This is a genomic window from Catalinimonas alkaloidigena (genome assembly GCF_029504655.1).
Classification (GTDB): Bacteria; Bacteroidota; Bacteroidia; order Cytophagales; family Cyclobacteriaceae; genus Catalinimonas; species Catalinimonas alkaloidigena.
On the sequence record NZ_JAQFIL010000001.1, the window covers coordinates 3,695,797 to 3,811,139 of the forward strand.

Here is a 115,343-nt window from a genome sequence, read left to right on the forward strand (position 1 = left end):
GTAATGAAGAGCTGTATTTTTGGCTAAATCAACTTCTTCTCCTTCTAACAATATTTTACCTTCTGGCTTATATCCTATTCCTGTTACCTCAAACAGAACTCCACCGGCCATTATCTTTTGGACTGTCATTTGATTTTCTGTAAGCGTGCCAGTTTTGTCGGAACATATCACATTGGTGCTACCAAGAGTTTCAACTGCTACCAGTTTTCGTATTACCGCCCTTCTTCTGGCCATTTTGGAAACGCCTATGGCGAGCATAATAGTCACTGCAGCAGGCAGGCCTTCCGGTATTGCCCCTACAACCAGTGCCACCGATACCATAAAGGCATTTATCAGACTTTCTCCTCTTACATATGCAATGAATAAAATCAGCGCAGAAAGACTAAGAATAATCCAGAGCAATATGTGGCTGAACTTTCTTATTTTTATGGTCAAAGGTGTGTCAAGCTCCTCCGCAGTTGCAATAGATTCATTAATTTTACCTAGCTCGGTCCGGTCTCCGGTACTTACAACGATTCCTTTCCCAGTACCATAGGTTACTACTGTAGTGGCAAAGCCAAAATTTTTCCGGTCACCAAGCATCGCATCTGTGTTGACTAGCTCAGTGCCTTTTTCTGTAGCCACTGATTCTCCGGTAAGCGTTGATTCGTCAACCTGAAGGTCTTTAATAGAGATCAAGCGAACATCGGCTGGCATTTTATCTCCCGCCTGTACGCTTATGATATCTCCTGGAACAAGGTGAACACTGTTGATAATGGCGGACCTTCCCTCTCTGATTACCGTGGCGCTTGAGCTCATGCTACGGGAAAGTGCATCTATTGCTTTCAGCGCCTTGGTTTCCTGGATATACCCTATAACGGAATTGATAAGGACTACGGCAAGAATTACTGTAGCGTCTGGATACTCTTTTAGCAGCAAGGTCACAAGGGCAGCACCCAGCAGAATGTAAATAAGCGGTTGATTAAACTGAAGAAGAAATCGAATTAAACTGCTCTGGTGCTTTTTGGGAGTGATGCTATTTTCCCCGTATTTCTTTAAACGCTCACTAACTTCAGCATTTGACAGGCCCTTATGAATATTGGCTTTTAATTCCTTTGCTACCTGATCTGCAGTTAATGAATGCCACTTGACCATATCGTTTTCCATGGCGTCACTTAGATGGTTTACTTAACAAAATAAATGTAAGACAGAATATATTTTGGCTTACTCTTCTAGAAATTACGCACACCATGAGAAAACCAGCTCTGTATTTTCATCACTGATTGGAAATGAACAATATGTTGTAAACGCCAATTTGAAAACAGAGATACTGATATGCTACAGAATTGTATCAATGTTCAATTTTTAAAATTTTGGAACCCAGCTTATCAGACAAAGTCGAGGCTGTCCTTTAGTCAACCGGTGGATCAACTTATCAGATCACCTATAGACATAAAGAACAGCCTGAGTACCTATCACTTAAATAACCCCAGTGGCAGTAACATAAATAATTATGAGCTATGTATTTAAGAAAATCTATTTTGTTGTCCAACTTCCGTCAACAGCGATGGCTTGACCAGTAATATAAGAAGCGGCATCTGAACATAAGAATACAACGGTTTCAGCAATTTCTTCAGGTTGTCCGATTCTGCCCATTGGCGTGGCCTCTGCAAACTGTTCAAGCACTTGCTGATCGCCACCTGTGTAGCGGTCAATCATGGGCGTATGAATAACACCAGGACATACAGCATTCACGCGTATGCCTTCTTTGGCAAAATCCAAAGCAACGTTCTTGGTTAAGCCTACCAAACCATGCTTGGATGCCACATAAGCCGGCATTCCCGGAAAGCCAACCAAACCTGCAATTGAGGCATTGTTTATAATTACTCCCTTGCCTTGACTAAGCATAGCCGGTATTTCATAGCGCATACAAAGCCAGGTACCAGTTAGATTAATACCAATTACTTTGTCCCAATTATCCCTGGTACAATCAGGGGCCGGAGCTGGTGTACCTTCAATGCCAGCATTGTTAAAGGCTAAATCCAGTTTGCCAAAGCGCCTGATGGTTTCTTCAATCAACGATTTCACCATGGATTCATTTGAAACATCACATTTGACAAAAATAGCTTCTCCTCCTACCTGATGTATCGTATCCAATGTATCTACATCGTCCTTCCAGTCGGATAATACCACTTTTGCACCTCTCTGGGCAAACGCAATGGCAGTTGCTTTTCCAATACCATAGCTGCTTCCTGTGATTAAAGCTACTTTGTTTTTGAATATTTGTTCCATTTTGTTTGACTTTTAAATTATCTAAAGCATCTCAAGTGTTCTCCTAATATTTTGATATCATTTATCACATATACACTAAAACTTCCCCTGCCCGGCATTGGGGTGGATATACCTGACGGGAAGCTTACATGAAACCAACTTCAATAAAACTACAGTAAGTAAAGGTGAATAAGGTTGACCTATGTCACCTTACTCAATGATTCGTATCACTTATGCTCTGAATTTGGCTCACTGACTTTCAGATCATGGACCAAGCCATCAAGCAATTTTGTGAGCTTCAGTACTAGATCATCGACCTCCGGAGCACTTTTATCCCAATCTTTTCAAGAGTACACCCCTCATATGCGCACTGTTAAATTATGTATACTCACCACAATCAGAGACGTGGAAGTTACCCTTATAGATTGCATCGTTGTAAGCTTTAAGTCAAGCAAGTCGAATACCTGTATCTATAGCTTTATTGTTAAGTGTAACTACAAAAAAAAGAAGAGATATAACCAGGTATAGCATAAGCGAAAACATAGGCAACAAATATCAACACCGGCTTCACTGCTTTTATTTAAGTGATATAATATTCCAGTCAGGCTGCTGCTATCAACTCCATTATATACCAGTCAGGAAAGATCACAACCGGCTGAGGAGAGTTGCTGCGTACATTTACCAGTGCTTATGAGGGGGTATGAAATATATAAACCTCAGCTTAAGAAGCTGTGATTCACAAAAGCCTCATCATTGTTAATCAGATAGAGGCGGTATATATCAGAGTTTAAATGACAATTTGCCGATTGTGTTTAGAATGACATCTACTTTCTAGCAAAAAAGTCGGAAGGCAGATAAGGCCCCAACTGCCGAAAATCCTCTAATAATTTAACCTTTGCTATGTCATACCAGGGCAAATGGCTGGATGACCAAACTTCAAAGTACATTCCTTTGTAAGAATATAATTTGATGTAATAATTTTGTGAGATACGTGTTACGAGATAGGTACCTCTTTCTTTGAGCAGCCTGACCTTGTCTCTGATTGAAAATGTCTTGATATTTTTTAAGTCCATAATGCTTTGGTTTAGGTACGTGAGCTATTGACGCATTTGGTATTGAGAGATCGCATCATTTAGTTGTAAAAGAGTGAAATATGGAGTAAGCCCTGTGGGTTTAAGATAGATATCTTAGGTCCATCAGTAGTGATGAGCATCGCTCCTTTAAATTCTGAAAGAATCCGGATGACAGTCTCCTTAGCTGTTCCGAGAAGGCTTGCCAAATCCTGACGACTTAAACTAATGAAGTCTTCTTCTTCTTCATTTTCTTGATGGAAGATCTTGTCTAATGATAATAAAACCTCAGCCAGCCTTCCTCTCACCGGCCTGTAGGCCATATCAGTAAGCCTTTTTTCTGTATCAATAATATCCTGACACAAAAGTTGAGTGAAATAAGAAGCAATGAGTGAAGATTGACTAAACATGTCCATGAAATCCTCTTTAGGGATTACAATCAAGGTTGCATCTTCTATTATAGTGGCAGAAACATTGTATTTGGTATGATGAAGCAGGGAAGCATAAGCCAGAAATTCACCGGCATGGGCTAACTTAATGATTTGCTCTTTTCCATCTGTTCCGTATTTAAAAAGCTTTACTTTTCCAGTTTCTATATAATACATGCACCAGGCAGGGTGGTCTTCTCTGAAGAGTACTTCTCCCTTCTTGTGAAAGGTTTTTTCAAAGCTATTCGTCAACAAACTTAACTCCAAAGACAACTCATCTGCGAAAGGAGCACTTTGATCAATTATGAGGCTGTGGGTATTGGCTTTCATGCTAGAGGTGGTTTGATATGGTATAAAGCTACACCACTACTACAAGACACAACAGCAGGAAAAAGCGTATTTATAAAAATACGTATTTTGCGTAAAAAAATAAGAAGAATGCTTAACAGGCAAACAGTGTCTTTGGACATTTTAATAATTTAAAACATCTGAACCTCCCTCCCTATAACATTAAATGCTGTTCTAAATAAATATTTATACTTATGATAAACAAGGACACAGATAAGGTTCCAAAAAAAATACATGTACAAACAGCAGGCTATAAAACAAAATTGCCATCAGGACAGGAAAAACGATTTGCCAGAAGAATTTGGGATTTTGTTGTGCTTCAAAATTTACCAGCAATCCTACAATGCCCCAAACAAAAAGGAAGAACGGAACAAAAGCGACCCACATTAGTATATTTTGCGGAAAGTCCTGTACTCCGTAGCCCAAAAGGTAGATTCCCATGAGTATGGACAAAAGGATGATAAAGATATAGGTTTTTCTCATTGCTCAGTGTTTTACTATGCTACGATAATCATTCATAAGAATTATTTTTTCAAATAAATCCACATAATCCAAATTTCCAATGATTTAGATCATCCGGACTTCTAATCCATGTCATTGCATGTAATGTCTCTCCAGATGTATTTTTGTCTATATCAATGAATTTATTATTCCATGTTTTACTAAAACCAATACGTCATGAATCTGATCTCCAGACCCAGAAGGATTCTGAACGATATTCCTTCTCTTTTCTCCAGTTTTTTTGATGATGACTGGTTTAATGCCGATAGCCAGTGGTTATCTCGGGTACCTGCTACCAACATCAAAGAGCAGGATGGCAGCTTCAACATTGAAATGGCTGTGCCGGGCATGAGCAAAAAAGACTTTCATATAGATATAGAAAATGGCATACTTACAGTAAGTTCTGAGAGAGAAGAAGAAAACAAGGAAGAGAAGAAACATTACCGCAGACAGGAATATAACTACCGTTCCTTCTCTCGCTCTTTCACACTGCCCGAATCAGTGAAAGCCGATGACATCAAGGCCAAATATGAAGATGGGGTACTTAAGCTCAGCATTCCCAAGAAAGAAGAGGCCAAAACGACTCCTAAAAAAATGATTAGTATTCAATAATACTGAGGTTAGTTTTGTAATTGCCCTGACCGTTTCTAAGTAGGAGCTTTCAGGGTTTCTTTTTTCATGATTCTTTACATTCTGACTAATAAACGACAGTGGGTTAGCTGAGAAAACCTTAAGAAAGGGAGGGGTGAGCGCTTTTAGAAACAAGAAGCACAGACAGGACGAATGGAAGTTTTGGACATGCTACTTTATCAATTGAAAATGCCTTTATGGCATCCTCATACATCTATTCAATAAAACATCAAAGATCTCAGAATATCAAGAGATAGCCAATCGCTCAACGCCACGACAAATTGCTACGAAACTGATCTGCTTATCAGGCTGAACTTTTAGATTTGCACCTTTAATACAACAATTGAAATTGAAGTAGAGGTAAAACAGGGTAAAAGTACGGTCTCACCTTTTAGATAAGTAGAATGGCCTGGATATCATCCATGATTTTAATGATGTACAGTGATGAGCACGATCACCTCTATTCTCATGTAATTACTAATCTATACAGACCTTACAACTTTGCTCAACTAACTGTGGCTGCTTTTCCTGAGCTACTGCCGTAGTTAATACCTGATTTTTTCTGGAGCCATATCTGTATATTGTTATGCCTTTCAGGCCCATTTGCCAGGCCGTTTTATATGCCAAAGCAACATCTTCCACTTTAGCCTCATGAGGTAAATTTATAGTCTTAGATACTGCATTATCAGTATGCTTCTGAAAAACCCGCTGATGCTTAAGATGATAAAGAAAAGGGATCTCCAGCGAAGTCCTGAAAAGCTTTTTTGTTGCTTCGGGGATTTCTTCTATCTCACTTAGGTTGCCGCTCAGCCTGATCTTGTTTAGCAAAGGCATATTACCCCCATAGTGCTGTTGTAGCTGCTCAATAATGAGTGGATTGATCTCCAGCAACCTTTGCCCATTCAACACATTTTCACGTTGAAAAACCAATGCGAAGAGCGGTTCTATAGAGGAAGAAGTATGGGCGATGATAGATATGCTGCCTGTAGGCGCAATGCTGGTACGGGTGGCATTTCTTACCATAACTTTCTGGTGAAAATATGTACTCTTGCTCCAGTGTTTGAAGGGGCCTCTTGTTTTAGCCAATTTAACGGATGCTTTCAGACTTTGCTGATTGATAAATTCCATCAGGCGAGCGCCTAAATCTAATGCCTGTACAGATTGGTAGGGAATTCCCAACTGTATTAAAAATTCAGCCCAACCCATCACCCCTAACCCAACTTTTCGGCTTCCTAAAGTCGCCTCTTTCACCTGTGGAATAAAATAATGATTGATATCAATTACGTTATCCAGAAACCTCACAGCTATTTCTACAGCCCGGGCAATACCCTCCCAGTCAATTGAAACACGGTCCTTTTCCCTGAAAAGCATGCGAGACAGGTTGATAGAGCCTAAATTACATGATTCAAAAGGCAGCAATGGCATTTCGCCACAGGGATTTGTAGCGTTGATTTCACCCAAAGCACTAAGCGGATTACTTCTTTGTATGCTATCCAGAAAAACCAGCCCGGGATCTCCTCTTTGCCAGGCGCACTGTACAATCAGTTGCCAAATTCGCTTAGCTTTAACACGCTTCACCACCTTTCCCGAAACCGGGTGGATAAGCGCCCAGTTGTCATCTTCTTCTACGGCTTTCATAAAGGCATCGCGCATGCCTACAGAAAGATTGAAATTACGTAATACTTTTTCATCCGTTTTGGCCTGAATGAATGCTTCCACATCAGGATGATCAATGTTAATCATCCCCATATTAGCGCCTCTCCTTTTGCCACCCTGCTTGATATGTTCTGTAGAAGCATCAAATATTTTCATGAAGGATACCGGACCTGAAGAAGTACCGCCTGTAGAACGAATCAGATCTCCCTGGGGACGTAATTTTGAAAAATTAAAACCAGTACCACCTCCACTCTGCTGGATCAGCGCTGCCTGTTTGAGCGTAGTGAATATAGCATCCAGACTATCTTCAACAGCTAATACAAAGCAGGCGCTCAGCTGTCCTGCCGACAGGCCGGCGTTCATGAGGGTAGGAGAATTGGGCAAAAACAATAAACCACGCATCAGGTGGTAAAATTTTTCTTCCCAATTGGCTACGTCACTGTCTGTACCATATTTCAACTCAGCCTGTGCAACCGCTTTCGCTACCCGCCTGAACATTTCATCGGGTGTTTCAATCAGTTTATCTTTTTCATCTCTTCTTAGGTATCTGCTTTCCAGTACCTGCAGCGCGTTTTTACTAAGTGGGGTTGGTTGATTTTTATACGTAAGATGCTGGTTCATCATATCTCAAGCGGCTAAGCTGTTAAATTCATTCATGCTTGATTCGCGAAAGGTAGTGGATCATCTCATCCAAAGTGGTGAGTTGATCGTAATCAGATTCTGGAATATCTATTCCCAGTTCTTCATCTATGGATACGATCAGGTTTAGCCAGTCAATTGAATCTATGTCCAGCTCTTCCCTGAGCTTGGCTTTGGGATCAAGCTCACTTAAATTCACCTCTGGTGCAGTTTTTTTTAGCAATTGTAAAATCCTTTCTTTCATACATGATTAGTTTAATAGCTGGGGTATATCCTGTAAATAATGTGATAGCGCATCCAGAAAACGTGCGCCCTGATGACCGTCCGAAGCGCGGTGATCGGCAGCCAGGGTGGCATGCACCAGCGGCCTGATGCCTAACATACCCTGAGCCACCCAGACCTGGTCCAGGATTTTTCCGAATCCTATCAGAGCCACCTGAGGGGGGTAAATGACTCCGTACACTGTTTCTACGCCCCTATCTCCCAGGCTGGTAAGCGTGATGGTGGCATCGCTAAGCTCTGAGCTTCTTAATCTACCCTCGCGGGTTCTTTGGGTAAGATCTTTAAGGTTTTCCATCAGTTCATCCAGGCTTTTGGTATCAGCATGATGGATGGCCGGGGTAATAAGCCCTCCTCTACGTAGGGCTATGGCAAACCCTATGTGGATCGCTTCCTGTATCTTTAGTTCATTATCTATCCAATAGCCATTCAGCTCAGGCACTTCTGTCAGTGCTAGGGCCACTGCTTTGATGAGTAAAACAGAATTCAACAGTCTCTCTTTCACCGGACGATTACGGTTTTCTGCTTCCATCCATTCTAAAGCATGGCTCATGTCAATGTGAGTATCCAGATAATAATGGGGAATCTCACGATTTGATTTTGCCATAGCATTGGCAATGGCCTTTCTCATCGTAGTAGCAGGTGCCTGAAGAGATCGTTCAGGCTGTTCTGCCGGAGCTTTATCTGTTTTCTGATGCATGTAGCGTTCCACATCAGCACGACCAATAGCTCCGTTCGGACGGGTACCCTGTACTTCATGCAGATCAATGTGATTTTCAGTAGCAATCATCTTTGCCAGTGGAGAAGCTTTGATCCGTTCTTCTGACTCCAGGGACTGAATTAAGTCAGTTTCCACTTTGGGTGTTGATTTAGTCTCAGTACTTACCGATGCAGTACCTTCAGATAGCTCAGGCTGCGCTGCTTCCGAGCTGGCTTTCAAAATACTTTCTCCTTGTTTCGTTTGTAGCTGCTCCCAGGAAGGTTCACCCTCTGAACGAACATAGGCCATGAGGGTCCCCACAGGTAATTTCTCTCCGGGCTGCACCAGAATTTTTTCAAGCGTACCCTCTTCGTAGACTTCTACATCTATATCTCCTTTTTCCGTTTCCACATCGGCAATGATATCTCCCCGCCTGACATGTGCACCTTCCTTCACATGCCATTCCACCAGGGTGGCTGCTTTCATATCTGCGCCTAGACTTGGCATTCTAAATTCACCCATAACGCTGCATATAATTTTTAGTGACCTCAACGATTACCCCTGTTTGTGGAAGCGCCGCCATTTCTAAATGGGCCGCATAGGGTATAGGTACTTCTGCACTGCAGATACGCTCTACCGGAGCATCCAGCTCATAGAAAATTTTTTCACTGATTCTGGCGCTGATCTCCGCAGAGATGCTCCCACTTTTCCATCCTTCATCTACTACGATAGCCCTATGCGTTTTGCTTACAGATGCCAGTATGGTTTGCTCATCCAAAGGCCTCAGCACCCGCAGATCCAGCACTTCTGCATCTATACCTTCGTTGGCCAGCTGTTCGGCTGCATCCAGCGCTTTATGCAGGCTTGCACCATAGGTGAGTATGCTGACATCTTTGCCTGCTCTCATTACTTTGGCATGATCAATATCAATGGTGCCCTTTCCTGCTGTAATCGTCCCTTCCCTATTATACAAAGTGGAATTTTCAAAAATGAGTACAGGGTCAGGATCTGCCAGGGCCTTTTCCAGCATCCAGCGAGCATCTTCAAGGGTGGCAGGTGTCAATATCTTGATTCCTGGAATATGGGCATACCAGCCTTCCAGGCTATGTGAATGTTGAGCAGCCAGCTGCTTTCCTCCACCAGTGGCCATCCTGATGACCAGCGGCACATTGAATTGCCCTCCCGACATGTGGAGCAGGGTGGCGGCATTATTCATGATCTGGTCCAGCGCCAGCAGGCTGAAGTTGACAGTCATGATTTCTACAATAGGGCGCATGCCTCCCAGCGCAGCTCCTATCCCTGCACCTACAAATGCGGATTCGGATAGAGGGGTATCCCGGATGCGCTCTGGCCCGAATTCTTCCAGCAAACCACGGCTCACGGCAAAACTCCCACCATACCTGCCTACATCCTCACCCATCAAAAAGACGCTTTCATCCTGCTGCATGGCTTCTCGTATAGCCTCCCGCATCGCTTCGCGATAGGTTATTTTAGTGTTTATGAGAGTATCTGTAGTCATTATGATTCCTGTTCTGAATAAACAAATCGGCTAAGGTCTTCAACGGGCTCCCAGCTCCCCTGCTCGGCAAAGTCTACTGCCTCATGCACTTGCTGTGCTACTTCTTTTTCTATCCTCTTAATATCTTGTGCTGTAATCAGCTGCTTATTTTTCATCAGCTCAACAAAGGTGGAAATCGGATCTTTCTTCTTCCAGCCTTCTACCTCTGATTTATTTCTGTATAACTCGGCATCAAACATGGAATGCGCTCTAAAGCGGTACGTCCTGCATTCCAGAAAATATGGTTTCTGCTGGCTTCGCACATAACGAACAGCTTTTTTTGCGGCCTCTTCTACCGCAAGCACATTCATTCCATCTACTGAGCCTGCTTCCACACCATAGCTTTTAGATTTTTCAATCAAATTAGTCTTTGACTCTGACCTTTCTAAGGCTGTTCCCATGGCATAGAGATTGTTCTCACAAAGAAAAAGTACCGGCAATTGCCAAAGGACTGCGAGGTTCATGGTCTCGTGAAATTCTCCTTCAGCAATGGCTCCTTCCCCAAAAAAACAGCAGGTAACCTGAGGCTTTTGCTGTATCTTATCAGCCAGCGCCAACCCCACAGCCAAGGGTAATCCTCCACCCACAATGGCATTACCCCCATAAAAGCGGGTGCGGGCATCAAACAAATGCATGGACCCTCCCCTGCCCCGGCTGCAGCCTTCCTGCTTACCATACATTTCAGCCATGATGGTATTGGCAGCTACACCTCTGGCGAGCGCCTGACCATGCTCCCGGTAGGTAGCCACTACGGCGTCTTCCTGCTTCAGCGCTTCCATCACGCCTACAGCTACTGCCTCTTCACCAATATAGAGATGCAGAAAACCCCTTATGTTCAAGGAGGTGTACAATTCCGCCGCCTTCTCTTCAAACCGACGGATCAGTAACATCTGGCGAAGCAGATGAAGGGCATGATCCTGCGCTCCCTTAGACTTATTCTTAGGTTTAAGTTTCTTGTTCGGTGTTTTTTGAATTTTCATAGCCCCCCTTATTTTATCAACATTACCATGTATTTAGAGGATTCCCAGAATTTGTCGGGATCAGATACCAGCAGGTTTAACTTATCACCTGATGCTTCTTTTTCAATGGTGTATGACTCAGAAGGATGCACTGAAACAAGAGTAAGTTCTTTGCCTTCTACCGGAAAACTGTCTGTTTCCCTTATATTGATACGGGTAAATTTTTGATGGTTAAAATCAGGTCTCAGTATTTTGGCACCACCGAAAAGTCCCAGAAACTTCCCTTTCTTATCCAGGATCTGCTCATCTTTCAGCGCTTTGAAATTTCCCATCACATAATAGGCTGTATTCAAGGCTTGTCTTTGTTCTTCATTGGAACGGCTAAGCATTTCCAAATCACTCTGTGTGTTCTTTAAAGAAAGCTGCGTGTCACGCATCTGCGCTTCCAATTGTACAACTGTCTGCTCTCTTATTCTGATCTGTTCTTCAAGCTCTTCTCTTTCTTTCAGACTTTCCTGTGTCAAAACCTCACTTTCTCGTCCTACGTTTCTTAAACCTGCCCTTAGATTACTGATGACCTGCTGATTTGAGCTGATCAGATTTTCTATCCTACTCACATCTTCACTGAGCTTTTCACTTAGCTCCTGTGGGGATGAATCTGGTAGTTGATTTCCCAAAGCGATTTCTTTATCATGGATATGTCGGAATTGGTTTTCAAATTGTGCGACAGAATGCACAAATGTGTTGAACTCGGAATTTATTTCCTCAAGCTGTTGCTCCAGCTGCTGGCCTCTGATTTCTAATTCGCTGATACGGCTAAGACGCTCTTCCTCCCGTGCTTTTTCTCCACAACTGAATAGGAAAAAAACGGTCCATGAAATGATGAAAACAGGGTTGGTATGCATGGCATTGTTGTTTGAGTTTTGAAGTTCTTTTATTAATTTTTTTCCAGGGTAGAAGTATCTCCTTCGGGAAGCCCTAAAGCCTGGGTTTTAAGAAGCCTTCGCATGATTTTCCCACTGCGGGTGTGGGGGAGCTGATCTCTGAATTCTATCTCTTTAGGAGCCACCGCTGAACCCAGCCTCTGGCGGGCAAAGCCTTTTATTTCCAGCGCCAGTTCCTCGCTGGCCTGTGTGCCTGATTTTAAAAGAATATAAGCCCTAACCAGTTCACCGATTACCGGAGCAGGAATGCCAATGACAGCTGCTTCCGCGATTGCCGGATGCTCCATCAGCACACTTTCTACTTCAAAAGGGCCTACCATATGTCCTGATGTTTTGATGATATCATCCGCTCTTCCCACAAACCAAAAATATCCATCTTTATCTTTTTTTGCCAGGTCGCCGGTGATGTACCACCCTCCCACAAAACATTTCTGATACCGTTTTTTTTCTTGAATATATCCTCGGAACATGGAGGGCCAGCCGGGCTTCAGCGCAAGCTCACCTATCTCACCATCCTTCAAGACTTTTACTTTCTGTACATTTACCCTTTGCACTACTGCTGCTTCAATGCCGGGCAAAGGACGCCCCATAGAACCGGGTTTGATTGGAAGAGCAGTAAAATTAGAGATCATAATTCCACCCGTCTCCGTCTGCCACCAGTTATCATAAATAGGCATACCCAGGACTTTTTCAGCCCAGGCAATAGCCTCAGGGTTAAGTGGCTCTCCTACACTATGAATCAAGCGCAAATGTGATAAATCATATTTCTCGAGCGGTTTGATATCCAGGCGCATCAGCATACGAATGGCAGTAGGCGCTGTATACCATACGCTGACCTTCTGCTTTTCAAGAATACTATACCAACGTTCAGCATCAAAATCTGCCTCATCAATGATGCTTGTAACCCCCAGCGTCAGTGGGGCAATGATACCGTAGGAGGTACCAGTAACCCAGCCAGGATCAGCCGTACACCAGTAGATATCGTCAGGATGCAGGTCCAGCACATATTTACCCGTAATATATTGGGTAAGGACTGCCTGATGCACATGTATGGCCCCTTTAGGCATACCGGTGGTGCCACTGGTAAAGTGCAGGGTCGTCATATCCTCAGGAGCAGTAGGAGGAATGGTGAATTGATCCGAAGCTTTTTTCATGTGCCTGTCCAGGGAAAGTACATGGGCATTGATATCTTTTTCAGCATCCACCAGCAGCACATATTGCAAAGCCGGAAGCTGAGCTAGTAGTGCCTTTATTTTCTTCTGATAAAAACGTTCGGTAGTAAGCAGTACTTTTGCATTTCCTTTGCTCAACCGCTGCAATAGTGGTTCCGGGCCAAAGGCAGAAAACAAGGGACAAAACACACTGGTATTTTTCCAGCTGCCCAGTGCAGCTATGTATAATTCAGGAATTCTTCCGGTGAGCAAAAAGACGCTGTCCTGCTTCCCAACCCCCAGGCTTTGCAATACATTGGCAAAGCGATTGGTTTGTCTGTACAATTCCTGATAGCTGATATCCTGAACCTCACCGGTCTTGCGTAGCCAGCGGAAGGCTATGCGCTCTGATTGCGCATGCCGGTCGACGGCTTCATAGGCAATATTCATCCCTTTCCCTCCTGGCAAGCCATCCAGTTCGTGTAGTATCTGCTCCCATGAAAAGTTCCGGTAACCTTTTTCATAGTCCCCCAGATTAGGTTTCAAAGGTGCTTTCTTGAATTGAGGCTTGGTTACTTTTTTACTCATATTATGCATACCAGCTTGAGTTAAATGATTGTTCAATAAGTTCTCCGGATAAGGCTCTATCAACATATTGAACCTTATAGCCATATGAGGTAAGCAGACGTTAAACAGGATCTCATAAGCAACATAAAATAGCTAGTATTTCAGACAAAATAGATGATGTAGGTCACTGATTCTGCTAATGTGTATCATTGAAAATATGATATCATCTATTAGAAGAAGGGAATCTTTCCTATAGAAAGAGCCTGAACCTTTCTGTCAGCAGCTCTTTTATTTTGCATAATTTTTCCACTGGTTAATCGGTCAGCTCATCAGAGTATATCCCATATCCACTGACCCGTATTCCTCAGTATTCCTTTAAGATGGTACTTAGCAGAAGTAATAGCGTAAAGCACCCCTTCATCCTCAGGGTTTGGCATACCCTCATACCCATACACCTCATCAATGACGAATTCCTCCGGTCTGATTTGCAGCTTGCTATCAGTATGCTGTAATCCTAGTTTCTCAAGCCTGAAATCTTCAACATATCCACGTTTGCGTAGATCGTTCATGGTACTGCTCATCGTATTCATAAAGCTTAATTTAAAAGAGTGGGTATATTGATTTTCTACTATCAGCTGATGGAAGGTATGGTTTATATATTGCCTGAGGAATGATCTAAATCATTCTTAAGATAAATTGCATCATCGCTCTGTCTATTACCTCCCCAGCGATAGTTTTTTCCCATTGTCTGTCTTTACTCCTGTATTTTCCATAAAGGCTATGATAATCTAATTAGCTGTTTGATGTCCAGGCGGGACCCTGTACTTTCAGGGCTCGTACATTCACCAGCAGGCGACATTTGTAGTCCCCATCCTCAAAATCACGTCATTCAAATGAGCTGAAGGGTTTAGCTTATGCGCAACTTTTTTTCAGTAAGAAGGTCAAGTTTTCATACCTAAATATGTACAATCAGCAGCATGCACCACTATAAAGTTCTGGAGATATACAAAGCCGATTTATTTTTTGCACTGACTAAGATCATCGGAAGCCATGACTTAGGTCTGTTTAAAAGTGGCAACACATCTTTATTTTTAAAATAAATGCTATACGATAAATGAAATATCTTGACCGAAGAGATGCAGCTGTGCAAATGTTGAAAGCGCTAAATCAATATCGAGATGTAGCGAACGGAGTTGTGTTGGCATTACCACGGGGTGGTGTACCTGTTGCAAGATATATTGCGGATCATCTGCACTGGCCTCTGGATGTTGCCATTGTTAAAAAAATCAAGCATCCTTTTTATCCTGAGTTTGCTTTAGGCGCTGTAAGTACCTCTGGCTATGTTATCAATAGCCAGGGAGATATTTCTGGTGAATATATTGAAAATGAGGTTCACCGCTTAGAAAAAGTTATCAAGGAAAAATACCTGCTCTACAGAGGAAGCAAAAAGCCTGTTAAGCTAAACAATAAAACTGTGATGCTGATAGATGATGGCATGGCAACCGGAAGTAGTATGCTGGCTGCTATTAACCTGACAGAGAAGGAAAATCCTAAACAGCTAGTGGTAGCTATTCCGGTAGCTTCTGAGGATGCCTATTCTAAAATATTCAATGAAGTTGATGCCGTATTTTGCTTGCAGGTCTCGAGCAATTTTCAGGCAGTTAGCCAATATTATGAAGCGTTTCCTCAGGTGACAGATGAGGAAGTTATCACCCTCTTGCAATAATCAATTTGTAGAAGCACACGGTTTTTGACAAATAATGTATTCATCAATCAGATACTGGATGCCAGATGATTTTTTGAAAACATGGATCAGATATCCTTCAAAATTTATCCTTTTACATCTGGCGTCCTATTCTATCTAACCCTATTATTATGAAATACTTGAAATACATCCTGTTCTTTACGGTTCTTTTGCCCACGATGGGATTAAGTCAGCAGCTTTCCTTAGTGGGTTATTATACAAAGGAAGATAGTATTATCTTTGAATTTCGTCCTGCTGATCATCACTTTGCCGTCCAGGAAAATAATGAGAATGTCATCCCTTTGTCCGCCATCAGCATTTTCAGTGTAGCACTTACCGCTGGGTTCAACGAATGGAATACCGATGAATACCAGATGAACAAAACTGAGGATGCAGTTTATCGCACCTCACTGCCACTCGCTTCCATAGGCTTGACCGACACTGAATTTGCCTTCGTCATCAACGGCATTTATTGGGTAGAACCCAGTTTGAAAGGGGTAAACCGTGTCACTGCTCCCTGCTGGCAAGGCTATGTAGGAACAGTATATACTACTTTGCTATATCCCCAAACCTTTCAACAACTGATGACTAATCTCCCGCTCTCAGAGCAGAGTGCAAGACAATGGCTGAAGAAGCATGCCATACCTGTACATACGCGTTCAATAAGCGGTCTGGATTCGCTCAAGCGGTTTGTAAAGGGTAAAAAAGCCATCGGTATTGGACACAATTCCCTGCTCACATTTGAAAGTCGTTTTCGCATAGCCCAGTATTTATTACCCAATACAGATTTTTCTGTCATGGCCTTTCAGTTGGATTCTAATCGTGCCGAACAAATCAACCGCTATGTCAACAAAGGGTTAACGCAAGTAGAAAGTGATTATGACATAGAAGTAGCCCGGGTCTTGGACTGGAGCTATGATCATCCTGAAGTAGTTTTAATGGCTTATCAACATGAAGATGTGCCCCAAAGCCTTAGCAGATTAGAAAATATTGTAGCTAAGCATGCTGACACGCTATGGAAACAGGAAGTAGACACTTTAGTAAAAAATATACGGGAGCTTCTAAGCCTGCAAAAAATCTGGGGACTGTACTATTATGATTCCCCTTCCTATCAGGAGTATCTTTTACTTACGCTCTGCAGTGTGCATGATAACTTACCGGACTTACCTCTACCCGAGCGGGAAGCCGCTGAGCAGGCACTAGAAGTTATCAATCGCTACATCACAAACCTATCCCATCTAAAAGGCTATTACCAGCGCATTAGCCGTGAAATCAGCCATTACTTTGACTGGATGGATACAAGCAGTACTGATTTACAGCTTATTGCCTGGGTACCTAATCAGGAAATGGGGCGCGGTACAGCAGGTTCATTAGGTCAATACTTACATAAGCGGTATCAGGAACAGTATCTGGCCATAGCCGTAGGTAGTTATCATTTTGAAGAGGAGCCTATCGCACCATTTCTTGAAAAACGTTTTCCTATGGCAGAGCGCGAAACAGGGCGTAATGCTTACCTTTTAGATTTACGGAAAGAAAAGCTCTCTTCTAAAGAAATAGAGTGGTTAGCACGAAAAATCTTCCCCCACTCCCCTGAGTTTCACCGTCAATTGTCAGAAGACTTTGACATAGTAATTCTGGTCAATGAACCGATAGATGATTTTTTCAGGCGATGAAAAATCTATCCTAAGCCAGGATATTTGAGCTGCACAGTGGTTCTGACAGCCTGAAGCAGGCAATCACTATTTATTTAAGCACCAACAATGGTTTATGAGTATGGAAAATCATGTACTTTGTTTTGCTGCTATGCATCAGCTGATTTAAAAGTCCATGTTGCTGAGATAGCATTACCAGCATATCTGCCTGATTTTTATCCAGGAACTGTTGAATACCTTCGTTCACATGTTCATGCCTGAGATGGATGATGTCAGTCGCATCACCCAGATAAGTACTTAAAGTCTCACGAAATTTCGTTTGTTGCCGAGTATACTCTTCTTTTTCCGGATGGATGTGCAAAACTTCTATGCTGGCTTTAAACAGCCTGGCCATTACTTTAAGCGTATCCAGTACTTTGAGATGCTGGATAGGAAGCAGGTCAGTGGCCAATACCAGCTTTTGAGGAGGATTGAATCGCACTTCCTGAGGAATGACCAATACCGGGGCCATGCTATGCTTCACGGTATGGGTGGTTACACTTCCAAACCAGGCTTTTGCACCTGCAGCTTTTCGGCTGCCCATGATCAACAAATCCACATTCCTCTCTGTAGCTATACTTTCAATACTATTTGTAGCTGCCCCCAGTCTGGTGATGCACTCAAAAGGAACTTTGGGAGCATAAAGGAAATCCTGCTGCAGGATTTTCATCCTTTTGTCTGCTGCCTTCTTAAACTCTTCAGGCTTAACAGCTTCATAATAACCCACAGGATAATGATAGGAAGGTGGTACAGGGAGCTGATAAGCATGCAACAGCAGGAGTTCTGCACCTGCCTGGCGTGCAAAATCAATAGCATAGATGAGCGCATTGTTTGCTGTTTCAGAGAAGTCAGTAGGCACAAGTATACGTTTGAAGGATTTCATGCTAAATTTTCTGGTAAACAAATTTCTATCCATTCTATAGAAATGACTTACATCACTACACTCTGTGATTCAGAACATTGAAAAAATATAGTGCCATCATTTTTCTCTTTTTAAGCCCTGCATTGACCATATATGCTCAAATCCTGCTTACTCAAAGTAGCGTAAGAGCGCTTATAGAGTTCTTTAACACCTAGAGAAAAAACGAAAGCTTAAGCTATGTGTGTGAAGCCGAAGCTGCCTGAAACCTGTTCACTTCTTCTCCCAGATCATATACTTTTGTTTCCAGGAGTATACCTTCCAGTATGCTGGCTCCAATCTCAGAGCGATACCCTCCAACACAATGTACCACCACTGGCTTATCAAGAGGTATTTCCGAAATTCGCTGTCGTAATTCTGCTAAAGGAATGTTAATGGCGTGGGAGAATATTCTTTTCCCTACTACTTCAGAAGTCGCTCGCACGTCTATAATGGTATACATTTCCGGATGTAGTCTTAAATTTTCTACATCTAAGATTTGACTCCTTTCCTGGAAATAGTGCGGTGCAGTGATGATGGCTTTGATTTGTGTTTCGTAGCCAATCTTGGCTGCTCGCCTTATGAGCCTTTCCTGCTGAGCCTCGTCATTTACCAGCAAATAGAACTGCTTATCAGGAGAAATGATGGAACCTAACCAGGTTTCAAACTTCTCTCCTTCCTGTATATTAATTGCTCCTTTTAAATGTCCTTTTTTGAACAGCATTTCTGCTCTTGCATCTACTATCGGCAAGCCCGCTTCCAATGAGGCTGCCTCATGATGTTGAGGAATTCCTTTGATACTTTCTTCCAGGGGAGCTGCCCCTGTACGGTTAATTTCAACATCATAGGGAAAATATTGTGGTATGTAGGGCTGGTCATCCAGTAAAAATTCTACGAACTTATTTTCATCCGTAACCTGAAAGGCCCAGTTGTGTCTCTTTTCTTCTCCGATAGTACTAAAAGTTTCTGCGCGCATATTTTTACCACAGAGTGAACCCGCGCCATGGGCTGGATACACGATCACTTCATCATTCAATTTCTTAAAAACCTGATGAATGGTATGATACATTTGATGTGCCAGTTCTTCACGTTTAGCATGGATCATTCCCGCACCTTCTCTTAGATCTGGTCTGCCTACATCCCCCACAAATAAGGTATCTCCGGTAAAAACTGAATAGGGATGAGCTTGTTCGTCAAGCAGCAGATAAGAATTGTGGTCGGGCGAATGTCCGGGTGTGTATAGAGCATGTATTTTTACTTTTCCAATATTTACTTCCTCTCTGTCATCCATTGCATGATGGGGATAGGAAACCCCTACTTTGGAGTTGATATAGATGACGGCACCATGCTTTTCGTAAAACTCCAGATGGCTGCTTACAAAATCGGCATGAGGATGGGTTTCAAACACCGCTACTATCTGGGCACTATGTTCCCGGGCATAATCCAGGTAAGCTTGGGGATCTCTGCCCGGATCAATAAGCGCTATTTCCCCCTCGCTCAGAATAGCGTAAGAGCCTTGCGCCAATGCTTCGTCATAAAACTGCTTTACTTCCATGGTATTTGCCTTTTAAAGATTAAATATGACATTTATTACAGTTCAGCTTTCAGCTATTCCAACCCATTCAAAGGAATTTCAAAATTTTACCTGATGACGATGTTCCTTTATTTTTCCAGGGTAGCAGGGGATGAAACTTTCCGGATTTCAAGCATTTGTATGTAGATAAATAACGACTAAAAAATCCTTATTTGGAATGATCCTAATCATCACAATCAGTGACCTAAATCATATCATTTAATTATAGGGTTTGTATTATCCTGTAATAGTTCTTCTACCCTGGTCATCCACTCCATCACTAATTATCCATACCAATGACTTATATCATTGAAATATACAGTATATGTAGGGAAATTAACTCTGATCGCTTGAACTTTAAATATTATAGTTATGAAACTCACCTTAAAGAAAAAGCCAAGCCTTAGCTGGCAGGACAGATTACTGCATAACAATACCCGAAAAGTATTGCTGTTATATGCCCTTCCTTTGCTCGCCTTAGCAGGCATCAGTTTCCTTCTGGAGCAGTTTTACGAAAAGACAATCACTACTGACTAAACAGCAGGCAGGATTTATACCTTTACCACCTTTTTATTAAAAAACCTGTGTTTACCTTCTTACCAAAGCAATTAAGGCAGTATTTGATCATAACTGCCGAACTTTCACAATTCGCTAAAGACTTCTTGCAAGAGCTTTTCAGACCGCCTTATGAGTTTGATGAACTCATGAAACAGTCATATCGCATTGGGTATCAATCGCTGCCTTTGGTAGGAACCACAGGTTTCATTATGGGAGTAGTATTAACGCTCCAATCAAGGCCCACACTGATTGAGTTTGGTGCCGAGTCGTGGATGCCCTCTATGGTAGGTATTTCTATCGTTCGGGAAATAGGGCCGGTCATTACAGCACTGATCTGTGCCGGCAAGGTAGGATCCAGCATAGGTGCAGAACTGGGCTCTATGAAAGTAACTGAGCAGATTGATGCCATGGAAGTGTCTGGTAATAATCCATTCAAGTACCTGGTAGTGACCCGCGTGCTGGCAGCCACGCTCATGTTGCCCGTGCTTGTAATCTTTGCCGATATCATCTCGCTGGTAGGATCTTTTCTGGTAGAAAACATAAAAGGTGGTGTAGGATGGACTTTGTATTTTAACCAGGTATTTGCCAATCTTCATTTCGGAGATATCATCCCCTCCATTGGAAAATCTTTTTTCTTTGGATTTGCCATAGGTCTGGTTGGCTGTTATCAAGGCTACTGTTCTGAAAAAGGGACCGAAGGCGTAGGTGCTGCTGCGAATACTGCAGTAGTAATGGCTTCTATGCTGGTGTTCCTGCTTGATTTACTGGCTGTACTGGTCGCGGATATTTTTTATGAATTATGATAAAGACAGCAGTCACTGAAGAGTATTCCCCTAGCAGGCCATTCACCCGTTCGGTGGTAATTGAAATCCTTCATCTCCACAAATCCTTTGGTAGTCATCCGGTTCTTCAAGACTTTAACCTGACGCTCTGCGAAGAAGAAAATCTGGTTGTGTTGGGAAGATCAGGTTCTGGTAAGTCTGTATTGATCAAGTGTATTGTTGGCTTGATCCCCACAGATGCAGGAGAGATTTACGTATTGGGGAAAAATGTTGCTCATTTAGAACGTAACAATTTAGATGATCTTCGTCGTAAGATTGGTTTTTTGTTTCAGTGGGGCGCCCTCTATGATTCCATGACAGTGCGTGAAAACCTATGTTTCCCCTTACGTAAACATAGCAGGCAAAGCAAACAAGAAATCAATATGAAAGTGGAAGCCGTTTTAGAAAGTGTTGGTTTACCCGAAGCAGTAGACCTTATGCCTTCTGAATTATCAGGCGGAATGAAGAAAAGAATTGCACTGGCCCGTACGCTTATGCTGAACCCCAAAATCATTCTCTATGACGAGCCTACCAGCGGACTGGATCCTATCACAGCAAAAGAAATCAGTGAACTCATAAGGAGAGTACAAGGGCAGCACCATACATCATCCATAATCATTACGCACGATATGGATTGCGCCAATATTACGGCAGATAGGATGGTAATCTTATCCGGTGGCACAAACTATGCTGAGGGAACGTATGAAGGTTTATCTCAATCAGACGATCCTAAAGTAAAAGGTTTTTTTCTGTAAACCATATTCCTATGAGCCAAGAAACCCACCATAAAATTAAGCTAGGTATTTTTGTGATGCTCGGGCTTATCTTTCTAATTGTAGCCTTGTACCTGATAGGGAACCAGCGTAATATGTTCAATACCCGCTTTCAACTCAGTACCCGCTTTGCAGATGTAAACGGTTTGAGAGAAGGCAACAGTGTACGTTTCGCAGGTATTGATGTGGGTATTGTAAAGCGCATCACAATTGTCAGTGACTCTGCCATTCAGGTGGATATGCTTGTTCGTGAAGGTGTGAGAAACTATATCAAGAAAAATGCTGTGGCTACCATAGGTACCGATGGATTGGTAGGCAACGTAATCATCAATATAAGACCTGGTACTGGCAATGCTCTTCCTGTGGAAATTAATGACTGGATTGTTTCGCAATCAAATATAGATACAGATGCATTGCTGAGAACACTAAGCATCTCAAATGAAAATGTAGCAACCCTTACCCAAAACCTGGTTACCATGACCAACCATATCAATAAGGGTGAGGGTACAGTAGGAATGCTCATTCATGACAAACCTTTTGCGCTGAGTCTGCAACAAACTTTGCATAATCTCTCCCAAGCCAGTGAAGGAGCAGCAGCCACCATAAATGAACTTAAAAGTACAGCTGTCAAAATTAACCGCGGCTCTGGTATCATTGGTTTTTTAGCGGAAGATACGCTGACAGTATGGCAACTTCAGCATACCATAAGAAAGCTACAAGCCTCCAGCGAAGCAATCGCAGAAGTAGCGCAGAACATCAACCTGATGGTAAAAGGTATAGAAGCAGGAAAAGGTACGGCGGGCTTGCTGATCAGCGATAGTACAATGGCTAATGAAATGCAGACCAGCCTTGATGAGATTCACACCGGCATTGGCTTGTTCAATGAAAATATGGAAGCTTTACAGCACAGCGTCCTGCTCCGTCGCTACTTTAAGAAACAGGAAAGACTAAAGCCTTAGTAATAACAAAGCCTATACTAAGTGTTCAACCGATACATATTCATCATGATGAAGGTCACTGGTTGGTGATATAAAACGATAATTCTGGTTTATAGAAACACTTTTCTCAGGCCCATCCTGCTAGATTTTTTTATGCAGGTTGGATGATAAATAGAAAACTTTGTCGATCAGTTTCTAAAAGCTTAAGAAGATCATTCAGCGCGATGACATAGATCATTCATATCCCTTGCTGCTTTGTTTAACTTTAAGAAAATCAGTTCATATGCTACGTTTCTGCATGATCATCTTAATACCGGGAATATTTGTTTCACTGTTTGCTTTTCAAAAGCAGCTTCCTGACGCCAAGGAAATCGTAAATAAGACTAATGAAAAGCGTAGGGGGGAAACTTCAATGGCAGAACTTACCATTTCCATCATCCGCCCTTCCTGGTCGCGCGATATGTCGGTCAAAACATGGTCAAAAGGAACCGAAAACGCTCTTATTCTGATTACCGCACCGGTAAGAGACAAGGGTACGGTGTTTCTGAAACGGAAAAATGAAATTTGGAACTGGGTTTCTTCCATTGACAGAAATATCAAACTACCTCCTTCTATGATGATGCAGTCGTGGATGGGTTCTGACTTTACCAATGATGACCTGATCAAAGAATCTTCCATTGTAGAGGACTACACCCATAAAATTGTTGGCGACTCTGTCATCCTGGGAAGAGCGTGCTACAAAATAGAACTGCTGCCCAAGGAGGGAGCTCCGGTGGTGTGGGGAAAGATCTATAGCTGGATAGACAAAAGCGAGTACATAGAACTCCGCTCTGAACTTTATGATGAAGAAGGTTTTTTGATCAATGAAGTGGTATTTTCAGAAATTAAGGAGTTGGACGGACGTGAGTTGCCTTCGGTTATGGAATACATACCGGTAGACAAAGAGGGACATAAAACGGTGATGCGCTATCATACCGTAGATTACGACATCCCATTGGAAGAAAGTTTTTTCTCTTTACAAAATATGAAACGGGTACAGTAGCAATATGAACATGTTCCTCACACTGGCATGGCGCAACCTGTGGCGCAACAAACGTAGAACCTTTATCACTATGGCTTCCATCATTTTTGCCGTCTTGTTGGCTATTCTACTGAACTCGGTAAAAGAAGGGATGCTGGACAAAATGCAGGAAAACGTAGTAAGCTATTATACCGGTGCTGTACAGGTGCACAAAAAGGGCTACTGGAATGAAAAAACGATTGACAACACCTTTGAAATCAATTCCTCACATTTACAGGAAATTCTTCTTGATGAGAAAGTGAACCAGCTTGTTCCCCGCCTGGAATCATTTGCCCTGGCGGCATCAGAAGGATTTTCCCGGGGATGTATGGTAGTGGGCATCGCCCCGGAAGGAGAGTCTTCGGTTACTTCCCTGGAAGATAAACTTATAGCAGGCAAATATCTCGAGCAACAGGACCGGGGGGTGCTGCTTTCAGAAGGCTTAGCCGAATATCTCAAGATAAGTGTAGGAGATACTTTGGTACTGATTGGACAGGGGTTTCATGGTGCCAGTGCCGCCGGCAAATATCCCATTCAGGGCTTAGTCAGTTTTGCTTCCCCTGAACTCAACAAGCTTTTGGTATATCTCCCTATAGCAGAAGCCCAATGGCTTTTTGCCGCTGAGCAAAGAGCAACTGCCTTGGTACTGCAGATAGATGATATCAATAATTCTCAATCAGTAGCCCAACAGCTGGCTGCCAGTCTGGGGGAAGAGTATGAGTTCATGAGCTGGCAAACCATGATGCCCGAACTGGATCAGATCATTCAGGGAGAAAGAGCGGAAAACAATATTTTCCTCTTTGTGCTCTACCTGCTTATTACTTTCGGCATCTTCGGCACTATCCTGATGATGACCGTTGAACGACAGTTTGAGTTTGGAGTGCTGGTAGCCATTGGGATGCGTAGACTCAAGTTATCTTCTATCGTTATTCTTGAGAACATACTGATAGCGATTCTGGGAGCATTGGCAGGGATGCTACTGAGCCTTCCTGTTGTATTTTACTTTTATAATTTTCCTATCAGAATTACTGGAGAACTTTCTGAGGCTTATGAAAACTTTGGCTTTGAGCCTATCTTCTATTTTTCTGTAAAACCGATGATCTTTTACTCACAAACAGTGGTCGTGCTGTGTATCGCATTGGCACTGTCTATTTACCCTATGATCAAAATAGGGAGGCTAGACCCGGTATCTGCCATGAGGGGGTGAGGAAATCTATTGTAAACATGACTTATTATGCTACTGCTTATTGCCTGGCGAAATATTTGGAGAAACAAGACGAGAAGTTTTCTGGTCATCACCTCAGTAGCCCTGGGACTATGGGCAGGAACCTTCATTATGGCTTATGCTTTTGGCATCATTGAGCAGCGCCTGAAAGATGCTATCGAGAATGAAATATCTCATTTACAGGTGCACCATCCGGAATTTGAGAAGGACAATAACCCAAGATTTTTCATTCCTAAAAGCCATGGTATTTTGCAAGAGGTTCGCAATGATGTACAGGTCAAGGCTGCCTCAGCAAGGGTGTTGGCATCCGGGATGGTAGCCTCCGCCATCAGCAGCACCGGAGGGCAGTTTATTGGTATTTCCCCTGAGGCGGAGCAGACAGTGACCGGCCTACAAGACAAGATCATCGAGGGGAGCTATCTGGAGAACGAAGAAAACAACCGCATCGTTATTGGAGAAAAACTGGCTGACAAGCTGAACGTAAAAGTACGCTCAAAAATCGTTCTTACATTTCAGGATACCTCAGGACATATTGTGGCAGGAGCTTTCCGGATTGCTGGCATCTACAAAACCTCCAACACCACCTATGATGAAACCCATCTGTTTTTGAAGGCACAGGACCTTCGTTCCCTCCTGGGATTACAGCACGAATTTCATGAGGTAGCGGTCTTGCTCAATGATCCCAACAGGCTGGAAGAATTTCAAGGCTCCCTGCAGCAGCAGCACCCTGAGTTACAGATTGAAACGTGGAAAGCGCTGGCCCCTGAGCTGAGGTATATGATTGAATCTCTGGATCAGTACATGATCATATTTCTCATCATCATCCTGATGGCCCTGTCTTTTGGCATTGTAAATACCATGCTGATGGCGGTACTGGAACGCGTGCGGGAAATCGGTATGCTGATGGCTATTGGCATGAATAGAACTAAGTTATTTGGAATGGTTTCACTTGAAAGCATATTCCTGGTGATGATCGCCGCCCCCATTGGTCTGCTCTTGGCCTATATTACCAATCAACTGCTGGGGCAGTATGGTATGGACCTTTCAGGGCTTTATCAGGAAGGCTATGCAGCTTATGGATTTAACCCGATTATCTATCCCGAGCTGGACAATATTTACTATATAAGAATTATGTTCATGGTTACTGTTGCTGCCTTGCTGGCTTCTATTTATCCGGCCATTACTGCAATAAGACTTAATCCGGTAGTAGCCATCAGAAAAATATAAAAAAGCTTACTATGGATCAGGAAAAAGAAGTCATCTCTACCGAGAATCTTAGCAAAGTGTATGCCGATCATGTCGTTCCGGTAAAGGCGGTAAACGGGGTAAGCCTCAAGATAAGAAAAGGAGAATTTACCGCCCTGGTAGGTCCATCAGGCTCAGGAAAGACTACCTTGCTCAATCTTATAGGAGGCTTGGATTACCCTACTTCTGGTAAGGTGTATGTGAATGGTATTGACATATCTACTATGAAAAAAAACCGACTGATTGACTTCCGCTTAAACAATATCGGTTTTGTGTTCCAGGCTTTTAATCTGATTCCGGTATTAACTGCCAAAGAAAATATAGAGTTTGTGATGTTGCTTCAGAAAAAATCCCGGCAGGAAAGAGACCAGCGGGTGGTGGAATTACTGAAAGAAGTGGGCCTGGAAGACCGCATGAACAGCCGTCCCTCTGAATTATCCGGAGGGCAACAACAGAGGGTAGCAGTTGCACGGGCACTGGCCTCCAAACCGCAGTTTGTGCTGGCCGACGAGCCTACAGCCAACCTGGATTCAAAATCTACCGAAAATCTCCTTGATATGATGGCCCGGTTGAACAGAGATGAACATATGACCTTTATTTTTTCTACGCACGACCAACGGGTGATCGATCGTGCTCGCCGTGTAATCCGACTCGTTGACGGACAAATTGAGTCTGACCTTACAGTAGAGCAGCAGAAACAAGGGGTATAAATTCGTTTCATGTATAATCTTTCTATGAAATACAGAACATCTGTAAGGCAACTGATGCTTTTAGTATGCCTGTTTAGTGGAGGAGGCATAGCTCCGCTGATCGCTCAGGAAGAAAGTATGAAAGAACAAAAAAAATGGAGTCTTCACGGCTATGTAAAAGACATGGTCTCCATAATGCAGATAGATGGTCTGGAGAATACAATGGTAGACAATCTGGTGCACAACCGTCTTAATTTCAAATGGTTCCCTGCTCCTTCCCTTAATGCTTATCTGGAAATTCGGAACCGGATGTTTTTTGGAGACCTGGTAAATACACTTCCCAACTACAGCGAACTGATAGATATCAATAATGATTATCTTGATCTTTCGGCAATTGTTGTAGACAGAGAAAAATGGGTAATTCACACTATGATTGACCGGGCTTACCTGGAGTGGTACAAAAATGAGTGGGAAGTACGTGTGGGGCGGCAGCGTATCAATTGGGGCAAAAACCTGGTATGGAACCCAAATGACTTGTTCAACGCCTATTCTTTTTTTGACTTTGACTATGAAGAACGCCCCGGCAGTGATGCACTCAGAATAAAAAGGTATACCGGCTTTGCTTCCAGTGTGGAGATTGCGACTACCTTCCATGAAGATTTTGACCAGATGGTGATTGCCGGCTTGTGGCAACTCAACCGATGGAATTATGATATTCAGTTGCTGGGCGGCAAATCCCGGGAAGATATTGCGTTGGGATTGGGCTGGGCTGGCAACCTCAAAGATGCTGGCTTCAAAGGAGAAGTGTCCTATTTTCACCCTTATACAACAAGTCATCTGTCCCCTGCCCTGCTGGCCTCACTCTCTGCCGATTATTCTTTTGAAAGCTCACTATACTTTCATTTGTCGGCATTGCTAAATACAGATGGCAATATGCACCCTGATGATTTTCTCTTTTTCTCTTTCACCCGGGGCAAACTTACTGCCAGAGACCTATCACCTTACCGATATTCCTTATTTATGCAGAGCACCTACTCTTTTCATCCATTATTGAGTGGAGGACTTGCAAGCATATATTTTCCGGGTGACCATGCTACATACTGGAATCCAATGGTGAGTCTATCCCTGAGCAGCAATTGGGAAGTTGATATGATTGGACAACTCTTTTTTACTACTGAAAACAAACAATACCATGCCCTGGCCAAAAGTTTGTTCATACGTTTGCGATGGAGTTTTTAGCGTTTCAAATGATAGAATTACTATTTGTTATGCCCATACAATTTAGTCAATAGAATTGAAGCTGTATCATATAGATAGCGTTGATGTAAAAATGCCGTAAAAGTTTAAACGCTGTACATAGATTGGGACAAAATTGGACTATAAGAAATGAATAACAAACTGCCCGTTTTCAGCTTTCCAAAAAAGCAATCGCTGGCAAAAGTTGATAAACATAGCTCAACATGACAAAATTGCTGCTTGAAAAACTTTTTATGCAAGCTGATAAATAATGATTTTTTTCTTGGTCAGTATGAAAGCTGCCGATAAAGAAAGCCTCCCTTTCCTCAGGAATTTTTCTTAGTTGTTACCTTTTATATTTTACGACAAGGACACATAACTAAAACACTTTGGTATTTGCTCAGACGCCTGGTTATTGAATAGCTCTTAAAGTGTATTTTCCTTTATCTACATTGGGTAGGTAGGCGGATTTTGCTTGTGCATCAATTTTTAAGGTTAAGACCTCTCCTCCATCCTTTTCAAGCACCCAGTTCCCCGCTTTCAGGCCAGCGACAAACACCCCGAGGCACTTATGTGCCAACTCAAATTCAGCCTGGCTTAACAGGGCAGAATTTTGATTAAAATAAACCACATAATCCAGTACGGCTACGCCCTTTAGATTATGTGAAACAACTTTTTTAAACTCCAGGGGCTTTTCGTTATCAGCATTAGTTACTCCCATGGCATGAAAAAAGAGATCGCTTATTTCTTCTTTGCCAGGAGAAACTTCAATCCGCCATTCCCCCTCTTCTGAGGCAGGATTCTCCTTCTCAATGGCGTAATTTGTTTGACTTGACTCTACCCAAAAAGCTTTCCCTTTACCTCCTATCTTTCTGATTTCCGGCTGCTCAGGCAAGATGGTTTGGGCAATTAACTTTCCATGATACAGACCTTTACCTCTGAACTCCACCCCTTTTCTTTCAACAGAAAACGAACTGCCTACGATAACTGGCTCTTGTATGCTATGCAGCAGCCAGGTCTTTTTGAATGTTGCTTTTACAGCCTCTACACGATCAAATACAAAAAACAGGGCTGGAAAATCAGGATTGTTGGTATTGATGGTAAGCATGGATCGGCTTAGCATGCTTACCTTGTCGGATGAATAGGCATTACTAATGTCACCGGCTATAAAGCTATAGCGAGGCTGATCGGCATCAGGGCCAATAGCATGCGCAGTGACTTCACCCATTTCATATCCATTTTCCGGATTCAATAGATATTCTAAATTTTCCGGATGGTCTTTGCCATGATTAGGCCATCGCTGCCCCCCGTCATTGGCACTGTTTTTATCCATCACTTCATCAGGATCATAAACAAGCAGGCCATTTTTTGCGATAGTCTGATGATGGTAATTCAGCCAGTGCGCTCCGCCATAACCTTGATTTTTTCCTTCATAAACCCCTGATGAAATTGCCAAAGGCCCTTTATAGTAGATTTGAAATGTGCCAAAATCTTTCGTCTGATGGTTTCCAAAAAAATAATTACCAATACGCATATGGATGAGCGCATTATCACTATTCACACCCATATCCCAGCCGGTACGGGCTACCATTTCACCCATAGGCTGGGGAAAATATTTTGAATGAGGTAGCTCAGCAATGGATTTAGTTTGATAGTCTATTGGTAAAAAGATGAAAGCAAACACTTTTTCCAGATCATGGAGTAAAAAGCGGCTCATCATATCCAGTTGATAAGGATCATTGTAAAGTGCTGCACTTAACATCATCATTACAGCTTTGTGGTTGATGCCTTTAGTCCTACCTCCCTGGTCATTTCCGGCATCATCATAAGTATCACCGCTACGCATCTGCTGTCCATCAGGACGGTAGTGATAAATAAGCTGGTATGCCATGAACTGTTGATCGGCTGAGAAAGCCTGATATCCCATTTTTTTGTACAGCCAGGCAGCAAACAAATCGTGTATCATGCGCGTAGCGATATAAGAATCTCCCTGATGATGCATATGTGCCTGATAAAAGAAGTTTCTGGCTGGCACAAATTCTTCCTGAAAAACCAGTGCAGCAGAATCGTACATCACCGGATCTTCATCATAAATCGCCAGGCCGGCAGGCAGCTGATCTGACATAAGCCAGCCTTCGCAATTATGGCCTACAATGCTTCCGTGGCCTTTTTGTGCAGGGAAGTATGGTTCATGCAATGAGGCAATCCTTTTAAACTCCCGGATGTATGCTGATTTCAGTGTATCGGACATCACATCATAACACCAATCGTATATGCAGGCCCCCAGTTGCATAGGATTGAGCGGACTGCGTCCATTCGTATTTTTCTGAAGCAAAGGCAGGAAGTCTATCGCAGCCTGGGCGGCCAGCTGACGATCCTCAGTGAGCAATGCTTTAAGAGCCCTGGCAAAAGGATGATTCATTTGTTGAATTTCAAACCATAGTGCCTCAAATTTCTCTGACTTTGCCTTCTGCTGTAAAGTGCTTATATCGTCTTGATTGATGTAGACTCTGGGATGTTGAGACGGAACTAATTTTTGTGCATACCCAGCCGTTGAGATACATAATACGAATAGTGAAGAAGTTAGGAACAGTTTTATTCTTAGCATGCAGTACGATTGATTGGTTATTCTTTATGTTTACTCAGTGATATGAAAAACAATTCGCTTATACCTTGTTAATGCTGGCGAAGATTGATCAGTCACTTCTGCGATCAGGTGGATGGAATCGCCGACTTGTGCATCTGCTGGTATCCTGAAGTTTATTATGTTATGATCAGCATTTTCAATAGCTATTTTTTCAGCATAACTGTCGGCATCATTGTAGTGCCACCAGCGGTAGTTAAGAGCATCACCATCAGGATCAGTAGAGTCTTTCAAGCTCAGTTGTATCGTGCTTCCGGCTGTGACTGTCTGTTCTTCCTTCACATTCAATTTTACCTCAGGAGGGTGATTGGCCTCCTCATAAGGCAGAACACACCAGTCGGCCCGGGCAGCAAAATCTTTTTGGTAATGTGGAATCCAGCGATATACAGCTTTAAAAATATTCTCATCGTCAGGAGCGCTTACCCAAAGGCTATCCTGCCAACGGAAGCGTCCGCCCCAGGAGCCCCAGCCTGGATGCTGGCTGCCTCTCAAGCCGGTAGGAATTACATGCATAAAAGCCGGTGAGTCTCCTTCAGAAATAAAGTCTCCGCTGGTTCGGTCATCTCCATATAAATGATCCTGATAAATGTCTAATAATGGCCCATGATGATATAACAGGTTCTCATTCATCCATGCTCCTAAATAATATTTACTTTCTGCCTCGGGTACCCTTTTCTTCCAGGGGTAACCAATGCTCTCAAAGGAAGTACTTAATATTAGCTGAAGATCAGACCAGTGCTTCGCAATGTAAGTTTCGTAGGTATCGTCTTGTAACAAGATCAGAAAAACACGGGCTTTCTCCGCTACGCTTTGCATTTTGTCGGGATGCTTTTCTTCTATGGTTTTTAAAGCACGGGCAATGGTATTGGAGCCACCCCAGGCTTGTAACCAGACTGGAGAGGGATCATCTTCCAAAAGTACTTCTACAATACGGTTAGAGCCAGCCGTTTCCCGCAGCATGTCGCCGCTAAACTCAATATTTCCTTCAAAAATCTGGTTTTTGAGGTAAGCAGGAGATGGAAATTCTTTATCGTGTTGTAGCAAGTTTGGATACACGCTTTCGTATGCTTTCATATGCTTATCCATCCAGGATACATCCGCCCACTGATGGGCAGCGATGCTGTCATTACCTTTCCAGTGAAATTTGGAGCTTGAGTGGATGATGCCCTTAACATCAAATTCATTGGCATACAGTAAGAAGCGTACCATAGAGCAGCGATCATCAAATTCTCCATCGGTAGTGACAATGACGCGAGGCTTGGCAAGTTCCTGTGCAGTCAGTATAGGGCAAATAAAGCACATTGAGAGCCAGCAAAAGAATTGCATTAATTTCATGTAGAGTGTTGTGGATTTAGTATAAACTATTTATTCAACCAATAATATCAAAGCATCATGAGGCTGGATTTTTTTACCGGGTATAGCTTTGGGAAAATGTACCCAGGTCTTTGTGTAGCAAAAGGTCTCTGATCTGATGCTGCCCACTAATGCCTAACTCATCCCAATGAAAGCTAATATCTGCCGGGCTGTCTTTTCGATTGAAGAGGGCCACAGCATATCTTTCATCAGCCAGTGCTTTTACCCATACCTCCACCTCTCCCTCATTTCTTATGCGCCTCCCCTGTTTGCCCAGCGCATCCTGATTGACTGCAATCAATTCTTTATTGGTAAGAATCTGTACAATTTCATCTTTCATTGTACTCAGGTTATTACCTGCAATAAGGGGAGCTGCTACCATACACCACATACTAAAGTGTGTTCTGTATTCCAGTGTGGTCATCTTGGTGCTGTCTATCCCGCCCCATAGTCTTTCCTGCGTAGTGTTCCCAACTTCCAGCATATCCGGGTCATTCCAGAAGCCCGGTCCGGCATAAGGCCAGAGTTTGCTGGTGCTTTCCAGGCAGTATAGCATTCTGTCCCAGTTGTCTTTGATGTCATCCCCCGAGCGATGCATGTGTACCACATCTACTACCCAGGGGAAGGAGTTTTTTCGCTCACCGGAGCAGGTGCTATGTACGCTGTAGAGGATAGGTCGTCCGGTATTTTTTAGGCAATCACGCATAAGCTCATAAGCCTGACGGCAGTCTTCAGCGGGCGTATTCATGGCCTGTTCGCGGGTGCCGGGATAGTTACACCAGTCATATTTTAGATAATCCACTCCCCAGCTCGCGTAGTCATTTGCATCAATTTGTTCGTGACCATAACTGCCCATCAGTTTCTGGCAGGTATAACGGCCCGGCGCAGAATATATTCCAAATTTCAACCCTAAGCTATGGATATAATCTCCCAATGCCTTCATGCCGCTGGGAAATTTCTCAGCATTGACGATAATATGTCCGTCTTCATCTCTCTGATCGGTCATCCAGCCATCATCTATAATAATATACTCGTAGCCTGCATCCCGCATGCCGGAAGAAACCATGGCATCAGCAATGGCTTTGATTTTGTCTTCAGAAACATTTTCACGAAAGCAGTTCCAGCTGTTCCACCCCATGGGAGGGGTTAAGGCAATCTGCGCTTTCTTCTGTGCCAGTGAGGTATTTAAGGCAAGAAAAAGGGTTAGCAACAAGCTTAGGGATGTTCTTAGCATCATTTGCAAAATTAAGAGATCTCATGAATGCCCCCACCGGAGAGACATTCATGAGCAATTTGATTTATTAATTATACCCGGGGTTTTGAGAAATTTCGGTAAGGTCAATTTCGGTTTGAGGTATAGGAAAAACCTCATGTTTGCCCGCGATAAAGCCCAGGTCACCCAGTACTTCGTCTAGTTTGTTGGTACGCTTCAGGTCAAAGAATCTATGGCCTTCAAAGCAAAATTCTACTGCCCGTTCGTGTAAAATAATATCGCGAAGCTGATTCTGATCAGTGGTAGAAACTGGGTCCAGGCCTGCTCTGGCTCTTACCTGATTCAGGGGGGCAAGGGCTTCCTCACTGCGCCCCGACTCGTTCAAAGCTTCTGCTTTATTGAGCAGCACTTCCGCATATCGCATAATGATAACATTCACTGTTTGAAGCTCGCCTATCCAAACACCACCAGAAGTCAAATCAGCTCCCTTTTTTACATATTTCAAATTATGGGCATCCACCGGAGCATTAGCTGGGATTTCATCATTCTCATCTATGACACCATCACCGTTAATATCATAAGTGTCACCTTCTCGGTGGTCCAGGATAACATCATCACCTCGTCTTACATCACCTTCTTCAAAAGCGTTGTCAATAAAATCCCGGGAAGGTTGCATGAAGTGAGACCAGGCAAACACTGGTCCGGTATAAATACTTCTATTTACTTCACTGTCTTCTGTTCTCCATATGTTTTCACTTGGACTGCCAGAAGCATTCATCACTTCCAAAATAGACTCCTGTCCGCTTTCGGCTTCACCATTAAACAATTGGGCATAAATGGGCTCCAGAACATAGCCTGTAACAGCAGCGGCAGCGGCAATGGCTTTTTCATACTCTCCAGTCCATAAGTATACCCGGGATAGCAGGGCATTCGCAAAACCAGTGGTCACCCTACCCAAATCAGCGCTGTCGTAACTTGCAGGTAAGATTTCTTTTGCCTCATTGAGGTCAGTAACAATCTGTCTCCATACCTCACTGGCAGGATCACGGCTTACATTTTTAGAATCTTCCAGAGATACAGATGCTGTCAGCAAAGGAACATCGCCAAAAACAGTGACCAGGTTATAATAAAAAAGCGCACGTAATGCTTTGGCTTCAGCCACAAAACGGCCTGCACTCACCTCATCCATTCCTGGAATATCCATGACATTGTGGATAACATCATTGGCTCGCTTTATTCCTTTGTAGCTGGAATACCAATGATCCATGATGTACCTGCTACTGGAATGCCAGTTGTATCCATCCAGTTCAATAAAACCTGTACCTACCCGGCTAAAATCACCATGCAGCTCTACAATATCATCAGCAGCAGAGGACCCTAATGCCATGCGTGTTAGGATGTACTGACCTTCAAAACCCAACACATCGTACACAGCAGTGAGCGCTTTTTCAGCATGTTCAGGTTTTTGAAAGAAATTAACATCTACCAGGCCGTTTTTATATTCCTGTTCAAGAAAATCTTCTTTACAGGCGCTGATAACTACCAATACTAAACTTAAGGAGATGATACTTATTATATTTTTCATAATTTCAGAGTTTTGTGATGGTTAAAAACTGATTTGCAATCCTAGGTGAACAGACTTGGCCTGTGGGTACAAATCGTTGTCAATGCCTGCATTCAGGTTACTTCCTCCATTGTTTCCGACGATGGGATCAAAACCACTGTATTTGGTAAAGGTGAATAGCCTTTGTCCAGACAGGTATACCATGGCATCTGACAAGCTAATTCTGGAAATCAATTCCATAGGCAAATGGTAGTTGATCTGAACATTGCGGAGAGTCATGTAAGAACCATCTTCTACAAAAACACTTGAAACTCTCTTATTGAGGTTAGGGTCACTAGCGATTCTGCGAGGTATAGTATTGCTGGTGTTGGGTCCAGACCATGCATCCAGCACCGTTTTTGATTTGTTGAAATTAGTCTGCCCGGAAGCTTCCAGGTTTCTGCGGTTAGCATTATAAATTTCATTACCCTGGCTTCCGGTCAGGAGCAATGACAAATCAAAGTTTTTGTATGCCAGATTCATATTCAATCCGTAGGTGAAATCAGGAATAGGACTTCCTATCACGTCGCGGTCGGCAGCGGTAATGACATTGTCTCCATCCAGGTCTTTGTACCTAAAATCACCAGGCGCAGTGTTGGGGTCCTGATAGGGCATATCTTCTTCTCCCAGTGCATTCGCGGCATCTACTTCTTCCTGGGTCTGGAAAATACCTTCTACCACATAGCCGTAAAATTCTCCCAGGCTGCCACCTACTACTGTTCTGGATACATTGTTGCCATCAATGCTCATTCCCCAGATTTGCTCATTCCGCCCAATGTCAGTTACCTTATTGTTAAAAGTTGTAAGGTTACCGCCAACAGAATAATTGAAATCACCTACATGGTTCCGGTATTCTACTTCTAATTCAAATCCTTTATTGGTAAGAGAACCAGCATTAGAGATAATTTCTCCCAAGGTGATTTCACCCACGCTCGCACTGATACCAGTTATAGCCGGAATAGGAAGTCCTAATAGCATATCCGATACATTGGTTTCATAATATTCAGCAGTAAGCAATAGTTTGCTGTCGAAAAACTCAGCATCTATTCCATAGTTAATTTGTTCTGATGTTTCCCACTTCAAATCCGGATTGCCCAGTTCGTCTATGGCCAGACCATTGGCGAACGATCCATTGGTATTACCGAAAGCATAAAACACATTGCGGAGCCCGGCAATATATCTGAAATCACCAATACGATCACTGCCTACCTTACCATAACTTACGCGTAGTTTGAGGCCGTTTACCACAGCATTATCAGGAAAAAAATCTTCGTTGGAAATTCTGTAGGCTCCAGAAACAGAAGGAAATACGCCCCAGCGAGAGTTGCGACCAAATTTAGAAGAACCATCTCTCCGTATATTACCTTCAATGTAATACTTAGCTGCATAGTTGTATGCTACTCTACCGAAGTAGGAAAGTAAGGAAGAAGCGCTTTTGGACTGATCCACTGTAGCTACTTCAGATCCCTCTGACGAAACTACTTTTATGGCATCGTCGGTATAACGAGCGGTACCCTGTAAGAAATCCGATTGATGTTCCTGGGACTCCATACCTGCCATGGCTGATATATGATGCTCTTTTATGTCTTTGTTGTATGAGAGGACATTGCTGTATATCCAGGTACTGCTGGTAGAGTTACTGGAGCTGAGACTTGTGATGGAACTGGAATTGATGCCTTCATCATAAGTTGGTGTGTACTGCTCATTTTTGTCGCTACCCATATTAAGCGAAAAGCTTGTTTTGAAAGAAAAATCTTTCAGAAAATTCACCTGACCATACACATTCCCTATGAGCTCAGTTCGCCTGGCTTCACGTGTAGGGTCCAGTATACTTGCTACGGGGGTTCTGCGGGGCTGATAAAAAGATGTAGGAGGACCGGCAAAGCTACCATCCTCATTGTATACAGGAATGGTGGGAGGGGCTACCAAAGTATTATAAAGAATGCCGCCTACGCCATTTCTCACTGCCTGAAGGGTATTACTATTGTTATGGCTAATGAGAAGGCTATTACCTACTATGATATTATCAGTTAAGTTATTATCCGTATTTAAGCGAATAGAATAACGTTTAAATTTAGTTCCAAGCATGGTTCCATCCTGATCAAAATAGTTAAGAGACAGAAAATACTTATGTGCCTCATTTCCTCCTGATATAGAAAACTGATGGTCCTGTATAGAGGCATTATCTACGAATACTTCATCCATCCAGTCTGTGCCTACTCCCAGCGCATCAGGGGCAGGAAACAGTTCCAAAGGATACTGCTCAGTATTGGCTCCGAAAATAGGTACTCCGCCATCCCCTACTACCGTTTGATTAACTACAGTAGCGAACTCTCTGGCATTCAGAAGATCAAAGTGATTAGGGTTGGTTAAATTTTGTACACCAAAAGAGCCCGAATAATTTAATCTTGGTTTCCCTGACTTTCCTCTTTTAGTAGTTATCAGTACTACGCCATTGGCGGCCCTTGCTCCATAAATGGCGGCAGAGGAAGCATCTTTGAGTACTTCAATTGACTCAATATCGTTTGGGTTGATACTGGCCAGAGGATTATAATAATCAGATCCCCCTCCACTCATCTGAACGCCATCCACCACATAAAGAGGTTCACTGTTGTTAAGTCCTCCAATGCCTCGTATGCGTACGGAAACACCTCCACCGGGCTGTCCTGAATTAGAATTGACAAATACTCCGGCCGTTCTTCCCTGTAATGCCTGAACGAAGTTGCTCGAGATAGTTTCATTCAATTCTTCTCCCGATACAGAGCTGATTGAACCGGTGATATCACGTTTTTTCTGGGTGCCATATCCCACTACTACCAGTTCGTCAAGGGCTCTGACATCGGATGCTAAGGTGACATTAATTTCTGTTTGATTGCCAACAATAATTTCCTGGGTGATATAGCCTACAGAGCTAAATACTAAAATGGCATCCTGGCCAGACACTTCAATGCTAAAGTCACCATCTATGTTGGTTACAGTTCCTATAGAAGTTTCCTTTACAATCACATTGACTCCAGGCATCCCTTCCCGATCATCATCTGAAACCACCTTACCACTCACCCTGATATTTTGTTCACCCGAGCGTTGCAAAGACCTGAACCCCTTGGCGTCAACTGCTTCAGCGGCTTGGCTGGTGACAAAGGCGAAAGGGACTAAGATTATGATCATCAAGAATGATGAAATCAAATGCCTACCTACATATGATTTTGAAGTAGGGGGAGATAATAGTTTTTGGTGTTGCATAACAATAAATATTGAGTAGTTAAATCATTTTTAAGGAAATGCTATTGTTGTTATCAAAATAGTTTCTTCAGGAATTATCTATCTCTAGATATAGGCAGGCTGCGGGGAAGTTGTGCGCTGAACAGCTATGATCATAAATTATTTTATCATAACAACTTAACGTTCAGTGGGTATTTACATGAGAAAATTAAGGGTATATACTTGGTATATCCGATTTGAGATAGCATAACCCAATCTCAATCTGAAAATTCTATTTTCTCAATCTTTCAGTAATAGGTTAAATTTTCAAAGAAAGAATATCTAAAGATGTCATATTATTTATTGCATGACAATGTATATTCTAATTTTAATAATCGCAAAATTTATTAAAAATAATTAATTATATACACTATATTTTACAAATATTAAAAAAAATGAATTTGAATATGTACATTATATGATAACATACAGTATGTTATTTTGAAGTATAATTCATTTATTTTTAGTAGCAACTTAATTTTGTTCAAAAAATTGCTACTTTCCGAATACATATACTTATAGTGTTACTACACAAAAAAATCAAATAAACTCTGAATCTCCCTTTATTAAAGTTGAAAAAGAGCTTTTACTTAATGAAAAGATAGAGCAGCAGATTCTTGATGCAATCTGACAAAAAATATTTCTGCCCGGCGATAACTACTGGAAGAAATGGAAGTAACTGAAAGTTTTGGTGTTTCTTATACGGTGATCACTGAGGCGTTACACCGGCTTATCGTCCGAGCTATTGTAGCTACCAAATAAGGATATGGTGTTTATGTGGCTGAAAACTAATATAGGCCGGTAACTATTTCTCTTTACCATCTCTTTGAAGTGAAATGCTGCGATTCCAGCCTGCTCATTATTGCGGAAGTACACCTGATTATTGACCCCCAATCCTCCAGGCTTGCTGCCCTTAATACTACTGATGCTGATATTGATCATATCGGTCAGATTTATCAGCAAATGGTCAATCATGCTGACCATCCCCAATCAATGATCAGCTATGATATTGACTTTCATAAGGCTATAGCCATAGCATCCAGAAACCCCATCCTGCCGGTGATCATGGAACCTGTTATTCAGTAGATGCATAATTTTATAGCAGATGCATATCCTCACCCTCTTTAGTATTGCAGTGGCACCGGAAATTGCTCATGTGTATTTATGTTAAAAAAGGAGAAGGTACTTTTCCCCAATGGACAACGTTTTGTGTTTTGGCAGAAGGCGAGTTATGTACCCTGTTGGGATGTTGATCAGCTAGCTGTAAGCTTTGGGTATGCTGTGTCAGCAGGTTTAAATACGCAGGAATGAGTGGGAGCCATACAAGACCGGCAATGTAAGCATTCACAGGTTGAGGTATTGGAGCAGTCACCCGCTCTTATTGTAGTACATTGGCGCTATGCTGTGACGGATGCTCACTACAAAAATCATCATAATGAGTGGGTAGATGAATACTATTTCTTCTACCCGGATGGGCTTGGCGTAAGGCAGGTAAATCTGGGTATGTTCGTGCAAGCCTCAGAAACATTCCCATTCCTGGAGGATAATGTATGTAGGACAACATACCTATATTTTGCATGCTTTTCATCCTGAAAACCTTGAGTTTATGCTTAAACCAAAAGATACTCCAATATTAAATCCTATCTTTATCATCACCAATGTGGCGGAAAATCAAGTAGAAACCATAAGCCTGGGAGGCCATGAGCTTGAAAAAGAAAGCTATCAGACCGCGCGCACAATAGACAATGACCTCATTATATTTATAGAAATGAATCAATTACAATCAATACCAATAACATTTAACGTATGGGATCACTAAAAAATAAAAATGCTATTGTGACCGGCACTTCGCAGGGGATCGGAGCAGCAATAGCCCTGCACTTAATTCAGGCCGGCTGTAATATTGGAATGCATTATTATCATCAAAAAGATGAACCGGAAAAGATGAAGAAGCTCGCTGAAGCGAATGGACAAAAAGCTGTTTGCATTCAGGCAGATTTGACCAAGGAAAGTAATGTCAACCAATGTATCCGCGAGCTTACGCAGGAGTTAGGTACGATTGATATCCTGGTAAATAATACAGGTTCACTAGTAGAGCGCCGTTATTTAAATGAACTTGACAAAGCATACTGGGATAAACTTATCGATATTAACATGACCAGTATGATGATGGTCACGCGTGAGCTGTACTCTCATTTCAATACCCAGCGGGGCTCAAGTATTATCAATGTTGCTTCTTTGGCAGGAAGAAAAGGTGGTCACCTCGGATCTTTGGTTTATTCTACGACCAAAGGTGCAGTAATTACCTGGTCACGTTCACTCTCCACAGAGCTTGCGCCATCTGGGATTAGAGTCAATGCGGTGGCTCCTGGATTTATTGAAGGAACACGTTTTCATAATACACATACAACGCCTGAATCGGCTAAGCAAACCATCGATGGTATTCCCTTAGGCAGATCAGGATGTCCAGATGATGTAGCCCGGGCAGTGACTTTCCTGGCCTCCGAATATGATGGGTTTATTACCGGCATTACAATGGATATCAATGGTGGGGTCTATGCGGCTTAGAAATATGAGCTGAAGGCTGGCTGTCTGTAATGTTTACATTTATAATATTTCCCCATCAATTGGAGTATACTGAATCGTTATGCACCATTCTATAAGAGGAACTGCCTTATTTAACACTTACTATTTCCGGGAATGACCATAAGTCACAACCCGATTGCTTAATAGATTGAATTCAGTACCTCAATTCAGAGCTATTTAGTAGGCTATCAGGTTCGTTGTTGTGATATGGCAACTCTATTCCAGCAGAGCCTGGCCTGGTATGTATTCGCAGGATGCACTGTGAAAGCACTATCAAAAAAGAAAAGAAAGCCCAAGGGCCTGCAGATCATTTTTCCAAACGCTGTCTGCTATTATTAAGCATTTAATATTGAACCTCCCATAAAAGGTCGTTAGTAAAATGTATAAAAAAAATGAACTAACCCCTCTTAAGCAGCAGGTTAGTTCATTCATACGAGGACTGACTCCCTGAGATACTGTCCGGAAAAGGGTCCGGGCTTCTCTCTGGAGCACAATATCAATTACTTACGGCTGATCAATAATTTGAAATTCTACTCTTCTGTTCTGAATTCTACCTTCCTCAGTGCTATTGCTGACGATAGGCTGCTGCTCACCAGCTCCTTTCACCAAAATTCGCTCGGCAGCAATCCCTTTTGACTGCAAATACTGTTTAACAACTTCAGCCCTTTCTACAGACAACTTCTCATTATCACGCTCAGTACCTATGCTGCAGGTATGCCCTACCAACTGGATCTTAAGGGTTTCATTTCTCTTGAATATATCGGCAATATCATCAAGGAAAGCCCTGGAATCAGGAGTAAGTGTGGCATAGCTAAGCTCAAAGCTCACAGTCTTTTTCAATTCCACCCGATCGCTTTCTGCTAACTGGAGCTCACGCTTTTGTACAGCCAGCGCAGGAGCTTCATTTGAAAGCTGGTTGCCCTGCAGACGCTCCACTTTGGTAGGCTTCTCTACCCTGGCAGGAACTTCCGGCTCAGGCACTACTTCTTTCGCAGGCGCTAAAGTCACCGGACTCGTTTCTACTGGGGTAGTGGCACGTACTTGCTTTGGACGTTTGTTACCGATTTTCAGTGACAAGGCTACCTCAAAAATCCCTCCCTGTTGCATGGTACTCAGGTCCGATAACATCGGAATATCGTAACTGATGCCTATCAAATAGCTGGACTTTTCATACTCTAGCGCAAATACGCCTGCTTTATTGCTATTATACCAGGCACCCAGACTAAGCTGCTGAGGGTATTCAATACTCTGGCTCAGGTCATAACGAAACCAGCTACCGGTATTGATCATTTGTGCATCAGCGGTACTCAGCCAACGCACATTAGGCACGACTGATAAGCGGTCTCCCTGAAACACGCGCAGACCGGCAGTGGCTTTCATGCTTACGGGTAGTTTACTTTCTTCATCAAAGCCTACATTGGGTTGGTTAAAGTTAAAGATTGATCCTCCGGCAAACGCAAGCTGTCTGCCCTGTTCATCTTTCATCTGCCAGAATAAACCGGTTGTCAGGGTGGTGAAATTGCGGGATTGCTCTACAAAAATTTCTCCGGTAGGAGCATCTGCATTAAAACCACCGTTCTGAAACTGACTGTCAGTGGTAAAGCTGAAAGCAGCGTTAAGTTTGCGGTTAAAAAAACCAGCCTGCGCACCTAAGCTCAATTCATGCTTACGGGATAGCTGCACACTATAAGCTGTTCCCAACATGCCTCCATTGGTGCCCATAAAATCAGCTACCCTGTCGCTCAAAAACGAAGCCCCAAGTCCCAGGCGGTGATTTCCTATGCTAATAGGATAATAAGCGGAGATGGTAGAAGTGGCATAGGTTTGCCCCGCGTCTACCGACTGATTTCTATGATTGGCAATGATACTGGCCTGGTCCATGACCCCTATCATACCCGGATTGGTAAGAAATGGCGTATGCGTATATTGTGACATATTAGGCTCCTGCGCCCAGGCCTGGGTAAACCAAGCCTGTACCAGTGCAAAACCTAGGGTTAAGAACAAAAATTTCTTCATCTTATATTCATGTTTTAAAGTCAAAGGAATAGTACTATCGGATAAGGCGGATTGTACCGGTATTTTTGCCATTCACAGTCAAAGGCTCACCATTGGTATAGCTTCCTTTGAGCACCCACACATAATTACCCGGTATCAGTGCCTGTCTCTGATAGGTACCATCCCATCCTTTTTGGGTAATGCTTTCAAAGTCGGTAGATCTGTATACCAGCTCCCCTTCCCGGTTGTAGATCGTCATCTCAATGCTGGCTACTCCACCGGCACCGCGCAGGATGAAGAAATCATTGTTTTGATCACCGTTGGGTGAGAAAAGCGTAGGCAAAAACAGCTCATTTTGATTTATCGCAAAGCTCACTGATACATCTTCTGCTGCTTCATAGGTATCGCTACCTGCCTGACTGGCAATCACTGTCACTGTACCTATTCCTTCCATCACCAGCAGATTACCTTCCAGCGAAGCTACCCCTGAGGCTGGCGCTGTGATCAGTGAATAGGTCACCGGATTCCCTGAATCTCCTCCGCTGGCGTTTAAGGTAATGGGATCCTGGCCGATCTTTTTGTCATCTATTCCGGCAAAACTGATTTGTTGAGCGAGCTTGCCGATGCTGATGGTGAAGCTGGCTTCTTCACTGCTGTCTGCACCACCATTGGCAGTACCGCCATCATCAGAGAGGCTTACCCTTACTGTTACATCTCCACTCACATCCGCCGCGATGGCAAAGCTCAGATCGCCCTGGCTGTTTACCGCAGGCTGGCTGGTAAAGAATTCATGATGATCATTGCTCACCTGGAAAGTTAATTCCTGGCTACTTTCATTCGCCGGACCGGCTGCAATACCCCTTGCCCAGCCTGAAATGGTATAACTTTCCGCACCGGCAGATACTGTCTGATCGCTTCCAGCCGTGAAGAATGGCGCGTCATTGACCGGATTTATGGTGATGGTAAATGTTACTTCATCTGATGTATCTTCCCCACCATTCGCAGTACCTCCATCATCGGAAAGTGTCACAGTAACTGTGGCTGTACCGTTAGCATCTTCAGCAGGGGTATACGTCAGCGTTCCTTCAGCATCAATAGCGGGCTCTACATCAAACAAAGCCTCATTGTCATTGCTGAGCTGGAACGTTAGCGTCTGATCTGCTTCATCTGCTGAACCGACACTGATGTCAGTGGCCCAGTTTGCCACGCTTTGTGCTCCTGCATCTTCCAAAACACTTTGGCCTGCTCCCTTGGTAAAGGCAGGCGCATCATTGACCGGACTTATGGTGATGGTAAATGTTACTTCTTCTGAAGTATCTACTCCACCATTTTCTGTACCTCCATCATCGGAAAGTGTCACAGTAACTGTGGCTGTACCGTTAGCATCTTCAGCAGGTGTATACGTCAGCGTTCCTTCAGTATCAATAGCGGGCTGTACACCAAACAAAGCCTCATTGTCATTGCTAAGCTGGAACGTTAGCGTCTGATCAGCTTCATCTGCTGAACCGACACTGATGTCAGTGGCCCAAGCGGTCACACTTTGCTCACCGGAATCTTCCAGCACACTTTGATCTGTTCCCTTGGTAATGGCAGGCGCATCATTGACCGGACTTATGGTGATGGTAAATGTTACTTTTTCTGAAGTATCTTCCCTACCATTCGCAGTACCTCCATCATCGGAAAGTGTCACACTGACTGTGGCTGTACCGTTAGCATCTTCAGCAGGTGTATACGTCAGCGTTCCTTCAGCATCAATAGCGGGCTCTACATCAAACAAAGCCTCATTGTCATTGCTAAGCTGGAACGTTAGCGTCTGATCAGCTTCATCTGCTGAACCGGCACTGATGTCAGTGGCCCAAGCGGTCACACTTTGCTCACCGGAATCTTCCAGCACACTTTGGTCTGCTCCCTTGGTAAAGGCAGGCGCATCATTGACCGGATTTATGGTGATGGTAAATGTTACTTCATCTGATGTATCTTCCCCACCATTCGCAGTACCTCCATCATCGGAAAGTGTCACACTGACTGTGGCTGTACCGTTAGCATCTTCAGCAGGTGTATACGTCAGCGTTCCTTCAGTATCAATAGCGGGCTGTACATCAAACAAAACCTCATTGTCATTGCTAAGCTGGAACGTTAGCGTCTGATCAGCTTCATCTGCTGAACCGGCACTGATGTCAGTGGCCCAGTTTGCCACGCTTTGTGCTCCTGCATCTTCCAAAACACTTTGGTCTGCACCCTTGGTAAAGGCAGGCGCATCATTGATCCAGACCCATTGGAGGTCACTCTCAACGATTAGCCCGGCGTCAGTACCATCATCAGGCAATACTGAAAAACTAATATACTTGTCTTTATCCTCACTTTGCAGCGTATATGTTTTGGCATCTGCCTCACTGATGACAGCTTTGTTGGTACCAGTCTCATCATCAGAACGGTACCATTGGTACACTGAATTGCTTTCAGTATCATTATCGGCATCGCTGAACTGATATTCGCCGTTTAGAAGTTCGCCGATTGCGAATATGCCTGAAATGGTAACATCAGAAGCCACGGGAGCAGTATTCGTTCCTGTTCCTTTGACCGTAAATGTATAGGTGCTTTTGCCACTAACATTACTAAGTACCTTTACGACCGCGCTTTTTTCACCTACTGAGGCTGGATCAAATGTAATACTGAAACTACTGCTATTTCCTGCACTGATCGTCTCAACAGGTGCTGAGCTCAGGCTGAAATCCGCAGCGTCGGTACCTTCAATACTTACTAATTGTAAATCTGCATTTTTACTAAGCTGGAGATCCGCGGTACCAGGATTGACAATGCTGAAAGTTTGCGTGACCTCACCATTGGCAGCAACCACAAGACCAAAATCTGTGGCATCTGTACTTTCCGGGCTGTTATCTCCATTAGAAATATTGATATCCTTGCCTTTCACTACAATATCAGGATACGTAATGGCACCTTGCAGACTGCTTTCCACTTTCGTTCCTTCGCTGTTTCCGTCGTGAGGCGTTACCGCAAAGCTTATGTATTTGCCAATATCATCATTTGTCAGTGTATAGCTTATCTCATCAGCATCTGGGATAGCTATTTTACCGCTACCTGAATCATCATCAGAACGGTACCACTGCATATGTGTGCCATTTTCCGCATCATTATCATCATCAGAATAATCGTAACTGGCAGTCAAAACATGCTCAACTTCCAGTGTACCTGTAAATTCCACATTGGATGCTACCGGAGCTGTATTAGGTGATGCTGTAGTAAAACTCTTTTCTTCGCCATAGCTTATACCTTCTGAATTGATAGCGTAAGCTTTTACGTAATAGGTTGTCGATGGTGACAGGCCACTGATAATTTTGGAAAATGCACCTAAGCCACTCCCAATTTGAACTTTTATATCGGTACTGGTTGGGTTTCCAGAGTTATTATATACTACCCCTTTCTCGTTTACTGTAGCTCCTCCATCATCAATAACGTTACCCCCTATTTCAGCAGAATTTGTAGTAGTGTTTGAAGCTGAAACTGAGATGACTGAAGGAGGGAGAATCGGGGAAAAAATCGCAACTAATGCTTTACTCTGCTCCATAGTTATCAACAGAGGGTTATCAGTGCTTTCAACAGCACCTGACCATTTCTCAAATCTAGATCCACTGGCAGGAGTAGCTGTTAATGTTACTTCTTCATCTTCCTCGAAAATATTTTCATAAATACTATTTTCAGAATCTATTCCTGCTGGCGAACTGATTACTGCGCCATCGGACCCATCGGATTTGTTAAGGCTAAGATTCAATGAAATAGGCTCTACACCACTGGTAACAGGAATTTTAAAATCAAAGGTGTTTCCATAACCATAACTTCCACATACATTAGGTGAACCACTATACTGCATAATTAGTCTTGCATATAAATTTCCATTATATGCATCTGCAGGAATGGCAATATTTCCATTAAATGTATGAGATCCACTAAAAGAATGATTTTGATCAAATACTAACTCATTAGCAACATCGCCCGGAGTTCCGTTTCTATTAAAGTCTATCCAAATTTTAACATACTCCTGGTAAGAAGAACTTGTCTCTACGGTAACACTGACTGGCACAGTAGTTCCGGCAGCAACTGTTGGGATCGTTTCAGCTGTGTAATCATAATATCCAGGACCAGAAAAATCAGTGTTACCATCAAAAGTCACCCCATTGATTGAAACTGATGATACGTATTCATAGCCAAAACTATTAGGGGAAGAATCACAGAGTGGGCTGGAACTCAAGTTTAAAGTGGTAACGCCTGATATTGAAGAACAGCTTTCTTCACTTACTATACATCTATACTGATAATCCGCAAACCCATCAGGTATATATCTAATTGTTAGTGTAGCAGTTTTTACATCTTCGTAATTAGTACCATTGCTCAAATTTGTAAATGTACTTCCATTGTCCGTGCTAACCTGCCACTGATAACTCAAAGAAGTACCTGTCGCATCAACACTTATACTGGTATTTGATCCTGAAGCAGTAGTAAGGGTATTATTCTCGGTGTCAACTACCGGATTACTACAAGGGGCTTCTATTATTATTTTGCTTATCGGCTTACTATATTCATTTTTAAAGTTGAAAGCGGTAGCGCTTTCAGGTACAGGCACATCTGCATAGCCTGTCTGGTAAAGTAGCCAGCAGCCGAGCAGAAATACGAATGCGTAAATTTTTGACATGGGTAAATGGGTTAATACAAATGGTTTTTTAGCCATAAAGCCAATAGTTTTTTTCTAAGATTTTACTTCTATTTGCCCTAGCACGGGCTTGATACTGGTCGGACCATCAGGAAGTAGAAAAAACCATTAGGAATGTCTGCAGCATGGGTTTTGTGGTTTGTTGAAATTTTTTTCCTATTAAACTCAGAGCAGCTTATCGCAAGACTAGCTTATAGGACTATACCTTTTTGCCTGAGATGCAGCAATATTATGGCTTATTAATATGGAGAATGCGCTATTTGAGTGAAGTGAAATACGTAAGTAATAAAAATAATGAGATGCAAAAAAGCGCTAAAAAATAGGACTTTATTAAGTCTATAGTTCTAATAAATTGTACTTAAATAAGGATTGATTAGCTTATGAGATAACAAGCATGCTGATATTTGATTTCATTATTTGCTTTGTACAAACTTTAACTACATTTCAAGCGGCTAACTTCAACGCCTTAGAATTATTATAAATGGTGGGGCACACCATACTGATATATGAGAGAATGCTGCTCAAGATTATGTTTAGCGAAACGATAGCCGCGCATTAAACTGTACTTTATTTATTGCAATACATTTCTACACAAAGTCCTTGCTATGTGATCCTGCTGAAGCACGCATGTATGGCGTAAGGATTACTTTATTTGGCTGATCATTATATCCCCCACTGCTAGCAGCCGGGGATTAATAAGCCTGCCCCTGTACTTCCACTACGCAACAAAAAAAGAATGTACCCTCCCCGACCATTATATAGCCAGATGTATCATTAACTCATATGCTGCCCGGCAAAAGAAAAAGCCCTCTGCACTTTCAGTTCACCAACAGGCTGCAAGCGAAAAAGGCCCAGCATGCCCTCTCCGCTGCATTGTTAAAATTTCAGAAAAGCTGTATCTTATTAAGTACAATGCGTATGGGAGATGCTTTGGGGACATATCTCATATGGCGCATGTCCCATCTTAGGCGATGGTAAATATGAACGAACAACAAATCATAGCGTGCTTGCTTGCAGGTGATGTTTCAATACAATATCAGGTGTACCGGGATTTGTTGGGCGATGACAGAAAGGATTTACAGCATAGAATCGCCAGTGAAGGTTGGGGGAAAAGATTTTTGTCCAGACGAAAAGCAAATGGACATTGGGGCAGGAAATTTTACCAACCCAAATGGACTTCTTCTCATTACACTTTACTGGATCTGCGCAATCTGAATCTTAGTCCGGACAATCAGATTGTAAAGGAGACTATTGCCTTGACTTTGAATAGCAGTAAGTCAGAGGATGGAGGAATTCAACTGGGGCCTTCTACCTCCCGGTATAGTGATGTTTGTGTCAACGCCATGTTTCTGAATTACGCTTCCTACTTTAAAACTGAAGAGCATAAATTGTGTTCTATCGTGGATAGTATTTTGCATGAGATCATGCCTGATGGTGGATTCAATTGCAGGACCACAAGAGTAGGTGCTAAACATAGTTCACTGCACACTACCCTATCAGTACTTGAAGGATTGTATGAGTTTCAGAAATCAGGATATTCCTACCGGCTAAAAGATATTCTAACTGCTACCGAGAGTGCCAAAGAATTTATCCTGCTACATCAGTTATTCCTGTCTGACCACACGGGAGAGATTATTAACAAAGACTTTTTAAAAATAACTTATCCCTGTAGATGGAAATACGATATTCTTCGTGCATTAGACTATTTTCAGTATAGCCATAGTAAGTGGGATAAGAGGATGGAAAAAGCCATCAGTGTCATACAGAAAAAGAGAAATCATAACGGCACCTGGAATATGCAGTCTGCTCATCCCGGACAGCTCCACTTTGTAATGGAGAAAGCTGGCGTTCCGAGCAGGTGGAATACGATGAGAGCTTTACGGGTACTGAAACATTTTGAAAAAGAAAAACCATCGCCGGCAATTACAAAAGAACATAACCCGCTCGAGGGACAGTTACGTTTTTCATAGGGAACAAGGGTAAAGATATATAGCTATGAGTGACCAGCAAAATAATCCATTTGTAGATTCCGCATTAACCACAATATTAGTGGTGTCGGATATGGCTGCCTCTAAAGCGTTTTATGTAGAGGTGCTGGGTGCTGAGATATTTCGTGAATACGGTGGTGATTCCCTGGTGCTGGAGTTTTTAGGAAATTGGATTTTACTTGTGACGCCAGGAGGTCCCACGCAGGACAAGCCAGACACACATTTTATTCCTCCAGCGGATAAAAATTCAGTAAGCCACGCATACACCATTCGGGTTAAGGATTGCAAAAAATCCTACGAAATATTGAAGGGCAAAGGAGCTGATTTTATTACACCCCCAATGGACCGGGGAGCGGAAACCAGATGTTTTTTCAGAGACCCAGATGGTCATTTGTTTGAAATAAGTGAATACCGGGCGTCATAGTGCAGCAGACGATGGCCGCAACACCCTACCCCCGATCTGTTCTTTCCATTGTGCTGTTAAGCCTGGAGTGAAGGCAAAGCATCAAGATTAACAGTCTGGGCAGTTTATGTTAGTGCCCGTATGGCTCACTTTATTCATTTAATTTCTGAATAGTTTTTACTACATAATCTAACTGACTGTCTTTTCCTTCTATCAAATCCTGAACACTGAGCTTTACTTCTATATCAGGAATAACACCGCTTCCTTTTGCAATCCTATTGTCTGTAACATAGTGATTGATTTTAACGAAAGACATTCTTACCATGATCTTTGCATTGGGCAGTTTGTATAAAGCGGAGAATTGACCGTTATGAAAATAATACCCTCCACCTGTTTCTTCACCTACAAGCGTAATGTCAGGATCATTTTTAGCATTCAAGGCAAATGCGGAACCAGCAGAAAATGTTCGCCCCCCGATTAATACAAAAATATTTTTTTTAAAAGATCTCTTATAGGGCTTCATTGCTTCTTTTGCGTGATCTTTTTTAAGCACCCAGCCATCACCTTCCTTTTCTGCTGATGCAAAGTAAGTTGCAAAGAACTGCTGATAATCGGTATCAGCATGTAATAGATATTTTTCCTCGGGTAGGGATGAAGTAATTGCATATTCAGAGACTCTTTGCTGGAATGGTTTGTCCGTAAGAAACGAGAACAAATGAATTGCATTGATCCTATATCCCCCATTATTGCTACGGACATCGACAATCACATTATCCGCTCTCTTCTTCCTGATTTCCTTAAACAAAGCAATCAGTCTGGATTTGAATGCTTTAGGGTTCAATCCAAATGAATTCACCCTTAATACAAGGGTGTTTATTGAATCAATCGCATAGAGGTAGGGCCACTTCTCATTAATCCTTTCTTGGTAATACCTGGCTTTATCAGTGTAATTGTGGTAAAGGGAGAAATGAGAGGTCCGGAAGGCATGTCGGTTTCCAACTCGCTCAAAATCCTGACTTTCAACTATTATTGTTTGGGTGAGACCAGCCGGTGTATTATACACGACTTCATACATTTCTCTTTCACCAAATTCATAGTAATGCAATATGCCAAATTCAGTTTCTATCTGCCTGTATTTCTTAGTGAGGTTAAACCCATCCGAGGACGCATATTTTAGCATTGTGTTGATGAGTTGGTTATTTCCTATCCCATTAATAGAAATTATCTGAGAGCCAATGGGAATTCCATGGTCATTTGTGTCGGTATAGAGTTTTCCCTCAATGATTTTTAACAGCAAAGGAAACAATTTGGGGATGGTGTCCATTTTGGCGTGCTGAACAATCAAATGGCCGTCTTTCACATGATCTGCTAAAGCACAGAGCGATTGGAAGAAATCTCCTGAATGCCTGAGTTGCTTTGCCTCTTCATTTTCAAAATGGCTAAATAAGCTATCCCACTTCTCTTTTGTAGTGTATTCATATAAACCGGGGTGAGCAGTGCTTAGGATATTTTTGAAGATGGTAAAATCCTCTGTTATCTGTTCCTGCGACAGTTCAGTCTGAGCAAGAATGCGCAAAGGAAAAATGAAGAACAATAGGGAACTGCCGTATTTCATAATGCTTTTTGTCAGTTGTTTTGAGACACGAACCCACACTGTATATCAAGCCCTTTTACCATCAGCCATATTCCGAGAAATATTTCAAAGATGCCGGTAGGTGCATTTAAAAGCAGGTATTCATAAGTTATAATGTCCATCACTTTAAACAAGATCAAAATACTGGCTACCACTGACAATACAGCGCCGCATATCCCCCACACGGAAATCCATCGCGGCAATAGTTTTTTTCTAAGAAACAAGAAGTAAAGCATGACATTAGCCATACATAACATGACAACCATAAACACATGGTTGATTAAATCTCGCATACTTCTCAAAACACCTCCTAAAAGCGCAATCGCGGGGGTGTCCTGCATACCATTTTGAACTAACAGTTCACTCATAGTCAAGACAGATAACAGTACAATGATGCCCATTACTGATAGGCAGACTGCCACTACTCTGAAACTCAGGAATCCCAATGAAAAGCTCCCGCTATATCTTTTAATAAGCGGATATACCAAAATGGCAAAGCCCAAATAAGCCAGTGATAAGATCAATTGAAAAAGCGCGGCTATAATTACCTGATTGAAGTTCTTAGCAGCTTCCGTCAGATAAGCTGAAGCGTCAATGGCGGGGGCCACACTAAAAATTCCGGCAGCCATACCCAGCAATATCAGAAAACCTGACAGCCTGATTTTCTTCTTTACATCCATAATTTATCTTTTTTTCATCATCAATAGTTCATGCCACAAAAGTACTTTGGACATAAGCTTGGGAATTGTAAAAAATGGACATCTTAAATAGCTTCATTACTCAGCTTCCAAAACTCCGTGGGGCTAAAGCCGGTAAAGGATTTGAACTCATGAATGAAATGTGCCTGGTCATAATATCCGTGCCGGTATGCAGTCTCTGTCAGACTGGATAGTCTGGGATAATTATGGATGACGGACTCGAAACGTATGATCCTTGAATACATTTTGGGGCTAAAACCTGTGAAGGCTTTAAAGCGCCTGTAGAACTGTTTATGAGAAAGGCAAAAATGACGAGCAAGGTTCTCAATGGCTATTCTTCCATTGCTCTCATTTATTAGCTGGATAGCCTGGGTGATGCGTACGTCTTCTAATCTCTGCTTTTTCAGCCTGGAAATGAAGTAGTCTGAAAGGATATTTATTCGTTGCTGCGTGGAACTTGCCAGGGCGATTCGTTCATTCAAAACAGCTCCTTCAGGCCCAAGAAAAGTATGTAAAGAAATAAATTCTTTATTCACTTCTGAGGCAGGAATATGAAAGAAGGCTGGTATTGCATATGAATAAAAGGCAATGCCGATGAGATGATAAAAACCCGCTACTGAAAATTGACCCGCTAAGTGAGTATGGCCCTGAAATGTGGAAAATAATAAGTCGGACTGCTTACTTTCACCAGCAAAGGCAAAAGTAATTTCAGTCAAGCTACTAGCGACCACATAGTATTGTGTGTTAGGCTTTTGTGTGGTGGCATCCCAGGTGCCTACCCAAAAATGGCTTATGAAATCTCTGAGTTGTTCATTTGGCTGGATAATCTCATATTTCACTGTTCTGATTGATTTCTGAGTTAGACCATTTATGTTTACAATGACACCAACGCTCAACTATCAGTGATAAGCCGGGCTTTTCAAATATCCATAAAAGTAGCCTTTCTCACCAGCCTGTGCAAAATGAACTCATAACCGCCTCAGGCCTGTCCCGGATAAACCGTTACACCCAGGTCTAAATCAACCACCGCTGTCACTGCAGTAATGTCATCGCCATTCAGATAGTAAGTCTGGCGATATCTTCAGGCTGAACGGGCTCATTGCATTGTCCTATTGATATTTTTCAGATAAAAAAATATGTATTGGTAGCTAATCATAATAATAAAAAAAATAGAGGTTGTATAAAACATCTGAAGACAAAGTATGTTGAATCGGGTATATAGCTCGATATTAAATTATTTAATTTTTTTAATCATGAATAATTTTTTCAACTATCACCATCAATATTTAAATGGTTTTTTTATCCTGCTGATCATAATAGGTGTTGCCTGTACCCGAAATACTCCACCCAATATAACGCCTCCTGGTGATGAAAAAACTGGAAAAGCCAAAGTTTTGGAAACAGGTGCAGAGCTTCTTCAAAATGAAGCCCCCATTAATCAGATCAGTATGTATTTGGATGGTTTTCACTTTGCTAATGGTGATATGAATCATCAGATGGAAGCTCATCATTATTGCACACAATTGAACGATGATGTCACCCAGTGTATGATCTACGACGGAAACACAGCAGATGCGCTGCTTATCGGAGTTGAATATATCATTTCTGAGAAATTATTTAAAACATTACCCAGGGAGGAAAGACAATTATGGCACAGCCATGATTATGAGGTGAAATCAGGTCAACTCATAGCGCCTGGTATTCCTCAGTTGGCAGAACACGAACTCATGGAAAAGTTAGTATCTACTTATGGAAAAACCTGGCATACCTGGCAAACCAACACCAGTGATTCATTACCCACAGGTACACCTAATCTCATGATGGGCTTTACTGCCGATGGACAGATAGAGCAAACTCTGCTGAAAGACAGAGATGAAAGATTTAATGTTTCTACTACTGAAAAAAAAGAAAACAGAGCAGATATTCCTAAGCCTGAAGTATTAGCGGGAGCTAATGCCTGGCAGGAAGGAATAATAAAACAACTTCCTTCATTAACTGAAGGTAAGGATGAAGAGTAAACACATTTTTTCCTGGTTTTAAAAGATGCCAGGTATTCATAAAACATATATTTTTTTAACGATTAACAGTAAACGATTATGAACTCATCAGAAGCTAAAACAAAGGGACGTGTTAGAAAAAGTTCTACAGCAAAGCAAAATACAGCGATAGATCAAAAGACGCTTCAGCACATAAAGAACTACCAAAACGTTACTGACGAACAAATCACGCAACGACTGAAGGAATTGGATAAGAAATGGGATATAGAAAAAACCCTGGAAGTAAATGCTTCCTCCCTTTCACTTATAGGTTTGATCCTGGGCAACTACGTAAACAAAAGATGGTACCTTCTTCCCGGCTTAGTAACTGCCTTTTTACTGCAGCATGGCTTACAGGGTTGGTGTCCGCCATTACCGATATTTCGTAATATGGGGATCAGAACAAGACAAGAAATTGATGAAGAACGTTATGCATTGAAGGTTCTGCGAGGAGATTTTAATCATATTTCTGATACTTCAGAGCCTGAACATATCACAAAAACCTTAAAAGGCTAATAAACTTTAAAGCCTTGGCAGCATCATGTGTAAAGCAATGCATCTTTGAACATACATATTATGCTCTGTTGATATTTTTGCAAATGGAGTCACCTAGCCTGAGACTAAGAATTACTTTAGCTTTTGGGCTAGGATGCAAAAAAGGTTTAATCAGATGTAACTGCTTTTTTGATAATCTTTTTGTCAGGGATGATCTTTGACAAAAAGATTATTTTCATTTTCAACCTTTTTTTATGCAGTACTATTTCTGTATAAAATTAGTGAACTCTTCTTTTGATCTGGCCTGAGCAAAAATTACAGCTGAAGTTCAACAGCAGCCAGAAGCAGCAATAAACGCAATGTAGATCCTTGGAATAATAATATTTCGTTTCTTTTATGTTTTCTACCAAATAAATGAAACAATAAGTAACCTTTTCTGCGTTAGAGGAAGAGTTAGTAAAAAATGAAAAAACAGTAGGTGCGTAATATTGTCCTTATCATATTGTCTTGTATGCTTCTCTTTTCATCCTCCTGTGTGATGAAGAAAGCGGTCGTGCATTATTTTGATCTGGAAAAACCTACACCGGCTAAAACTTTACCTGCCTCTGAACACAAAAGTTCTGATATTACCATCTCAGAGCTATGCAGTCTTGATGCACACACAGGCAGTATTTTGGATGATGTTGAGCTGATCACAGCACTGAAACAGCTACAGCTCAGTGCTCCTGTTTTCTTTTTACTGGCATCATTTGTCTTTTCCTGGATAGCTTATATTTTGCAATCAGCTTTAGCCCCCGGCTACCTTAGGCAAATCATAAGCATCACCTCACCCACCCCTCTTTTTATCAGGCTCAACCGCCTGGTCCTGTACGCCTAACTTCTTTCTTAAGAGTAGTTTCTATTCGTTTCAATTCCTGTTTTCACATGCTTGCTTCAAAAGCATTTGTCAAGCATGTAGCGTGTATACGCTGAATAGTACTACTCATTTCCATCCGCTCACCGCTTCACTAGTGGTGAACCTATATTCATTTACTTTTTCACTTTACTAAAGTATCAATCATACATGGTATATAAATATATGCTGATGTTCTGTGCGGTCTGCCTTGTCGGTCAGGCTCCACTACAGGCCCAGGACTCTCTTTCCCTTGTTCAGCTATGGGAAAAGTCAATAGAGGGTTATCCCAGCCTGAGTGCTGAAGATGCAGCACTGCAGCAGGCAACTATTGATCAGCGACTTACCCGAAATCAATATCTACCTCAAATACAATTTCAGGCGCAGAGCACAATTGGAAGCTACCAGGGGAACTCTGCTGCTTTTTTTCCGCTTCCTGGCTTTTTTAACGTCAACGGGAATGCCAACAGTATTGCTCAGCCCGCTAGCAATTTGGTAAGCTCAGCCGTGCTCAACTGGGAGTTTTTCCGTTTCGGACGACATAAAAAATCCGTGGAAGCAGCCATGCTACAAGTAGATCGAGCCAGTGCAAGCCTGGATGCTGAGCAGCTACACCTTCAAAGCCAGCTTACTCACGCTTATATCAAATTACTGTACCACCAGCAAATGCTGAGATGGGCTGGCACCAACAGCCAGAGGTTAGAAGATCTGCTTGAAGTCACGCGAAGTTTGGCTCAATCAGGCTTATCAGCCGGTGCGGATTCCTTATTAATCAAAAGCTCTCTATTACAGGCAAAGGCTGATCAGGAAAACTGGGATGGAGAAAAAAAGTCCAGTAAGATCCTATTATCAAAATGGATAGATACTCCTGAGCGAAGCTTTGTGATAAAACAAAAAAGTTTCTTTGCATCCCTATCTGCACTGCCCTCAGAGGGGGAATTAAACACAGAAGGCCATCCCCTGCTCCGTGTGAGACAAGCGCAGCAAAACTACGCTGAAAAGCAATATGAAATAGCAAGAAGAAGAATTTTTCCTACTGTTTCCTTGCTTGCCGGAGCGCAGCTCAAAGGCAGGGCAGTACTCAAGGGAGAAGGGGCAAACGAATCATGGTCTGATGCCTATCAGGCACCCACTCATAATTACCTCATAGGTCTCGGCTTGAGCTGGAACCTGAGTCACCTTTATAACCAGAAGCTACTGAATAGCCGATACCTGGAACAAATCAACATCCAGGAGGCAGCATGGGAAGAAGAGAAATTAGATCTAAATGCCCAATATCATTCTTCTGTACAGCAAATACAAAGACAGAGGGAAAGGATAGAGGATGCTGACCAGGCCTATCAAAATGCACTGCAGGCCTATGAGCTTTTTGAAGTTCGTTATAGCAGTGGACTCATTAGCCTGACTGAGCTACTACAGATCCAGCAAATTCTCCAGCAGGCCGACAAAAGCAGAATCCAGGCTTACTACGAATACTGGATGACAGCTATCGCACTTGCTGATGCACAGGCCGACTTTTCGTTTCTGGCTGAAATTTTCAACTAAACCTTATCAACATTTATGAATATTATCAGATTGGCACTGAGAAATCCGATCGCTGTCATGGTAACAGTCATTGCGATTGCCTATTTCTCTGTCATTACCATCAGGAATATTAAAGTAGACATCTTTCCCAATATTGAGTCTCCAGCCATTTACATAGCCATGCCTTATGGAGGGCTGTCTCCTGCCTATATGGATGGCTTTATGGCTAATCAGTTTCAGAAAGTACTCATTTTTGTAAGTGGGGTAAAAGACCTGGAATTTAAGAGTGTGCAGGGGCTTAGCCTGATGAAGCTGACCTTTTATCCGGAAACGGATATGGCTCAGGCAGCGGCTGAAGTAGCCACTCAGGTTTCAAGAGCTATGGCCTTTTTGCCACCGGGAGCTGTACCTCCTCAGGTCGTACGTTTTGATGCGAGTGCCCAGCCGGTAGGCCAGCTGGTCTTTGAAAGTCCTCAGCATTCTATTGGAGAATTACAGAACATGGTCATCAGTCGTATCCGGCCTATGTTTGTGAATATTCCCGGGATCACCGCGCCAGCTCCCTTTGGGGGTAATGCCCGCACAATGGTGGTTAACGTAGATCAGGAACTGATGCACGCTCATGGTATTACAGCAGAAGAGGTCATGACTTCTATTGCGCAGAATAACTTTCCATCACCGGCAGGCAATGTTCAGATTGAGGATCAAAACCTGATGAGTCCGGTCAATACTTTGGCTCTTGATGCTGAAGAGTTTCTGAATATCCCTGTCCGCAAAGGCAGTGGACCTACGGTTTTTATCAAAGACATCGCCTCCGTGACCGATGGGTCAGACAAAACATCGGCTTATGCACTGGTCAATGGTAAACGGACTGTATACCTGCCTATCATTAAAAAAGCAGATGCCTCCACGCTGGCAGCAGTGAATAATCTTAAAGAAGCCCTGCCCATGCTGGAAGAGACTCTGCCGGAAGAAGTGAAGGTAAGCTATGTATTTGACCAGTCGGGCTACATAGAGAGTGCCCTCAACAACCTGGTACATGAAGGAGTGCTGGGTGCATTGCTGACCGGACTGATGGTACTGCTCTTTTTAGGTGACAAAAGGGGGGCATTGATCGTAGTGCTTACCATACCGATTGCTATCCTTTCAGCAGTCATTCTGCTCTACCTCTTCGGACAGACGATCAACATCATGACGCTGAGTGGGCTGGCGCTGTCTATCGGAATACTGGTAGATGAAGCGACAGTTACCATAGAAAATATTCACCAGCACTTTGAGCAGCATAAACCCAAGGCACGAGCCATACTGGATGCTCTACTGGAAATCTCTCTACCCAAGCTTTTGATTCTCCTCTGTATTCTGGCAGTATTAACGCCTTCTCTGATGATGGCTGGCATTCCTAAAGATATGTTTTTGCCACTGTCAATGGCGGTAGGTTTTGCTATGATCGTCTCTTTTCTGGCATCTCAAACTTTTATACCGGTACTGGCTAACTGGATCATGAAAAACAAACATGTACAGGGTGAGAAAAAAGCGGCCCGTACACGCTTTGACAGATTCAGAATTCGTTATACGCTACTCATCAGAAAATGGCAGCGGCATGCTCCTAAAGTGATAGGCGTATACACTTTAGTTGTAATTGGGCTGATCTCCTGGGGGCTCCTTACCATTGGTACCGATATACTGCCTCCCAGCGATACTAAGGATTTGCAGATGCGGATACAGGCACCTCAGGGAGTGAGTTTATCCAAGTCCGAAAATTATTTGCTGGAGGTTGAAAATCTCATCCGAAAGGAAGTAGGTGAAGAACATATTCGAATTACATCTGCATTCGTGGGTATGCATTCTCCTAATACCCCCATCAACCCCATCTTCCTTTTCACCAGCGGTTCTCACGAGTCTGTATTGCAGGTTTCAGTTGATGGAGACACTTATGAGGGAAGCATGAATGAGCTGAAAGAAAGAATAAGGGCAGGGGTTGAAGAACAGTTTCCTGAAGTTCAGATTACCTTTGAACCCATTGAGCTGGTAGAGAAAATTATGAGTCAGGGTGCCACTACGCCTATTTCCGTCAAAGTACTGGGCAAAAACCTGGACGAGGCGAAAGCTTATGCCATGAAAGTGAAGAAAGAGCTTGAGGACATTGACTACTTGCGTGACGTGCATATTGCTGAAGCTGTCAACTACCCCAGTATCTCCATTGATGTAGACCGGGAAAGGGCAGCCCAGTTTGGCTTGAGTGTGCGTGAGGTTAGTACTGCTTTAACCACCGCCACCTCCTCTACCCGCTATGTCAATAAAAACATGTGGGTTGACCCAAAATCAGGACTGGTATTTCAGGTGCAGGTTCAATTGCCAGAGGTGGAGGTACAGTCCATCAACGATCTGCGTACTTTACCGTTAAAAGCGGGCAGCTTGCATCCGGTGCTGGAAGATGTGGCTACCATACAACATTCCGATGAACCAGGGCAAGTCAACCGACAGGGGCCAAACCGCTATGTGACGCTGGTCGCCAATACCCATCAGGTTGATTTGGGAACTGCCTCCAAAGCAGTACAGCAAGCCATTAAAGATGCGGGAGATCCTCCCCGCGGACTGATCGTGAAAGCTGTTGGCGCGGTAGAAATTCTGGAAGAAACGCTGAGCAGCTTACAGGCCGGATTGCTAGTCGCTGTCGTTGTGATCTTCCTGATGCTTACGGCCTATTATCAGTCCTTTGTCGTTTCCGCTTTGATCCTTTCCGTAGTTCCTGCCGTCATTGGCGGTAGCCTGTCAGTCCTTCTGCTGAGCGGCAGCACCCTCAACCTACAATCCTACATGGGCATCATCATGTCGGTAGGTGTTTCTGTAGCCAATGCCGTCCTCATCATCAATCAGGCAGAAGAATACAGATTACAAAGAAGGATCAGCGCATTGCATGCTGCCCGTTTGGCAGTTTCTTCCCGCTTACGACCCATACTGATGACTGCCTCAGCCATGATTGCCGGAATGATTCCTATGGCTATTGGCATGGGTGATGGAGGCGGACAGGTAGCGCCCTTAGGACAAGCTGTCATTGGAGGGCTTATTTTTTCTTCCCTTACAGCTTTGCTGGTATTGCCACACCTTTATGCCCTGGTGAGAAAAAATGCCTCTTACCAAAGTAAATCCTTATATCCTGATGATGCTAATTATCAATTAACACATGCATAACATATAAATCAATGATGAAGATGATGAAAAGAAATATTTTAAGCATACTTCCTGTTATTGTTCTCATTGCAGGCTGTAGCTCACAGGGAGCGGAAGAGCAGCAGGAAAATAAAGAAGAGAAAAGTATAACTCAAACAGTACAGACGGTAGCTGTCAAAAAAAAGCAGCCTGTATATACCCTGAGTTTGCCAGGAGAGCTACACCCTTACGAAGAAGTAGCGCTGTATGCAAAACTCAGAGGCTTTGTAAAAAAAATACATGTAGACCGGGGAAGTGAGGTCAAAAAGGGACAGCTACTGGCTGTATTGGATGCCCCCGAAATCACCCAGCAGTACATAGCCGCTAAGGCAAAACAGAGAGAGGTCAACGAACAGATCAACTATAGTTTACAAGCATATAGACGATTGCAGCAAGCCGCACAAAAAAAGGGAGCCGTAGCTAGCATAGAGCTGGAGGAAGCTAAAGCCAGACTGATGCGGGATAGTGCTGCCTACCTGGCATTACAGGCAGAGATGGAGGCCGCCCAGCAGTTGAAAGATTATGCCTACATCACTGCTCCCTTTGATGGGGTGATCACCGACAGGAAAGTGTCACCGGGTGCCTTGGTAGGAGAAAACAGTAAGCCCCTCTTTGCTTTATCCCAGCAAGATAAATTACGCCTTACGGTAGCCATTCCGGAAAAACACGCTCGTGCTCTAAACGACAGCAGCCAGGTAACATTTACAGTAAGCGGACAGCCAGGAAAAACATTCAGCACCTCTATGTCGCGCAGTAGCACCATCATCAATCCGGAGCATCGCGCTCTGATGGTAGAGTTTGATATTGATAACCAAAACCATCAGCTCAGTGGAGGAGAGTATGCCCAGGTACAGCTTGCGTTACGCCGACCGCAGCCTAGCCTTCAGTTGCCTGCCAGTAGCATCGTACAGTCTCAAAACAAAGTGTATGTGGCCAGGGTAGAAAACCAGACCATACAGCATATAGTTGTAGAAAGAGGCATATCCCAGGACTCCTTTGTAGAAGTGTTCGGCAATCTTGAGGAGAAAGATGAGGTAGTCCTGGAGGCCAGTGAAGAAATGAGAGAAGGAATGAAAGTACAAACAGATCAAGTAGAAATTAATAACGATTAAATTTAATAAGCATGAATACTAAAAAAATAATTACAATCGCAATACTAGCCATCAGCATTATAGGAATGGTCTATCTATTCGCATTTGACAAACCGGCTAATAAAGCAGAACCTCATACTGAGGTGATTGAAACACAACATACAGTGCAGCAAAATACATCTGAGTTAATCAACGCTGAAGGTGAACAGCTTAACTTTGCTGACTTTAAAGGTAAAGTGGTATTTATCAACAACTGGGCAAGCTGGTGCCGACCCTGTATTGCTGAGATGCCTACTATTGAGAAGCTAAAGCAAGAATTTAGTGAGGAGGACTTAGCCTTTGTCATGGTGTCCTTTGATCAGGATCCTAACAAAGGGTTAGAATGGATGCAGAAAAAAGAATTTGACCTCCCGGTTTACTTTCCCGGACAAGAGTATCCTCAGGCGTACTTGACGGATATCATTCCCGCATCCTTTATACTGGACAAAGAAGGAAAATTAGTGCATACGCAAATGGGAATGGCAGACTACAGCAGTCCGGAATTTATTGAACAAATGAAAGCGTGGATCAATCAGTAAAACAGCAATTACAAATCACTTAACCATGAAAAAAATCATCATTTTATTCATCGCATTCACTAGTACAGTCATGAGCACGAATGCCCAGCAAACCGCAAAAGAGCAGGTGGTAGATACAAAAAAGCATCAGGTAGTGATGCAGGTCACACAAGGAGACTCTCTTTTTCAATTATCAGTAATTAGTCAGTTGAAAAATATCAAAAAAGCATTGCCTAAGGCTGAAATTGAAGTGGTCTGCCACAGCCAGGGATTGCCTATGCTGGTCAAAAACCAGACAAAAGTAGCCAAACACATTGAAGAGCTCAGCCAGCAAAACGTTACTTTCGCTGCCTGCGAAAATACAATGCAGCGGCATAAGATCAAGAAAAGCGATCTGCTGCCGCAGGCTACCACGGTACCTTCCGGACTGGTAGAGATCATTCTCAAACAGGAAGCAGGCTGGTCGTATGTGAAAGGTGGAATCTAGCAGGGGCCGATGCATTTATGTACCTGATAATCTTATGTAGAGTAGAAGTTACCCTACCCCACTTTTGTTGAGGGCCGGAAAATCATAAAGCCGCACAGTTGCACATGATGATGAGGGTGACATAACTACATCTGCCAATAAAAGGAGCTGGTTTTATTACACAGTAAGATTGCTTCAAATCTGCGTAATGAAAATTGCGCGCATCCTGCGATATTCGTAATATCTTGAGAAAAACGATAAAGACTGATAACAAAGCCCGGGTTTCTGGTTCTCCCCGGGCTTTTCTTTTGCCTTGTGATATGGATAAAGATAGAATAACTTTAGAGGAATTTTCGTGCTTATCGCTGGAGCAGCGTGCGCAATATTTATTGAGTTTTGGCTGCAGGATGACTACCAAACTCTTTCCTAAGTTTGCTTTCACCCTTTATCAGATGGAAGACTTCTTTGTGGAAGTAATTTATAATAAAGAAGACAATCACATTCAATCTATAGAGGGCTTCTATGATACTGAGTATCTTATGGGGTATGTAGAAGACTTCCCCATCAATCATATCCTATGATTGCCATAAGTGTGGCTTAAATCAACTTTTTGATCTGGCTAAATTTCTCATCTTCATGAACAGAAAGGAAATAAACTTTAAAGGTAGTTCCATGGCCTAATTTACTGTGAACCTCAATTTTCCCCCCTCTGTTTTCAATGATTCTTTTGATCATATACAGACCTATACCTGTACCTTTGATATGGCTGTGCATTCTTTTAAACATGGTGAAGAGTTTGGTTTGCTGCTTTTCGCTCAAGCCCAGCCCATTATCTTCTATGCTTAGAATAATATATCCATCTTCTTCATATGTCTTTATCCCAATCTCAACCGGCCGTTCCGGATCCCGGTATTTGATCGCATTGCTGAGAAGATTATATAGGATACTTCTCAGATTATTCCTGGGATATAAGATCTCCTTTACAAGAAACTCTTCTTTGATCAACGCCTGCGATTGATCAATATCTGTTTGAATATCTTCTTTTACACTATTGAATATCCTTTCAAAGAAAAGCATTTCACCTTCACTTTCTATATCCTTCTGAATCTTGGTGATTTCTGTAAGATCATAAATGGTTTGTTTCAGCTTCTGGATAGAATTGTCTACCATTGAGAGCAGAGTATTTTCACGAGCACCCAGTTTGTCTTCCAAATGTGCTTTCAGCATTAACATGATGCTTTCAACATTTAAAATCGGATTTTTAAGATCGTGAGAAGCGGTGTAGATAAAGTTATCCAGATCGGTATTGATAGTCTTTAACTGGGCACATGCTTTTTCTAATGCCTCCTGTGTCTTTCTCTGCTCTGAGATATCAGTAACCAAAGCAAAAAAACCTTCTACGTTTTTTCCTACCCTATGCGGTATATAATGAACAGATACATGCTTTTGCCCTGCGTTCTTGTAATTTAATTTGGTTTCAAGATAGATCGTTTCCCCGTGCAGCACTTTGTGTATGGTATCCTTTACTTCCAGATAAGCAGATGTTCCCAAAACATTCTCTACTTTTTTTCCATACACTTCAGTGCGAGTACAGCTAAACCATTTTTCATAAGCTTTATTATTAAAACGATATCTTTCTTTTGAATCTACATAGGAGATAAGTACGGGTAAAGAATCAGTAATAAGCTGTATTTGCTGTTCTCTTTGATGTAGTTCTTGCGTACGTATTTTTATCTTGTCCTCTAAAGCAGTATTTGCCTCAATTAATTGTTCTTCCGCAGCCTGAAGCTCTTCTAAAGCACTGGCTAACTCTTTATTTTTATCATCCAGCTCCTTCTGGTGATGCTGAATTTCTTTATGATATTTATCCTGCTCCTCTTTACGAAGATCCAGAAACATCTGGAAGGTAATCTGTTCAATGCCAGCATAGAATATTTCAAGTTCTTTGGCAACCGAAAGGATCACTTCCGGCTCAGACGTGTACTCAGGAAGAAAGTTGAGCAGAAGAAGCTTCCGAACGTGATATACCAGCGTAATATCGGCAGCCTGTACTTTATCTTTGCCTACAAGCGGATGGGTGCCTGATTTCCACTGCTGGAGCGTTTCTTTTGTACTTTCAAAAGCTTGATCATTGGATAACTGCTCAAAAAATTCCTGAAGCGTTTGTTTTGAGAAGTTTATAAACTGTTCCTCAGAAAGATGATCAAAAAGCTTTAGCAGAGGGACGTTCAGCGCTCTGGATATCTTGATGCTTTCAATGGCTGTTTCTTCCAGGCAATTTGCCAAAAGAAATTTGCCATATTCTTTCAAATGAGGAAAAGTATACTGAGAGACAATAGCGTCAGCCATTTTGGGTGTAAAGATAATAAATCTTTCTTTAAGGAAAGTGATCAAAACAAAGGGCTTTGAATTTTAAGTTCTTTAAAGAGCCTTCTGTTGAAAACTTAGTTAGTTTGCACCATCAATTTTAGTATTTATTTATTAATGAAGGTTAAATTTTTTTGATACCACATGACAATGGCAGCCTGTTAATCAGCACCACCACCAGTGGAAATGCCACTTAGCGTATGACATGGGGGCATAGCTTAACGTATGCATAGACGTAAAGCCTAACATCTTCACATACAATTTAAGAATATATATGTAGATGTTCTCCTTACCTGACTCACTGTCAGGCTTGTCATAAGCCAGCTCATAAGTCAAAACAGCGGCTTTAACTGATTGAAAGTCAGATTAATCCATCTATCAGCTATTGAAATTAATGTTATTCAAACTCAACCGGGTTACGATGGTCACCGTAGCGTCCGCCTGAACGTTTCAGGGGAATCTGCATGCCTCCGGTTCCTTCCAGCCAGTCATACACCTCAGTAGTAAGCTGCTCAATCAGTTCCTGATGTTCTTCACTGCCGTATAGGTTATGCATCTCATAAGGGTCTTCCTGCAAATCATACAACTCATTGGTATCCCATACGCCGTGGTAGCGAATGAGTTTGTACCTGTCTGTTCGTACCCCATGCATGGTAGGAGTCTGAGGATAAGCATTCTCCCAGTAATATTCATAAAAGATCCGGTCTCTCCAGTCTACCTCTTCTCCTTTTAGGATATGCATGATAGACTGTCCCTGCATCTGTTCAGGCTTCTGCACGCCTGCCAGTTCCAGAATGGTTGGCGCTACATCTATATTTTGTATCATCTTATCAATGATCTGATTACCTTCCAATACTTCAGGGTATCTCACCAAGAAGGGGACTTTTACAGACTCTTCATAAAAATGGCGTTTGTCAATCAGGCCATGTTCCCCGAAAGAAAAACCGTTATCTCCCATGTAAATCACCAGGGTGGATTCTGCCAGCCCCTGCTCTTCCAGGTAATCCAACACTGCCCCTACACTTTCATCTACCCCCAGCAAGGTCTCGCAATATCTTTTATAGAAGGTTTCATAATCCATACGGCCATGATACATGTAGTCAACCCCGTGCCAGCTCTCGCGCTGCATCTTCTGCCAGTCAGGTGTTCTGAACTCTCCATAATACGCTTCTCCACGGGCAGGTTCTGTAAAAGCATCGGCTTTAGCGGCTCTCTCATCCAGGAAACCCTGAGGATAATCTACTTTTTCTTCTACATTATTGGTGGTGCCGGTATAACGAGGCAAACCATAAGGGTTGCTCTTTCCTTTGACCGGCTGGGCAGAGGTAAAGAATGAGGGAGGTAATACGATTTCTTCATTTTCGTATTTCCCCATATGTCGCCGGGCCGGGATAAAATCCCCATGAACAGCTTTATGGGAGAGATACAGAAAAAAAGGTTTTTCTTCCTCCCTGTTCTTCAGCCACTCAACTGCGTGCTCAGTAAGCAGATCAGTGATATAGGTAGAGTCACCATAACTTTTTCTTTCGCCATTAATGTTCAGCGTAGGATTATAGTATACCCCCTGCCCTTTGAAACTCTCCCAGTGGTCAAAGCCGGGACGGGGGTCATCTTCGTCACCCCCCATATGCCACTTTCCAAAAAAGCCAGTCTGATAACCTGCTTCCTGCAAATACTCAGGGAAATAGATCAGGTCTTCAGGCGCGGGAGCAGAATTATCCACTACGGTATGGGTGTGAGAAAACTGCCCTGTCAGGATAGATGCCCGGCTGGGAGAACAGAGCGAAGTCGTCACAAAAGTGTTAGGAAAATAAGCGCCTTCAGCAGCCATTCGGTCCATGTTGGGCGTTTCCAGCCAGGGCACTTTGCCCGTAAACCCCATGAAGTCAAAGCGGTGATCATCGCTCAGGATAAAAATCACGTTTTTGGGTTGAACATCAGGTATTCGTTCCATGGTCAAATCCTGCTCGCCTGATTGCGCCCAAAGCGTATGCAGGCTGAGGCAAAGGCAGCATGTAAATAAAAAAGTCCGGTTCATAAGTAGTTTTTTTTAAGTCTGGTTGTTTCCATTCGTAATTTAAAAATTATTTGCGCATTTCCTCTTCACGTCTTTGGGGCATAGGGGCCTGATTTTCTTCTAACCACTGTTCCAGTTGGGCTTGCAGCTTATCACGTACTTCGGGCTGCTTTTGGGCAAGATCTCGCTTTTCACTCATGTCCTGACTGAGGTCATAAAGTTCTACCCCATCAGTTTCATAAAACTTTAACAGCTTCCATGGCCCCTGGCGAATTACACTGACTGGTCCGGTACGCCATTGATGGTTGGGATAGCCAGGGAAATGCCAGTACAGTGATTCACGGTCTAACTTAGCGTCAGGGTTTTCAAACAAAGGAAGAAGGCTCAGCCCATCCAGCAGATAGTTTTCAGCCTTTTTGACGTTCGCTACTTCCAGAAAGCTAGGGTAAAAATCTATGCCAATAACCGGCTCTTCACTCTGTGTACCTGCTTCAATGACCTTTGGCCAGCGAACAATCAACGGCACCCTGATACCTCCCTCATAGAAGTTCGCTTTGCCTCCCTTCAATGGAGCGTTGTCGGTGATGTTGTCTTTGGCATGATTTAGATAATCATAGCTACCTACTCCCCCATTATCCGAATAAAAGATAAAGATGGTGTTATCTGCCAAGCCCAATTCGTCCAGTGTCTGGGTCAACTTTCCTATGTTCCTGTCCAACGATTCTATCATGGCAGCATAGGCAGGATTATCGTGCCCCCCTTTTCCTTCTTTCTGCCGGTACTTTTCAACTAAACCTTCTGGTGCCTGTAAGGGCGTATGAGGCGTATAATAAGACAACTGCAAATAAAACGGCTGATTCTGGTGTTCCTCAATAAATGCCGCTGCTTTACGGGTAAGATAATCAGTCAGGTATTCTCCTTCCTTTGCATCATCAATGTAGGGGTTATTATTCGGCTTAAAATAGCCTCCCTCCCAACCTCCGGGATTGCCCATATTATAGCCGCCGATGTTGATATCAAAGCCTTGCTGTTCAGGTCCGGTAGCAGGTGGAGCGCCGATATGCCACTTCCCGATAAGCGCCGTAGTATATCCACCTTCGCGCAGGGCTTCTGCTATCGTAATCTTTTCAGCTGGGAGCTCGTGTGCGTTGGGGGCCGATATCATTTTACCTGAAGGTGAGTTACCTACATGATATACAGGCTGATGGGGGTAATACTGCCCACTGATCAGTGCGGCGCGGGTTGGAGAACAGTTGGCCGCATTGGTATAAGCCTGGGTGAACTTCATGCCTTCGTGCGCCAGCCTGTCAATATTCGTTGTTTCGTAGTACTGGCGTTCTAAGGGATCAAAACAGTTGATATCAGCCCAGCCTAAATCATCGGCAAGCACAAATATTATATTTGGCCGGGCCTCGGTAAGCTGATTACTGTGAAGCTGCTGGGATTTAGCTGAGTACGTGAGCAGCAATAGCCCTGTCAGGATTGCTGTCACTTCAAGCCGAATGCGCCCTAATATTTTCTCCGGTCTAAGTTTTTTCTTTTGGTACAAGCTTACTTCAGGTTATAGTATTAATAGATAGTTTACAGATCATGAAGGTAAGCACAAGCAGGGACAGTTTCCAAGCTGCTGTCCCTTTAACTTGTACTTTAGCCTTGTCTGTCAAGAGCTTATTTATCTCCCAATGTACCTTCCCTATCTTTTAACTGGTTAGGTCCCTTTACCAGATTGGCATTATGTTCATCCACAACTTTTTTAATCTTCTCAATGACTTCAGGCTGCTCAGCCGAGATATCATATTTTTCCGATGGGTCTGTGTCTACGTTGTAGAGCAAGGGAGTTTCATGTGCTTTTTTGGGTTCATCACCATATCCACCCTCTGTAATGAAATGCGCCTTGTACTCTCCTAAGCGGACAGCATATATTTCTGTTCCTCTGTAGTAAAATACTGTTTCTCTGGGGCTGGGCTTTCTTTCAAACAGCACAGCAGACAAATCTAAGCCATCCATTTCACGGTCGGTGGGAATCTCAACACCTGCTAATTTGCTGAAGGTGGTAAAAAGATCCATGGTAGTGCCCAGGTCTGTAATAATGCCAGGAACAATTTTTCCCGGGCACCAGAATATTCCAGGTTCTCTCATGCCCCCTTCCCAGGTGGAACCTTTACCATTACGCAGCAAACCGGCACTTCCCCCTTCTTCACCCATTACCAGCCAGGGACCATTATCTGAAGTGAAAACTACCACAGTATTTTCCGCAATACCTTCTTCTTTCAACGTTTTCAATACTTCCCCTACACTCCAGTCTATTTCTTCTATCACATCGCCATAGAGCCCTCTTTTACTTTTGCCCTCAAAATCTTCAGAAGCAAACAGAGGTACGTGAGGAAGGTTGTGTGCCAGGTACAGAAAGAAAGGGGCTTTCTTATTTTCAGTGATAAACTTAACAGCTTCTTCGGTATACCGCTTCGTAATGGTATGCTGCTCTGCCGGTTGCTCAATCACCTCGGTATTTCTTAACAGAGGTACATTAAAGGTTTCTATCTTTTTACGATCCGGGCTCTTCCACAATTTCCAGTAATCACTGGCTGAGGTCATAGGAATGCTAACATCCATGTCATTGGAGTAGGGTATACCGTAGTAGTAATCAAAGCCATTGTTGGTAGGTAGATATTGCTCCTTATGTCCCAGGTGCCATTTGCCAACAGCAGCCGTAGCATATCCTGCCTTCTTAAGCTGTTCCGCCAGCGTGATTTCAGATTGCGGCAGACCATTTTTAGAATTTGGAAACAACACGCGGGTAGGTGGAGGGCTGGTCATCCCGTTTCTCACCGGCAGTCTTCCGGTCAACAAAGCCGCCCTGCTAGGTGTGCAAACACTGGCACCTACGTAAAAGTTGGTCCACTTCTGCCCTTCCATCGCCATCTGATCAAGATAGGGAGTTTTGATGGTTGGATGCCCGTAGACACCCAAATCACCATATCCCATATCATCAGCAAAGATGATGATGAAGTTAAGAAGATCCTCCTTACGCTCCCGGGCTGTTAGCGGTTGAAAACTTTCCAGAAAAGTAAAAACCAACAGAATAATGAAGGTTAAGCAAAGCTTTTTGCACGGGTAGGCAGATTCATAATCTTGTATCATAAAAGATCAGATATTGAATTAGTAGTTGGGACTATTTTGCTCTAACAATTCATTGGCATCCAGTTCCACCTGAGGAATTGGGTAAAGAACATGGTGGGGCTGAGCGTTCTTTCCTCTGGCCACTGCATTAGAAATAAAGCGGTCATGGCGGAGGAGGTCTTCTCTTCTTTTGCCTTCAAAGAAAAACTCTTTAGCCCGTTCTTCCAGAATTGCATCCCTCAGCGATTCCTGGCTAAAGCCTGCCAATGTTAATGGAGCCACACCTGCACGATCACGCACCTGGTTCATCAGGTCAATTGCCTCCTGCGAGGGTCCTGAGACTTCGTTTAGCGCCTCAGCTCTGGATAACAAAATATCTGCATAGCGTACCACAGGTATGTCATTGCCTGCACTAGCTCCTACGGAATTAGGGTCAAATTCAAACTTGAAGGGAAAAGATTGGTCATTACCTAAGCCTTGTACCAGCTCTCCTGCTGTAGTTACGTAGGCGGTATCAATCATATTACGCCGCTCATCCGTTACCTCAAAGGAATTCACAAACTCATCGTAGAGGTAGGTTCGTGCTGCGAACACACTGTTGTTGGGATATGGAAGAGGGTAGTTCGGGGGAAACATCAGTGCATTTACCGCCATGCTGGCGGCTCCGGAAGCCCCATGCTTAGGAAGTGCCCATAGTAGTTCCTGATTGCCTTCATTGCTGATACTGAACACATCCGCATAGCTGCTGCTTACCAGGCCAAATTCATTCAGCTCAATTATGTCCTGTGCCAAATCAGCGGCTTTCTGCCACTGACGGGTATTCATATAGTGTTTGGTCAGAATTCCCATCGCTGCCCCTTTGGAAGCCATGCCAAAGGCTTGGGGTAACACAGCTAAACTTGGGCTGTTGACCGCAGCCATTAATTCCTGCTCAATAAAAGTTCTAATCTCACCTTCCGAACCGTTGGGTTGTAAGGGAGCATCCGTGGAAGATGTATAGAGCGGGACCGGCCCGAATAAGTTATACAGTTCGGCATAACACCAGCCCCGGATAAAATGGACTTCGGCTTCTTTTAATGCCCGGAATTCTTCACTTAACGCTTCATTTTCCAGGTTATCCAGCACGATGTTGGCATCGCGAATCGCATTATAATACACTGTCCACATCGTTAGAATCTGTGCATGGTTGGCATCCCAGGTAAAGTCAATCAGGGAGACCCATAGGTTTTCAATGGAACCTCCAGCACCCCATATTTCACCGGCGGGCATACCGCCCAGATAGAAAGGGGACCATGATCCTACCAAGCCGGACCTATGGGCATACGCATAAGCGGAATTGAGTACCACATTCACTCCTTCTTCACTGGAGAAGAGCGTTGATGGTTCCAGCTCGGAAAAGATTTCTTCTTCCAAAGGTTTTTCGCATGCTGAAAACCCAAATATCAGTAGCGTTAAAATAATCTTTAGTGTGTATGATTTCATGATAAGTCTTTTTTGAAAGTTGTACATCAGAAGCGGGCGTTTAATCCGAGGAGAAAGGTACGAGCCAGTGGATAGCTGCTGTAGTCAACCCGTACATTGCTTCTTCCGAAGGAATTGGCTTCCGGATCAAAACCGATATAATCAGTCCAGGTGAGAAGATTCTGACCTGTGGCGTACACTCGCAATGAACTCAGGAAACCTATATTATCTACCGGCACATTGTAGCTTAACTGGACATTTTTCAGCCTGATGTAGGAAGCATCCTGTAGTACCAGTGAATTCACTTTACTTCCTCCATAAGAATTAGGGTCTGTTCCTGAGGGCCAGGGAGTGTCCGTGTTTTGCGGCGTCCATCGGTTCAGCATTTGCTCAGACAGGCGGTTTCTCCTAAAGTTGGCTGGATACAGGCTCTCAATCACGTTGATATTCAGTAATTCAGATCCCTGCTGTCCCTGGAAGAACATATCCAGTTGCCAGTTTTTATAGCTGAAAGAATTCTGGAACCCAAAGGTAAAATCAGGAAAGGGATCACCCAGAATCGTCTGATCGGCCGGGCTAATCGCACCATCTTCATTCAGATCGGCAAAGATCGGAAAGCCGGGCTGTGCATTGGGCTGAGCAGAATTATCAATATCATCACCTTCCTGAAATATTCCGGTGACTTCGTATCCATAATAGGAAGCTAAAGCTTCTCCCTTTTTGATGATCGCGGTATTGCCCACTGCCTGAATATCGCCAGTGACAATTTCGTTGACGCGCCCCAGATCCAGGACTTTGTTCTTGATGGCGGCAAAATTAGCAGTAGTACTCCAGCGGAAGTCCGGTGAGGAAATGTTGATGGCGCTGATTAAAAACTCCACACCCTTGTTCTCCACTTCACCCACATTGGTCAGAATAGACTGGTAGCCAGATGAGCGCGGCAGTGGCAGGTTAAAGAGCAGGTCTTTGGTGTTTTTGGAAAAGTAATCCAAGGTACCGCTGATCCTTCCATCCAGAATGCTGGCATCTATACCCACGTTAAATTGCTCTGTGGTTTCCCATTTCAGATCCGGATTGGCAATGCGCTGGGGTTCAGCGCTATTCTGTATGGTATTATCAAAAACCACATCAGGCCCGGTACTAAAGGTCAATTGTGATCCATAGTTTCCAATCTCCTGGTTACCGGTTTGTCCCCAGCTTGCTCTTAGTTTGAGTTGCTCAAATGTTTCCGGAATAAAATTTTCTTCAGACAGTTTCCAGCCCACAGCGAATGATGGAAAGTAGCCGTATTTATAATTCTGACCAAAACGGGAAGAGCCATCGGCACGAACAGAGGCGGTGAATAAAAACTTATCATAGAGGTTGTAATTGACCCTTCCCAGATATGACAATAACGTATTTTCTTCATGATTACTGGAGAGGTTGTCGGTATTAGTATCGCCTAATCCCAGGTTATCAGTTCCCAGGTCATCGGTGGGGAAGCCACTGATGTTGGCGGTAAAAAGTCGGCTGATAAAGGTCTGATAAGTTACTCCACCCAGAATGGTAAGCACATGGTTTTCATTAATGCTCTTGTTATAGTTCATGGTGTACTCTATCAGGTAGTTTGAACGCTCCAGTTCGCTGATGTTGGCAATTCCTCCCGCCGCTACTCCCCGTATAGTCTCTTGGGAATTATAAATATCTCTTCGAGAATTCTGCCGATCGGCACCAGCATTCAGCTTGGCGTTTAAACCCTCCATGATGTCATAGGAAACGAAAAAATTACCAATTGTCCGGTTGGTCTTATTTTCACTGCTTACCCCTTTGATCAGGCTCACCGGATTGTTAATCGTCAGGTTCGTTGAGCGGGCAAAGGTTCCATCTGCATTGTAGATGGGTTCGGTGGGGTCATACAATAAAGAAGTATAAATAGGGCCCGCATTTTCATTGGTATTCAGGCCATCTATGGCATTGTTATCACTCACCAAACTTGTGTTCAGGTTTAATCCTACATTGACTTTTTCCCCAAGCTTAGATTCAAGGTTTACTCTGGCGATATACCTTTTCATACCGGAGTTCTTCACTACCCCATCCTGGCTGAAGTAGTTAAGCGAGGCGAATACAGTCGTGTTCTCATTTCCCCCACTCAGGGATATATTTTGATCGGTAATCGGAGCAGAGCGGTAGATCTGATCCTGCCAGTTGGTTCCCGCTCCTATCTCCGCAATATCGCTTTCTGTAAAAACCGGATCATTACCCCGTGCCATTGATAATTCATTAATGACGCCAATGTATTGGTCGGTGGTAAGTATATCCATTTCCTTAGCTACATTTTGTATTCCGGCGTAGGTATTATAGCTAAGAGTAAGCCGGTCTTTTCTACCTTTTTTGGTAGTGACCAGAATCACACCATTGGCTCCACGGGAACCATAGATAGCGGTAGCCGAAGCATCTTTCAGTATTTCAATAGATTCAATATCGTTGGGGTTCAAGGAGTTCAGAGGGTTCCTGGGACTCTGATTTTCCGCGACCTGTGAAGCCCCGCCATCGGAAGAGGATAGATTGGGGCTGTTGTCAATAGGAAAACCATCTATGACATAAAGGGGCTCATTGCTGGCATTGATAGAACTGGCTCCTCTCACTCTTATGGATAAGCCACCACCTGGCTCCGAACTACTTTGCTGGATTTGTACACCTGCTGCCCTACCCTGCATCATCTGGTCAACTGAGGCATTGGCGCCAGGGTTCAGATCCTCTGACTTGAGCGAAGACACCGCACCCGTTAAATCACTTTTTTCTACAGTGCCATACCCTATGACGACCACCTCGGAAAGCGACTGAATGTCAGGCATCAAGGCCACATCAATTACACTTTGCGCATTGATTGTTACTTCTTCGGCAAGATATCCTATGGAAGAAAACACCAGCGTATTCACATCATCGCTTACAGTTAAATTATAGTTTCCGTCAATATCAGTTACGGTTCCGGTAGAAGTCCCTTTGGCCAGTACATTTACGCCGGGCAACACTTCTCCATTCTCTCCATCTGTCACTTTTCCACTGACATTTTTTTCAATGAGCACTTCTATGGGTTTTTCATTCTCTTTATTTTTTAATTTTCTAACGTTAATGGTATTATTTACCTGCCTGAATCCCAGTTTACTGACCCTGGATATTTCCATAAGTACATCGGCCACCGAGCGATTATTCAGCTTCAAGTCAATTTGCTCATCTATAGAAATATCCTCTTTGTCATATACAAACTTAAATTGTGTTTTGGCTTCAATGCCATTAAATATTTCAAGTAAGGGAGTATTATTATAATTTACTGATATGATTACATCTTTTACGTTTCTGATACTTTGAGCATCACCTTCGGCTGCTAAGAGCAACTGAAAACAGAATAGTTGTATTATCATACCATAAGTCACGAACTTCGTACTCATGAATAGTAGTTTTAGTAGCGTAATTTTCATACTTTAAAGGTGTTTTTGTAAAACTTCGGTTTTGCATAGGCAATAGAAACCTTGTGGACAAAGTGACATCTTTTGGTCGAGCTGTCTTTGCCCAAAGGGTTCTAAGAGATAGGCTGGTAGCGTTTTTAATGCGCTACCCGCTTTTTTTTAGGTACTGTCTAGCAGGAGTTTCATTTAAGCTAGTTTAGGTTGTTATAATAATTGATTTTTGATTGATCCTGAATTGAAAGCCTTTTACATAGCTGATACTTTCCAGCACATTTTCCAGGTTTTCATTCTCAAATTCTCCGGTAAAGCTCCATGCGTTTGTAAAGAAGCCTTCAGGCAGGATAAATTCTACACCATACCAACGTTCAAGCGTAGTGAATATACGCTGAGCAGGAGCATCCTGAAATACAATGATGTTGTCTTTCCAGGCCAGGGTGCTGTATAAATCAGCCTGCTGTTTGAATATTGCACTCGCATTTTTTTCCACATAAGCCTCCTCTCCAGGCTTCAGAAATACCCCGGTACTGTCCTTTTCTTTAGGCTTACATACCTTTACTTTACCACTGGCCAGTACCACCTGTACCCCTGCATCTTCTTTGTAAGCTTTTACATTGAAAGAGGTACCCAAAGCTTTCGTATCCACCCCAGCGGCTGATACTATAAAGGGCTTGCTTTTATGCTCAGCTACATCAAAAAATGCTTCTCCTACCAAAGCTACTTTCCTGATGGAGTCATTGAAACCTTCAGGATAAGTAATGCTGCTTCCGGCATTGAGATTCACCGTGGAACCATCGGGTAAAAAAATCTTGGACTTACTTCCAAAAGGATTTTCTTTTGTGATATAATGTTTTACTGCAACATATTCAGGGGTCGGAAGCTCACTCTCACGAATCAGTAAGAAGGGAATGGTAATAGCCAAAGCCAGTATGGCTGCAACCTTAAATATTTGACTGGTAAACAAGTATTGCTTTTTCTCTACTTCCTTCTTATCAATTTGCCTTTGAATAGCTGCGAAACTCTGATTGGTAACTAATTCTGAGCGATGTTTTAATTCTGTATCTTGATCCCATGACTCTTCTATACAGGCTTCCCCCCGCTTCTGATCTTCAAACCAGCTCAGAACTTTCAGGGCTTCGGCATCCGTGCATTTTCCCTGATAAAATTTATCTATTAAGTCTTTGTCCACCATATGCTTTCTTACTGGATATATAGGTATATCCTTTTACCCTGCTTCGCACCCAGCGGATGTTGATTATTTACATACTTTTTAATGAAATACACTTTCTGATAAGAACATTGACAGACTACAAAAACTATTATTAAAAAATTATCAATGACAATTAAAAATCAGGAAAGGGTAGCGATCAATCTCAATCATAACAGATCCATCAGATAAAGAGCGCAATACAGGTGCTGCTTTAGCAGATACTTTTTTATAGTTTTTAATGCCAGATGTATGTGGTTTTCAACTGTACTCTTAGATAGATGTAGGCGTTCGGCAATTTCATCATTACTCAAACCTTGGAACCTGCTCAGCATGATCACTTTTCTTTGCATAAAGGGTAGGTTTTCAACAATCTGCGTAATCACTTTTTGCGTTGATCTAAAATTTAACTCTTCCTGAGTTTCATTACTAAATCCGGTCTTGGTCTGCAAGTGATAAGTTTGATAGGCAAATTCCCGCATTCTTTTATTAGCTTTCTTATAAATACTATGCTTGGCAATCTGAATGAGGTATGCTGAAAAAGATAAGTCCGGATCAAGATTATTCCGCCCTTCCCATATTTTAACAAATACTTCCTGAACTACTTCTTCGGCATCAGATGTAGAGCGGGTAAAATGCAGGCATTTGTAATATAGCTTCGCTTCATATTTACGAAATAAATATTCAAAGCTAATTTTATCTCCTTCCTTCAGCTTCTTCACATGTAAAAAATCGTCCTGATTCACTCGGAAGCCATGCTCCATTAATGCCTGAATTTTATTACTTACTTAAAATTTACTGCATAAATATACACTATTTTGTAAGCATTTGAATAAATACAATGTGTATTTGTCTGTACCAAATTCATCCTGATTAGGATCAGTATTAGACATTTTCTCTTTCCCTGGGTTTTGTATTATTCTGAAGATTGCCTGTACGCTACAAAGGTGATTCAACCAGCATAAAGATTATTTTGCTGAAGCAGTCTTTCAAATACAATCCACTGTCATACTATAATCATTTTTTCTCACCGGAAGGAACTTGAATTAATTATATTCAAAAGAACGCATAATCGGCACATGAAAGCACAAATGCATATGCACTTTTTTTTACTTCCCAGCAAGAGATTATTAAATCAACAGACCTTAGAAAGCTATAATCAGCTTATATTAAATGAAACTGAAAAGAGCGTCATACTTAATTTATGTCTATACATACAGTTTCTGGCAGATCGTGATTTTATGCTATTGGTCGTCCATTGGCAGTATTCGGCCTTCAAGAAAAAAACATTTGGCCATGGGCAAGACAGTCCGCATCTGATCCTCCATCCTTCCGGCACGTAATTATTGATGATCAGCGGACCATCGGCTACATGGACAAAGTTATGCAAAAACATTCCACAGTAGTTCATATGCTAGCATAATCAGAATAACAGCATCCAATACATTAGGGTGGTGTTCAGACTACAGGGAAGTTGATCAGCATAAGCAATATAATGTAGCCAATCAAACTTTTATGGATTCTCAGCATGGGCTAACCATCACTTGCATTAATTTAGAAAGGTAAAGACCTAAAATTTAAACGATTTTTTTTGCCCCTTTTAAGTAATTTCAATAGTATTCAACCTTGGACGAATATTATTGGTTATTCTTATTTTTGATGCCATGGAAACTCGGGCTGTGCCACTCAAAACGGAACTCACTGAAATCATACTGATCATCTGGCTCGGATTTTTTATTGTTATCCTAACATTAATTGTAATAGACAGGTTAAGAACCCCAAATTTAGAAAGGATGAAAAAAAAGAAAAAGGCAAAGAAAAAGCAGAAGGAGTATTATTGAAGGGTGGAATTGCCCGACAAAAAATCTTCTGACGTTTCACTTGATTTCAACGCAGATTGCTTTCACTAATTTCCGTTTTGATCAGTATTCGTCCTCCTGTTTTCACCTTCAGTGTTTGGTAAATGTTCAATGTTAAATATTACTCTTGGTGCTTTCATCTGCCCAGGCGTAGTTTTCCGTATCGCTCAAAATTAGTGTGATCAGCACTTGATAAATCTTAAGCTGAGTCAGTAACCATGTCAACTCTTACACACCCTATTTTTGTATTATTCAAATATACCCCAGCTTAATCAGCCCAGTTCTGTGATTTTTTAACCACCCTATGTATTATCAGTCCAAGGATTGAAAAATAAAAAAACATCAATTTTTTGTGCCTGCATATTGAGAGTTCAAACCTTTGCATTGATAAAAATGACCAAAGCAGTTACCTGATGCCTTTGAGATAAGCTTATTCGTGCTAATTTGGTCATGTAATGCTTCATTTTAGATAGACTGCATTGCTAAAAAAAGATTGAGAAGCATATTAAATAATTGAATTTTTCTTATATATATTTCTAGCAGCAACCTATATGAGCAAACATATTTTCTTACAGAAAAAAGCGGCTTTGCTATTACTTTTTCTTTATGCCCAAAGTTTATTATCCGCACATTCCTTAGTGCAGGAAGAGCTGGTTTTTGAAGAAGTGAATGGCATGCTTAGTGCGGAGGCCGAACACTTCTATAAACAAACACATACCGGTATTCGTCAATGGTACCTTGTCAGCACCGAACATAAGCCCACGGGCCATGCCGACCCTGACGAAGTTCATATTGCAGGGGCCAGCAACAACGCTTATCTGGAGATACTTCCTGATACCCGCACTACCCATGATGATCCACTGATTCATGATGAAAATTTTGTCAATGAACCGGGTAAAATGGCTGTATTGTATTACAAAGCTTATATCAATGAGCCTGGCAGATATTATGTATGGGTGCGCACTCATTCTACCGGTACCGAAGACAATGGGCTGCATGTAGGTATAGATGGCCAATGGCCTGAACATGGTCAAAGAATGCAGTGGACAGTCAAAAACCAGTGGTATTGGGACAACAAACAAAGAACTCAGGAAGTACATACCGGCGTACCCATGGAAATTTATCTGGACATTGATCAAGCCGACGAACATGAAATCATGTTCAGCATGCGTGAAGATGGTTTTGAGTTTGACAAATGGATGCTGGTCAAAGACAAAAACTACCGTCCTGAACAAAATATGGGTCCATCGGTAAGGCTGAAAAGCGGAAACCTCCCTCCTGCTTTTCCAGCACCTGAGCAAACCGAACTAAAGTACAACAAGGACAAGGTAAGTATCAGCGGAGCGCTGAAGAAATGGCATAAAATCTCTTTAACTTTTGACGGACCTGAAACCCGTGAATTAGCGGATGAAAACCCTTTCCTTCATTACCGCCTTGATGTAACGTTCACTCATGATGGCAAAAGCTACACGGTACCTGGATTTTATGCGGCTGATGGTAATGCCGCTGAAAGCAGCAGTGATTCAGGTAACAAATGGAGGGTAAGGTTCACCCCTGACGAAGTGGGAGAATGGAGCTATAGTGTATCTTTTAAGAAAGGTAAAAACATCGCTGTAGCAGAAAGATCATCAGATGGTGAAAGTGCTGGTTTTATGGATGGAATGAAAGGAAAGATCAGCGTAGCTGATACCGACAAAACAGGAATAGATAATCGGGCGAAAGGCCGCCTGAAGTATGTAGGTGAGCCTTACCTCCGGTTTGAAGAAAGTGGGCAATACTTTATCAAAGTTGGGGTAGACGCACCAGAAAACTTATTTGCCTATCGCGATTTTGATGCTACAACCGACGTTTTTGATTTGTGCAAAACCTGGCAGCCTCATCAGAAAGATTTTAGTGAAGACGCGCAGGAATTTTTATGGCAGGGACAGAAAGGTAAAAATTTGTTGGGTGCCATTAACTATCTGGCCTCAGAAGGTCTGAATGTATTTTCATTCCTGACCTTCAATGTAGACGGTGACGACAGAAATGTGTTTCCCTACCTGCTCAAAGTGCCGGAAACTGAATATGTGACCTATGCCAATGAGAAAGCCAATAAGAATGCCTGGGAGACGCTTTTCAACCGTACCCGCTTTGATGTCTCTAAACTTGAACAGTGGGAGCGTATCCTTGACTACGCGGAGCGAAAAGGCATGTTTCTCCACTTCAAAACCCATGAAACCGAAACTGATCACCTGATGGATGAAGGGCGGTTTGGTTTAGAAGGCAAACTGTATTACCGTGAACTGATTGCCCGATTCGGCCATCATCTGGCCATGAACTGGAACCTGGGCGAAGAAAATAACCAGCCCATTGAAGAAGTGATCAAAGTTGCTAATTATATTGAGCAGCTTGATCCTTACGGTCATCATATGGTCATACATACTTTTCCTAATCAGGATGAACGTTACGCCAGCCTGATTGGAGATCAATCTCCTTTGACCGGTGCATCATTACAGCTAAGTGATAAAGATTTTCGTGATGTGCACGAGCGGGTATTAAAATGGAGAGCAAAATCTGATTCCAGCGGCAGGCAGTGGGCCTTGGCGGTTGATGAACCGGGAAATGCAAAATTCGCCCTTCTGCCGGACGATGAAGATCCGGAACATGAGCTGGCACGTTCCAATGCACTTTGGGGAACTTTAATGGCAGGTAGCTATGGTGTGGAATGGTACTTTGGTTACAATAGCCCTAACTCAGACCTGACATGTGAAGACTTCAGAAGCCGTGATGATTTTTGGGACCAAAACCGATATGCTTATCAGTTTTTCAATGAGCATATACCTTTCTGGGAGATGGAACCATCTGATGCACTCACTACTGACAATGCATCCTATTGTTTGGCAAAAAAAGACGATACCTATGTGGTGTATCTCCCACCGGGAACACCTAAAACTTCTTTAAATCTTAAGGACAACAGTGATACATTTTCAGTGCTATGGTATGATCCTTTTCGGGGTGGTAAGTTGCAGCAGGGAAGCATAAAAGAAGTGAAAGGCGGTGGCACAAGAGCTTTAGGTAATCCTCCTTCCACCGAGGGAAAAGACTGGGTCATACTTATTCAGAAACAATAAATAATTTACTAAAGAAGACAGATGAAAAATTACAAAATAGCAGTAGTGCCCGGGGATGGCATAGGCAAAGAGATCGTACCAGCAGGCTGGAAAGTACTCACCGCTGCTGCCGAAAAACACAAATTCTCACTCTCTTCAGATAGCTTTCCCTGGGGAGCAGGATACTACAAAGCGCATGGACAATTCCTGCCGGAAGATGGCCTGGATACTTTGAAAAAATATGACGCCATCTACTTTGGCGCTGTGGGAGATCCTGAGGTAGATGATACACTTCCGGCGATGCTGTATACCTTTAAGGTCAGAACTTCATTTCAGCAGTATGTAAATTACCGGCCTGTCAAATTACTGCCGGGTATTCCCAGCCCCTTACGCTATAAGTCAGAAAAGGATATTGACTTTGTGGTGATAAGAGAAAATAACGAAGGGGAATTTGTACAGAACGGAAAAATCATTCACCCTGATAGTCCCTATGGAGTAGCCACTGACACCAGTGTGTTCACCAGGATGGGCATAGAGCGCATCGCTCACTATTCGTTCAAACTGGCACAAAAACGAAGAAAGAAAGTTACCAATGTGACCAAATCCAATACCTTAATTCACAGTCTTGCCTACTGGGACAGCGTCATTGAAGAAGTAGCTGAGCAATATCCTGACGTTCAATACAACAAAATGTATGTGGATAATGCATCAGCCAGCTTTGTGCTTAAGCCTGAAGTATTTGACGTGATTGTAACCACCAATATGATTGGCGATATTCTCAGCGATTTGGGTGGAGCCATCATGGGTAGTTTAGGATTGGGCCCAAGTGGCAATATTAATCCTGAGAAGGAATTCCCTTCTATGTTTGAACCTATCCACGGTTCGGCTCCGGATATAGCGGGTAAAAACATTGCCAATCCGCTAGGAGCTATCTGGTCGGGCGCTTTGATGCTTCAACATCTGGGAGAAAAGGCTGCGGCAGAGGATATCGTCAAAGGCATAGAAGCTACGACACAGGCGGGAAACCTCCCCCTTGACCTGGGAGGTAAAGCCAAAACCGATGAGATTGCGCTGCAAGTGATTGAGCATTTACAAAAATCCGTACCAGCCTGATGCCCAACATCATTGATTTAACACAGCGCTACCATAACGATATGCCGGGAGTACATATCAGTGCGGCAAGAAGCCTGGATGAAGATGGCTGGAATGCCAGCACTTTGGAAATTTACTCTCATGCGGGCACACATATGGATGCCCCCTACCATTTTGGTGTCACGGATGAGCGAATTGATCAAATTGATCCGGCCCGTTTTATGGGACCAGCCTGGATAGTTCGCTTGGGTCAGGTAGTTCCTCGTCAACTGATAGGCGTAGAAGATTTGGGTGATATAGCTGAAAAAGTAAAAGCGGGTGACAGCCTGTTACTGCAAAGTGGATGGAGCCAAAAAATCGGCTCCTCCCAATACCGTGATGAACTGCCTAGAATCAGTGAAGCCCTGGCAAAATGGTGTGTGGAAAAAAAAATTAACATGCTGGGTGTAGAACCTCCTTCCGTAGCTGATGTCAATCTGCTGGAAGAGGTGACCCGCATCCACCAAATTCTTTTGGGAGGAGACGTGATCATCCTTGAAGGGCTTGTCAATCTGGAAACAATAAAAGCTTCGACAGTAAAGCTGATTGCATTGCCCCTTAAAATCAAAGATGGTGATGGCGCTCCGGCAAGAGTAATTGTGATTGAAGAATGATGCCAATGAAATTGAGAGTAGACTGTGCTTGATACATGACTAAGTGACTGCTTAAAGATATGCACCTGAAACTAAACGAAATACAACAACAATACCCTCCGGCTCCATCCGGTCAGCTTTTACCTGAAATCCGAAAATTACTGGTTAAATCTGATAAAACGATCGTTGTGCTGGATGACGATCCTACCGGCACACAAACTGTATATGATGTTCCGGTGCTTACAGAGTGGTCTGCTGATGTAATCGCCAAGGAATTTTCGCTTAAAACTCCCCTATTTTATGTTCTGACCAATTCCAGAAGCTTACCTAAAAAAGAAGCCGAAAGTCTTGCCAACACGATTGGAAATAACATCAAAGAGGCTTACCGGCAGACGGGCAGAAACTTTGTCATTATCAGTCGTAGTGACTCTACACTCAGAGGACACTATCCTGATGAAGTGGATGCCTTGCTTCATACACTAGAGAAGGAGCAAGCTATCAGAATTATTGTTCCGGCTTTTTTTGAAGGGGGGCGGTTTACCATTGGTGACATCCATTATGTTCAGGAAGGAGATCATTTGGTTTCCGCTGCAGAAACTCCATTTGCCGAAGATAAATCTTTTGGCTATCAGCATGCTGATCTAAAGCAATGGATAGAAGAAAAAACAGCGGGAAGAGTAAAAGCTAAAAATGTATACTCATTTGGAATCAACAGCCTGCGTACCCAAAGCACTGAGGAAATCAGTACTGCACTCAAAAATTTAGCTCCTGCCAGCACTTGCATTGTCAATGCTTTGGCTCCTTTTGACCTTCAGCATTTTGTCTTGGCACTGATAGAATCCGAGGTAGATGTTCTCTGTAGAACAGCGGCTTCTTTTGTAGCAGCCATGGGGGGCTTGGCGCCACAACCCCTGCTTACAGCTACAGAAATTAGCGACAATCAAAAAAGCGGTGGACTTACGGTGGTCGGCTCTTATGTGCCAAAATCAACTACACAGTTGGAGTATTTACTTAGCAGTGGCTTGGTTCAGGCAGTTGAACTCTCAGTGGATGACATTATCGCAACCTCCGATAAATCATTGCTCATTGATATGTTCGCTGAACAAATCAATACCTTCCTGGGGTCCAGCCAGGATGTGGTGCTTTATACGAGCCGCAAACTCGTCAGTGGTGAAAATCAGGAAGAAAGCTTATCAATCGGGAAACAGGTGTCCAATGCATTGACTGAAATCGTCAAAAAGCTGACTGTTAAACCTCGCTACCTGATTGCCAAGGGAGGTATTACATCCAGCGACATCGCTACCCAGGCCTTGGACGTAAAAAAGGCGATGGTCCTGGGACAGCTTATGCCTGGTATTCCGGTGTGGAAACTTGGTAGTGAATGTAAATACCCCGATATGAGATATATCATTTTTCCCGGCAATGTCGGCAATGAGAAAGCTCTTGTTGATATGGTGAAAAAGCTGGAAAGGAGAGAGAATGGGTAAGCCATTGATTCCGGGAAGGCACTTCATGGTAGCAGGAACATTCCTTCTGGCATTGCTTCTTTATATTGATCGGGTGTGTATTTCGGTAGCCAAAGATCCCATTGCGCAGGAGCTTGACTTTAGTGACAAACAGATGGGCTGGATCCTATCCGTATTTGCCTTAGGCTATGCCCTCTTTCAAACACCTGCCGGTATTCTCGCTGACCGTCTTGGTCCTCGTCGCGTGCTGACTGCCGTGGTATCTTTCTGGTCAATATTTACAGCGCTAACCGGGGCGGTGTGGAGTTTCGTGTCTATGCTCATTGTCCGCTTTCTCTTTGGTGCTGGTGAAGCCGGAGCTTTCCCGGGGATTTCCCGGGCAGTCTACTCCTGGATTCCACTCAAGGAAAGAGGGTTGGTTACAGGCATCAATTTTTCCGGTTCAAGATTAGGTGCCGCCTTTGCGCTTCCTTTTGTTGCCTGGCTTATCCTCACCTTCGGTTGGCGAACCGGCTTTCTGATACTGGGTGTCATGGGGGTTGTCTGGGCAGTAGCATGGTACTTTTTGTTCAGGGATGAACCTGCGCAGCATTGGGGCTTATCTGATGATGAAAAAAATTATATACTGTCAGCCCGGCAGTCGGGAAAAAGGCAAGAAGAGGAAAAAGAAGTAGCCAAAAAGAAGCTGAATGCTCAAAGCCTGTTTGGCTCAAAAAATATGTGGCTGGCGATGCTACAGTATTTTTGTAGTAACTTCACCTTCTTCTTCTGCCTGACCTGGCTCTTTCCTCACCTCAAATCTGAATATCAGCTGGATACGATGGAAGCAGGGATTTACTCCTCAGCACCGCTGGTTTTCGGGGCTTTCGGCAACTGGTTTTCCGGCTGGTGGGTGGATCATATTTACAGGAAAGGGAGCTGGCAAATGTCACGGCGCATACCTGCCATGACCGGCTTCGCACTGGCAGCGATTGGCTTGCTGTTCAGCATTTACATGGAAACTCCTTTTACTGCCATTGCCTTTCTGAGCATTGCGATCTTCGGGGCTGACATGACCTTGAGCCCTTCATGGTCTTTCACGGTAGACATTGGAAGAGAAAATGCCGGAGCGGTATCGGGTACCATGAACATGGCGGGCAATATCGGCTCATTTCTTACTGCATTGGCATTTCCTTATCTTCAGTCCTGGACGGGTTCTGTTGAGCCTTTTTTCTATTTGGGCGCCGGACTGAATGTACTGGCGATCTTGTTATGGACAATGATGAAACCAGATAAAAGCTTAGAAGAATATTAAGAATGAAAACTAAACTAAAAGGTGTATGCATCGGCGCGGGCTATTTCAGCCAGTTTCATTATGATGCCTGGCAACGAATACCCGAAGTCAACATTACCGCCCTTTGCGATCATGACAAAAAAAAGGCAGAAGCTACTGCCAGGAAATTTGGTATTCCCAAAGTATATCAGGATTATAGGGAAATGCTGGCTGCCGAACAGGTTGATTTTGTAGATGTGATCACCCCTCCAAACACCCACCTTGATATATGTAAAACCGCTTTTTCTGAAAAAAAACATGTGATCTGTCAAAAACCACTGGCGCCAACATCTGATGAAGCCCGGCAATTGGTCGCCATGGCCGAAGAAGCGGGCGTCCGATTTATGGTACACGAAAATTTCCGTTTTCAGCCCTGGCATAGGGAAATCAAAAAGCTTTTAGACACTGAAGTCATAGGCGATCAAATCCATAGCCTGAACTTCCGCTCCCGCATGGGTGATGGATGGGGAGCAGATGCCTACCTTGACCGGCAGCCTTATTTCAGAACAATGCCCCGGATGCTGGTCTATGAAAATGGAGTACATTACATAGATACCTTCCGCTATCTGGGGGGTGAAATCAGCAGCGTATTTGCCAGCCTGAGGCGGCTGAATCCAGTAATCAAGGGAGAAGACGCAGCCATCATCTTTTTTGACTTTACCCAGGGTGCACAGGGCCTATGGGATGCCAACCGCTACAACGAAAGTAATCACGAAAATCCGCGCTATACCTTCGGAGAGTTTCTGGTAGAAGGAAATGGGGGTAGTATACGCTTGTATCAGGATGGCCGCTTGACTATTCAGAGTCTGGGAGAGAAAGAGCAAGAACATGTCTATGAGCACAGTCATCATGGCTTTGCCGGTGATTGTTGTTTTGCTACTCAGCAGCATTTTGTTCATGCCTTACTCCATCATCTACCTTTTGAAACTGATGGAAAGGATTACCTTAAAACATTGAGGGTTCAGGAGGCGGTTTATCAGTCTTCCAAGCAAAAAAATAGCATACATTTTCACAACACCTGAGGCGTTGCCAATCCTTTCACTTCTTATTTTTTTCATTACATGCATCCATTTGATTCCTTACAAAAGCTGTTATATTCGCTTTTGTATCGCTAAAATGTAATGAAACAGGTAACGCTTAAGGAACTCGCTAAGAAGTTAAATATCTCACCTTCAACGGTTAGCAGGGCGCTGCATGACCATCCTAAAATTGCTCCTAAAACTAAGGAAGCAGTACTAAAGCTTGCCCAGGAGCTTGATTTTCAGCCAAACCCTCTGGCACTAAACCTGAGAACCCAAAGAAGCAAAAATTTAGGTGTTATTGTACCTAAAATCAGCTATCCTTTTTATGCATCAGCCATCAGCGGCATTGAGTCAATGGCTATCCAGCAAGGTTATCATATTATCATCTGCCAGTCGGAAGAATCTTACGAAAGGGAAGTAGCCAGTACCAAAGCCCTGGCAAAAAGCAGAGTGGACGGACTTATTGTTTCGCTTTCCGGACAGACCAAAAATTATGATCATTTTAGGGCGATCATGCAAAAAAATATTCCGCTGGTATTTTTCAATAGAGAATGTGAGGCATTGGAGACCTCTAAAGTGATCATTGATAATGTCCAGGCGGGAAAACAGGCTGTTGAGGTATTGATAGATGCTGGATGTAAGCGAATTGCAGTGCTTGCCGGTCCTCAAAGTATCCATATCAGTAACCAAAGAATTCATGGATACCGGTTGGCCTTGGAAAAAAACCAGATTTCACCCGATCCAGCGCTTATTTTTCATTGTGATTTCAGTGAGGTAAGTGGATATCAAAATACGTTTAAGCTTTTAGCGCATAAGCCCAGACCTGATGCCATATTTGCAGTGAGTGACAGGCTGGCTATTGCAGCAGTAAAAGCTATCAAGGAGCATAATTTAAAAATACCGCAGGATATATCGGTAATGGGATTCAATAATGATCCTGTTACCACGATAGTTGAGCCACAGCTGTCCACCATAGATCAACAACCCTATGAGATGGGACAAAAAGCTGCAAAGCTTTTTTTTGACCAATTAAATTGTCCGCATTGTCTTCCCGAAAAGGCAGTAATGCCGGTAAAAGTAGTTTCAAGAGATTCTATACAAATCATCTGACTCCACCAAGATTTGCCTGATAAGCCTTAAGTATTTTTTCCCGACTAGATTTCGCTGTCATAAACTTTAAGAAAAGTTACTGACAGCATCAGAAAAAAATACTTTTCGTTTGAACTGAGCTAAGGGGATACTGAGTCATACATATACTGGAATACCTTCCTTATTAATTGATCAAATTCCCAAAATATATAGCATTCAAAAACAACTTATTGGTACCTAGCCACATCCCTCGGAAATTTGGGTTATCAGCAAATAGTACCACCCTACCCTTACCTTTGGTACTTAGCAGTAAAGAAGCGGTACCCGAAAGTTTGCTGAGGTTTTCATTAGAAATGTAGCCGCTCAGCAATGGCTGCGGACTATATTGCGCTACTGTATGATAGGAAGTCTTGCTAAGGGCAAATAGGGTATTACTATTCTTATAGACTGCTAAATCTCTACGGGTATAACCAAAACCCAGTGGGTTTGTGATATCCAGATCCACCTGATAGATAGAACCTCTTATGGCTTTTGCCCCTTCTCGCTCCCTGGCATCTTCATAGTTAAAACGTTGCTTAGGTACATCCGCGGTATCTTTGAGAAGTTCAGCATCTGCAAGTTCCTGAGTAATAGCCCACTCTGCCGCGCCCTTAAAAGTGACCAGCGTCCCTCCGTCATTGATCCAGTTTGCTAGCTTTTCTGACTGCGTTTTAGCTATTTTATTATAGTTTCCATTGACCATTACTATGGTTGAATATTCATGCAGTGCGATGGAAGGCAAATTACTGATTTCAACTTTGGTAATGGGCAGCCCAACCTGATCTAATAAAAACCATACTTCACCCACTTCAGTGGATTGAACACCTTCGCCGGTCAAAATCAGCACTTTGGGCATTTTTACGGTCTGCAAGTTGTTGCTGCCCAGGTCTACCCCATCGGCGCTAAAGCCGGTAGCAGTAGCATAGAATGGAATTTCAAACTGTTCTGAAGCTGTCCGGATCAGTGTATAGACTGAATCTTTGGATATTTGCTGTGCCTGCAATGGGACTGAGATAGTTCCCCGGTGAAACTGTCTGTTACCATCATTCATTTGCGCACTAAATGGTTTCATAGCCACTTGTGCCAGCACATCATGTTGCAGGAGATACTGCAAAGCCGCCGGTGCAGCATAATCAGTCCAATCCATCAGATAAGCATAATCACTTTTTTGCGGCTCAGGTAAATTGATTTCAGGCACACTTTCTAACTGATTGCCAAGAGGTAGCTTGCCGGTACGGAATTCAGCATGAGGAATTCCGTAGGATAATGCTAAGGTCCAGGCAGAAGCATCATAGAATACGCTGTCAACAAATTCGGTTCTGCGTTCAAATACCGACTCCACCAATCTATATTGTACCTGCTCAGTGGGCACTATGTAAGCTTTGCCCGGCAAAAACTGTTCGCCATTCAGGCTAAGCTCTTCTTCAAGCGCATACACTTTGATTTTGTGTCTCAAGAGTAGTTCTGTAAACCTGTTCAGACGATTTATATCATCCTGCTCCCCGTATACGTAGGCATTTACCGGATTTTTTCTGGCTTCTGAAAGTGCTGAGCTATAAAACTCCCTCTGGTATTCCAGCAGGGTTTGTTTGTTTTCTACAGCCCCTCTTACTGTTGCCAGGCCGGTTACCAAATGATTTCTCACTGTAAAAGGAAAGGTGAGGATGCCCGTGCTGCTCTCCTGACGATTTCCGCGTGAGCTAGCCTGTTCAAAAGTTGCGCCCACTCCTCCCTGGAAATCAGGGTATGTAGAGCCGTAGCCGGGATAGAAGTTATCAAATATTTCTTTGGTAAAATAAAGTGAACCCAAACTGTCAAGCGCTTGTGCCTGGTACTGAGCAAGCAGTACATTCAGCTCTTCGTACTGGCGGCGGGGCACCAATGGGTTTTCAGAACCCAGTGGAGGGCTGGGTTCAAAATAATAGGTTGAATTGGTACCCATTTCATGAAAATCTATGACCACATTAGGCAGCCATTGATGATAAAAATCAAGCCTGGCTCTACTCTCTACATGCGCTGCTGGCAGCCAGTCCCGGTTTAGGTCAAACCAGTAATGATTACCTCTACCACCCGGCCATACCTCATTATGTTCTCTGTCCTGAGGGTCTGCGACCGGCGGATTCCCCCTATGCATATTGACCCAATTCGCAAAGCGGTCACGTCCGTCAGGATTTTGAGCAGGATCAATAAAGATGACCGATTCATCCAGATAATAAAGTACATTTTCATCTTCGCAGGCCGCGTAGTAATAGGCAGTAAGCAATGAAGTTTCAAGTCCTGATGCCTCGTTTCCGTGCACATTGTATGCGAGGTGAATAAATATCGGCTGCTCTTCAAGCTCCGGCAATGGCTGGCCTGGGTCAGTAAGCTGCAGGTGTTGCTGTCTTATTTCCTCCAGGCTTGCATGGTTTTGTGGCGAAGTGATGGTGACTACTGCCAGTGGGCGTAGCTCATTGGTCTGTCCTATCGTTTGAAAAGTCACACGCTCTGATAAACGCGCAAGTTCTTTTAAATACGCGATGGCCAGATCATATCGGGTATGCCGGTCACCAATAGGATAGCCGAGATAGTCTTCCGGACTTGGGATTTCGGCATCAAACCGCTCCCCCTGGGCGAAATAATAATCATGTTGTCCGTAAGATGGGAAAGCTAATATAAAAAGTAAGAAGGCTAATATGCTATTTCCGAATTTACTAATGCTAATAGTCATCGTTTAGTCTTGATGTAAAATATCATGAGCAGTAAAATTATGATTTTGTAAATGTATTTCAGAAAGGTGCTGCTTTTATTTTAGGGCTACCCCTATAATTTCCCGAATTCAACGGATAAGTGCATAAGTAATTCAGTGTAGAAGATTATTATACCACAATTTTCTTTAGAAAATTCTCAAAAATTAACAACTTAGAATTTGATAGATGTGCGAACTAAAAGAAACCTCAGCATAGTATGCTATTTCACTATTTTAACCTCTATGTTTAATTTTGATTGGTTCCATTTTTAAATCGATCTTGGTACCTCATGTTTGAATACTTTAAAACTACTACAGCAATCAACTTTGCCCCCTGAATTAAACTACAAACTCACTAATACAAACTGCCAAACACCATACTACTAATATGACAGAAAATACGCCTGAACCTCAAAATGAATTTGAAAGAGAACCTGTACCCACCTCAAAACTAAAAAGTTGGAAAAGTTTTCTCGGCATGTATGCCGGTGAACATGCCGCAGGTACAGAGTTCGTCATAGGTCCATTGTTTCTCACCGCTGGCGTAAGTGCTTTTGACCTTATTATCGGCTTGTTGATAGGTAATTTTTTAGCTGTATTATCATGGAGGCTGCTTACTGCTGAGATAGCGGTAAAACACCGGCTAACGCTTTATTATCAACTGGAGCAAATCTGTGGTAAAAAACTGGTTACTGTTTACAATTTAGCCAACGGTATTTTGTTCTGTTTCCTTGCCGGTGCCATGGTGACCGTCTCTGCCACCGCGGTAGGAGTCCCCTTTGATATGCAGATGCCTAAGCTTACCGATACCATGCCCAATAGTGTTACCTGGGTAGTGGTCGTACTCTTGGTAGGTACTGTAATTTCCATTATTGCTGCCAAAGGATACGATACCGTTTCAAAAGCTGCCAACTGGATGGCCCCCTTTATTGTCCTGGCCTTTTTAGTTGCCGGAATTGTAGCGCTAGGGCAGCTCAACGTTAACTCTTTGGCTGACTTCTGGGCCATCTGGGGAGAGGGTTCTGAACCATTTCCCGGTCAGATTAAATATACCTTCTGGCATGTAGTCTTATGGTCTTGGTTTGCCAATGCAGCCATGCATATTGGTATGTCTGACCTCTCTGTTTTAAGGTATGCTAAATCTGCGACCTACGGCTGGACTACCGCAGCGGGAATGTATGTAGGTCATTATATGGCCTGGATTGCCGCAGCCTTGCTCTATGTGGTTTATTTAAAATCACCTGAGGCACAGGGAATGCTGGACAATGGGGTAGCCCCTCCCGTAGCCCCCGGCCCCCTGGCCTATAATGCCATTGGTTTTTTTGGTATCGTCGCTGTAGTATTAGCCGGATGGACTACTGCCAACCCCACAATTTACCGTGCGGGATTGGCATTTCAGTCAGTCCTACCCAAAACCACTACCTTCTGGGTCACCATCATGGCCGGTGGACTGGCCACCATCGCAGGATTATTCCCAGCTTTTGCGATGAAACTTTTAGACTTTGTCGCATTGTATGGATTTATACTTGCCCCCATGGGAGCGATCATTGTCTTTGATCATTTCTTTGGAAAAAGATTGGGTATCGGTTGGAATGGAGAACATAACAAGTTTAACAATGCTGTCTTTGCCTCCTGGGCGATATCGGCAGTTGGGTTTTACCTTCTTTCCGTATGGTTTGACATATTTTTATCCTTTGTGACTTTACCCGCCTGGATATTGTGTGGCTTACTGTATTTGATCTTTAGCAACAAAACAACCCTTAAAAAAGCCAGTGTTCATCGTGTATAAGCTCAGATGAGGTGTTGAAGAACGGAGTTTTTCCATTGTCCCAGACACACTCCTAACTTATTCTCCAGCCAGGACTTTTGCTTTTTGAGCAATCTCCTGGCTTATTTTACCTCCTCCCGAGCTTACCGCCGATACATTGAAGAAACCTGCTACATTGACCGTAGACTTTTCTTCCGTATCCATCCTTACCGTACTTTTGATATTAGTCGGTACGTTAGTAAGGGGTGTCGCGAACAATTCCGAGAAACCTCCCGGCCGGTTGGTTTGAAGGATTACAGCACTCAGATAATCAAATGCCGCCGGAGAAATAGAATGGATTTCCACAAAGAGTGAGTCACCAATTGTGTATGGAGGATGATAGTAATTCGCTTTGTCAGACCTTTCTTCTAATGGATTGACAAAGTCACGACGAACCACCTGATGAAAAACCTGCCCATCTACGGGCTGACCGGGCGAGAGTCCGGCATCAAAAGCGATATTAATCTCGGAGGGTCTGCCCAGATAGCTCCCATTCTTCCAGGCTTTGATCCAGTAGGCATCACCCACTCCCACAGGATCGCGTGCTATAAATTCAGCTGAGTAGTAGGACTCAGCTATGTTGAAGTCCTTTTGGTTATAGTGGAATACTATAGAATCTACCTCAGGCACTCTGCCTAACCTGGCCACGGCTTCAAAAATATTATCATGTGTATAAACAGTCAATCTATAGGTGTGTTCTATCTCTCCAAAGGGTTTGTCCACCGGATCCCAGAAATAAGCGTTTTCTCCTTCCTGAAAGTTGAAGACCTCACCCGTGTTGAGATCTTCCACATTCACCTCCAGACCTGTGATCGTAGCAGGCTGTGCATTGTCAAAATAGGCTTGCGAACGAGTAATCCTGATTTCCTGCTTCTCCATTTTTTGATTGAGCCAGGCATCTATGACCATGATTTCTTCAGCATCATTGAGCACTGGTGAAATCTCTGTTTCGCACGCAAATGCCAGCAGAATAAAGAGAATATATAAAAGCTTTTTCATGTTAACGGTATTAAAATTTGAAATTGTAGGTGACTGCTGGTACCAGCGTGCCTATGAGTGACAACTGCTTGGCAGAGGTAATCGCAGGGTTATCACCCACTTGTCTTTCATTAGCCTGTGAAAAGTAAATACTGAAAGGGTTCTGCCGGGCATAGAGGTTATAGATTGAGAATACCAGATTATCGCTGCCCTTGCGTTCCTTTTTGCCCCTCCATACATTTTTGATGGTCAAGGAAGCATCCAGGCGATGATAGTTGGGAATTCTGAAGTTGTTCCTCTCATTTCCACTGATGTAAGGTATTACATAGCCCTGAGAAATGAATCTGTCTGTCGGGAAGGTAGTGGGAGTCCCTGAAAGAAAGCTAAAGTTCGCTGACAAAGATACTCTCTCGTTCAGTTCATAAAAAGCTGCGATTTTCAGATTGTGCCGCTGGTCAAAACGGGTAGGATACCAATTACCTTCACGATGCAGGCGATTTGACCCAAAGTTAATCCCATCTACTTTTAGCTCGGATTTGCCCAGCGTATAACTCAGCCAGCCGGTCAGCCTTCCGGTATTTTTCTTGACATACAGCTCCAACCCATACGCTCTGCCTTCACCGGACAGCAGCTGAGAAGCGATGAATTCGTTAATGAAAAGCTCAGCGCCGTCAATGTAGTCCAGCTGGTTTTTATTCCATTTGTAATAAGCTTCAGCTGAGGCTTCATAGGCATTGCCTTGAAAATTCTTGAAATAGCCCAAAGCCAGCTGGTTGCCTATTTGTGGTTTGATGTTGTTGTCAGACGGTTGCCAGATGTCAATCGGGATAGAGGCAGTGGTGTTAGAAACCTGGTGGATATACTGGCTCATACGGTTGTAGCTGGCCTTGATAGCGCTAGATTTGGCGAGCTGATAGCGAATTGAAAGTCTGGGCTCCAGATTGTGATAAGTTTGTATACTTTCCCATTTATCATGCGCATTGACTGCCAGCAAAGGCTTCTCTATACCCGGAATGGTATCGCCATAATCAAATGACCGCCCCCCTATGTAGTGGAATCGGCTGTACCGCATACCATACTGGGCAAAAAGCTTATCATTGATTTTATGATCGTTGCTGATGTATAAGGCCAACTCCGCTGATTTGCGCTTATCCAGGCTGATGTTGGTTACTACACCGCTGTTCACTGTGGAAGCATTGGCAGGCTCAAAGTTATACAGGATCAACTCTCCTCCGAAAGTAAGCTCATGCCTAACGTTGAGAAACCAGTTATACTCCGGCTTAAAATTCCACGTGCTTATTTGTGCCGCCCAGTCAAACTTATCCTGCTCACTGCTACCAAATGTAAATCCATAGTCATATTTGCTGTAGAAAGCGGTGTAGTTGGCAAATAGCTTGTTGCCATACAGATGGTTCCAGCGGACAGTAGCGGTACGGTTGCCCCAGTTAAATCCCTGTGACGCATCAAAGTCAAAGACATCCCTGCCCAGGTAAGCTGATACGTAAAGCCTGTTTTTCTCGTTGATGTTGAAATTAGTCTTGGCCGTAAGGTCGTAGAAATACAATCCGGCACCATTAGACAGAAAGTCGGTAAATGGCCGGGCAAGTACATCAGCGTATGACCTCCTTCCTGCGATAATAAATGATGACTTGTCTTTTTTGATAGGTCCCTCCACTGCCAGGCGACTGAAGACAGTGCCAATACCCCCTGCTACTTCGTAGTCTTTGTTATTCCCTTCTTTCATCCGGATGTCAAGGATGGATGACAAACGTCCACCATAAGTGGAAGGTATACCCCCTTTGTACAGTTTAACATCTTTTACAGCATCAGGATTGAAAACCGAGAAGAAACCAAAGAGGTGAGATGATTGGTAGACCGGAGCCTCATCAAGGAGCACCAGGTTTTGCCCTACACTGCCCCCTCGCACATTGAAGCCTGCAGTACCTTCACCCACTGTGCTGACACCGGGTAGCAATTGTATACTCTTGAGCACATCTACCTCGCCGGCAAAGGCGGGAAGCTTTTCAATAGACGCCATATCCATTTCCAGCGTACTCATTTCAATGCTGGACACATTCCTGTCAATTGCCCTGCTGGTGATGACCACTGTTTCCAGCTCCTGAGCTGCGGTGGCAAGTTCAAGGTCAAGCCGGATATCACCGCTGAGGTCTATAGCTTTCTGAGCATCCGTATAGCCTACATAGCTATAATTGAGCTGGTATTTCCCCGGGGGTAATGTAATGGAATAAAATCCATATACATTGGAAGTGGTGCCGCCGGATAACGCGTTGACAAAAACAGTGGCCCCAATCAGAGCTTCACCGTTGCTCGTATCTTTGAGGTATCCACTAATGGTGAACTTTTCGGTCTGAGCAAAACTAGTCAGTGCCGACAGTAAGCATAAAGCTACTGCAACTATAAATTTCATAATTTTTTTGTTTGAAGTTCTATAAGGAAAAAATATCAGCCTCAAGATTTGAATGCTTGGACTTTGGATAATAAGAGAATGTCATAATTTTCAGAGATTCCCGAATTGAATTGGGCAGAGCAGGTTTTCATCTGCGAAGTGCTCTGGCGCAAAGTCCTGTTAGCTTGTTAAACATGACTTCTATTGATTGAGCAGGAGAGCTCCGTATTTGCGAAAGGCAAAGCTCTCCGGTATCTGTTAATAGAAGTTGAAACCCAGTGCGAGGGTAAAGCTTGCGCCATCGCGTTGGCCTTCGTCCAGGTGTACACTACTCATGAACAGTCCTGCCTGTACATCCATGGCCCACTTCTTCCCCTGTATTACTTCATATCCAGCACTCAACAGCACACCTTTGCCAAAGTTAAAGGCTTTATCTTCTATGTTTTCTACATCGTAAAAAGCTGGAAAATCCATTCCCAGCCCCGCCCCTCCACTGATCCACCACGCATTCGCTGGCCAATATTGGACAGCAGGAATCAAGCCTTCAAAACTCCGGTCACGCCCTTTCTCCCTATAAATTTGACCTGGAGCATTCAGAAATACGCCTATTTTTTCATTTATCATCCAACCTAATTTAAGATTGGGTAATGAGAGGTCCGCTCCCGTATTGGCATCACCCCCACCTTGCGTAAAGTGAAGTACACCTAAACCAACCGAAGCACCGATACTAAAGCCTTTTCTGATGGGCTGTTGATTTTGAGCACTTATGCTGAACATGGGCAGCAGACAGATTAAGATAAGGATCAACTTTTTCATTATATTATTTGATTAAGGTTAAGCATGACATTAAAAATACTTTCATCCGGGCAGGCCTTTCCCAGGCTCTGACACAGACTCAGTGAGAGTTTAAATTATTCGAAAGCAATTCATAGGCAGTTATCTCTCCGCTTTCTGCATAGAGCTTATTTGCACTTTTAGCATAATGAAATGCCTACTTCTGGATGGTATCCACTTCATTCATGAAAAATGGCTTTAAACGATGCAGGCCATATCTCGGTGCGATATTATCCTGCCCCATCATGGTCAAAAAAAACTCTATCGGACCATAGGTCACCTGTGAAGCAAAAATTCTAACCAGCCTGATACTTACTTTCCTGATCCAGTCTGGCAGATGAACGATATTGACAGGCTTTCTATACGCACTTAGCGCCATTTCGGCGATTTCGTTCTGGCTGAAGATATCAGGACCTCCTACCACTATTTCCTGCTTAGCCTGGTCAATGGCATCTATGATTACTTCAGCCAGATCAGCTCCATGGATTGGATTAAGCTTAAAGTTGCCCTTGCCAAAAAGGTATATTCTTCCCCTTTTTGCCATATCCAGGAAGTCTTTCATATCAGAAAAAAATCCATTGGGGCGAATGATGGTATATTCCAGGCCTGAGGCTTTGAGGGCATCAACAAATTTTTCTTTGGCAGCCATTATTTTCAGATGTCTCATTTGCTCTCCATGAATGGCAGAAATGTAAATAAACTTCCTGATACCTGCCCTTTTGGCTTCTTCCAATAAGTTAAGGTTGGCCCGGTAGTCTACATCCATATATGTCAGTCCATCTTTCTGCCGTGTGATACCGACAGCTGAGATCAGTACACTTGCACCTGTGAGTTTCTCTTTTAAGCTTATTGCACGGGTGACTTCTGCTTTCACTATTTGTGTATCCTCAAGCGCTATCTCCCGCAGCTTATTTTCATTTCTGGTAATTGCCTTAAATGCAAGCTTCCGTTTTTGTAACTCCATCAGTATATGCCTTCCCAGGTAACCAGTAGCCCCGGCTACGATTACTTTTACTGCACGGTCCTCATCTGGATTCGTCATAATGTTATGATCTGGCGTATACATATTATGTTGATTTTTCATTACTTACAAGTTTTTCATTTGATGTTAAACAAATGTAGCTGAAGACTTATGGGCAATCGTTCGGAAAAATTATTCCGGACTTATTAAAGAAAAAAAATGAAAATCAGTACTTATTTAAACTTACTGTAGGCAGAACTCGCAACTTGCCTGATTGATATATGGATGTACCACATCAATACCGTTGAAATCAACATAAAAATACTAACCAGCCAACCAATATGATCAAAGTGCTGTAAACGACCGTCTACTGTTTCAAAGATTAGCCATCCTGCCAGCAAAGCGGCTATCCCGGCAGCAAGTTGTTGGACAGAAGCATCTATTGACATAAAAGCTCCCCTCTGATGGGTAGGATGGCACTCATGTAGCCATCGCAGCAGAACTTACCATGCGGGCAGTAATACCCACAAATAAAAGGCTGTGGATGATCATCAATGGCCATAACACCATCTGCTGTACATAGATGTATACGTGTACCATGCTGATGGCCACAAATGTACCACCTGAAAAGACAGCTAGCTGTCCAATACGATCAGCCAGTTGGCCTAGTAACGGCCCGCAAAGCAGGCTTGTCAACCCACTTATTCCGTAGAGAATTGGTAGTTCATCTTCAGCAATACCTAAATTATTGGTGCAGTAGGCAGCGAAGAATGTCATAAAGAGCACATCGGCAAAAACGATAGAAGTATTATTGAAAAAAAAAGAATGCATGCCGCTTATTCAGCAGGGTTTCAGATAGGTGTTGCCAAGATGACTTTTTTACAGGATGGTAAAGGTGAATCCTCAGGGGTTTAAGAGATACTCCCATCCATAAAATAAACCCAAACCCGATCAAAAAAATGAAGGCGTAGGCCCCCTGCCAGTTGAATTTAGAGGAAAGGTAGAGTGTCAGTGGTAACCCACCCACTAGGCTGACTGCAAACGCTATTTGTAACAGTCCCATTGCCCTACCTCTCTGATCAGCTTTGAACAAATCAGCAATGATAGCATACGCAATGGAAGCAACTACACCGCCAAAAACTCCAGTAATAACCCACCTAAGCCCACTAATACCACGCGTTGATAAGCAGATAGTGGGGCTGTAGCAGATGAACTCATATATACCTAACTTTTAACATTGGTTTTCGTCAGTTGAAATAAGGTTAAAGCCCGCGTAATGCAGATAGGTTTCGCCCATGTATACATGCGCTTCAGCGAATTCTGGATCTAAACGCACTGCTTCCTGAAAATAGAGAAGCGCCTTTTTGATGTCCTGCAGGTCTTTCCGCTTAAAATAATAACTTCCCTTAAGGACCATCTGGTAAGCTTCAGTATTGTTAGTTTTGTTAGTCACCAGATGATCACCTATCTCAAAGTGACCAAAGCTTTCCCTGATTTTATCCGCTACCAATAGGCTGATTTCATCCTGTAGCAGGAAAATATCCGATAACTCACGATCAATGGTATCCGACCAGATATGAAATCCATTGTCGGTTCGGATCAGTTGAATAGCGATGTGTACCCGCTTTCCTAATTTTCGGATGCCCCCTTCAATCACAGAAGCTACTCTCAGTTTATTCCCTATGATTCGTACATCTTCCTTCAACCCTTTAAATGCAAATGAAGAAGTACGGGCCGTGACTTTAAGTCCTTTAATTTTGCTGAGCACATTGATGATCTCTTCATTCATCCCATCACAAAAGTATTCATTTTCAGGATCGGAGCTGAGGTTTTCTAAAGGGAGTACGGCAATAGAATTTTCTGTCATTTTGCTGGGTAAAAGCAAATACCAAAGCGTACAGCAATACGATTACTTCAGCCTGTGTACCATCTTCGGTATTTAGCATTGGCCAATGATCCCATTAAAATACTTAGAAAAATTAATACCTCACCTCATCAAAAGGATATTTTAGTGGTTTAATGATGGATGGCGAGCGCTGGTAGCCGCCACTTCTTTTCCTTCTTGTACGAAAGCAAGTGCCTCATCTACCTGACTTCCACTTCCTTGCAGTAAAGCATTAACCCACTGATTATTAATCTTTTTCGCCTTAAAGGCTTTCAAAAAAAATAATGAAATTACTTCCAGTAGAATGGTAATCAAGCCGAAGGAAGTGAGAAAGTCTAAGCTCACGATTGCTGTCAAATCAAAATTGAAAAAGACTTTAAATAGAAAGACTCCTACAAATGGACCAAAAGGAAGCAGGTATGCCGCTACTCTTAAATAGTCTATAGAAGAAGACTTTAGCTGAGAAATATTTTCTTCAAGCTTTTGTATTGGCTCATTGTAATCTAAAGCAAGTATTTGTTTCAATTGCCTGACAGATACGATTGTAAAAAAGACTGAAAAGAAAGTTACGACAGCGCCTGAAAAAGCAAAATACCACACTTCCCATTGTGAGACCAGGAAATAAAGGCCATAGGAAGCTGCGAATGTATAATATACCAATGAGCTTAATGGCAAAAACAGCAGGCCTCTTAAGGTAGATTTAGCCTTATCCAGTTTCACTTCTTTTGATAAGCTAAGGTGCTGAATGCACATCTCATCCATTTTGGATTCATACTTTTTGCTGACTTCTATTATGCTCAAAGCTTTCATCTTGTTGTTATTTAGGTTTTCTGTGAGTGATTTTTATGCTTGTCTGTTAAGCATGTGCCCTATTATTCGTTTGACTTTGAGAAATATCACACTTAGTGTAAAATAAATTGGCTCAAGAGAATTTTCCGCAGCAGGGGCATTATACCTGCCAACGCAGTTTCTGAAAAAGCTTCCCTTCCTGGAACCACTTCTTCGGGCTTGACATTTGCAGCTACTTCACTGTACAGCCATCCGCTGTCGCCAATTTGTATAGAGTACTACTACCAGGATGTATTCCAGCGCAATCATCCAGAAACCCGGGTCGCTGAAAAAAGTAAGGTAACTACCTCCCATCGGGATGATGAAAACAGGCACTGTGATCAACGCATCTAAAAGCATAGCAATGCCAAACATGCTTAGGCCCAGGACAAACCCATTGACAGGATTTGCTTTGTTGAAGTAAAAACGGATAGCAATGATCACGCTTGGAAGCAGAGCAAGCATAAGTACTAAATTGGCCTGCAATTCCGCGTCATCCAGGATGTTCAGCATGAATGAAGCTGCGTAGGCGCTTACTCCTAATACCCAGCTAATCGCTGCCGACACAACTAATCTTTTGATATTCATGGCTTTCGTATTTTTGTTTTAGAGGATGGTTCATCATCGCCCATAGTGTACCCCAAGTTTGAGCAGCAGACTATGAGCGATGAAGATTTGTAATTGAGTCGTAGAAAAAGCTTAGCCTAGGGTTTCCACACGTGCATTCCAGACACCGGTAGCTGCTGTTTCTCCAGCGTATTCCGTAAAATCCTTAGGCTTTCTGCCCAGCACTTTTTCGATATCTCCCGAGATTTGCTTGTTGCCTGCCGCATCTAATACTTCGGTAAACAGGTAATTGATGAGCCACACATAATCTTCGGGTAAGCCTGCTTCTTTTAGCATAGAAGTATAAGCCTGCATGGAGATTGGGGTGAAAGTAATCTCTCTTCCTGATGCCTTAGAAATTTCGCTGACTACTTCAGGAAAGGTCAGCAGGCGTGGACCAGTAAGTTCGTATATTTTTCCATTGTGATTAGCATTGAGCAAGGCTTCTACGACTACCTCAGCTATGTCATCAGTATCTACATAAGGCACCTTGGCTTCCGCCTTAGGCAGGGCGACATGTCCCGCCAGAATAGGATCAAGGAAGAAGCTTTCGCTGAAGTTCTGATTAAACCAGCTGGCTCGGACGATGGTATAATCTATGCCAGAATGCATCACCAACTGTTCGCAAAGTTCTGCTTCTTTCTCACCTTTGCCAGACAGTAAAACTATTTTTTTCACACCGCTCTTTCTGGCTTGATGGGTCAATGCTTCAATGGCATCCAGTGCACCAGGCACAGCCAGGTCGGGCTGAAAGGTAACATACATCTTCTCTATACCTTCCAATGCTTTTGCCCAGCCGGAGGGATCCTGCCAATCAAAGACAGGGCTTGCTTTACGAGATCCAATGCGAACATTTTGCTGAAGCGCTACCAGAAGTTGAACTACTTTACGACCGGTTTTGCCGGTTCCACCGATGACTAAAATGTTATTTGACATGGTACTAATATTTATAAGTTTTGAAATGATTAAATACTTTTGGAAAATGAGAATAATGCCAGAAGAGAAAGAAGGAAGGAAAGCACCGCAAACACAGTTCTGATCATATGAAGCCGATTCCAATGCCCCTCATAGCGGATGCGGCTGCTGAGTATTTGCTCAGGGCTAAGGTCATGCAACTGTAAGGCATCCAGCCCATTGTTCAGCGGAACATTCCCGAAGGCCGTCACGCCAAAGGTGCCAATGAGGTAAGTGAATGCTGCCGCCAGCATCAGCCAGAAGCTTTGTCCTGACTGATACTGCTGAACCGTGCTGGTGACCAGCAAGAGCAGACTTCCGAAGAATATCAGGAAGAATGCAGGATTCAGAATCGCCCGGTTGATGGACTGCATGGTCTCCAGATAAACCATGTCCGAAACTTTACGGGTCCCGGGGATTACTGACACTGACCAGGCATAAAACAAGCCTGCGGAGAGTCCGGTCAGCAGTACTGCTGTCAAAAGTGTGAATGATTTGATTGAAATTTCCATAACTGTCTCTTTTTGAATTGGCAATGAGACAAAGCTATGGCATACCTATCTGAATGATTTGTCCGAAAAGGAGCAGGATTTGTTCATAAAGGATTTTCGCAATGGATTATCGTTTGATCTGACTGGGCCGAAAGCCAAATTTCTTGGCGAAAGCATTAGAAAAAGAACTCAGGCTGTCGTAGCCTACCTGCCAGGCCGCCTCCTGTATTCCCATATTTTGATTTCGGATAAGCTCGTATGCTTTATCCAAACGCTCCTGCTGTAGATATTTAAACACCGGCACCCCAAATACCGCTTTAAAATTTTTCTTAAGCTTAAAAGTATTGAGTCCAATCTGCCGGGATAGCTCAGCAAGAGAGGGAGGTGTTTCAAGATTATCAGCAAGAATCTCTCTGGCCATCTGCAGTTTGTTCCTTTCCGCAACAGGAATGCTGGACTCACTCATCATGGAGAGCTGGCCAAAAAAATGAGCCAGCAAAGAAGTCATCTGGCTTCTAAAAAACATCATTTTAGCCTTCCCGCTGTACTGCACACGAAACACCTGATCAACGATCGCCTGCATTTCCGGAGTCATGAAAAAGCCTGGCCCCTCAACATAGTGATCCCGGGGATAGACCAGCTGATGTAACAACTCGTCAAAAAGCTCTCCTTCATGATTAGGCAATTTTTGGAGGTTACGCGTAGCTGTGGCAATCACGATGCACTGCAGTGGCCGGTCGGCAAATACATGATGTACAAATTCTACCGCCTGATCTGCATAAAAAGAAAGTGCCAGGCCATTGGTATGCTGGAATATTTTATGGGCTTCAGCATATCTGACAGTCAGTTCTACATTGCCTGAACCGTAAAAAGCCACAGCAATGACCGGCTCATCAAAAATGCAAGTATCGACCGTAGGACAATCAGTGCTGGCTTCTTCTACCAAGATCGTAAAGTCGTTGATATCAATGATGTCCCTTGTCATAGGCTTAGCTACTTAATATGTGATTTGATCATGATGATACCGACATTACATTTCAAAAAAATAACATCAGCTGATCATCAGTTAACCCAAGCAGTTGTGATGAAAAAAGATAAAGTTAAATCACACTAATAGTAAACGACCCAGCAAGTTGATTGCATGAACGGAATATTCATCTTTCATCATGTTGACTAATAGTAAACACGTAAGAGGTTTAAAATTAACTTAATCTGAATTTAATACTAAATTAATACAATATTAGAAGCAAGGGTCAAGAAAACATTTAATTTTGCTCAACCTTTTTTATGCTAAAAAAAAGCATGACATTAGGTAAGTATTCATAGTGGCTGGCCACATTGATATTTGTGCCACTATTGATACCTATCAACCTTAAACAAATTTTTATGACCTTCCCCCCACAAAAAAAAAGTAAGGAGGCTATGCTTGCTTGTCTGTATCTTCCTTCGCTTATTCTTTTCAGTGAGTTCTTACTGACAGGCCCAAACTATTCAAGGCAAACTTACCGATGGCGGCATTGGAGATACTTTTCCTGAAGCCAATATCATTATCATTGTGTTGTCAAAGGAATTAATACTATTGCCTTCTGCGATGCTGATGGTTTTTACTGGATCAATATACCTTATAACCATACTACGCTCATTTTGCAGTAAACTGCTATAAGTCTAGTCTTTACAGGGCACTGCAATATCTTAGTTTCAGGAAGTGAACAATAAAATATTACAGCGCCAATGCATTGGGTGGTTACTTTATTTAAGCTCTAAATCTTCTACGCCTTCAGCGGCATCACCTCGAACTTGCTGGAAAGCCTGAACCATTTCTTTAAGCTTTTCCGGATTGGCCTCAGCCAGATTATTTTGCTGACTCAGATCTTCCGCTAGATTGTATAGCTGATATTCATCATCATTGCCCAGTTCTATATCCACCATCTGATTCACAGCCGGCCCCTGATAAGGAGGAATCATGACCCAATCCCCCTGCCTGAATGCGGTGCGAGAAGTTGCTTCTAAGACTAACTGATTTCTTCCTTCCTCACGCTCACCCATAAATACATCCAGTAAATTCTCACTATCTCTTGCCTGTTGGTCGCTGCCAACCAGTGCTGCCAAAGAAGAGAGCAAATCTAACTGACAAACCAGCGCATCAGATTCTTTGGGTTCAATTTTTCCCTGCCAGTAAGTCGCGAAAGGCACCCGGGTTCCTGCCTCAAAAAGGCTGTACTTGCCTCCTCTCAGAGGACCCGCTGGTGTATGGTCCCCTAGCTTTTCTACAGCATCATCATAGTAGCCATCGTTAAGTACCGGTCCGTTATCACTGGAAAAAACAATTAATGTATTTTCCATCAATCCTTCTTCTTCCAGCGTTTTCAAAAACTCCCCTATGCACCAGTCAGCTTCCACGATAGCATCTCCTCTGGGCCCCATGCCTGAGCTACCGACAAAACGGGAATGAGGAGTACGAGGCACATGCGGTTGCTGAAGGGCATAATATAAGAAGAAAGGCCCATCTTTATGCTCCTTTACATATTCCTGTGCTTTTGACAGAAAATGATCCGCCATATCTATATCACTCCATTTTGCGGCTTCCCCTCCTTTCATAAACCCAATCCGGGGAATACCATTCACGATGCTGTTATTATGCCCGTGATGCCATTTCATGCTCAGCAGCTCTGGATTATCTTTTCCGGTGGGCTCACCTTCAAAATTCTCCTGATAGCTCACCTGTATAGGATCATCAGGATCAAGTCCAACTACATCTCCATTCTCTATGTATACTGTCGGCACCCTATCCTGCGTGGCCGCAAGTATGTAACTATAGCCAAAACCCACTTCATTAGGACCGGGTGATACATGCTCATTCCAGTTCACATTACCTGCGCCCAGGCCAAGATGCCATTTCCCAACGATAGCTGTTTGATAACCTTCATTTTTCAGCATCCTGGGAATCGTAAGTTGCGCGGTATCTATGACCAGTGGCGCTGTGCCCGGAAGAATTTTCGCGTCTTTATTTCTCCAGGGATATACTCCGGTGAGTAAAGCATAGCGGCTGGGAGTACAGGTGGCAGAAGACGCATAGCCCTGGGTAAATTGTACTCCACCATTGATGATCTTGTCCATATTGGGAGTTGACAGCTCAGTAGCACCGTAGGCACTCACATCACCATAGCCCAGATCATCCATATAAATCACTACAATGTTGGGAGGCTGGGACGTTGTTTCTGTACCTGAACTTGTATCAGGATCAGTGGCACAATTCCAAAATAGAATGCTGAGAAAGAAAACGAATAATCGTGTCAGTAGCTTCATATAAGTTGTTAGCGTTTAAAACTTATTGGAGTCCGTAAATTCATCACAGACTCCAATTGAACATTAATCTGCCAAATTAGGATTTATATTGATTTCTCCCTGCGGAATTGGCCATTGATAATCAACATCTTCTCTGAAATTCTTTTTGGTAACAAACCAACGGCTGTATGGATCTACCTCATCCCCATCCTGTCGTAAGTTTACAGCATTGGGAAAAGAAGCCCCATAAAAATTACCCTGCAGCACTTCATGAGCAGTTCTCCAGCGGATCAGATCCCAGTAGCGAATACCTTCAAAGGCAAACTCATTTCTGCGCTCTCTCCTTAGGATAGTTCTCAGTGCATCAGGATCTGTTTCGGTCACCGGCGGCATATTGACACTGGCTCTCCCTCTCACCTGATTGATGGTAGCATCTAGCAAAGCCTGATCTATGGGGTCTCCTGCTTCCAGTTTGGCTTCCAGATAGCCTAATAAGATCTCAGCATAACGAATGATCGGCAAGTCAATTCCTGAATTACCCAAATCACCCGAAAAGCTTTCCAGCATAAACTTTTTCATACCGAAGCCGGTACGGGTTGCCTGGCGTGTGGTGGTGAGCTGGTCTATTGAATTTACAGAATCAGGATGTGTGATGTACATCGCCTCTCCAAACTCCTGATTATTCACAAGTACTGTATAGCCAAGACGAGGGTCACGGTTTTCTCGTACATCCTCAGGATTATAAAGTGGATTTTCATAAGAAAAAGGCGTTCCGTCAATGAATTCATAAGATTCTACCAGGCTCCCTAAAGGGTTAAATATATGCCACCCTCCCCGTACTGCCGGGAATCCATGTTGCAAAAGTCCATTCCCCGCCAGATCAGAAAGGTAAATGGTAGAAAAAATAATTTCAGGACTTGTCTCATTGGTACCATTAAACAAACTTTCATAATCCGGGTCAATGCTATGATCACCGAAGTTGATGATGCGCTCATAAGTTGCGGCTGCATCACTAAACTGTTGCTCCGCTAGTTGCATTCGTGCTAAAAAAGCAAGTGCAACCTGTTTAGTAGCCCTCCCAAACTCATTGGCTGGCATTTCTGAGGCCTGGGGCAGTGCATCCACGAGAGAGGAGAATTCATCAATGACATAGGCAACAATCTCGCTTTTGGGAGTTTTTGTCAGTGTATTGGCTTCATCTATACTTAAGGTACTCGTAACCAAGGGTACAGAACCGTAATACTGTGACATATAAAAATACTGTACTGCTCGCATAAAACGGGCTTCCGCTTTCATGCGCTCAATGACCTCAGCGGCAGCAGGGGTTTTGTCAACATTCTCCAGGAAATAATTACTTCGGGCAATTTTCTGATAGCTTCTTTCCCAGTACTGAGCCAGCAGATTGACATTATTAGAATTCATCTGCCCATTACTCAAGCGGCTGAAGGGAGCATTATCCCCACGCCGGTCATAAGCATTGTCAGTGGCCATATCCAGAAATAGCAATCCGTAGTATGACCACCAGTCGTTTACACGAAATTCGGGATTATTATTTTGCTGAATGTTACCGCGATAAACTCCGGTAAGCGCCAGTAATGCATTAGACTCACTGGTCCAGAAGGTTTCGTTAGAGAAAGAGTCCAGAGGCTGGAGGTCCAGCTCATCCGCGCAGGAAAACAGCATCATTCCTGCCATCAGTCCGGGTAAAATTCTTTTGAATGTGAGATTTGCGATATGTATCATCAGAATGTCGTTTAAAAGGTTGCTTTGATACCCAGGGTATAATTTCTCAGAATAGGATAGTAATTTAGAGAAGTATTAAGTTCAGGATCCCAGCCCTCTCTGTAGTTGTTCAAAGACAGCAGGTTTTCACCGCTGAGGCGAATTTGAAACGCCTGCAGCTTGAACTTCTCAAGCATTGTAGTAGGTAAGTTGTAAGTCAACTGTACATTTCTCACCTTCAGGTATGAAGCGTCCAGCACCCAGTAAGAAGAAAGTAATGAATTTGCAGTCCCTCCATTAGGGATGGTCTCCAGACGCGGGTACTCAGCATCACGGCTGGGGTTGTCAGGTCTCCACCGCTCTTCTGCCTGCCAGCGCTGTATGCTGCCCTGGTTAAAAAACGCATAACCAGCCGCATTATCCAGGCGACCATTTACTTCAGCTACTCCCTGCAAGAGGACACTCAGGTTAAAACCTTTGTATCCACCTGCCAGATTAATTCCATAATTATATTTGGGAATACGGCTTCCTAATACTGCACGATCGTAGGTAACATCTACCTGTCCATCGGGTACACCATCAGGCCCGTTGATATCTTTGTAACGAATATCTCCCGGCTTGGGGGTGGTATTGACTGAGCTTTGATCTGCATAGTTATTGATATCCTGCTGGTCAACAAAAAGCCCGTCGGCTACTAGGCCGTAGTACAGCTCAAGTGGCTCTCCTATAAAAAGATCACTGCCATTACCGATCAGGCCATTGGGCTGTTCAATATTACCCACACCCAAATCCAGCATCTGGTTATCTAAAATTGTAAAGTTGGAAGAGATGTTGTAAGTGAATTCTCCTGAACTTCCCTGATGACCTAGCGTAAACTCAAACCCTTTATTTTCTAAGCGTCCAGAGTTCTGAACTCCTACTCCAAAACCCAGCGTGTTGGATACACTACTGCCCGGAGAAAGCAGGATGTCAAACGTTTCACGGTCAAAATAAGTGACACTAAAGTTTACCGAATTTTCAAGAAAGCTACTTTCCAGACCGATATCAATAGACTCAGTCGTTTCCCAGGTTAAGTTACTATCTGTAATGTTTACGCGCGCTACCCCTGTATTGATAGTGTTTCCAAAAGGGTAGTTATACCCGGTCTGTAAGATATTTTGATACGGATATACACCTCCGCTATTAGTATTTACAGTCTGATTTCCTAACCTTCCCCATGAAGCTTTCAGTTTAAGTTCATCCAGCCAGTTTGAAGAACTTTCCATAAAGCTTTCTTCGGATATCCTCCACCCCAAGGCTACCGAAGGAAAAGTTGCGTATTTTTTGGAAGGCGGAAAGCGGGAGGAACCATCATGCCTTACCACCCCTTCTACCAGATATTTGTTCTGAAAGCTGTAGCGCAAACGGGCCAGGTAAGAATCCAGTGCCCACTCTTCGGCGCGTCCGCTGTTTTGCATACCTTCGGCGGAACCTACGTCCAGTACGGTAATATCATTGTTGGGAAAACCCTGACGGAAGGCGGAGCTTTCTTCAAAGAGTTCAGTTTCGTAGGTATGTCCCACCAGCAAGGTAACTTCATGATCTCCCAGAATTTTATTATAGGTCAGAAGCTGCTGCAGTGTACGATAATAACGTCCTGCCGAATTTGTATTGAGTGTAGCAGGTTTCAGAATATTGGTGGGCGAGATCTGTTGTGAGGCAGAGAAGCGCTCCCATTGGTTGTTAAAGTAGGTATATCCACCGATGAGCGAAAACTTTAAATCAGGCAGGATATCCCAGTCCAGTTGCATGTTGAGAAAAAGGTCAGTGCTTTTCTGCTCATAGTAGCTGTCGCTGGCCAGGAAAGAAGCGGGAGTACCGCTTTGCTCAAACCCTCCTCCCCAATCTCCATTGGATAGACGAATAGGATAAATCGCCGGATAGCGCACCGCCTGTCCGATGATGCCCAGCATACTGGATGCATTTCCTAAAGTAGCCGGTCCGGAAGGCTGCTCGTCGTAAACCTGTACCCCTGCCAGCCGTGAGGTAAGCTTGAGCTTATCGGTTATGGAAGAAACTACGTTGAGCCGTACATTATAACGATTATAGTTATTCTCATCGATGATACCATTCTGGTACAGGTAGCCCAGAGAAAGCAGATAATTTGACGAACCCATACCATTAGAAATGGTGACATTATGGCCAGTCTGGGCTGCCTGCTTCTTCAGCACCCTATTGATAAAGTCACTGTTAGGGTAATTATCGGGATCGCTCCCATTTCGGAATAGCGCTATCTCATCGCTAGAGTAAGCCGGAGGAAGATCATCGTTGGCATTAGACTCATTAAGCAATTCAGCATACTCCCAGGAGTTGACATATTCTGGATATTCGGTGGGCACCTGTATACCGGCATATCCATTATAGGTAACCCGCAACTGATCGGACTTAGCTGTTTTTGTTGTCACCAGTATTACGCCGTTGGCGGCTCTCGCTCCATAAATAGCAGCAGAGGAAGCATCCTTGAGCACTGAAATATTTTCCACCACATTGGGGTCAATATCGTTGAAGGATGAGGTCGGAATCCCATCCACCAGGATCAGGGGAGCATTAGATGAGTTTACTGAACTGACACCGCGGATCTGTATATTTCCGCCCTGGTTTCCCGGCTGACCTGAAGTTTGGGTAATAGTAACGCCGGGCATTTGTCCGGTAAGGGCCTGCCTTAATTGAGGAACGGGCCGGTCGTTGATGGCCTGACTGCTGACCTGTGAAACAGAACCCACCAGCTTGGATTTTTCCTGTGTACCATACCCAACCACAACCACTTCGGATAGTGCCTTGATGTCGGGCATGAGTTCCAGATTAATGCTTGTACGTCCATTGATCTCAACTTCTTCAGGCGTATAGCCGATAGATGAAAATACTAAAATGTTTACGGCATCACTTACGGTAAGCCTATAGTCACCGTTGGCATCACTTACCGTTCCCGTATTTGTTCCTTTAGCAAGAATATTTACGCCTGGCAAAGGTTCACCTGATTCACCATCTGTCACCTGCCCACTAATCGTTTGCTCAAGGACTAAAACTTTTGATGAGCTTGGGGTACTAAAAGCATGGTTGACAACTCGATTTGTGGGATGAAAAGCAAAAGCATTGGTTACGTCTACCTTTTGAAGCCCTTCTTTTTTTGACTGATTAGCCTGAATCACATATATACTTTTATCAATCTTTTTATATTTTAATCCCAATGGATTTAATATTTCTTTAAGTGTTGACTCAAGATTTTCTTGCTGATGGTCTGGTAATATTACTTTCTGATCACCTATTTCTCTGCTATTGAAAACAATACTCACGCCGTACTGCTGTTCATATGTCAATAACAAAGACTTAAGAGTGGTACGCTTGTCATCCTGGGACAAAAAGTTAATAGCCCCTACATTCCGGTTGTTTGCAAAATGTTGGCTATATGCGCCGAAGCTGATAAAGCACATAAATACTGCTAGTATTTTGCCTTTCATTAATAAAGATTTCCTCATAATGATTAGTTTTAGATTAGGGTTTGAAACTCTACCTGCTCATTGCCTAGTTTAGTCGCAGGGTCATTGGGCAGGTCATTTTTCTGCTTTACTTACGAATAGCGTGTCATCGTTTGCCTGTATTTTAATGAATAAAGACTCTTGAAGTATTTCTGTAAGCAGCGCCAGATCGTGCAATGGCAGTGTTCCGCTGACTTCTAAAGTTTGTAGCGTACTATCCTGAAAAACCACTTCCTTACCAAACCTCCGCTGAATAACTTTGGCTAAATCTTTGAAAGGTGTATCATTACATAGCAGCTGGTTTTCTGTCCAGGAAGAATAGACCTCAGGATTGACAATTTTTTTCTGAATAGAAGAGTCATCCGCCAAAACCTCTGCCAGCTCACCCGGTGCCATGGTTAGCACTTCATTTCCGTTTGCCTTGAGTTTTACCTTTCCACTTGCGAGTACTACCTGGGTTTTTTCTTTCCAGTCCTGTACGTTGAATGAAGTCCCGATGACCTCTACATCTAGTCTGTCCGTGTGCACAATAAATTTTACATATGCATTATCAGATTGACCTTTAGTTTTCTCCACTTCAAAGAAAGCCTCACCATCCAGCCACACTTCTCTTTGGTCAGAAAAATCATTTTTTACAAGCAAGCTTGAGTTTGCATTTAGTGTGACTGAGGAGCCGTCAGGAAGCGTAATTGATTTTGTTTCGCCATAAGCTGTCTCATAAACAGTCTCATTAGGATACAAAAAGAGCAAGCCGACAGTAGCCAGTAGTATAAGCCCGGAAATAGTAGCTGCTATGCTCAACCACTTTTTGTAGGGTAAGATGGTAGCTGACTTGCTTTGAAAAGCCTCCTGCTTTATGTTGTTTCTGATACGATCATATACCTTTTCGTAGTCAGCATCTTCCACTGCATGGATGTCATCATCATTGATTTCGTTGTCCATGAGCTCCCCCAGATGTCGCTGCCCCCCCTCAGTTTGCAGATAGGTCAGCACCTGCGTTAGCTCATGAGCAGTACATTTGTTTTCCAGATATTTGACCAGCAGTTGATGCATACTTGTAGGTTATTTATAGTAAGTACACCGCTGCCAGACGTTTCGATTACTGGGATAAGAAAAAAAATGAAATTATTTCAGATGAAGTAGCTTAGCGCGGCAATTATGGTGATGACTTTGTTTAGAAATTCCCGCATGTATTTACTGGATTGAGAAACCTGAGAACGTACAGTATGCTCAGAAATCCCCAGCTTATCAGCGATTTCCTGGTTGGAATAACCTTCTATGACTTTTAAGCGGTAGATTTTTTTCTTATGGTCGGAAAGGCTATTTATTCCTTTGTCTACTATTTTTTTACACTCTTGATATGATACTTCTTCTTCGGTTCGGTTAGTGATTTCGGATTTCTCACTTGATGCTAAAGCTGCATATTTGACACGTTTTTGCTCACTTCTGATTACATTCAAAAGATGGTTTTTTTTAAGCAAGTAAACAAAAATACTTTAACGGATAGCTTTTCATCTAAACCGTGGCTGTTATTCCATAATTTGATAAAAACTTCCTGCAAAGCATCTTCTGCCAGTTCTTTATCCTTGATGAAGCGGAGCGCGAAACTGAAGAGAGGACGTTTATAAAGATGGTAAATTTGTTCAAATGCTGACTCGTTTCCTTGCTTTAACTGATGGGTCAATAGCTTTTCATCCTTTCGCAACATTAGAAGCTGATTAAGTCACTAATTAGTAATTTGAAAATATTAGCCTTATTTCCGGGCTAAATTTTTTAAGTCATTAATATAGTATACTCTTTTTGTCTTCATTAATATTTACCAAAATTTTAATAATAAAAATATTATTTGGGTGTGAGAAGGTTGGGGTATATATATTAGGAAGTAGCTGCACGTGCTGCATGGGCATGACTTTTATTGTAGGTGAGTTGGTGTATAGGAGACGTTTAACCCATACTAAGGAGCAAATTACTTTCCCTACCGTGCTTTTCTGCAGGCAAATGATGCGTTATTCCCATCAGGCTACATATGTTCAGTCCGCTTACTCACTAGGAATAAGTGCTGATGGGTCAGCCAATTGCTTATTTCCAGTCGCCTTCCTAGCTATGCAAAACCTCCAGCACTCTTTCAGGTGTAAATGGTAAATGCCGCAGGCGCTTGCCTGTAAGTGCTGCAAACGCATTGGCGATAGCACCCGCTACCACTGGTAGGCTCGCCTCTCCTACTCCCTGAGGGGGCTCCTCTGAAGGTATGATAGCGATCTCAATGCTTTCCGGGATATCAGTAATACGCAGGATAGGATAGTCATTAAAGTTATTTTGTTGTACCTCTCCATTTTTGATGCTGATACTTTCTTCCAATACACTGCTCATTCCCATGAGAATACCCCCTTCCATTTGGGCTACAACATTGTCTGTTTGCACCACGATACCGGCATCTACCGCTGACCAGAAATGGTGGATTTTGATCTTACCTTTTTCCCGGTCCAGTGAGATTTCACATATGCCGGTACAAAGGGAGCCACTTCTTTCGCCAAAAGCGATTCCTCTGGCACGGCCTTCCTGAGGTGGTGTGCTCCATTGTGCCATTGCCGCCGCTTTCTCCAGCGTTTGCAGCGCCCTCGGAGAATCCTTCATAAGTTCCTTGCGAAACACATAGGGATCAACGCCCTGACCTGCTGCTACCTCATCAATGAAGGATTCAATGGCGAATTTGTTCGGCCCATGCCCTACTGATCGCCAATGCTTCAGCCGGACGCCATTGTCTACTGCGCGCAATTCCAGTCGTTGGTTAGGAATGGCATAAAATTCATTTTTTGCTCCGCTGGTCAACAGTCCGCCGCCATCACCCACTACACAATGCGACAGACCACTGAATTTGCCGGAAGCGTCAATGCTGGCTTGCATCCTCTGTAAAGACATAGGGCGGAACATCCCATAGCGGAGGTCGTCCTCACGCGTCCAGATGAGTTTTACCGGTTTGGAGACTGCTCTGGACAAACGTACCGCCTCCAGAATGTAATCATGCTTAGAGCGTCTTCCCAGGCCTCCCCCCAAAAAGTGCTGATGTAGCTTAACTTTAGAAGGGTCAGTGTTCAATTCCTTGGCCACTGTTTCGGCAACCGATCCCGCTGCCTGGGTGCCTGCCCAGATTTCAGCAGTATCACCTTCAGGAGATACTGAGGCAATAGCGTTCAGAGGCTCCATCTGGGCGTGGTACACGTAGTCATTGAAATAATCGGCAGTATAGGTTTTGGTGGCAGAAGTCAATGCCTGATTAAAGTTACCTTTATCGTCCAAAACTTCTCCTGCCTCACTGTCGGCGGCTATTTTTTCGTACTTTACAAAATCTTCCTGGCTGCTATGTCCACGGGCTTTGGTATCTTCACTCCAATCTATTCTCAATCTTTTCTTGGCATTAAGCGCCTGCTCCAATGTTTTAGCAATAATGCCCACTCCATAGTCAAGCGTCACCACATCTACTACTCCTTCCATTGAACGGATTCTTTCTTCACTTCGCAGCATAGGGGTAGCGCCATGAATGTTACCTCTTTCTATCACTCCATACAACATCTCCGGCAACAGTACATCCATCGCGAAAACCGCTGTACCATCTACTTTAGCGGGAATATCATAGCGGGGCATTACAGTGCCAATCAGACGAAACTGATCAGGACGCTTAAGCTGCTCTCTGGGAATCTCCGGAATTGACTCTGGTACTTTTAGAAAAGATGTAACTTCTCCGTAACCAATTTTACGGCTACTCTTCTTATGCACTACCCTTCCTGGCTCAGTAGTCAGTTCAGCAATTGGCACATTCCAATGTTCAGCCACGCTATTGAGCAAAAGATAACGGGCCTGGGCACCAGCCTGTCGTAAGCTGTCAAAGTAGCCCATCACCGACCAACTGCCGACGGTCAGCATGATCTTATTGCCATTCCACCTTTCCAGTCCGTAGATATCAGGCTCCACAGGAGCATTTTCTATGCTGACTTTTGACCAGTCCGCATCCATTTCTTCCGCAACGATGACTGGCAAAGCGGTCATAGAGCCCTGCCCCATTTCAGCAGCAGGATTATAAATGACAATCTGTCCGTTGGCTTCTATACGCACCCAGGCGGTAAGCTCGCTGGCTTTTGACTTTTTCTCAGTATTGGTAATACCTGTAGTGAGTCTGGAAGTGAAGCCATAGGCAGTGATACCAATCGTAATGCCCCCTGCGGCAGCTAAGAACTTGCGACGGGAAATGTTGGTTGTTTGCGTATCAGAAGGAGTAGGCGTTTTCATAGCGCATGAATAAAAATAAAAAAGAGACTGTAAGCTATTCTTCATTTATTGAGGTCTTGCCCTGAATTGCTTCAGCAGCCAATTGGATTGCTTTCACAATGCGCATATAGGTTCCGCAACGACAAAGGTTTCCCCGCATGTGCTGGAGTATTTCCTCCCTGCTGGGTTTAGGGTTGGTGTTCAGTAGCGTAGCAGCCTGCATGATCTGACCGGACTGGCAGTAACCACATTGAGGGACCTGAGCTTCTATCCAGGCCTGTTGTAAAGGATGCGTACTTACTTTAGACAAACCTTCAATGGTCGTAATTTCCTGACCATTGGCCATTGCAGATATCGGT

General features: G+C 43.2%; 91 protein-coding genes (2 of these 91 only partly in view). 36 read left to right on the plus strand and 55 right to left on the minus strand.

The features are described from left to right. From OKW21_RS15050 to OKW21_RS15070, 5 genes are all read right to left on the minus strand, one after another. Nucleotides 1-1,146: the beginning of a cation-transporting P-type ATPase gene (locus tag OKW21_RS15050; protein ID WP_277480478.1), read on the minus strand. It extends 1,563 nt beyond the left edge of the window; 1,146 of the gene's 2,709 nt are visible here — the first part of the coding sequence; its start codon is at nt 1,144-1,146; its stop codon lies off the left edge, out of view. A 369-nt stretch (nt 1,147-1,515) separates the two neighbouring features. Further along, nucleotides 1,516-2,271, minus strand: coding sequence for an SDR family oxidoreductase (locus tag OKW21_RS15055; RefSeq protein WP_277480480.1), 756 nt, complete (start codon nt 2,269-2,271; stop codon nt 1,516-1,518). A gap of 803 nt (nt 2,272-3,074) precedes the next feature. After that, complete coding sequence (locus OKW21_RS15060; protein ID WP_277480483.1) at nt 3,075-3,323, minus strand: hypothetical protein; 249 nt, start codon at nt 3,321-3,323, stop codon at nt 3,075-3,077. 59 nt (nt 3,324-3,382) lie between these two features. Then, complete coding sequence (locus tag OKW21_RS15065) at nt 3,383-4,078, minus strand: Crp/Fnr family transcriptional regulator (protein WP_277480484.1); 696 nt, start codon at nt 4,076-4,078, stop codon at nt 3,383-3,385. 210 nt (nt 4,079-4,288) lie between these two features. After that, complete coding sequence (locus OKW21_RS15070; RefSeq protein WP_277480486.1) at nt 4,289-4,579, minus strand: hypothetical protein; 291 nt, start codon at nt 4,577-4,579, stop codon at nt 4,289-4,291. 195 nt (nt 4,580-4,774) lie between these two features. On the opposite strand from OKW21_RS15070, the gene OKW21_RS15075 reads away from it, so the two are divergent. Continuing rightward, nucleotides 4,775-5,209: an Hsp20/alpha crystallin family protein gene (locus OKW21_RS15075; RefSeq protein ID WP_277480488.1), complete on the plus strand. Its 435-nt coding sequence runs from the start codon at nt 4,775-4,777 to the stop codon at nt 5,207-5,209. Nucleotides 5,210-5,704: 495 nt separating this feature from the next. On the opposite strand, the gene OKW21_RS15080 is transcribed toward OKW21_RS15075, so the two are convergent. The 8 genes from OKW21_RS15080 to OKW21_RS15115 all read right to left on the minus strand — a co-directional run bounded on the left by OKW21_RS15080 (nt 5,705) and on the right by OKW21_RS15115 (nt 14,270). Next, on the minus strand, nt 5,705-7,507 hold the full coding sequence (locus tag OKW21_RS15080) for an adenosylcobalamin-dependent ribonucleoside-diphosphate reductase (RefSeq protein WP_277480490.1): 1,803 nt from the start codon (nt 7,505-7,507) through the stop codon (nt 5,705-5,707). Nucleotides 7,508-7,532: 25 nt separating this feature from the next. After that, nucleotides 7,533-7,766, minus strand: coding sequence for an acyl carrier protein (locus tag OKW21_RS15085; RefSeq protein WP_277480492.1), 234 nt, complete (start codon nt 7,764-7,766; stop codon nt 7,533-7,535). A gap of 6 nt (nt 7,767-7,772) precedes the next feature. After that, nucleotides 7,773-9,023 carry a dihydrolipoamide acetyltransferase family protein gene (locus OKW21_RS15090; RefSeq protein WP_277480495.1) on the minus strand — a complete coding sequence of 417 codons (1,251 nt, stop codon included), beginning with the start codon at nt 9,021-9,023 and terminating at the stop codon, nt 7,773-7,775. Next, nucleotides 9,016-10,020, minus strand: coding sequence for an alpha-ketoacid dehydrogenase subunit beta (locus OKW21_RS15095; protein WP_277480498.1), 1,005 nt, complete (start codon nt 10,018-10,020; stop codon nt 9,016-9,018). Before OKW21_RS15095 ends, OKW21_RS15090 begins: the two co-directional genes overlap by 8 nt. After that, nucleotides 10,020-11,039, minus strand: coding sequence for a pyruvate dehydrogenase (acetyl-transferring) E1 component subunit alpha (pdhA, locus tag OKW21_RS15100; protein WP_277480500.1), 1,020 nt, complete (start codon nt 11,037-11,039; stop codon nt 10,020-10,022). Before pdhA ends, OKW21_RS15095 begins: the two co-directional genes overlap by 1 nt. A gap of 8 nt (nt 11,040-11,047) precedes the next feature. Next, the gene (locus OKW21_RS15105; protein WP_277480502.1) at nt 11,048-11,923 is read right to left on the minus strand and encodes a Cbp1 family collagen-binding glycoprotein adhesin; all 876 of its coding nucleotides are present in this window, start codon (nt 11,921-11,923) and stop codon (nt 11,048-11,050) included. A gap of 32 nt (nt 11,924-11,955) precedes the next feature. Then, nucleotides 11,956-13,701 carry an acetate--CoA ligase gene (acsA, locus tag OKW21_RS15110; protein WP_277480505.1) on the minus strand — a complete coding sequence of 582 codons (1,746 nt, stop codon included), beginning with the start codon at nt 13,699-13,701 and terminating at the stop codon, nt 11,956-11,958. Between the two features lie 308 nt (nt 13,702-14,009). Continuing rightward, complete coding sequence (locus OKW21_RS15115) at nt 14,010-14,270, minus strand: phosphoribosylpyrophosphate synthetase (protein WP_277480507.1); 261 nt, start codon at nt 14,268-14,270, stop codon at nt 14,010-14,012. A 524-nt stretch (nt 14,271-14,794) separates the two neighbouring features. On the opposite strand from OKW21_RS15115, the gene OKW21_RS15120 reads away from it, so the two are divergent. Then, entirely contained in the window at nt 14,795-15,406 is a 612-nt protein-coding gene (locus OKW21_RS15120; RefSeq protein WP_277480509.1) for a phosphoribosyltransferase, read from the plus strand. Nucleotides 15,407-15,555: 149 nt separating this feature from the next. Further along, entirely contained in the window at nt 15,556-17,097 is a 1,542-nt protein-coding gene (locus OKW21_RS15125; protein ID WP_277480512.1) for a hypothetical protein, read from the plus strand. A gap of 70 nt (nt 17,098-17,167) precedes the next feature. Here OKW21_RS15125 and OKW21_RS15130 read toward each other — a convergent pair whose 3' ends face one another. Both OKW21_RS15130 and OKW21_RS15135 read right to left on the minus strand, forming a co-directional pair. Next, a complete protein-coding gene (locus OKW21_RS15130; protein WP_277480515.1) occupies nt 17,168-17,998 on the minus strand; it encodes a universal stress protein in 831 nt (276 codons plus the stop codon). A 214-nt stretch (nt 17,999-18,212) separates the two neighbouring features. Continuing rightward, the gene (locus OKW21_RS15135) at nt 18,213-19,568 is read right to left on the minus strand and encodes an MBL fold metallo-hydrolase (protein ID WP_277480518.1); all 1,356 of its coding nucleotides are present in this window, start codon (nt 19,566-19,568) and stop codon (nt 18,213-18,215) included. 390 nt (nt 19,569-19,958) lie between these two features. Between OKW21_RS15135 and OKW21_RS15140 the strand changes: the two genes are divergently transcribed. From OKW21_RS15140 to OKW21_RS15180, 9 genes are all read left to right on the plus strand, one after another. After that, nucleotides 19,959-20,123, plus strand: a complete 165-nt coding sequence (locus OKW21_RS15140) for a hypothetical protein (RefSeq protein WP_277480521.1) — start codon at nt 19,959-19,961, stop codon at nt 20,121-20,123. Between the two features lie 47 nt (nt 20,124-20,170). Then, on the plus strand, nt 20,171-20,947 hold the full coding sequence (locus OKW21_RS15145; protein WP_277480524.1) for an MlaE family ABC transporter permease: 777 nt from the start codon (nt 20,171-20,173) through the stop codon (nt 20,945-20,947). Beyond that, nucleotides 20,944-21,720, plus strand: coding sequence for an ABC transporter ATP-binding protein (locus OKW21_RS15150; protein ID WP_277480526.1), 777 nt, complete (start codon nt 20,944-20,946; stop codon nt 21,718-21,720). Before OKW21_RS15145 ends, OKW21_RS15150 begins: the two co-directional genes overlap by 4 nt. Nucleotides 21,721-21,731: 11 nt before the next feature. After that, complete coding sequence (locus OKW21_RS15155; protein ID WP_277480530.1) at nt 21,732-22,697, plus strand: MlaD family protein; 966 nt, start codon at nt 21,732-21,734, stop codon at nt 22,695-22,697. A 277-nt stretch (nt 22,698-22,974) separates the two neighbouring features. Next, nucleotides 22,975-23,718 (plus strand): outer membrane lipoprotein-sorting protein, encoded by a 744-nt coding sequence (locus OKW21_RS15160; RefSeq protein WP_277480533.1) that lies wholly within the window; start codon nt 22,975-22,977, stop codon nt 23,716-23,718. Nucleotides 23,719-23,728: 10 nt separating this feature from the next. After that, nucleotides 23,729-24,943, plus strand: a complete 1,215-nt coding sequence (locus tag OKW21_RS15165; protein ID WP_277480539.1) for an ABC transporter permease — start codon at nt 23,729-23,731, stop codon at nt 24,941-24,943. Nucleotides 24,944-24,970: 27 nt separating this feature from the next. Next, nucleotides 24,971-26,188 (plus strand): ABC transporter permease, encoded by a 1,218-nt coding sequence (locus OKW21_RS15170; protein WP_277480543.1) that lies wholly within the window; start codon nt 24,971-24,973, stop codon nt 26,186-26,188. 11 nt (nt 26,189-26,199) lie between these two features. Next, nucleotides 26,200-26,916 carry an ABC transporter ATP-binding protein gene (locus OKW21_RS15175; RefSeq protein WP_277480545.1) on the plus strand — a complete coding sequence of 239 codons (717 nt, stop codon included), beginning with the start codon at nt 26,200-26,202 and terminating at the stop codon, nt 26,914-26,916. 24 nt (nt 26,917-26,940) lie between these two features. Continuing rightward, nucleotides 26,941-28,134: a hypothetical protein gene (locus OKW21_RS15180; RefSeq protein WP_277480548.1), complete on the plus strand. Its 1,194-nt coding sequence runs from the start codon at nt 26,941-26,943 to the stop codon at nt 28,132-28,134. Nucleotides 28,135-28,543: 409 nt separating this feature from the next. Here the strand turns inward: OKW21_RS15180 and OKW21_RS15185 are convergent, their stop codons facing one another. From OKW21_RS15185 to OKW21_RS15205, 5 genes are all read right to left on the minus strand, one after another. Continuing rightward, complete coding sequence (locus OKW21_RS15185; RefSeq protein ID WP_277480551.1) at nt 28,544-30,739, minus strand: hypothetical protein; 2,196 nt, start codon at nt 30,737-30,739, stop codon at nt 28,544-28,546. A gap of 30 nt (nt 30,740-30,769) precedes the next feature. Next, nucleotides 30,770-32,077 carry a nucleoside hydrolase-like domain-containing protein gene (locus OKW21_RS15190; RefSeq protein WP_277480554.1) on the minus strand — a complete coding sequence of 436 codons (1,308 nt, stop codon included), beginning with the start codon at nt 32,075-32,077 and terminating at the stop codon, nt 30,770-30,772. Between the two features lie 106 nt (nt 32,078-32,183). After that, a complete protein-coding gene (locus tag OKW21_RS15195) occupies nt 32,184-33,365 on the minus strand; it encodes a glycoside hydrolase family 27 protein (protein WP_277480557.1) in 1,182 nt (393 codons plus the stop codon). Nucleotides 33,366-33,429: 64 nt separating this feature from the next. Further along, nucleotides 33,430-34,926 carry a RagB/SusD family nutrient uptake outer membrane protein gene (locus OKW21_RS15200; protein ID WP_277480559.1) on the minus strand — a complete coding sequence of 499 codons (1,497 nt, stop codon included), beginning with the start codon at nt 34,924-34,926 and terminating at the stop codon, nt 33,430-33,432. Nucleotides 34,927-34,947: 21 nt separating this feature from the next. Continuing rightward, nucleotides 34,948-38,112, minus strand: coding sequence for a SusC/RagA family TonB-linked outer membrane protein (locus OKW21_RS15205; protein ID WP_277480562.1), 3,165 nt, complete (start codon nt 38,110-38,112; stop codon nt 34,948-34,950). Between the two features lie 924 nt (nt 38,113-39,036). On the opposite strand from OKW21_RS15205, the gene OKW21_RS15215 reads away from it, so the two are divergent. From OKW21_RS15215 to OKW21_RS15230, 4 genes are all read left to right on the plus strand, one after another. After that, nucleotides 39,037-39,291 carry a FadR/GntR family transcriptional regulator gene (locus OKW21_RS15215; protein WP_277480569.1) on the plus strand — a complete coding sequence of 85 codons (255 nt, stop codon included), beginning with the start codon at nt 39,037-39,039 and terminating at the stop codon, nt 39,289-39,291. Between the two features lie 225 nt (nt 39,292-39,516). Next, complete coding sequence (locus OKW21_RS15220; protein ID WP_277480572.1) at nt 39,517-39,798, plus strand: hypothetical protein; 282 nt, start codon at nt 39,517-39,519, stop codon at nt 39,796-39,798. A gap of 13 nt (nt 39,799-39,811) precedes the next feature. After that, nucleotides 39,812-40,024 carry a hypothetical protein gene (locus OKW21_RS15225; protein ID WP_277480574.1) on the plus strand — a complete coding sequence of 71 codons (213 nt, stop codon included), beginning with the start codon at nt 39,812-39,814 and terminating at the stop codon, nt 40,022-40,024. After that, nucleotides 40,012-40,773 (plus strand): SDR family NAD(P)-dependent oxidoreductase, encoded by a 762-nt coding sequence (locus OKW21_RS15230; protein WP_277480577.1) that lies wholly within the window; start codon nt 40,012-40,014, stop codon nt 40,771-40,773. Before OKW21_RS15225 ends, OKW21_RS15230 begins: the two co-directional genes overlap by 13 nt. Before the next feature lie 522 nt (nt 40,774-41,295). Here OKW21_RS15230 and OKW21_RS15235 read toward each other — a convergent pair. Continuing rightward, on the minus strand, nt 41,296-42,807 hold the full coding sequence (locus OKW21_RS15235; protein WP_277480580.1) for a PorP/SprF family type IX secretion system membrane protein: 1,512 nt from the start codon (nt 42,805-42,807) through the stop codon (nt 41,296-41,298). 34 nt (nt 42,808-42,841) lie between these two features. Continuing rightward, complete coding sequence (locus OKW21_RS15240; protein WP_277480583.1) at nt 42,842-47,494, minus strand: choice-of-anchor D domain-containing protein; 4,653 nt, start codon at nt 47,492-47,494, stop codon at nt 42,842-42,844. 998 nt (nt 47,495-48,492) lie between these two features. On the opposite strand from OKW21_RS15240, the gene OKW21_RS15245 reads away from it, so the two are divergent. Beyond that, nucleotides 48,493-49,482 carry a hypothetical protein gene (locus OKW21_RS15245; protein ID WP_277480587.1) on the plus strand — a complete coding sequence of 330 codons (990 nt, stop codon included), beginning with the start codon at nt 48,493-48,495 and terminating at the stop codon, nt 49,480-49,482. A gap of 25 nt (nt 49,483-49,507) precedes the next feature. Next, on the plus strand, nt 49,508-49,924 hold the full coding sequence (locus OKW21_RS15250; protein ID WP_277480590.1) for a VOC family protein: 417 nt from the start codon (nt 49,508-49,510) through the stop codon (nt 49,922-49,924). Nucleotides 49,925-50,054: 130 nt separating this feature from the next. On the opposite strand, the gene OKW21_RS15255 is transcribed toward OKW21_RS15250, so the two are convergent. The 3 genes from OKW21_RS15255 to OKW21_RS15265 all read right to left on the minus strand — a co-directional run bounded on the left by OKW21_RS15255 (nt 50,055) and on the right by OKW21_RS15265 (nt 53,073). Further along, the gene (locus tag OKW21_RS15255) at nt 50,055-51,518 is read right to left on the minus strand and encodes a S41 family peptidase (RefSeq protein WP_277480593.1); all 1,464 of its coding nucleotides are present in this window, start codon (nt 51,516-51,518) and stop codon (nt 50,055-50,057) included. Nucleotides 51,519-51,529: 11 nt separating this feature from the next. Beyond that, nucleotides 51,530-52,216, minus strand: a complete 687-nt coding sequence (locus tag OKW21_RS15260; RefSeq protein ID WP_277480595.1) for a DUF4386 domain-containing protein — start codon at nt 52,214-52,216, stop codon at nt 51,530-51,532. Nucleotides 52,217-52,299: 83 nt separating this feature from the next. Continuing rightward, nucleotides 52,300-53,073, minus strand: coding sequence for a helix-turn-helix domain-containing protein (locus OKW21_RS15265; RefSeq protein WP_277480597.1), 774 nt, complete (start codon nt 53,071-53,073; stop codon nt 52,300-52,302). Nucleotides 53,074-53,487: 414 nt separating this feature from the next. Between OKW21_RS15265 and OKW21_RS15270 the strand changes: the two genes are divergently transcribed. The 9 genes from OKW21_RS15270 to OKW21_RS15310 all read left to right on the plus strand — a co-directional run bounded on the left by OKW21_RS15270 (nt 53,488) and on the right by OKW21_RS15310 (nt 63,086). After that, nucleotides 53,488-54,252 (plus strand): OBAP family protein, encoded by a 765-nt coding sequence (locus tag OKW21_RS15270; protein ID WP_277480599.1) that lies wholly within the window; start codon nt 53,488-53,490, stop codon nt 54,250-54,252. Between the two features lie 78 nt (nt 54,253-54,330). Further along, nucleotides 54,331-54,786, plus strand: a complete 456-nt coding sequence (locus tag OKW21_RS15275) for a hypothetical protein (RefSeq protein WP_277480602.1) — start codon at nt 54,331-54,333, stop codon at nt 54,784-54,786. A 517-nt stretch (nt 54,787-55,303) separates the two neighbouring features. Then, complete coding sequence (locus OKW21_RS15280) at nt 55,304-55,642, plus strand: hypothetical protein (RefSeq protein WP_277480603.1); 339 nt, start codon at nt 55,304-55,306, stop codon at nt 55,640-55,642. Nucleotides 55,643-55,828: 186 nt separating this feature from the next. Further along, nucleotides 55,829-57,202, plus strand: a complete 1,374-nt coding sequence (locus tag OKW21_RS15285) for a TolC family protein (protein ID WP_277480605.1) — start codon at nt 55,829-55,831, stop codon at nt 57,200-57,202. Nucleotides 57,203-57,217: 15 nt separating this feature from the next. Continuing rightward, complete coding sequence (locus tag OKW21_RS15290; RefSeq protein ID WP_277480607.1) at nt 57,218-60,373, plus strand: efflux RND transporter permease subunit; 3,156 nt, start codon at nt 57,218-57,220, stop codon at nt 60,371-60,373. A gap of 20 nt (nt 60,374-60,393) precedes the next feature. Further along, nucleotides 60,394-61,503 (plus strand): efflux RND transporter periplasmic adaptor subunit, encoded by a 1,110-nt coding sequence (locus OKW21_RS15295; RefSeq protein WP_277480610.1) that lies wholly within the window; start codon nt 60,394-60,396, stop codon nt 61,501-61,503. Between the two features lie 11 nt (nt 61,504-61,514). Continuing rightward, complete coding sequence (locus tag OKW21_RS15300) at nt 61,515-62,060, plus strand: TlpA family protein disulfide reductase (RefSeq protein ID WP_277480612.1); 546 nt, start codon at nt 61,515-61,517, stop codon at nt 62,058-62,060. Between the two features lie 25 nt (nt 62,061-62,085). Then, entirely contained in the window at nt 62,086-62,526 is a 441-nt protein-coding gene (locus tag OKW21_RS15305; RefSeq protein WP_277480613.1) for a DsrE family protein, read from the plus strand. A 224-nt stretch (nt 62,527-62,750) separates the two neighbouring features. Then, nucleotides 62,751-63,086 carry a hypothetical protein gene (locus OKW21_RS15310; RefSeq protein WP_277480616.1) on the plus strand — a complete coding sequence of 112 codons (336 nt, stop codon included), beginning with the start codon at nt 62,751-62,753 and terminating at the stop codon, nt 63,084-63,086. 16 nt (nt 63,087-63,102) lie between these two features. Here the strand turns inward: OKW21_RS15310 and OKW21_RS15315 are convergent, their stop codons facing one another. The 8 genes from OKW21_RS15315 to OKW21_RS15350 form a co-directional block, all read right to left on the minus strand. Then, the gene (locus OKW21_RS15315; protein WP_277480619.1) at nt 63,103-64,899 is read right to left on the minus strand and encodes a sensor histidine kinase; all 1,797 of its coding nucleotides are present in this window, start codon (nt 64,897-64,899) and stop codon (nt 63,103-63,105) included. Nucleotides 64,900-65,269: 370 nt separating this feature from the next. Next, complete coding sequence (locus OKW21_RS15320) at nt 65,270-66,910, minus strand: sulfatase family protein (RefSeq protein WP_277480622.1); 1,641 nt, start codon at nt 66,908-66,910, stop codon at nt 65,270-65,272. A gap of 46 nt (nt 66,911-66,956) precedes the next feature. Next, nucleotides 66,957-68,438, minus strand: coding sequence for a sulfatase (locus tag OKW21_RS15325; protein ID WP_277480625.1), 1,482 nt, complete (start codon nt 68,436-68,438; stop codon nt 66,957-66,959). Nucleotides 68,439-68,557: 119 nt separating this feature from the next. After that, nucleotides 68,558-70,030: a sulfatase family protein gene (locus OKW21_RS15330; protein ID WP_277480628.1), complete on the minus strand. Its 1,473-nt coding sequence runs from the start codon at nt 70,028-70,030 to the stop codon at nt 68,558-68,560. 18 nt (nt 70,031-70,048) lie between these two features. After that, entirely contained in the window at nt 70,049-71,491 is a 1,443-nt protein-coding gene (locus OKW21_RS15335) for a RagB/SusD family nutrient uptake outer membrane protein (RefSeq protein ID WP_277480630.1), read from the minus strand. Nucleotides 71,492-71,517: 26 nt separating this feature from the next. Continuing rightward, complete coding sequence (locus OKW21_RS15340) at nt 71,518-74,898, minus strand: SusC/RagA family TonB-linked outer membrane protein (RefSeq protein ID WP_277480634.1); 3,381 nt, start codon at nt 74,896-74,898, stop codon at nt 71,518-71,520. Between the two features lie 214 nt (nt 74,899-75,112). Next, nucleotides 75,113-76,105, minus strand: coding sequence for a FecR family protein (locus tag OKW21_RS15345; protein ID WP_277480636.1), 993 nt, complete (start codon nt 76,103-76,105; stop codon nt 75,113-75,115). 185 nt (nt 76,106-76,290) lie between these two features. Then, nucleotides 76,291-76,884 (minus strand): RNA polymerase sigma factor, encoded by a 594-nt coding sequence (locus OKW21_RS15350; protein WP_277480638.1) that lies wholly within the window; start codon nt 76,882-76,884, stop codon nt 76,291-76,293. Between the two features lie 333 nt (nt 76,885-77,217). On the opposite strand from OKW21_RS15350, the gene OKW21_RS15355 reads away from it, so the two are divergent. The 8 genes from OKW21_RS15355 to OKW21_RS15390 all read left to right on the plus strand — a co-directional run bounded on the left by OKW21_RS15355 (nt 77,218) and on the right by OKW21_RS15390 (nt 87,702). After that, a complete protein-coding gene (locus tag OKW21_RS15355) occupies nt 77,218-77,463 on the plus strand; it encodes a hypothetical protein (protein WP_277480641.1) in 246 nt (81 codons plus the stop codon). 1,067 nt (nt 77,464-78,530) lie between these two features. Continuing rightward, nucleotides 78,531-81,089: a DUF5060 domain-containing protein gene (locus tag OKW21_RS15360; RefSeq protein ID WP_277480644.1), complete on the plus strand. Its 2,559-nt coding sequence runs from the start codon at nt 78,531-78,533 to the stop codon at nt 81,087-81,089. A gap of 21 nt (nt 81,090-81,110) precedes the next feature. After that, nucleotides 81,111-82,181, plus strand: a complete 1,071-nt coding sequence (locus OKW21_RS15365; protein ID WP_277480646.1) for a tartrate dehydrogenase — start codon at nt 81,111-81,113, stop codon at nt 82,179-82,181. After that, entirely contained in the window at nt 82,181-82,813 is a 633-nt protein-coding gene (locus OKW21_RS15370; protein WP_277480649.1) for a cyclase family protein, read from the plus strand. The genes OKW21_RS15365 and OKW21_RS15370 overlap by 1 nt, the downstream gene beginning before the upstream one ends. A 59-nt stretch (nt 82,814-82,872) precedes the next feature. After that, nucleotides 82,873-84,279: a four-carbon acid sugar kinase family protein gene (locus tag OKW21_RS15375; protein WP_277480652.1), complete on the plus strand. Its 1,407-nt coding sequence runs from the start codon at nt 82,873-82,875 to the stop codon at nt 84,277-84,279. Next, nucleotides 84,272-85,552: an MFS transporter gene (locus tag OKW21_RS15380; RefSeq protein ID WP_277480655.1), complete on the plus strand. Its 1,281-nt coding sequence runs from the start codon at nt 84,272-84,274 to the stop codon at nt 85,550-85,552. The genes OKW21_RS15375 and OKW21_RS15380 overlap by 8 nt, the downstream gene beginning before the upstream one ends. A gap of 2 nt (nt 85,553-85,554) precedes the next feature. Continuing rightward, a complete protein-coding gene (locus OKW21_RS15385; RefSeq protein WP_277480657.1) occupies nt 85,555-86,592 on the plus strand; it encodes a Gfo/Idh/MocA family protein in 1,038 nt (345 codons plus the stop codon). A 99-nt stretch (nt 86,593-86,691) separates the two neighbouring features. Next, the gene (locus tag OKW21_RS15390) at nt 86,692-87,702 is read left to right on the plus strand and encodes a LacI family DNA-binding transcriptional regulator (protein ID WP_277480658.1); all 1,011 of its coding nucleotides are present in this window, start codon (nt 86,692-86,694) and stop codon (nt 87,700-87,702) included. Between the two features lie 163 nt (nt 87,703-87,865). Here OKW21_RS15390 and OKW21_RS15395 read toward each other — a convergent pair whose 3' ends face one another. Then, nucleotides 87,866-90,430, minus strand: a complete 2,565-nt coding sequence (locus OKW21_RS15395; protein ID WP_277480660.1) for a M14 family metallopeptidase — start codon at nt 90,428-90,430, stop codon at nt 87,866-87,868. Between the two features lie 406 nt (nt 90,431-90,836). Between OKW21_RS15395 and OKW21_RS15400 the strand changes: the two genes are divergently transcribed. Continuing rightward, on the plus strand, nt 90,837-92,237 hold the full coding sequence (locus tag OKW21_RS15400) for a purine-cytosine permease family protein (protein WP_277480662.1): 1,401 nt from the start codon (nt 90,837-90,839) through the stop codon (nt 92,235-92,237). 57 nt (nt 92,238-92,294) lie between these two features. Here the strand turns inward: OKW21_RS15400 and OKW21_RS15405 are convergent, their stop codons facing one another. The 21 genes from OKW21_RS15405 to OKW21_RS15500 all read right to left on the minus strand — a co-directional run. Then, nucleotides 92,295-93,254, minus strand: a complete 960-nt coding sequence (locus OKW21_RS15405) for a DUF4249 family protein (RefSeq protein ID WP_277480664.1) — start codon at nt 93,252-93,254, stop codon at nt 92,295-92,297. A gap of 10 nt (nt 93,255-93,264) precedes the next feature. Next, a complete protein-coding gene (locus tag OKW21_RS15410) occupies nt 93,265-95,661 on the minus strand; it encodes a TonB-dependent receptor (protein WP_277480668.1) in 2,397 nt (798 codons plus the stop codon). A 237-nt stretch (nt 95,662-95,898) separates the two neighbouring features. After that, nucleotides 95,899-96,456 (minus strand): hypothetical protein, encoded by a 558-nt coding sequence (locus OKW21_RS15415; protein WP_277480671.1) that lies wholly within the window; start codon nt 96,454-96,456, stop codon nt 95,899-95,901. A 175-nt stretch (nt 96,457-96,631) separates the two neighbouring features. Continuing rightward, a complete protein-coding gene (locus tag OKW21_RS15420; protein ID WP_277480674.1) occupies nt 96,632-97,558 on the minus strand; it encodes an SDR family oxidoreductase in 927 nt (308 codons plus the stop codon). A 110-nt stretch (nt 97,559-97,668) separates the two neighbouring features. After that, nucleotides 97,669-97,884 (minus strand): hypothetical protein, encoded by a 216-nt coding sequence (locus tag OKW21_RS15425; protein ID WP_277480677.1) that lies wholly within the window; start codon nt 97,882-97,884, stop codon nt 97,669-97,671. 31 nt (nt 97,885-97,915) lie between these two features. Continuing rightward, nucleotides 97,916-98,266 (minus strand): MFS transporter, encoded by a 351-nt coding sequence (locus tag OKW21_RS15430; RefSeq protein WP_277480679.1) that lies wholly within the window; start codon nt 98,264-98,266, stop codon nt 97,916-97,918. Continuing rightward, nucleotides 98,244-98,657, minus strand: a complete 414-nt coding sequence (locus OKW21_RS32730; RefSeq protein ID WP_420870138.1) for an MFS transporter — start codon at nt 98,655-98,657, stop codon at nt 98,244-98,246. The genes OKW21_RS15430 and OKW21_RS32730 overlap by 23 nt, the downstream gene beginning before the upstream one ends. A gap of 9 nt (nt 98,658-98,666) precedes the next feature. Beyond that, entirely contained in the window at nt 98,667-99,302 is a 636-nt protein-coding gene (locus tag OKW21_RS15435; RefSeq protein WP_277480681.1) for a hypothetical protein, read from the minus strand. Between the two features lie 141 nt (nt 99,303-99,443). Beyond that, on the minus strand, nt 99,444-100,130 hold the full coding sequence (locus OKW21_RS15440; protein WP_277480684.1) for a hypothetical protein: 687 nt from the start codon (nt 100,128-100,130) through the stop codon (nt 99,444-99,446). 216 nt (nt 100,131-100,346) lie between these two features. Next, the gene (locus OKW21_RS15445; protein WP_277480686.1) at nt 100,347-100,736 is read right to left on the minus strand and encodes a DUF5367 family protein; all 390 of its coding nucleotides are present in this window, start codon (nt 100,734-100,736) and stop codon (nt 100,347-100,349) included. A gap of 111 nt (nt 100,737-100,847) precedes the next feature. After that, nucleotides 100,848-101,690 (minus strand): NmrA family NAD(P)-binding protein, encoded by an 843-nt coding sequence (locus OKW21_RS15450; protein WP_277480688.1) that lies wholly within the window; start codon nt 101,688-101,690, stop codon nt 100,848-100,850. A gap of 29 nt (nt 101,691-101,719) precedes the next feature. Next, the gene (locus OKW21_RS15455; RefSeq protein WP_277480689.1) at nt 101,720-102,220 is read right to left on the minus strand and encodes an anthrone oxygenase family protein; all 501 of its coding nucleotides are present in this window, start codon (nt 102,218-102,220) and stop codon (nt 101,720-101,722) included. A gap of 106 nt (nt 102,221-102,326) precedes the next feature. Further along, nucleotides 102,327-103,184: a helix-turn-helix domain-containing protein gene (locus OKW21_RS15460; RefSeq protein ID WP_277480691.1), complete on the minus strand. Its 858-nt coding sequence runs from the start codon at nt 103,182-103,184 to the stop codon at nt 102,327-102,329. Between the two features lie 764 nt (nt 103,185-103,948). Then, complete coding sequence (locus tag OKW21_RS15465) at nt 103,949-105,505, minus strand: sulfatase-like hydrolase/transferase (protein ID WP_277480693.1); 1,557 nt, start codon at nt 105,503-105,505, stop codon at nt 103,949-103,951. A 63-nt stretch (nt 105,506-105,568) separates the two neighbouring features. Further along, entirely contained in the window at nt 105,569-107,227 is a 1,659-nt protein-coding gene (locus OKW21_RS15470; RefSeq protein WP_277480695.1) for a RagB/SusD family nutrient uptake outer membrane protein, read from the minus strand. 11 nt (nt 107,228-107,238) lie between these two features. After that, entirely contained in the window at nt 107,239-110,721 is a 3,483-nt protein-coding gene (locus tag OKW21_RS15475; protein ID WP_277480697.1) for a SusC/RagA family TonB-linked outer membrane protein, read from the minus strand. 75 nt (nt 110,722-110,796) lie between these two features. Next, on the minus strand, nt 110,797-111,774 hold the full coding sequence (locus tag OKW21_RS15480; RefSeq protein ID WP_277480699.1) for a FecR family protein: 978 nt from the start codon (nt 111,772-111,774) through the stop codon (nt 110,797-110,799). A gap of 77 nt (nt 111,775-111,851) precedes the next feature. Beyond that, nucleotides 111,852-112,181: an RNA polymerase sigma factor gene (locus OKW21_RS15485; RefSeq protein WP_277480700.1), complete on the minus strand. Its 330-nt coding sequence runs from the start codon at nt 112,179-112,181 to the stop codon at nt 111,852-111,854. Beyond that, on the minus strand, nt 112,178-112,429 hold the full coding sequence (locus tag OKW21_RS15490) for an RNA polymerase sigma factor (RefSeq protein ID WP_277480701.1): 252 nt from the start codon (nt 112,427-112,429) through the stop codon (nt 112,178-112,180). Before OKW21_RS15490 ends, OKW21_RS15485 begins: the two co-directional genes overlap by 4 nt. A 389-nt stretch (nt 112,430-112,818) precedes the next feature. Continuing rightward, on the minus strand, nt 112,819-115,005 hold the full coding sequence (locus OKW21_RS15495; RefSeq protein ID WP_277480702.1) for a xanthine dehydrogenase family protein molybdopterin-binding subunit: 2,187 nt from the start codon (nt 115,003-115,005) through the stop codon (nt 112,819-112,821). Between the two features lie 34 nt (nt 115,006-115,039). Continuing rightward, nucleotides 115,040-115,343, minus strand: the 3' portion of a protein-coding gene (locus OKW21_RS15500; protein WP_277480704.1) for a (2Fe-2S)-binding protein. 185 nt of this gene lie beyond the right edge of the window; 304 of the gene's 489 nt are visible here — the last part of the coding sequence; the start codon falls outside the window, past its right edge; it ends in the stop codon at nt 115,040-115,042.

Coding starts and splice junctions, on each gene's coding strand:
- OKW21_RS15055 (WP_277480480.1), bottom strand. CDS start 2,271: ATGGAACAAATATTCAAAAACAAAGTAGCTTTAATCACAGGAAGCAGC.
- OKW21_RS15060 (WP_277480483.1), bottom strand. CDS start 3,323: ATGGACTTAAAAAATATCAAGACATTTTCAATCAGAGACAAGGTCAGG.
- OKW21_RS15065 (WP_277480484.1), bottom strand. CDS start 4,078: ATGAAAGCCAATACCCACAGCCTCATAATTGATCAAAGTGCTCCTTTC.
- OKW21_RS15070 (WP_277480486.1), bottom strand. CDS start 4,579: ATGAGAAAAACCTATATCTTTATCATCCTTTTGTCCATACTCATGGGA.
- OKW21_RS15075 (WP_277480488.1), top strand. CDS start 4,775: ATGAATCTGATCTCCAGACCCAGAAGGATTCTGAACGATATTCCTTCT.
- OKW21_RS15080 (WP_277480490.1), bottom strand. CDS start 7,507: ATGATGAACCAGCATCTTACGTATAAAAATCAACCAACCCCACTTAGT.
- OKW21_RS15085 (WP_277480492.1), bottom strand. CDS start 7,766: ATGAAAGAAAGGATTTTACAATTGCTAAAAAAAACTGCACCAGAGGTG.
- OKW21_RS15090 (WP_277480495.1), bottom strand. CDS start 9,023: ATGGGTGAATTTAGAATGCCAAGTCTAGGCGCAGATATGAAAGCAGCC.
- OKW21_RS15095 (WP_277480498.1), bottom strand. CDS start 10,020: ATGACTACAGATACTCTCATAAACACTAAAATAACCTATCGCGAAGCG.
- pdhA (WP_277480500.1), bottom strand. CDS start 11,039: ATGAAAATTCAAAAAACACCGAACAAGAAACTTAAACCTAAGAATAAG.
- OKW21_RS15105 (WP_277480502.1), bottom strand. CDS start 11,923: ATGCATACCAACCCTGTTTTCATCATTTCATGGACCGTTTTTTTCCTA.
- acsA (WP_277480505.1), bottom strand. CDS start 13,701: ATGAGTAAAAAAGTAACCAAGCCTCAATTCAAGAAAGCACCTTTGAAA.
- OKW21_RS15115 (WP_277480507.1), bottom strand. CDS start 14,270: ATGAATACGATGAGCAGTACCATGAACGATCTACGCAAACGTGGATAT.
- OKW21_RS15120 (WP_277480509.1), top strand. CDS start 14,795: ATGAAATATCTTGACCGAAGAGATGCAGCTGTGCAAATGTTGAAAGCG.
- OKW21_RS15125 (WP_277480512.1), top strand. CDS start 15,556: ATGAAATACTTGAAATACATCCTGTTCTTTACGGTTCTTTTGCCCACG.
- OKW21_RS15130 (WP_277480515.1), bottom strand. CDS start 17,998: ATGAAATCCTTCAAACGTATACTTGTGCCTACTGACTTCTCTGAAACA.
- OKW21_RS15135 (WP_277480518.1), bottom strand. CDS start 19,568: ATGGAAGTAAAGCAGTTTTATGACGAAGCATTGGCGCAAGGCTCTTAC.
- OKW21_RS15140 (WP_277480521.1), top strand. CDS start 19,959: ATGAAACTCACCTTAAAGAAAAAGCCAAGCCTTAGCTGGCAGGACAGA.
- OKW21_RS15150 (WP_277480526.1), top strand. CDS start 20,944: ATGATAAAGACAGCAGTCACTGAAGAGTATTCCCCTAGCAGGCCATTC.
- OKW21_RS15155 (WP_277480530.1), top strand. CDS start 21,732: ATGAGCCAAGAAACCCACCATAAAATTAAGCTAGGTATTTTTGTGATG.
- OKW21_RS15160 (WP_277480533.1), top strand. CDS start 22,975: ATGATCATCTTAATACCGGGAATATTTGTTTCACTGTTTGCTTTTCAA.
- OKW21_RS15165 (WP_277480539.1), top strand. CDS start 23,729: ATGTTCCTCACACTGGCATGGCGCAACCTGTGGCGCAACAAACGTAGA.
- OKW21_RS15170 (WP_277480543.1), top strand. CDS start 24,971: ATGCTACTGCTTATTGCCTGGCGAAATATTTGGAGAAACAAGACGAGA.
- OKW21_RS15175 (WP_277480545.1), top strand. CDS start 26,200: ATGGATCAGGAAAAAGAAGTCATCTCTACCGAGAATCTTAGCAAAGTG.
- OKW21_RS15180 (WP_277480548.1), top strand. CDS start 26,941: ATGAAATACAGAACATCTGTAAGGCAACTGATGCTTTTAGTATGCCTG.
- OKW21_RS15185 (WP_277480551.1), bottom strand. CDS start 30,739: ATGCTAAGAATAAAACTGTTCCTAACTTCTTCACTATTCGTATTATGT.
- OKW21_RS15190 (WP_277480554.1), bottom strand. CDS start 32,077: ATGTGCTTTATTTGCCCTATACTGACTGCACAGGAACTTGCCAAGCCT.
- OKW21_RS15195 (WP_277480557.1), bottom strand. CDS start 33,365: ATGATGCTAAGAACATCCCTAAGCTTGTTGCTAACCCTTTTTCTTGCC.
- OKW21_RS15200 (WP_277480559.1), bottom strand. CDS start 34,926: ATGAAAAATATAATAAGTATCATCTCCTTAAGTTTAGTATTGGTAGTT.
- OKW21_RS15205 (WP_277480562.1), bottom strand. CDS start 38,112: ATGATCATAATCTTAGTCCCTTTCGCCTTTGTCACCAGCCAAGCCGCT.
- OKW21_RS15225 (WP_277480574.1), top strand. CDS start 39,812: ATGCTTAAACCAAAAGATACTCCAATATTAAATCCTATCTTTATCATC.
- OKW21_RS15230 (WP_277480577.1), top strand. CDS start 40,012: ATGGGATCACTAAAAAATAAAAATGCTATTGTGACCGGCACTTCGCAG.
- OKW21_RS15235 (WP_277480580.1), bottom strand. CDS start 42,807: ATGAAGAAATTTTTGTTCTTAACCCTAGGTTTTGCACTGGTACAGGCT.
- OKW21_RS15240 (WP_277480583.1), bottom strand. CDS start 47,494: ATGTCAAAAATTTACGCATTCGTATTTCTGCTCGGCTGCTGGCTACTT.
- OKW21_RS15245 (WP_277480587.1), top strand. CDS start 48,493: ATGAACGAACAACAAATCATAGCGTGCTTGCTTGCAGGTGATGTTTCA.
- OKW21_RS15250 (WP_277480590.1), top strand. CDS start 49,508: ATGAGTGACCAGCAAAATAATCCATTTGTAGATTCCGCATTAACCACA.
- OKW21_RS15255 (WP_277480593.1), bottom strand. CDS start 51,518: ATGAAATACGGCAGTTCCCTATTGTTCTTCATTTTTCCTTTGCGCATT.
- OKW21_RS15260 (WP_277480595.1), bottom strand. CDS start 52,216: ATGGATGTAAAGAAGAAAATCAGGCTGTCAGGTTTTCTGATATTGCTG.
- OKW21_RS15270 (WP_277480599.1), top strand. CDS start 53,488: ATGAATAATTTTTTCAACTATCACCATCAATATTTAAATGGTTTTTTT.
- OKW21_RS15275 (WP_277480602.1), top strand. CDS start 54,331: ATGAACTCATCAGAAGCTAAAACAAAGGGACGTGTTAGAAAAAGTTCT.
- OKW21_RS15280 (WP_277480603.1), top strand. CDS start 55,304: ATGAAGAAAGCGGTCGTGCATTATTTTGATCTGGAAAAACCTACACCG.
- OKW21_RS15285 (WP_277480605.1), top strand. CDS start 55,829: ATGGTATATAAATATATGCTGATGTTCTGTGCGGTCTGCCTTGTCGGT.
- OKW21_RS15290 (WP_277480607.1), top strand. CDS start 57,218: ATGAATATTATCAGATTGGCACTGAGAAATCCGATCGCTGTCATGGTA.
- OKW21_RS15295 (WP_277480610.1), top strand. CDS start 60,394: ATGATGAAAAGAAATATTTTAAGCATACTTCCTGTTATTGTTCTCATT.
- OKW21_RS15300 (WP_277480612.1), top strand. CDS start 61,515: ATGAATACTAAAAAAATAATTACAATCGCAATACTAGCCATCAGCATT.
- OKW21_RS15305 (WP_277480613.1), top strand. CDS start 62,086: ATGAAAAAAATCATCATTTTATTCATCGCATTCACTAGTACAGTCATG.
- OKW21_RS15320 (WP_277480622.1), bottom strand. CDS start 66,910: ATGAACCGGACTTTTTTATTTACATGCTGCCTTTGCCTCAGCCTGCAT.
- OKW21_RS15330 (WP_277480628.1), bottom strand. CDS start 70,030: ATGATACAAGATTATGAATCTGCCTACCCGTGCAAAAAGCTTTGCTTA.
- OKW21_RS15335 (WP_277480630.1), bottom strand. CDS start 71,491: ATGAAATCATACACACTAAAGATTATTTTAACGCTACTGATATTTGGG.
- OKW21_RS15340 (WP_277480634.1), bottom strand. CDS start 74,898: ATGAGTACGAAGTTCGTGACTTATGGTATGATAATACAACTATTCTGT.
- OKW21_RS15345 (WP_277480636.1), bottom strand. CDS start 76,105: ATGGTGGACAAAGACTTAATAGATAAATTTTATCAGGGAAAATGCACG.
- OKW21_RS15350 (WP_277480638.1), bottom strand. CDS start 76,884: ATGGAGCATGGCTTCCGAGTGAATCAGGACGATTTTTTACATGTGAAG.
- OKW21_RS15355 (WP_277480641.1), top strand. CDS start 77,218: ATGCACTTTTTTTTACTTCCCAGCAAGAGATTATTAAATCAACAGACC.
- OKW21_RS15360 (WP_277480644.1), top strand. CDS start 78,531: ATGAGCAAACATATTTTCTTACAGAAAAAAGCGGCTTTGCTATTACTT.
- OKW21_RS15365 (WP_277480646.1), top strand. CDS start 81,111: ATGAAAAATTACAAAATAGCAGTAGTGCCCGGGGATGGCATAGGCAAA.
- OKW21_RS15370 (WP_277480649.1), top strand. CDS start 82,181: ATGCCCAACATCATTGATTTAACACAGCGCTACCATAACGATATGCCG.
- OKW21_RS15375 (WP_277480652.1), top strand. CDS start 82,873: ATGCACCTGAAACTAAACGAAATACAACAACAATACCCTCCGGCTCCA.
- OKW21_RS15380 (WP_277480655.1), top strand. CDS start 84,272: ATGGGTAAGCCATTGATTCCGGGAAGGCACTTCATGGTAGCAGGAACA.
- OKW21_RS15385 (WP_277480657.1), top strand. CDS start 85,555: ATGAAAACTAAACTAAAAGGTGTATGCATCGGCGCGGGCTATTTCAGC.
- OKW21_RS15390 (WP_277480658.1), top strand. CDS start 86,692: ATGAAACAGGTAACGCTTAAGGAACTCGCTAAGAAGTTAAATATCTCA.
- OKW21_RS15395 (WP_277480660.1), bottom strand. CDS start 90,430: ATGACTATTAGCATTAGTAAATTCGGAAATAGCATATTAGCCTTCTTA.
- OKW21_RS15400 (WP_277480662.1), top strand. CDS start 90,837: ATGACAGAAAATACGCCTGAACCTCAAAATGAATTTGAAAGAGAACCT.
- OKW21_RS15405 (WP_277480664.1), bottom strand. CDS start 93,254: ATGAAAAAGCTTTTATATATTCTCTTTATTCTGCTGGCATTTGCGTGC.
- OKW21_RS15410 (WP_277480668.1), bottom strand. CDS start 95,661: ATGAAATTTATAGTTGCAGTAGCTTTATGCTTACTGTCGGCACTGACT.
- OKW21_RS15415 (WP_277480671.1), bottom strand. CDS start 96,456: ATGAAAAAGTTGATCCTTATCTTAATCTGTCTGCTGCCCATGTTCAGC.
- OKW21_RS15420 (WP_277480674.1), bottom strand. CDS start 97,558: ATGAAAAATCAACATAATATGTATACGCCAGATCATAACATTATGACG.
- OKW21_RS15425 (WP_277480677.1), bottom strand. CDS start 97,884: ATGTCAATAGATGCTTCTGTCCAACAACTTGCTGCCGGGATAGCCGCT.
- OKW21_RS15430 (WP_277480679.1), bottom strand. CDS start 98,266: ATGCATTCTTTTTTTTTCAATAATACTTCTATCGTTTTTGCCGATGTG.
- OKW21_RS15435 (WP_277480681.1), bottom strand. CDS start 99,302: ATGACAGAAAATTCTATTGCCGTACTCCCTTTAGAAAACCTCAGCTCC.
- OKW21_RS15440 (WP_277480684.1), bottom strand. CDS start 100,130: ATGAAAGCTTTGAGCATAATAGAAGTCAGCAAAAAGTATGAATCCAAA.
- OKW21_RS15445 (WP_277480686.1), bottom strand. CDS start 100,736: ATGAATATCAAAAGATTAGTTGTGTCGGCAGCGATTAGCTGGGTATTA.
- OKW21_RS15450 (WP_277480688.1), bottom strand. CDS start 101,690: ATGTCAAATAACATTTTAGTCATCGGTGGAACCGGCAAAACCGGTCGT.
- OKW21_RS15455 (WP_277480689.1), bottom strand. CDS start 102,220: ATGGAAATTTCAATCAAATCATTCACACTTTTGACAGCAGTACTGCTG.
- OKW21_RS15460 (WP_277480691.1), bottom strand. CDS start 103,184: ATGACAAGGGACATCATTGATATCAACGACTTTACGATCTTGGTAGAA.
- OKW21_RS15465 (WP_277480693.1), bottom strand. CDS start 105,505: ATGAAGCTACTGACACGATTATTCGTTTTCTTTCTCAGCATTCTATTT.
- OKW21_RS15470 (WP_277480695.1), bottom strand. CDS start 107,227: ATGATACATATCGCAAATCTCACATTCAAAAGAATTTTACCCGGACTG.
- OKW21_RS15475 (WP_277480697.1), bottom strand. CDS start 110,721: ATGAGGAAATCTTTATTAATGAAAGGCAAAATACTAGCAGTATTTATG.
- OKW21_RS15480 (WP_277480699.1), bottom strand. CDS start 111,774: ATGCATCAACTGCTGGTCAAATATCTGGAAAACAAATGTACTGCTCAT.
- OKW21_RS15490 (WP_277480701.1), bottom strand. CDS start 112,429: ATGTTGCGAAAGGATGAAAAGCTATTGACCCATCAGTTAAAGCAAGGA.
- OKW21_RS15495 (WP_277480702.1), bottom strand. CDS start 115,005: ATGAAAACGCCTACTCCTTCTGATACGCAAACAACCAACATTTCCCGT.